The sequence below is a fragment of the Geobacillus sp. C56-T3 genome (assembly GCF_000092445.1).
GTDB lineage: Bacteria > Bacillota > Bacilli > Bacillales > Anoxybacillaceae > Geobacillus > Geobacillus thermoleovorans.
Window position 1 is genome coordinate 3,192,862 of sequence record NC_014206.1, and the last position, 113,789, is coordinate 3,306,650.

The 113,789-nt window shown below is 52.6% G+C and carries 114 protein-coding genes, 1 tRNA gene, 8 pseudogenes and 1 riboswitch (2 of these 124 only partly in view); of the genes and pseudogenes, 32 read left to right on the forward strand and 91 right to left on the reverse strand.

The annotated features are described in order from the left end of the window. Positions 1-589 carry the 3' portion of a radical SAM/CxCxxxxC motif protein YfkAB gene (yfkAB, locus tag GC56T3_RS15840; RefSeq protein WP_013146343.1) on the forward strand. It extends 536 nt beyond the left edge of the window, so 589 of the gene's 1,125 nt are visible here — the last part of the coding sequence; its start codon lies beyond the left edge, outside the window; its stop codon occupies positions 587-589. A 29-nt stretch (positions 590-618) separates the two neighbouring features. Here the strand turns inward: yfkAB and GC56T3_RS15845 are convergent, their stop codons facing one another. Then, positions 619-1,407 (reverse strand): YfkD famly protein, encoded by a 789-nt coding sequence (locus tag GC56T3_RS15845; protein WP_013146344.1) that lies wholly within the window; start codon positions 1,405-1,407, stop codon positions 619-621. 151 nt (positions 1,408-1,558) lie between these two features. Next, on the reverse strand, positions 1,559-2,611 hold the full coding sequence (cax, locus tag GC56T3_RS15850) for a calcium/proton exchanger (protein ID WP_011229927.1): 1,053 nt from the start codon (positions 2,609-2,611) through the stop codon (positions 1,559-1,561). A gap of 146 nt (positions 2,612-2,757) precedes the next feature. Between cax and GC56T3_RS15855 the strand changes: the two genes are divergently transcribed. Together GC56T3_RS15855 and GC56T3_RS15860 are read left to right on the forward strand one after the other, a co-directional pair. Then, entirely contained in the window at positions 2,758-3,891 is a 1,134-nt protein-coding gene (locus GC56T3_RS15855; protein WP_013146345.1) for an MFS transporter, read from the forward strand. Between the two features lie 125 nt (positions 3,892-4,016). Next, positions 4,017-4,163, forward strand: coding sequence for a BH0509 family protein (locus GC56T3_RS15860; RefSeq protein ID WP_011229925.1), 147 nt, complete (start codon positions 4,017-4,019; stop codon positions 4,161-4,163). 344 nt (positions 4,164-4,507) lie between these two features. On the opposite strand, the gene GC56T3_RS15865 is transcribed toward GC56T3_RS15860, so the two are convergent. Then, entirely contained in the window at positions 4,508-5,341 is an 834-nt protein-coding gene (locus tag GC56T3_RS15865) for a YihY/virulence factor BrkB family protein (RefSeq protein WP_013146346.1), read from the reverse strand. 51 nt (positions 5,342-5,392) lie between these two features. Then, positions 5,393-5,881 carry a low molecular weight protein-tyrosine-phosphatase gene (locus tag GC56T3_RS15870; protein WP_013146347.1) on the reverse strand — a complete coding sequence of 163 codons (489 nt, stop codon included), beginning with the start codon at positions 5,879-5,881 and terminating at the stop codon, positions 5,393-5,395. A 471-nt stretch (positions 5,882-6,352) separates the two neighbouring features. On the opposite strand from GC56T3_RS15870, the pseudogene GC56T3_RS15875 reads away from it, so the two are divergent. The 8 genes and pseudogenes from GC56T3_RS15875 to GC56T3_RS15915 all read left to right on the forward strand — a co-directional run bounded on the left by GC56T3_RS15875 (position 6,353) and on the right by GC56T3_RS15915 (position 13,355). Continuing rightward, positions 6,353-7,718, forward strand: a pseudogene (locus tag GC56T3_RS15875) (ISLre2 family transposase). Between the two features lie 229 nt (positions 7,719-7,947). Beyond that, positions 7,948-8,172: a DUF1128 domain-containing protein gene (locus GC56T3_RS15880; protein WP_013146349.1), complete on the forward strand. Its 225-nt coding sequence runs from the start codon at positions 7,948-7,950 to the stop codon at positions 8,170-8,172. Positions 8,173-8,533: 361 nt separating this feature from the next. Further along, positions 8,534-9,241 carry a phosphoadenylyl-sulfate reductase gene (locus GC56T3_RS15885; RefSeq protein WP_013146350.1) on the forward strand — a complete coding sequence of 236 codons (708 nt, stop codon included), beginning with the start codon at positions 8,534-8,536 and terminating at the stop codon, positions 9,239-9,241. Positions 9,242-9,515: 274 nt separating this feature from the next. Next, positions 9,516-10,676, forward strand: a complete 1,161-nt coding sequence (sat, locus tag GC56T3_RS15895; protein ID WP_013146352.1) for a sulfate adenylyltransferase — start codon at positions 9,516-9,518, stop codon at positions 10,674-10,676. Positions 10,677-10,688: 12 nt separating this feature from the next. After that, the gene (cysC, locus tag GC56T3_RS15900; protein WP_013146353.1) at positions 10,689-11,300 is read left to right on the forward strand and encodes an adenylyl-sulfate kinase; all 612 of its coding nucleotides are present in this window, start codon (positions 10,689-10,691) and stop codon (positions 11,298-11,300) included. A 148-nt stretch (positions 11,301-11,448) separates the two neighbouring features. After that, positions 11,449-12,225, forward strand: coding sequence for a uroporphyrinogen-III C-methyltransferase (gene cobA, locus GC56T3_RS15905; protein ID WP_015373929.1), 777 nt, complete (start codon positions 11,449-11,451; stop codon positions 12,223-12,225). 10 nt (positions 12,226-12,235) lie between these two features. Next, a complete protein-coding gene (locus tag GC56T3_RS15910) occupies positions 12,236-12,982 on the forward strand; it encodes a sirohydrochlorin chelatase (RefSeq protein WP_013146355.1) in 747 nt (248 codons plus the stop codon). Between the two features lie 88 nt (positions 12,983-13,070). After that, on the forward strand, positions 13,071-13,355 hold the full coding sequence (locus GC56T3_RS15915) for an acylphosphatase (protein ID WP_013146356.1): 285 nt from the start codon (positions 13,071-13,073) through the stop codon (positions 13,353-13,355). A gap of 166 nt (positions 13,356-13,521) precedes the next feature. Here GC56T3_RS15915 and GC56T3_RS15920 read toward each other — a convergent pair whose 3' ends face one another. Beyond that, positions 13,522-14,289: an arginase family protein gene (locus tag GC56T3_RS15920; RefSeq protein ID WP_013146357.1), complete on the reverse strand. Its 768-nt coding sequence runs from the start codon at positions 14,287-14,289 to the stop codon at positions 13,522-13,524. A 165-nt stretch (positions 14,290-14,454) separates the two neighbouring features. Between GC56T3_RS15920 and GC56T3_RS15925 the strand changes: the two genes are divergently transcribed. Beyond that, positions 14,455-14,802 carry a YojF family protein gene (locus tag GC56T3_RS15925; RefSeq protein WP_013146358.1) on the forward strand — a complete coding sequence of 116 codons (348 nt, stop codon included), beginning with the start codon at positions 14,455-14,457 and terminating at the stop codon, positions 14,800-14,802. A gap of 13 nt (positions 14,803-14,815) precedes the next feature. Continuing rightward, positions 14,816-15,469, forward strand: a complete 654-nt coding sequence (gene bshB2, locus GC56T3_RS15930; protein ID WP_013146359.1) for a bacillithiol biosynthesis deacetylase BshB2 — start codon at positions 14,816-14,818, stop codon at positions 15,467-15,469. A 216-nt stretch (positions 15,470-15,685) separates the two neighbouring features. On the opposite strand, the pseudogene GC56T3_RS15935 reads toward bshB2, so the two are convergent. The 4 genes and pseudogenes from GC56T3_RS15935 to GC56T3_RS18960 form a co-directional block, all read right to left on the reverse strand. Further along, positions 15,686-15,982, reverse strand: a pseudogene (locus tag GC56T3_RS15935) (PhzF family phenazine biosynthesis protein); the annotation flags it as partial. Next, positions 15,979-16,620: a bifunctional precorrin-2 dehydrogenase/sirohydrochlorin ferrochelatase gene (locus tag GC56T3_RS15940; RefSeq protein WP_013146360.1), complete on the reverse strand. Its 642-nt coding sequence runs from the start codon at positions 16,618-16,620 to the stop codon at positions 15,979-15,981. The pseudogene GC56T3_RS15935 and the gene GC56T3_RS15940, both read right to left, overlap by 4 nt. Before the next feature lie 275 nt (positions 16,621-16,895). Further along, complete coding sequence (locus GC56T3_RS15945) at positions 16,896-18,554, reverse strand: IS1634 family transposase (protein WP_041468546.1); 1,659 nt, start codon at positions 18,552-18,554, stop codon at positions 16,896-16,898. A gap of 320 nt (positions 18,555-18,874) precedes the next feature. After that, the gene (locus GC56T3_RS18960; protein ID WP_075261378.1) at positions 18,875-19,114 is read right to left on the reverse strand and encodes a DUF4277 domain-containing protein; all 240 of its coding nucleotides are present in this window, start codon (positions 19,112-19,114) and stop codon (positions 18,875-18,877) included. 59 nt (positions 19,115-19,173) lie between these two features. Here GC56T3_RS18960 and GC56T3_RS20050 point away from each other — a divergent pair, with 59 nt between their 5' ends. The 6 genes and pseudogenes from GC56T3_RS20050 (at position 19,174) to GC56T3_RS15975 (ending at position 24,320) form a co-directional block, all read left to right on the forward strand. Beyond that, positions 19,174-19,647, forward strand: a complete 474-nt coding sequence (locus GC56T3_RS20050) for a hypothetical protein (RefSeq protein WP_041468556.1) — start codon at positions 19,174-19,176, stop codon at positions 19,645-19,647. Further along, positions 19,619-20,181 (forward strand): annotated as a pseudogene (locus GC56T3_RS20055) (DUF6431 domain-containing protein). The gene GC56T3_RS20050 and the pseudogene GC56T3_RS20055 overlap by 29 nt, the downstream one beginning before the upstream one ends. A 141-nt stretch (positions 20,182-20,322) precedes the next feature. Continuing rightward, positions 20,323-21,573, forward strand: coding sequence for an IS481 family transposase (locus tag GC56T3_RS15965; RefSeq protein ID WP_041468321.1), 1,251 nt, complete (start codon positions 20,323-20,325; stop codon positions 21,571-21,573). Beyond that, entirely contained in the window at positions 21,566-22,366 is an 801-nt protein-coding gene (locus GC56T3_RS15970; RefSeq protein WP_041468319.1) for an ExeA family protein, read from the forward strand. The genes GC56T3_RS15965 and GC56T3_RS15970 overlap by 8 nt, the downstream gene beginning before the upstream one ends. A 229-nt stretch (positions 22,367-22,595) precedes the next feature. Then, a complete protein-coding gene (locus GC56T3_RS18975) occupies positions 22,596-23,024 on the forward strand; it encodes a hypothetical protein (protein ID WP_227456666.1) in 429 nt (142 codons plus the stop codon). Between the two features lie 111 nt (positions 23,025-23,135). After that, positions 23,136-24,320, forward strand: a complete 1,185-nt coding sequence (locus GC56T3_RS15975; protein ID WP_013146361.1) for an IS701 family transposase — start codon at positions 23,136-23,138, stop codon at positions 24,318-24,320. A 456-nt stretch (positions 24,321-24,776) separates the two neighbouring features. Here GC56T3_RS15975 and GC56T3_RS15980 read toward each other — a convergent pair whose 3' ends face one another. The 14 genes from GC56T3_RS15980 to GC56T3_RS16050 form a co-directional block, all read right to left on the reverse strand. Next, entirely contained in the window at positions 24,777-26,024 is a 1,248-nt protein-coding gene (locus tag GC56T3_RS15980; RefSeq protein WP_013146362.1) for an MFS transporter, read from the reverse strand. A 220-nt stretch (positions 26,025-26,244) separates the two neighbouring features. Beyond that, a complete protein-coding gene (locus tag GC56T3_RS15985; protein ID WP_013146363.1) occupies positions 26,245-26,493 on the reverse strand; it encodes a hypothetical protein in 249 nt (82 codons plus the stop codon). A 26-nt stretch (positions 26,494-26,519) separates the two neighbouring features. Further along, positions 26,520-27,143 (reverse strand): dTDP-4-dehydrorhamnose 3,5-epimerase family protein, encoded by a 624-nt coding sequence (locus GC56T3_RS15990; protein ID WP_013146364.1) that lies wholly within the window; start codon positions 27,141-27,143, stop codon positions 26,520-26,522. 6 nt (positions 27,144-27,149) lie between these two features. Further along, positions 27,150-27,797 carry a dTDP-4-dehydrorhamnose 3,5-epimerase family protein gene (locus GC56T3_RS15995; protein ID WP_013146365.1) on the reverse strand — a complete coding sequence of 216 codons (648 nt, stop codon included), beginning with the start codon at positions 27,795-27,797 and terminating at the stop codon, positions 27,150-27,152. A 614-nt stretch (positions 27,798-28,411) separates the two neighbouring features. Further along, positions 28,412-29,704, reverse strand: a complete 1,293-nt coding sequence (gene eno / locus GC56T3_RS16000; RefSeq protein WP_011232524.1) for a phosphopyruvate hydratase — start codon at positions 29,702-29,704, stop codon at positions 28,412-28,414. A gap of 41 nt (positions 29,705-29,745) precedes the next feature. Beyond that, positions 29,746-31,281: a 2,3-bisphosphoglycerate-independent phosphoglycerate mutase gene (gene gpmI, locus GC56T3_RS16005; protein WP_013146366.1), complete on the reverse strand. Its 1,536-nt coding sequence runs from the start codon at positions 31,279-31,281 to the stop codon at positions 29,746-29,748. Then, a complete protein-coding gene (gene tpiA, locus GC56T3_RS16010) occupies positions 31,274-32,035 on the reverse strand; it encodes a triose-phosphate isomerase (RefSeq protein WP_013146367.1) in 762 nt (253 codons plus the stop codon). Before tpiA ends, gpmI begins: the two co-directional genes overlap by 8 nt. 61 nt (positions 32,036-32,096) lie before the next feature. Next, positions 32,097-33,281 carry a phosphoglycerate kinase gene (gene pgk / locus GC56T3_RS16015; RefSeq protein ID WP_013146368.1) on the reverse strand — a complete coding sequence of 395 codons (1,185 nt, stop codon included), beginning with the start codon at positions 33,279-33,281 and terminating at the stop codon, positions 32,097-32,099. A 122-nt stretch (positions 33,282-33,403) separates the two neighbouring features. Beyond that, positions 33,404-34,411: a type I glyceraldehyde-3-phosphate dehydrogenase gene (gap, locus tag GC56T3_RS16020; RefSeq protein ID WP_011232528.1), complete on the reverse strand. Its 1,008-nt coding sequence runs from the start codon at positions 34,409-34,411 to the stop codon at positions 33,404-33,406. A 42-nt stretch (positions 34,412-34,453) separates the two neighbouring features. Then, positions 34,454-35,473 (reverse strand): sugar-binding transcriptional regulator, encoded by a 1,020-nt coding sequence (locus tag GC56T3_RS16025; RefSeq protein ID WP_013146369.1) that lies wholly within the window; start codon positions 35,471-35,473, stop codon positions 34,454-34,456. 122 nt (positions 35,474-35,595) lie between these two features. Beyond that, entirely contained in the window at positions 35,596-35,841 is a 246-nt protein-coding gene (locus tag GC56T3_RS16030; RefSeq protein ID WP_041468558.1) for a glutaredoxin family protein, read from the reverse strand. Positions 35,842-35,870: 29 nt separating this feature from the next. Next, a complete protein-coding gene (gene rpoN, locus GC56T3_RS16035; protein ID WP_013146371.1) occupies positions 35,871-37,175 on the reverse strand; it encodes an RNA polymerase factor sigma-54 in 1,305 nt (434 codons plus the stop codon). A 526-nt stretch (positions 37,176-37,701) separates the two neighbouring features. Then, positions 37,702-37,866 carry a hypothetical protein gene (locus tag GC56T3_RS19755; protein WP_041468560.1) on the reverse strand — a complete coding sequence of 55 codons (165 nt, stop codon included), beginning with the start codon at positions 37,864-37,866 and terminating at the stop codon, positions 37,702-37,704. A gap of 240 nt (positions 37,867-38,106) precedes the next feature. Beyond that, positions 38,107-38,178: transfer RNA gene (locus tag GC56T3_RS16050), tRNA-Arg, on the reverse strand. A 314-nt stretch (positions 38,179-38,492) separates the two neighbouring features. Here GC56T3_RS16050 and clpP point away from each other — a divergent pair. Continuing rightward, positions 38,493-39,083 (forward strand): ATP-dependent Clp endopeptidase proteolytic subunit ClpP, encoded by a 591-nt coding sequence (gene clpP / locus GC56T3_RS16055; protein ID WP_013146372.1) that lies wholly within the window; start codon positions 38,493-38,495, stop codon positions 39,081-39,083. 125 nt (positions 39,084-39,208) lie between these two features. Here the strand turns inward: clpP and GC56T3_RS16060 are convergent, their stop codons facing one another. The 20 genes from GC56T3_RS16060 to GC56T3_RS20350 all read right to left on the reverse strand — a co-directional run bounded on the left by GC56T3_RS16060 (position 39,209) and on the right by GC56T3_RS20350 (position 56,473). Further along, positions 39,209-39,466: an HPr family phosphocarrier protein gene (locus GC56T3_RS16060; protein WP_011232533.1), complete on the reverse strand. Its 258-nt coding sequence runs from the start codon at positions 39,464-39,466 to the stop codon at positions 39,209-39,211. A 14-nt stretch (positions 39,467-39,480) separates the two neighbouring features. Continuing rightward, complete coding sequence (gene whiA, locus GC56T3_RS16065; RefSeq protein WP_011232534.1) at positions 39,481-40,443, reverse strand: DNA-binding protein WhiA; 963 nt, start codon at positions 40,441-40,443, stop codon at positions 39,481-39,483. Positions 40,444-40,563: 120 nt separating this feature from the next. Beyond that, positions 40,564-41,517, reverse strand: coding sequence for a YvcK family protein (yvcK, locus tag GC56T3_RS16070; protein WP_013146373.1), 954 nt, complete (start codon positions 41,515-41,517; stop codon positions 40,564-40,566). Further along, a complete protein-coding gene (gene rapZ / locus GC56T3_RS16075) occupies positions 41,514-42,410 on the reverse strand; it encodes an RNase adapter RapZ (protein ID WP_013146374.1) in 897 nt (298 codons plus the stop codon). Before rapZ ends, yvcK begins: the two co-directional genes overlap by 4 nt. Before the next feature lie 18 nt (positions 42,411-42,428). Next, positions 42,429-42,905: an 8-oxo-dGTP diphosphatase gene (locus GC56T3_RS16080; RefSeq protein ID WP_014196721.1), complete on the reverse strand. Its 477-nt coding sequence runs from the start codon at positions 42,903-42,905 to the stop codon at positions 42,429-42,431. A gap of 335 nt (positions 42,906-43,240) precedes the next feature. Next, positions 43,241-44,197 (reverse strand): thioredoxin-disulfide reductase, encoded by a 957-nt coding sequence (gene trxB, locus GC56T3_RS16085; RefSeq protein ID WP_013146376.1) that lies wholly within the window; start codon positions 44,195-44,197, stop codon positions 43,241-43,243. A gap of 75 nt (positions 44,198-44,272) precedes the next feature. Continuing rightward, positions 44,273-45,745 carry a tetratricopeptide repeat protein gene (locus tag GC56T3_RS16090; protein ID WP_013146377.1) on the reverse strand — a complete coding sequence of 491 codons (1,473 nt, stop codon included), beginning with the start codon at positions 45,743-45,745 and terminating at the stop codon, positions 44,273-44,275. A gap of 149 nt (positions 45,746-45,894) precedes the next feature. Beyond that, the gene (hisIE, locus tag GC56T3_RS16095) at positions 45,895-46,545 is read right to left on the reverse strand and encodes a bifunctional phosphoribosyl-AMP cyclohydrolase/phosphoribosyl-ATP diphosphatase HisIE (protein WP_013146378.1); all 651 of its coding nucleotides are present in this window, start codon (positions 46,543-46,545) and stop codon (positions 45,895-45,897) included. After that, a complete protein-coding gene (gene hisF / locus GC56T3_RS16100) occupies positions 46,542-47,300 on the reverse strand; it encodes an imidazole glycerol phosphate synthase subunit HisF (RefSeq protein WP_013146379.1) in 759 nt (252 codons plus the stop codon). The genes hisIE and hisF overlap by 4 nt, the downstream gene beginning before the upstream one ends. Then, positions 47,297-48,031, reverse strand: coding sequence for a 1-(5-phosphoribosyl)-5-[(5-phosphoribosylamino)methylideneamino]imidazole-4-carboxamide isomerase (gene hisA / locus GC56T3_RS16105; protein ID WP_013146380.1), 735 nt, complete (start codon positions 48,029-48,031; stop codon positions 47,297-47,299). The genes hisF and hisA overlap by 4 nt, the downstream gene beginning before the upstream one ends. Next, entirely contained in the window at positions 48,031-48,672 is a 642-nt protein-coding gene (gene hisH, locus GC56T3_RS16110) for an imidazole glycerol phosphate synthase subunit HisH (RefSeq protein WP_013146381.1), read from the reverse strand. The genes hisA and hisH overlap by 1 nt, the downstream gene beginning before the upstream one ends. A gap of 181 nt (positions 48,673-48,853) precedes the next feature. Next, entirely contained in the window at positions 48,854-49,441 is a 588-nt protein-coding gene (gene hisB, locus GC56T3_RS16115) for an imidazoleglycerol-phosphate dehydratase HisB (protein WP_013146382.1), read from the reverse strand. A 3-nt stretch (positions 49,442-49,444) separates the two neighbouring features. After that, entirely contained in the window at positions 49,445-50,719 is a 1,275-nt protein-coding gene (hisD, locus tag GC56T3_RS16120; RefSeq protein WP_013146383.1) for a histidinol dehydrogenase, read from the reverse strand. A gap of 393 nt (positions 50,720-51,112) precedes the next feature. Beyond that, a complete protein-coding gene (gene hisG / locus GC56T3_RS16125; protein WP_013146384.1) occupies positions 51,113-51,736 on the reverse strand; it encodes an ATP phosphoribosyltransferase in 624 nt (207 codons plus the stop codon). A gap of 178 nt (positions 51,737-51,914) precedes the next feature. Beyond that, positions 51,915-53,099: an ATP phosphoribosyltransferase regulatory subunit gene (locus tag GC56T3_RS16130; RefSeq protein ID WP_013146385.1), complete on the reverse strand. Its 1,185-nt coding sequence runs from the start codon at positions 53,097-53,099 to the stop codon at positions 51,915-51,917. A 437-nt stretch (positions 53,100-53,536) separates the two neighbouring features. Next, a complete protein-coding gene (locus tag GC56T3_RS16135) occupies positions 53,537-53,914 on the reverse strand; it encodes a hypothetical protein (RefSeq protein WP_013146386.1) in 378 nt (125 codons plus the stop codon). A gap of 16 nt (positions 53,915-53,930) precedes the next feature. Next, positions 53,931-54,803 (reverse strand): hypothetical protein, encoded by an 873-nt coding sequence (locus tag GC56T3_RS16140; RefSeq protein WP_013146387.1) that lies wholly within the window; start codon positions 54,801-54,803, stop codon positions 53,931-53,933. Between the two features lie 490 nt (positions 54,804-55,293). Next, on the reverse strand, positions 55,294-55,740 hold the full coding sequence (locus GC56T3_RS20340; RefSeq protein ID WP_227456667.1) for a transposase: 447 nt from the start codon (positions 55,738-55,740) through the stop codon (positions 55,294-55,296). Next, positions 55,641-55,949, reverse strand: a complete 309-nt coding sequence (locus tag GC56T3_RS20345) for a transposase (protein ID WP_230982716.1) — start codon at positions 55,947-55,949, stop codon at positions 55,641-55,643. Before GC56T3_RS20345 ends, GC56T3_RS20340 begins: the two co-directional genes overlap by 100 nt. Next, positions 55,907-56,473, reverse strand: coding sequence for a hypothetical protein (locus GC56T3_RS20350; protein ID WP_369769988.1), 567 nt, complete (start codon positions 56,471-56,473; stop codon positions 55,907-55,909). The genes GC56T3_RS20345 and GC56T3_RS20350 overlap by 43 nt, the downstream gene beginning before the upstream one ends. Positions 56,474-56,851: 378 nt before the next feature. On the opposite strand from GC56T3_RS20350, the pseudogene GC56T3_RS16155 reads away from it, so the two are divergent. Further along, a pseudogene (locus GC56T3_RS16155) lies at positions 56,852-58,217 on the forward strand (ISLre2 family transposase). A 766-nt stretch (positions 58,218-58,983) separates the two neighbouring features. Here the strand turns inward: GC56T3_RS16155 and GC56T3_RS16160 are convergent. After that, a complete protein-coding gene (locus tag GC56T3_RS16160) occupies positions 58,984-59,592 on the reverse strand; it encodes a VanZ family protein (RefSeq protein WP_227456669.1) in 609 nt (202 codons plus the stop codon). 4 nt (positions 59,593-59,596) lie between these two features. On the opposite strand from GC56T3_RS16160, the pseudogene GC56T3_RS20070 reads away from it, so the two are divergent. Beyond that, positions 59,597-59,881, forward strand: a pseudogene (locus GC56T3_RS20070) (IS701 family transposase); the annotation flags it as partial. A gap of 47 nt (positions 59,882-59,928) precedes the next feature. On the opposite strand, the gene GC56T3_RS19460 reads toward GC56T3_RS20070, so the two are convergent. Both GC56T3_RS19460 and GC56T3_RS18995 read right to left on the reverse strand, forming a co-directional pair. Further along, positions 59,929-60,339, reverse strand: coding sequence for a hypothetical protein (locus tag GC56T3_RS19460; RefSeq protein WP_152333133.1), 411 nt, complete (start codon positions 60,337-60,339; stop codon positions 59,929-59,931). A 66-nt stretch (positions 60,340-60,405) separates the two neighbouring features. Then, a pseudogene (locus GC56T3_RS18995) lies at positions 60,406-60,528 on the reverse strand (transposase); the annotation flags it as partial. Positions 60,529-60,687: 159 nt separating this feature from the next. On the opposite strand from GC56T3_RS18995, the gene GC56T3_RS20075 reads away from it, so the two are divergent. The 3 genes and pseudogenes from GC56T3_RS20075 (at position 60,688) to GC56T3_RS16175 (ending at position 63,438) form a co-directional block, all read left to right on the forward strand. Next, on the forward strand, positions 60,688-61,251 hold the full coding sequence (locus GC56T3_RS20075; protein ID WP_041468322.1) for a DUF6431 domain-containing protein: 564 nt from the start codon (positions 60,688-60,690) through the stop codon (positions 61,249-61,251). 142 nt (positions 61,252-61,393) lie between these two features. Then, positions 61,394-62,645, forward strand: a pseudogene (locus tag GC56T3_RS16170) (IS481 family transposase). After that, on the forward strand, positions 62,638-63,438 hold the full coding sequence (locus GC56T3_RS16175) for an ExeA family protein (RefSeq protein ID WP_041468319.1): 801 nt from the start codon (positions 62,638-62,640) through the stop codon (positions 63,436-63,438). The pseudogene GC56T3_RS16170 and the gene GC56T3_RS16175 overlap by 8 nt, the downstream one beginning before the upstream one ends. Before the next feature lie 198 nt (positions 63,439-63,636). Here the strand turns inward: GC56T3_RS16175 and GC56T3_RS16180 are convergent, their stop codons facing one another. From GC56T3_RS16180 to GC56T3_RS16240, 13 genes are all read right to left on the reverse strand, one after another. Then, positions 63,637-64,650: an ISL3 family transposase gene (locus GC56T3_RS16180; protein WP_369769989.1), complete on the reverse strand. Its 1,014-nt coding sequence runs from the start codon at positions 64,648-64,650 to the stop codon at positions 63,637-63,639. 436 nt (positions 64,651-65,086) lie between these two features. Beyond that, complete coding sequence (locus tag GC56T3_RS16185; RefSeq protein ID WP_041468566.1) at positions 65,087-66,745, reverse strand: IS1634 family transposase; 1,659 nt, start codon at positions 66,743-66,745, stop codon at positions 65,087-65,089. Between the two features lie 188 nt (positions 66,746-66,933). Then, positions 66,934-67,431 carry a DapH/DapD/GlmU-related protein gene (locus GC56T3_RS16190; RefSeq protein ID WP_041468866.1) on the reverse strand — a complete coding sequence of 166 codons (498 nt, stop codon included), beginning with the start codon at positions 67,429-67,431 and terminating at the stop codon, positions 66,934-66,936. 20 nt (positions 67,432-67,451) lie between these two features. Beyond that, a complete protein-coding gene (ppaX, locus tag GC56T3_RS16195) occupies positions 67,452-68,096 on the reverse strand; it encodes a pyrophosphatase PpaX (RefSeq protein ID WP_013146390.1) in 645 nt (214 codons plus the stop codon). Continuing rightward, positions 68,093-69,031, reverse strand: a complete 939-nt coding sequence (locus GC56T3_RS16200) for a nucleoside recognition domain-containing protein (protein ID WP_013146391.1) — start codon at positions 69,029-69,031, stop codon at positions 68,093-68,095. Before GC56T3_RS16200 ends, ppaX begins: the two co-directional genes overlap by 4 nt. Positions 69,032-69,143: 112 nt before the next feature. After that, a complete protein-coding gene (gene lgt / locus GC56T3_RS16205) occupies positions 69,144-69,956 on the reverse strand; it encodes a prolipoprotein diacylglyceryl transferase (protein WP_013146392.1) in 813 nt (270 codons plus the stop codon). Positions 69,957-70,022: 66 nt separating this feature from the next. Then, positions 70,023-70,958 carry an HPr(Ser) kinase/phosphatase gene (hprK, locus tag GC56T3_RS16210; protein WP_013146393.1) on the reverse strand — a complete coding sequence of 312 codons (936 nt, stop codon included), beginning with the start codon at positions 70,956-70,958 and terminating at the stop codon, positions 70,023-70,025. Between the two features lie 248 nt (positions 70,959-71,206). Further along, a complete protein-coding gene (locus GC56T3_RS16215) occupies positions 71,207-71,569 on the reverse strand; it encodes a phage holin family protein (protein ID WP_013146394.1) in 363 nt (120 codons plus the stop codon). Positions 71,570-71,670: 101 nt separating this feature from the next. Continuing rightward, entirely contained in the window at positions 71,671-71,997 is a 327-nt protein-coding gene (locus GC56T3_RS16220; protein WP_013146395.1) for a DUF4870 domain-containing protein, read from the reverse strand. Between the two features lie 119 nt (positions 71,998-72,116). Then, a complete protein-coding gene (uvrA, locus tag GC56T3_RS16225; protein WP_041468868.1) occupies positions 72,117-74,975 on the reverse strand; it encodes an excinuclease ABC subunit UvrA in 2,859 nt (952 codons plus the stop codon). A 16-nt stretch (positions 74,976-74,991) separates the two neighbouring features. Next, entirely contained in the window at positions 74,992-76,968 is a 1,977-nt protein-coding gene (gene uvrB, locus GC56T3_RS16230) for an excinuclease ABC subunit UvrB (RefSeq protein WP_013146397.1), read from the reverse strand. A gap of 249 nt (positions 76,969-77,217) precedes the next feature. Then, positions 77,218-77,442 (reverse strand): CsbA family protein, encoded by a 225-nt coding sequence (locus GC56T3_RS16235; RefSeq protein ID WP_013146398.1) that lies wholly within the window; start codon positions 77,440-77,442, stop codon positions 77,218-77,220. A 13-nt stretch (positions 77,443-77,455) separates the two neighbouring features. Next, on the reverse strand, positions 77,456-78,628 hold the full coding sequence (locus GC56T3_RS16240) for a PDZ domain-containing protein (protein WP_013146399.1): 1,173 nt from the start codon (positions 78,626-78,628) through the stop codon (positions 77,456-77,458). Positions 78,629-78,846: 218 nt separating this feature from the next. Between GC56T3_RS16240 and GC56T3_RS16245 the strand changes: the two genes are divergently transcribed. The 3 genes from GC56T3_RS16245 to GC56T3_RS16255 all read left to right on the forward strand — a co-directional run bounded on the left by GC56T3_RS16245 (position 78,847) and on the right by GC56T3_RS16255 (position 82,216). Beyond that, the gene (locus GC56T3_RS16245; RefSeq protein WP_013146400.1) at positions 78,847-79,365 is read left to right on the forward strand and encodes a MerR family transcriptional regulator; all 519 of its coding nucleotides are present in this window, start codon (positions 78,847-78,849) and stop codon (positions 79,363-79,365) included. 168 nt (positions 79,366-79,533) lie between these two features. Next, positions 79,534-81,207, forward strand: a complete 1,674-nt coding sequence (locus GC56T3_RS16250) for a DUF6044 family protein (RefSeq protein WP_013146401.1) — start codon at positions 79,534-79,536, stop codon at positions 81,205-81,207. Positions 81,208-81,223: 16 nt separating this feature from the next. Beyond that, on the forward strand, positions 81,224-82,216 hold the full coding sequence (locus tag GC56T3_RS16255) for a glycosyltransferase family 2 protein (RefSeq protein ID WP_013146402.1): 993 nt from the start codon (positions 81,224-81,226) through the stop codon (positions 82,214-82,216). Between the two features lie 406 nt (positions 82,217-82,622). On the opposite strand, the gene GC56T3_RS16260 is transcribed toward GC56T3_RS16255, so the two are convergent. Together GC56T3_RS16260 and GC56T3_RS16270 are read right to left on the reverse strand one after the other, a co-directional pair. Next, positions 82,623-84,071 carry a S41 family peptidase gene (locus GC56T3_RS16260; RefSeq protein ID WP_013146403.1) on the reverse strand — a complete coding sequence of 483 codons (1,449 nt, stop codon included), beginning with the start codon at positions 84,069-84,071 and terminating at the stop codon, positions 82,623-82,625. 392 nt (positions 84,072-84,463) lie between these two features. Next, positions 84,464-85,177: a pirin family protein gene (locus GC56T3_RS16270; protein WP_013146404.1), complete on the reverse strand. Its 714-nt coding sequence runs from the start codon at positions 85,175-85,177 to the stop codon at positions 84,464-84,466. Between the two features lie 455 nt (positions 85,178-85,632). Then, positions 85,633-85,718, forward strand: a riboswitch (cyclic di-GMP riboswitch). 40 nt (positions 85,719-85,758) lie between these two features. Between GC56T3_RS16270 and GC56T3_RS16280 the strand changes: the two genes are divergently transcribed. Further along, positions 85,759-86,619: a hypothetical protein gene (locus GC56T3_RS16280; protein ID WP_013146405.1), complete on the forward strand. Its 861-nt coding sequence runs from the start codon at positions 85,759-85,761 to the stop codon at positions 86,617-86,619. Positions 86,620-86,995: 376 nt separating this feature from the next. On the opposite strand, the gene merR is transcribed toward GC56T3_RS16280, so the two are convergent. From merR to hpf, 14 genes are all read right to left on the reverse strand, one after another. Beyond that, positions 86,996-87,424, reverse strand: coding sequence for an Hg(II)-responsive transcriptional regulator (gene merR, locus GC56T3_RS16285; RefSeq protein WP_013146406.1), 429 nt, complete (start codon positions 87,422-87,424; stop codon positions 86,996-86,998). 312 nt (positions 87,425-87,736) lie between these two features. Continuing rightward, complete coding sequence (gene merA / locus GC56T3_RS16290; protein ID WP_013146407.1) at positions 87,737-89,377, reverse strand: mercury(II) reductase; 1,641 nt, start codon at positions 89,375-89,377, stop codon at positions 87,737-87,739. Between the two features lie 71 nt (positions 89,378-89,448). Next, on the reverse strand, positions 89,449-89,742 hold the full coding sequence (locus GC56T3_RS16295; protein ID WP_013146408.1) for a transporter: 294 nt from the start codon (positions 89,740-89,742) through the stop codon (positions 89,449-89,451). 196 nt (positions 89,743-89,938) lie between these two features. Continuing rightward, on the reverse strand, positions 89,939-91,237 hold the full coding sequence (locus GC56T3_RS16300) for a murein hydrolase activator EnvC (RefSeq protein ID WP_013146409.1): 1,299 nt from the start codon (positions 91,235-91,237) through the stop codon (positions 89,939-89,941). Between the two features lie 28 nt (positions 91,238-91,265). After that, positions 91,266-92,159, reverse strand: coding sequence for a permease-like cell division protein FtsX (gene ftsX, locus GC56T3_RS16305; protein ID WP_013146410.1), 894 nt, complete (start codon positions 92,157-92,159; stop codon positions 91,266-91,268). Continuing rightward, positions 92,140-92,835, reverse strand: a complete 696-nt coding sequence (ftsE, locus tag GC56T3_RS16310; protein WP_013146411.1) for a cell division ATP-binding protein FtsE — start codon at positions 92,833-92,835, stop codon at positions 92,140-92,142. The genes ftsX and ftsE overlap by 20 nt, the downstream gene beginning before the upstream one ends. A gap of 260 nt (positions 92,836-93,095) precedes the next feature. Further along, positions 93,096-93,431: a cytochrome c551 gene (gene cccB / locus GC56T3_RS16315; RefSeq protein WP_013146412.1), complete on the reverse strand. Its 336-nt coding sequence runs from the start codon at positions 93,429-93,431 to the stop codon at positions 93,096-93,098. A gap of 61 nt (positions 93,432-93,492) precedes the next feature. Beyond that, positions 93,493-94,356 (reverse strand): YitT family protein, encoded by an 864-nt coding sequence (locus GC56T3_RS16320; RefSeq protein WP_013146413.1) that lies wholly within the window; start codon positions 94,354-94,356, stop codon positions 93,493-93,495. Between the two features lie 136 nt (positions 94,357-94,492). Then, positions 94,493-94,753, reverse strand: a complete 261-nt coding sequence (locus GC56T3_RS16325; RefSeq protein WP_013146414.1) for a type II toxin-antitoxin system RelE/ParE family toxin — start codon at positions 94,751-94,753, stop codon at positions 94,493-94,495. Beyond that, complete coding sequence (locus tag GC56T3_RS16330; protein WP_011232575.1) at positions 94,722-94,982, reverse strand: hypothetical protein; 261 nt, start codon at positions 94,980-94,982, stop codon at positions 94,722-94,724. The genes GC56T3_RS16325 and GC56T3_RS16330 overlap by 32 nt, the downstream gene beginning before the upstream one ends. Positions 94,983-95,093: 111 nt before the next feature. Continuing rightward, positions 95,094-96,198, reverse strand: a protein-coding gene (prfB, locus tag GC56T3_RS16335; RefSeq protein ID WP_013146416.1) for a peptide chain release factor 2 whose coding sequence is annotated in 2 segments (ribosomal slippage) — positions 95,094-96,122 and positions 96,124-96,198 — 1,104 coding nt in all. Because the reading frame shifts where the segments join, the coding sequence is not laid out codon by codon here. A 93-nt stretch (positions 96,199-96,291) separates the two neighbouring features. Next, on the reverse strand, positions 96,292-98,805 hold the full coding sequence (gene secA, locus GC56T3_RS16340; protein ID WP_013146417.1) for a preprotein translocase subunit SecA: 2,514 nt from the start codon (positions 98,803-98,805) through the stop codon (positions 96,292-96,294). Between the two features lie 108 nt (positions 98,806-98,913). Then, positions 98,914-99,387, reverse strand: a complete 474-nt coding sequence (locus tag GC56T3_RS16345; RefSeq protein ID WP_041468573.1) for a hypothetical protein — start codon at positions 99,385-99,387, stop codon at positions 98,914-98,916. Between the two features lie 85 nt (positions 99,388-99,472). After that, positions 99,473-100,024 (reverse strand): ribosome hibernation-promoting factor, HPF/YfiA family, encoded by a 552-nt coding sequence (gene hpf / locus GC56T3_RS16350; protein WP_013146419.1) that lies wholly within the window; start codon positions 100,022-100,024, stop codon positions 99,473-99,475. Positions 100,025-100,198: 174 nt separating this feature from the next. Here hpf and GC56T3_RS16355 point away from each other — a divergent pair, with 174 nt between their 5' ends. Continuing rightward, on the forward strand, positions 100,199-100,606 hold the full coding sequence (locus tag GC56T3_RS16355; protein WP_041468575.1) for a hypothetical protein: 408 nt from the start codon (positions 100,199-100,201) through the stop codon (positions 100,604-100,606). Between the two features lie 96 nt (positions 100,607-100,702). Beyond that, positions 100,703-101,434, forward strand: a pseudogene (locus tag GC56T3_RS16360) (HD-GYP domain-containing protein); the annotation flags it as partial. Between the two features lie 102 nt (positions 101,435-101,536). Here GC56T3_RS16360 and GC56T3_RS16365 read toward each other — a convergent pair. The 5 genes from GC56T3_RS16365 to flaG all read right to left on the reverse strand — a co-directional run bounded on the left by GC56T3_RS16365 (position 101,537) and on the right by flaG (position 104,751). Beyond that, positions 101,537-101,923: a hypothetical protein gene (locus tag GC56T3_RS16365; RefSeq protein ID WP_013146420.1), complete on the reverse strand. Its 387-nt coding sequence runs from the start codon at positions 101,921-101,923 to the stop codon at positions 101,537-101,539. A 12-nt stretch (positions 101,924-101,935) separates the two neighbouring features. Further along, entirely contained in the window at positions 101,936-102,289 is a 354-nt protein-coding gene (locus GC56T3_RS16370; RefSeq protein WP_013146421.1) for a flagellar protein FliT, read from the reverse strand. Continuing rightward, positions 102,289-102,690: a flagellar export chaperone FliS gene (gene fliS / locus GC56T3_RS16375; protein WP_013146422.1), complete on the reverse strand. Its 402-nt coding sequence runs from the start codon at positions 102,688-102,690 to the stop codon at positions 102,289-102,291. Before fliS ends, GC56T3_RS16370 begins: the two co-directional genes overlap by 1 nt. 180 nt (positions 102,691-102,870) lie before the next feature. After that, entirely contained in the window at positions 102,871-104,373 is a 1,503-nt protein-coding gene (locus GC56T3_RS16380; protein ID WP_013146423.1) for a flagellar hook-associated protein 2, read from the reverse strand. Positions 104,374-104,388: 15 nt separating this feature from the next. Continuing rightward, positions 104,389-104,751 (reverse strand): flagellar protein FlaG, encoded by a 363-nt coding sequence (gene flaG, locus GC56T3_RS16385; RefSeq protein ID WP_013146424.1) that lies wholly within the window; start codon positions 104,749-104,751, stop codon positions 104,389-104,391. A gap of 327 nt (positions 104,752-105,078) precedes the next feature. Between flaG and GC56T3_RS16395 the strand changes: the two genes are divergently transcribed. Then, complete coding sequence (locus GC56T3_RS16395) at positions 105,079-105,927, forward strand: DNA endonuclease (protein WP_013146425.1); 849 nt, start codon at positions 105,079-105,081, stop codon at positions 105,925-105,927. 422 nt (positions 105,928-106,349) lie between these two features. On the opposite strand, the gene GC56T3_RS16400 is transcribed toward GC56T3_RS16395, so the two are convergent. The 11 genes from GC56T3_RS16400 to GC56T3_RS16450 form a co-directional block, all read right to left on the reverse strand. Continuing rightward, on the reverse strand, positions 106,350-107,633 hold the full coding sequence (locus GC56T3_RS16400) for a flagellin (protein WP_013146426.1): 1,284 nt from the start codon (positions 107,631-107,633) through the stop codon (positions 106,350-106,352). 191 nt (positions 107,634-107,824) lie between these two features. Then, positions 107,825-108,064: a carbon storage regulator CsrA gene (gene csrA, locus GC56T3_RS16405; protein WP_013146427.1), complete on the reverse strand. Its 240-nt coding sequence runs from the start codon at positions 108,062-108,064 to the stop codon at positions 107,825-107,827. Between the two features lie 12 nt (positions 108,065-108,076). After that, on the reverse strand, positions 108,077-108,511 hold the full coding sequence (fliW, locus tag GC56T3_RS16410; protein WP_013146428.1) for a flagellar assembly protein FliW: 435 nt from the start codon (positions 108,509-108,511) through the stop codon (positions 108,077-108,079). A 20-nt stretch (positions 108,512-108,531) separates the two neighbouring features. Continuing rightward, positions 108,532-109,086, reverse strand: a complete 555-nt coding sequence (locus GC56T3_RS16415; protein WP_013146429.1) for a DUF6470 family protein — start codon at positions 109,084-109,086, stop codon at positions 108,532-108,534. A gap of 34 nt (positions 109,087-109,120) precedes the next feature. Continuing rightward, the gene (gene flgL, locus GC56T3_RS16420; RefSeq protein WP_013146430.1) at positions 109,121-110,014 is read right to left on the reverse strand and encodes a flagellar hook-associated protein FlgL; all 894 of its coding nucleotides are present in this window, start codon (positions 110,012-110,014) and stop codon (positions 109,121-109,123) included. Positions 110,015-110,024: 10 nt separating this feature from the next. After that, entirely contained in the window at positions 110,025-111,620 is a 1,596-nt protein-coding gene (flgK, locus tag GC56T3_RS16425; protein ID WP_013146431.1) for a flagellar hook-associated protein FlgK, read from the reverse strand. 12 nt (positions 111,621-111,632) lie between these two features. Further along, positions 111,633-112,100 carry a flagellar protein FlgN gene (locus tag GC56T3_RS16430; RefSeq protein WP_041468579.1) on the reverse strand — a complete coding sequence of 156 codons (468 nt, stop codon included), beginning with the start codon at positions 112,098-112,100 and terminating at the stop codon, positions 111,633-111,635. Positions 112,101-112,115: 15 nt separating this feature from the next. Then, positions 112,116-112,382, reverse strand: a complete 267-nt coding sequence (gene flgM / locus GC56T3_RS16435; RefSeq protein ID WP_013146433.1) for a flagellar biosynthesis anti-sigma factor FlgM — start codon at positions 112,380-112,382, stop codon at positions 112,116-112,118. Positions 112,383-112,454: 72 nt separating this feature from the next. After that, entirely contained in the window at positions 112,455-112,865 is a 411-nt protein-coding gene (locus GC56T3_RS16440; protein WP_013146434.1) for a TIGR03826 family flagellar region protein, read from the reverse strand. Between the two features lie 238 nt (positions 112,866-113,103). Then, on the reverse strand, positions 113,104-113,541 hold the full coding sequence (locus tag GC56T3_RS16445; RefSeq protein WP_013146435.1) for a YaaR family protein: 438 nt from the start codon (positions 113,539-113,541) through the stop codon (positions 113,104-113,106). Between the two features lie 82 nt (positions 113,542-113,623). Further along, positions 113,624-113,789, reverse strand: partial view of a flagellin gene (locus GC56T3_RS16450; RefSeq protein ID WP_013146436.1) — the final stretch only. The gene runs 662 nt beyond the window's last position; the window shows 166 of its 828 coding nt (coding positions 663-828); the start codon falls outside the window, past its right edge — the gene reads right to left on this strand; the stop codon is at positions 113,624-113,626.

Sequence of the window (113,789 nt, forward strand, 5' to 3'; positions counted from 1 at the left end):
AAATGCCGGCGTGATGGTATCCGCGGAAACGATGTTAAACAAACGGACCGTCCGCCACTTGGAAGCGATCCACCGCCAAGTTGTCGAGGAAATGGGCTGTCGGCGCCATGAAATCCATCCGATGTATCCGAGCGATTTTGCCAGCGCTTTAGAGACGTTGAGCTTGAACGAATTGCGCGAAGCGATCCACCATTTGCTTGACATTCGCGACGAAAACGTCTGGATGCTGTTTGGCACGCTGCCGTTTTACCCGTGCAGCGACAACGAAGAAGATGTGCGCCTATTGAAGCGGCTGTATGAAAGCAAAAACGTCACCGTGCGCAACGATCCAGACGGACGTTCACGGCTCAATGTCAATATTTTCACCGGCGATGTCATCGTCACCGATTTCGGTGATGAACCGCCGCTTGGCAACATCATTCACGATTCGCTGCCAGACGTGTATGACAAATGGCGGCGCTCAAAGCTTGCTAGGGAGCTTCTTTGCCACTGCCCGTCGGCACTATGCCTCGGACCGAACGTCCTTGTGAAGCAGACGTATTACCGCGGCGTCGATTTTACGAAGCGGTCCGCGCGCATTGGCCGATAAAAAACGTCAAGGAGCTTTTCCTTGACGTTTTATCTTGGCTGTTCACTCACCACATATGACATGTACAGGCGATCCTGCACCGGAATCCACGCCCCAACCCCTCTTGTCGTCACGTTTTTGACGACAATTTTCTTTTTGTTTCCTTTGAGCACGACGTACACTTCCCCGTATGTTACTTTCCCTTTTTCATTCACCGCCGGAGCGTACGCGTACAAATAACCTATTTTTTTCGCCGGTACGTTGTACGGTTGGTCTTTTTTCGTGCCAAGGCCGACAACCGTGCTGAAAGAGAGCGGCAAGTTCGTCTTTTCCATCGCTTTGTTTAACATCATCCGCTTAACCGCGTCTTCATTCGGCACTTTCACCGTCAACCCGCCGCGGACGTATTTTTGCATTTCTTGTTTATAGTACAACTTTTGCGCCGTATCGCCGCCGCGGTTATCAAGGAAATTCGTGTTGACCTTTTGATATTCCCAGTTCGTCGACGTTTCGATCGACTGGTAATTGAGCGGCCATTGGCCTAAATAAATCGTCGCCCTGAAGCCAATGGCCCATGGCGTGTCGGTCGCCGAAGATTCATTAAAGAGATGGATCAATTCGGGATTCTCAATTTTCACATTCGCCGATCTTAACAGCTGTTTTGTAAACGAGCTCGGTTCCAAATGCGGCAAATCTTGCGTCGGGTTCGGATACGTATTTTCCTTCGATATATCAATCACCGCACCGGGCGCCGGTTTGCCGGCAGCCGCCAGCGCCGAAAACGCCGCCGCATAAAGAAGAAGCACGCTCCCAAACAGCGAAACAGCCCACTTTTTCATCGTCTTCACTCCTTTCTTCCCACGTTATTCACTGTTAGTTTCTTTCAAAATGCGCCGTTTATCCGCGGCGGCGAAAATTTTCCCCGTTTGACGCCCCACTTCCCGCACCCGCAAAAAAACACCCGGACGGCGAACGCCCGGATGCAGTCACTTACAGCAAGTAAAAACCGATGCCCATGATCGTATAGGCAGCGAGCAATGTTGCGCCTTCAAACCAGTTCGTATCACCATCATTTGACAGCACAATCATCAAAAGGACGGAAGCAGCCATCGCCACCAGCTCAGGAAGTGAAAAGACAAGCGGCATTTTTTCCGGAAACAAAAGCGAAACGAGCACAAGCACCGGCGCAACGAACATGGCGATTTGCAATGTCGAGCCGACGGCAATTTCCACCGCGACATTCATTTTGTTTTTGTACGCCATAATAACCGCGGAAGCGTGCTCCGCCGCATTGCCGACGATGGCCACGATGATGATCCCGATAAACAGCTCGCTCCAGCCGAATGACTCGGCGACCGTTTCAAACGTGTGAACGAGCCGTTCCGATAAATAGGCGACCGCAACCGTCGCCAGCGCCAAAATGGCGGTCGCTTTCCCTTTGCCCCATTCGGGCTCTTCATGTTCTTCCACTTCTTCTGATTTATGCTGATATACGCCGCGATGGGTGACAAGCCGGAAATAAAGGGCAGCGGCGTAAAGCAAGATCATGATGATCGAAATGCCAACGCTCAACGCGACTTGTTCGCTGTGATTCATATGCATGGTAAACACTTCCGGAATGACAAAAGCGATGAAGATGGCAAAAGTCAGCAGCCCGGCATTATGACGAGCATCATAAATGTTGAATTCTTGCCGCTTATATTTTAGTCCGCCGACAAAAAATGATAGCCCAGCCACCAAAAGCAAGTTCCCGAGCACCGAACCGGTTAAGGAAGCGAGCACGACGTCAACGAGTCCAGCCTGCAAGGCAAAAATGGAAATGATCAGCTCGACCGCGTTGCCAAACGTCGCGTTCAACAGCCCGCCAATGCGCGGTCCGGCGACGATCGCCAAGCTTTCCGTCGCTCGCCCCATGTAGCTGGCGAGCGCAATGATCGTCAAACAGTACAACACAAACATCAAGACAGTCGGCCAATGAAGAAACCCGCCGATGACCGACACCGGCACGCCGATCCATGTCATCCAAGCAAACACCTTGTTCATTTCTCTTCCACCTTTCCTCTTGATTGTTTTCGTTGCATTGACCGCCGTTTCTATGTACGATGGATAAGGGCATTCATTCGCCCTGGGAAACATCCGGCCTCGCTTGTTTGATCGGCCGGCGATTTCAACTGAAATGGGGATGCACGATGCGTTTTGCCATCTTAACCGGGATTGTCGCCGTCTCTGGTCTGTCGCAAGGGATGTTGCTGCCGCTTCTGGCGATGCTTCTTGATGAAAACGGCGTCTCTTCGTCCGTTAACGGGGCGCACGCCGCCGCCCTGTATATCGGTGTCTTGACCATTTCGCCATTTTTGGAACGGCCGCTGAGACGCTATGGCTATCGGCTCCTCATTCTCCTTGGTGGTTTCATTGTAATATGTTCGCTTATTCTTTTTCCACTTTTTCCTTCTCTTTTCTTTTGGCTTGTTCTTCGCTTTGCCATCGGCATCGGCGATCATATGCTTCATTTTGCGACACAAACGTGGATTACGGACTTTTCGCCGCCGGCTGAACGCGGACGGCGATTGTCGCTGTATGGGTGGGCGTTCGGCCTCGGCTTCACCATCGGCCCGCTGTTGGCTTCACTCGCTTCGGTCGAGAAGGCGCTTCCGTTTTATTTAGCTGCTCTCCTTAGTTTCGCCGGTTGGATCGGCGTCTTTTGGCTGCCGAACGAAAAACCAAAGCCGCTTGAACGCTCTTCGTCGGCGGCCGGTCGGTTTATTGGCGCTTGGAAACAGGCATGGCCAGCGCTTTTGTTGCCGTTTGCGTACGGTTTTTTAGAAGCGGCTGTTCATTCCATCTTCCCGCTGTACGCCTTGCGTGAGCGGATGAGCGCTGAGCAGATCGCCTTCATCTTGCCATGCTTCTCGCTTGGGGGCATCATCTTTCAGCTTCCGCTCGGAGCGCTCAGCGACCGGTTCGGGCGGCGCGAGATCATCACCGGTGCACTCTTGGCCGGCGCCGGTTGTTTTTTGATTGCCCTCACTGTCGGTGCGTCCACGGTTGGGTTGGCTGCCTGTTTGTTCACCGCTGGCATGTTTACCGGTTCGCTCTTCTCTCTCGGCATCGCCTATATGACCGACCTGTTGCCGAAAGAGCTGCTTCCCGCCGGCAATTTGTTGTGCGGGATGCTATACAGTCTCGGCAGCATGACAGGCCCGCCGCTTGCCGGCAGCGTGGTGGATCTCTCTAGTCGCGCCTTTTTCCTTGCGGTCAGCGCTGTCCTCCTCGTTCCGGCCATTTGCCTCGTCAGCCGCCGGGAACAGGAAACAGCGGCTTGACCGTTTTTTGTTTTTTTATTTTTTATTTTTTCAAAAAAAATCGTTGACCATTTTATTCCCTCTGTTATATAATAAAACCAAGATATCAAGTTTCTGTTTTAAAACAGTATAAAGGAGTGGCGATCATGAGCAGAACGGAACGGAAAAATATGATCGAGTTTATCGAAAAAGTGCGGGGATTGTCGCGCGAGGAACTCGCCTATATGACTGATGCAGAAATTGAATACATTTATGAGCGCTATTACCACCATCACGAAGAAATCGTTGAATAAAGCGGCAGCGGCTCGATGTGCCTGTGTTTGCATGAAAGGAAAGGTGCCCTCAAAAAAGGAAGGGCACCTTTTTTTGATTTCCATCTATACACATAAAACGACCGCCGGGGCACAATATTACAATATGTTGTGGTATGTTGAACGAAGAACCACCTTTTGAGACAGCTTCTTTCAATGATAGCCGTTTTGGCCGTTGGCGCTGCCACTCGTCTTATGCTTTGGTCTGTTTTTTCCTTTTTGCTTCGTGCCCCCGTCTTTTTTCGTATGTTTCGTCATCTTGATCCCCCCTATGCCAAGATCCCTTGCATTGTTACGATATCCCGCCTCGGCACCGTTTATGCACGCTAACGCTGCCGTCTTTTCCCTTCGCGCTCACAGTCAAACATGGCGTTGAGTTCCCCGCCTAAGACAAGAATCATGCCGGACAAATAAAACCAAACCATCAACACGATCATCCCGCCAAGGCTGCCGTACATCGCCGTGTAATCGGCAAAGTTGTTGACATAATACGCGAACGCCAGCGACGCCGCAATCCAGCCGGCGGTGGCAAACAGCGCACCGCGCACGACGTTGACGCAGCGAAGCTGTTTGTTCGGCGCGAAATAATAAAGGGCAGTAAAGACAGCAAACAATAACAGCGAACTCGTCACCCAACGAAACGCGTTCCAAACCTCCAAAAACTGTTGCGACAACCCGAGAGCAGAGAACAAAAACAGCCCGATTATCCGCCCGAAGACCGGAAGCACGAGGGCAACGATGATGACCATGATCATGCCGAGCGTCAACACAATCGACAGCCCGCGTACGATCCAAAACGGCCGGTCTTCTTGCACATCATAAGCGCGGTTGAATGCCCTCATAATGGCACTCATGCCATTAGACGCTGACCAAATAGCTGCGATGATGCTAAACGACAACAATCCTCCGTTTTGCTCATCGATGAGGCGATGAACGTTCGTCTCAATGAGGTGAAGCGCCTCTTTCGGGGCGTATTGCCGCACGAGCGCAAGCACATCTTCATGCGGAATCGGCAAATACGCTAATAGCGTCATTAAAAACAGCAAAAACGGAAAGAGCGACAGAAGAAAGTAATACGCCAATTCCGCCGACAAGCGCGGGATTTCATCTTCCGTAAAACGGCGGACCAACTCACGGATGAACGCCAAATTTACGACCATCGGCTGCCCTCCTTCCCCGTTTTTCCCTAGACGGGTGCGCCGCCCTCAAAGTCATTTTGTTTCCTCCACACCAAGTCGATGGTCGCGGATGATCCTCTCAAGCAAATGCTCGCACCCTGAGCGGACGAGGCGATACACTTCGGCAAAATTCCCGGTATAATACGGATCAGGCACATCGTCTTTTTCCCGGTCGGGAACAAAGTCAAGCAACCGGGCGAGCACCGCTTTCGAACGGGAGCCAGCCAATCGGCGCAAATCGTTCAAGTTGGCTGCGTCCATGGCGATGATGTAATCAAATTCTTCCAAGTCACGATGGTTCACTTGCCGGGCGCGGATGCCGGAGTAGTCGATCTTATTTTCAGTCAAAACCCTTCTTGTCCCCACATGCGGCGGCTCACCGACATGCCAGCTGCCTGTTCCCGCCGAATCAACGGCAATCAGACCGTCAAGCCCCCGCTCTTTCACCAAATGACGGAAGACCGCTTCCGCCATCGGCGAGCGACAAATGTTTCCAAGACAAACAAACAGCACTTTAATCATCCAAACAGCCACCCCTCTCTCTATGTCCACGGTGCTTTCCACCGTTAGTTTTCCTTCGTTTCTTTTCATCTAGCCCTTTTTGTCCCTAGAAGGACGGGGATGTAACGAAAAAACAACTCCAGCGGGGGAGCGTGTGCGAATGGGCCAACAACTCTTGCGCGCGTTCACGACAACCATTTTGAAGAAAACGCGGTGTTTCACCAACCTTTTAGACTGGCACTATGCATGTGCACCTACATTTTACCACATCATCCGTTTTTCATCAGAAAAGCAAGCCATGGTGTGAGTAAAATATTTGTGGGTGACATTCCGAAATGATCCCCGACGAGGGTTGCGAACTTTTGTTCGCGACGCTCGTCGGGGCCACCAAGCGAAGCGCGGTAGAAAAAAGCAAATGTCATGCAAAAAGGACTCTCTCCCTGCTATGATGGTGATTGTCAACATCAACCGAAAACAGGAGGGAGAGAGTCCATGAAACATCTTACCACAGAATGGCCTTTATTAAAAGAGCTGGAGGAACAATTAGTCAGAACTCTTCAAAAGGTGTTCGCTGTCTTGTTGGCGGCCCTTTTGGAGGAGATTGATCAACAACTGGCGGAAGCGCGGGACAAGCGCCGGTATCAGCTGAAAGACAAACGGCCGACTACGATCCAAACGCTGTTTGGAGAAGTGACGTTTCGACGGAACTACTACTATGACCGGCAAACGGGGAACTATACCTTCTTGCTGGATGCCGAATTAGGCTTTGATGGGGCCCGATCGATCAGTCCTTGCCTCGAGGAAACGGCGGTCGAGTTGGCCGTAGAGTGCTCTTCCTACCGCAAAGCGGCTCGCACACTCGAGTCGATCGTAGGGTATGCGGTCATGAGCCACGAGGCGATTCGCCAACTGGTGCTGGAGGCCCCTGTCTCGCTGCACCACCCTGTTTCCAAACGGCACGGCCGAGTGCTGTTTGTGGAGGCGGATGGGCTGTTCATTTCCCGCCAGGGGAAAGGGAAACGGGCGAAAGAAGAGAAAAATCCTGGCGATTCACGAGGGATGGAAACGAAACGGTTCGCAGCTTGAGCTGGTAAACCGGCGCCACTACCTCCATGAAGGGGCGGGAGACGTGTGGGAACGGTTTGAAGAGTGGCTGATGAACGAATATGCCTATGATCCGTGCCGGGACCTTTTGATCATCAACGGCGACGCGGCGTCGTGGATCACGGCCTGCCGGGAGTATTTTGGGAAGCGGGCGTGCTTTCAGCTGGATCGATTTCATGTGGCGCGGGAGCTGCGTCAGTGTCTGTCCGGCCATCCGCGTTGGCGGGAGGTGCGGAAGAAGCTGGCGAAACAAGACGAAGAGGGGCTTCTGGTGGAGCTGAACAGCGCGGTCGGCACGTTGGAGGACGAAGCGAAAGAGAAGCAGATGGCTGCCATGATCCGCCGGATCGAGTCGATGCCGGGATGCATCCGGGACTATCGGGAGTGGCTGTCGGAGCAAGGGGTGGAGACGACCGGCATGCGTCCGATGGGCCACGCCGAGAGCGTGATGAGCCGGTTTGCGCATCGGGTGAAATCCCGCCGCAGCTGGAAAGACCAAGGGCTTCGGGCGTTTCTGAGGGCGATGGCGGCCCGAATCGACGGGATCGGGTGGAGAAAGGGACGGTGGGAGGAGCAAGAGCCCCAGTCGGCCGTCTCGGCCTCAACAAAGTCCAAGCGGATCGAACAGGCCAAACGGAAGGCCGGACGGTTATGGGCAGATGTGGTGCGTCAGAATCTACCGTGTCTGCAGCGGTCATCCGGGACGCCGATCCATCAAGCGTTGTCGGCGCTCCGGGATGGTGGTTGGGTGTAAAAAAATGGAATATCGTATCATCGCCTCAAGATGAGGGATGAGAGTCCGAAAGCGCTTACGATATTAATTCCTGAAAATGGTTCGCTAACTAGTGATTGACAACGCCCGTAGTGAACCGAAAAAATGTTCTCCACAAAGTCTTGACTGACTCCAAGCCATGCAATCTCTCCCCATTCTTCCTGCACCTATGGTACAATACATAGTAACTTGCCATGAAAGGAGTAAACGAATGGATTTATCAAAACAGTCGGCGGAAAACGTCGCCTACATGATCGAACAGTTGAAGCAAAAGTTGAAAGTGCTGAACTTGGATGCCATCAAGCCGTCCCATTTTTCCGAGGAATGGTACGATGAATTGAGAGACATTTACGAGATGGTGATGAAACGCGAGACGTTCAGCCCAAGCGAAATGCAGGCGATTGTCGAAGAGCTCGGAAGCCTGCGCAAAAAATAACGCTCCCATCTGCTGCTAGGCAGGCAATGCAGCTGTTTCGTATAAAAACAATTCCTATCGAAAAACTATGATTGACATTATCGTCAATTGTGCTAAAATTTTAATCAATTAAATGACATGCGTTGCATACGTTGCTCGGGAGTGAGGGAGGAATTGGCTCAATGAACTCCGACAACCTGCCGCCTATAGCAAAGTGCCAATTCCAGCTAAAGAAGATCTTTAGTAAAATAAGGGGCACCCTTTCTCCCGTTCTTTCTGAGATTCATGCAAGGAAGGATTTTTGCCGCCGAATTGCCGTTTGGCCGCTATATATCCGACTAATTACGTGGATTTTCTTTGATTTTGTGAGGAGGAGAAACCGATGCTCACGTATGATCAGTGGGAAACGGCGGAAAAACCGTCTTTTCCGTCCGATAATGAAACAAAAGGGGCGCTTGACGTCCTCGCCTGGGCGTATCGCGAATACGGCGATGAGATCGTATACGCGTGTAGCTTCGGCATCGAGGGGATTGTGCTTATTGATCTCATCTCCCAGGTCAAACCGGACGCCGAAATCGTCTTTTTGGATACCGGCCTGCATTTTCCAGAGACGTACGATACGATCGCGAAAGTGAAAGAAAAATATCCGTCGCTTCGCATCGTGATGAAGCAGCCACGCTTGACGTTGGAAGAACAGAAGGCGCAGTTTGGCGACGAGTTATGGAAACGCGACCCGAACAAATGCTGTGAGCTGCGCAAAGTCATTCCGCTGCGCGAGGTGCTGACCGGGGTGACGGCGTGGATTTCCGGCTTGCGCCGCGAGCAATCGCCGACGCGGCGGCATGTTGAGTACATTAACAAAGACGACAAGTTCCGTTCTATTAAAGTTTGTCCGCTCATTCACTGGACGTGGAAAGACGTATGGAATTATGTGTATAAACGCCATCTCCCGTACAATGTGCTCCACGACCGCGGCTACCCGAGCATCGGTTGCGCCCCGTGCACCGCTCCGGCTACAGATCCGAACGACTTGCGCTCCGGGCGCTGGGCCGGCCAAGGAAAGACGGAATGCGGTCTCCATCTCGCTTAAGGAGAGAAAAACGATATGCTCCTTGCCATTGCTTTGATCGCATCCTTTTTCTTCGCCATGAACGTCGAGGCGAGCGGCGCGGCGGCCTCGATAGGCGTCGCTGATGAATCGGACGCCATTCCGAATCGTCAAGCTGCTGTTTGACAGCGACGTCTATACGGTCATCGCCATCTTGAGCGTCTGCTTGGCGTCATTAGCCTGAAAAAAAGAGCGCTTGCCTCATGAACATGGCAGCGGCATTTCAAAACATCTATCAATCTAGGAGGTTATGAACATGAGCGTAAGCATCCCGCATGGCGGCACATTGATCAATCGTTGGAATCCGGACTATCCGCTTGATGAGGCGACCAAAACGATCGAGCTCTCCAAAGCCGAACTGAGCGACTTGGAGCTGATCGGAACGGGCGCCTACAGCCCCCTCACTGGTTTTTTAACGAAAACGGATTACGACGCGGTTGTTGAAACCATGCGTCTTTCTGACGGCACCGTCTGGAGCATTCCGATCACGCTCGCGGTAACAGAAGAAAAAGCGAAAGAGCTCGCCGTCGGCGATAAGGCGAAACTCGTTTATCGTGGCGACGTCTACGGCGTCATTGAGATTGCTGACATTTACCGCCCGGACAAAACGAAAGAAGCGAAGCTCGTTTATAAAACGGATGAACTTGCTCACCCAGGCGTGCGCAAACTGTTTGAAAAGCCGGATGTGTATGTCGGCGGGGAGATTACGCTTGTCAAACGGACCGACAAAGGCCAATTCGCCGCGTTTTATTTTGATCCAGCGGAAACGCGGAAAAAGTTTGCTGAGTTTGGCTGGAACACCGTTGTCGGCTTCCAAACGCGCAATCCGGTTCACCGCGCCCATGAATACATTCAAAAATGCGCGCTCGAGATCGTTGATGGCCTGTTTTTAAACCCACTCGTCGGCGAAACGAAATCGGACGATATTCCGGCTGACATCCGGATGGAAAGCTATCAAGTGCTGCTGGAAAACTATTACCCGAAAGACCGCGTTTTCCTCGGCGTCTTCCAAGCTGCGATGCGCTATGCCGGTCCGCGTGAAGCCATTTTCCACGCGATGGTGCGCAAAAATTTCGGCTGCACGCACTTCATCGTCGGCCGCGACCACGCTGGTGTCGGCAATTATTACGGTACGTATGATGCGCAAAAAATCTTCTTGAACTTTACGGCTGAAGAGCTTGGCATTACGCCGCTCTTTTTCGAACATAGCTTTTACTGCACGAAATGCGAAGGGATGGCATCGACAAAAACGTGTCCGCATGACGCGAAATACCATGTCGTCCTTTCCGGCACGAAAGTTCGTGAAATGCTGCGCAACGGCCAAGTGCCGCCGAGCACGTTCAGCCGCCCGGAAGTGGCCGCCGTCTTGATCAAAGGGCTGCAAGAACGCGAAACGGTCGCCCCGTCAGCGCGCTAAAGGAGGATCGCGATGAGCACGAACATCGTTTGGCATCACACATCGGTCACAAAAGAAGATCGTCGCAAGCGCAACGGCCATCATAGCGCCATACTTTGGTTCACCGGGCTGTCCGGCTCCGGCAAATCGACGGTGGCCAATGCCGTCTCCAGACGACTGTTTGAGCTCGGCATTCAGAATTATGTCTTAGACGGCGACAACATCCGGCACGGGCTCAATAAAGATCTCGGCTTTTCCGCCGCCGACCGGACGGAAAACATCCGCCGCATCGGCGAAGTGGCAAAGCTGTTTGTCGACAGCGGCCAGTTTGTGCTGACGGCGTTCATCTCGCCGTTTGCCGAAGACCGGGCGCTCGTCCGCCGCTTAGTCGAAGAAGACGAGTTTATCGAAATTTACGTCAACTGCCCGCTTGAAGAATGCGAAAAGCGCGATCCGAAAGGGCTGTATCAAAAAGCTCGCCGCGGGGAAATCCGTGAATTTACGGGCATCGACTCGCCGTACGAAGCGCCGGAAGCACCGGAGCTGACGATCGAAACACACCGTTATTCGGTTGACGAATGTGTCGAGCAAGTGCTCGCCTACCTGCGCGAGCGAGGAATGATCCCGGCCGCGAAAACAGACTGATTCCCCCGTCCTCTGCCAAAAAAGAACGGGAGGTCATTTGACAAGGTCGTTTTCATCCCAAGGCAGACCATTTACAATAAAAGCAGCCGAGCATCCATGCCGTTTTCCGGCGGCTGGCTGAATCATGCACGAAGGGGCTGAAACAACGATGGGCAAAGTATATCTTGTCGGCGCCGGCCCCGGCGACCCGGAACTCATTACCGTCAAAGGATTAAAATGCATCCAGCAAGCGGATGTCATTTTGTACGACCGTCTCATCAATGAAGAGTTGCTTTCATATGCCAAGCCGGACGCCGAACTCATCTTTTGCGGCAAGCTGCCCGGCTTCCATGCCATGCAGCAGGAAACGATCAACCATGCGCTCGTCTGGCATGCCAAAAAAGGAAAAACGGTCGTCCGCTTAAAGGGCGGCGATCCGTTCGTGTTCGGGCGCGGCGGCGAAGAGGCCGAGGCGCTGGCCAAACATGGGATCGAATTTGAGATCGTTCCCGGCATCACCTCCGCCATCGCGGCGGCGGCTTACGCCGGCATCCCTGTCACCCATCGCGCGTTCAGCTCAAGCGTCGCCTTTGTCACCGGGCATCGGCGCGACGGAAGTCGTGACGAGATCAAATGGGAAAGCCTCGCCAAAGGCATCGATACGATCGCCATTTACATGGGGGTTCATCACTTGCCATACATTTGCGGCCAGCTGATGAAATACGGCAAAGCGCCGGAGACGCCGGCGGCGGTCATCGAATGGGGAACGACAACTGCTCAGCGCACCGTCACCGGCACGCTCGCGACGATCGCCGGAATCGCCGCCAAAGAAAACATCCAAAATCCGAGCATGATCATGATCGGAGACGTCGTGCGGCTGCGGGCCAACATTCAATGGTTCGAACGGTTGCTTGCGTCATCGGCAGCCGCTGAGGCAACATCGTGAGGCGATGGCGATGGAAGCTGTTTTATATGTCAGCCACGGCAGCCGCATTGCCGCCGCGCGCCATGAAGCGGCGCGTTTCGTCGAACAGTGCCGGAGGGCCATCGATATTCCGATTCAAGAGCTATGCTTTGTCGAGCTCGCGGAACCGGACATTGTCACCGGCGTTGACCGTTGTGTCGCCCAAGGGGCGACACGCGTCATCGTCGTTCCGCTTCTCCTTCTTTCTGCAGGGCATGCCAAACACGATATTCCAGCGGCATTGGACATCGCGAGACGGCGCCATCCGTCCGTTGATATCCTCTGCGGCGCTCCGTTCGGCGTCCATGAAGCGATGATCGACATCATGATCGACCGCATCAGCGAACAGTCCGCACCGCTTGACGGCGAATCGATGATCCTTCTTGTCGGCCGCGGCAGCAGTGATCCAGACACGAAGCGCGACATGTCCGCCATCGCTGCGCTTTTAAAAGAAAAAACGAACGTGCCGCACGTGGACGTTTGTTTTCTCGCTGCCATCCGCCCGACGCTTGATGAAGGGCTCGAACGGGCCCATGCATCGGCGTATCGGCGTGTGTTTGTCGTCCCGTACTTATTGTTTACCGGCGTCTTAATGAAAACGATCGAACGGAAGTTGCAGGGGTTCTCTGTTTCCGACAAACAGTGGCATTTATGCTCTTACCTAGGCGATCACCCGCGGCTTGTGCTGCTCATTCAACAACAAGTATTATCGCTATCATCCGTAAAAAAAGGAGCTTGATGGTTCAAGCTCCTTTTTTCATGTACTTTCCGCCTCATCTATTATATGATGGAAACAGAACAACCATGATGAAGGAGGACTCATCGGCGTGAAAAGAGTTCATGTCATCGTGGAAGGGCGCGTGCAAGGCGTCGGGTTTCGATACTTCGTCCAACACGAAGCGCTAAAACGGCAGCTGACCGGTTGGGTGAAAAACAATGATGACGGAACAGTGGAAATGGAAGTTCAGGGGGATGAAAGCGCCCTTCAACTCTTTTTGGACACCATTGAAGCCGGAACGATGTTTGCCAAAGTCGCCCGCATGCACATCGAGCCGCGCGATGTCCGCTCCGATGAAAAACAATTTCGCATTATGTACGGGAGCGGCTTTTGACAACTAGGCTCATCCCCTCAAGCAGCGGCCTTCCCGGCTTTTTCGGCCATCAAGCCGGCAGAAGCGCCGGCCCGCTTGCCAAAATCCGAAGGGACAGCGTCTTCCTTGCTTTTCTGATCGCCAAACCAAAAGCGGTTCTGCCTTTCCCGCGCTTCTCGCCGCTCGACTACGACGGCCGCAAATGCGGCGCCGCATAGTGGAAATATGTCTCCAAGATGGCCATGTTCGCCTGCTCATTTTTTCCCCGCGCTTCGCGACAAAGCGGGTCGAACATGTCGACAGCGGAGGGCGGGTATTCGCCGCATATGTCCACGCCGAGCACTTTTTTATGGAATAAAAGCAACCGCAGGCAGGCGAGCAACCGGGATAGCGGAATCACTCCTTGATCCCAGTTCGTGACCGCGTCTTCGCGACGAAGAGCGTCTTTATCGATGCTGATATAGATGCTTCCGGTCGGGATGGCCTCGATGAGCGCTTTTGGCCATTCATCATGATCATCAAATGGAAGAACAGTCATTTTCGGAGATAAACGGAGTTGATGCGAAGAAGCAGTTGGGCCAACGATAACGACTTTTTGCAGCCGCGGATGCTTAAGTGCATAGGAGACCCATGAGCCGCACGAAATGACATCATCCCCTCCTTCAGCATCCGTATGGCGGTCAAAAAGCACAAGCGTAAACGGTTCGTTGATTTCTTTAAGCAATAAATACGTGACATAATGGTAGTTGCCGCTGCCGATCAGCACCGCCCCGCGCTTCCGCCGCCGCTCAAGCCGCCGCTCAATTTCAGCAAGCGCCGCTTCGCTGCAATACAAATTCGTCTCCGGCACGTCGGCGAGATCGACCCATTCGTGCGGAAACTGAAACAGCCGCTTTTGCGGCCGGTACACGCCGTCAAAATTCAACACCGTGACACCATTGCCTTGAAACCCCATCGATCATCACCCTTCTTTCGTTGAATCATCATTCAACGCTTTGTAGGTGCGGATGAGTCCAAGATGTGTCTCTTTTTTTATTATACAATAGAAGTCGAAATATTTCCGCTCACACGCCTCGGTCATGTACAATAATAGAAAAACAAACAGCAAGGAGGGAGCCGCTTGCAACCGATCGACACGGCCGCCGTACAAGAGGCGCTGAATCGTTTTGCCAATCGCGACGTATATATTCATTTGGAAACGACGAACGGAGCATACGCCTCCCATCATAACGATGGCTTTTATTCCGTCGGCGCCTACATCCGCAACGCCTGCATTCGCTTCACCCGCGGCAAGATCACCGGCCCTGGGCCATATCGCGTCGGACTGAAGCTTGATCTTGGCTGGGTGTACGCCGAAGGGCTGACCCATTGGGAATGGACAGAAAAAGGACAGTTGCTGCTAGCAGGCCATGATGATCAAGGGAAATTGGCCGTGGCTCTCGAACTAAGCAACGAACCGTTTGTGTAAGGAGGGAGTTCCGTTGAATGAACGACATGTGCTCGTTGTTTTTCCCCACCCGGACGATGAAGCGTTCGGCGTGTCGGGAACGATTGCCGAGCATGCGCAAAACGGCACGCCGGTGACATACGTTTGCTTGACGCTCGGAGAAATGGGGCGCAATATGGGCGTGCCTCCGTTTGCCAACCGCGAAACGCTTCCACACATCCGCAAGCAAGAACTGGAGGAAGCATGCCGCATTCTTGGCATTCATGATTTGCGCCTGCTCGGCTATCGCGACAAGACGGTCGAGTTTGAGGATGAAGAAGAGCTGGCTGACCGGATCGCCGCCATCGTGGCAGAAACGAATCCATCGCTTGTCATTACGTTTTACCCCGGCTACAGCGTCCACCCCGACCATGATGCGTGTGGAGCCGCTGTCATCCGCGCCTTAAAGCGCTGGCCGAAAGAAGAACGGCCAACCGTCCATTGCGTTGCGTTTGCGAAAAACTGCGAACAAGACCTTGGCCAGCCGGATGTCGTGCGCGATGTCAGCTCGGTGATCGATACGAAGCTGGCCGCCATTCGCGCCCACCGTTCGCAAACCGAAGGACTGATGCAAGCGGCATCCAAACGCGGCGATGCGCTTGCTTGGCTCAAAACGGAACGGTTTTGGACGTATCGGTGGGATGATTGATCAACCTAACATGCCTTGGGCAAGGTGTCCGTCGCGACCTGGACACCTTGTTCCCGCATTAGCCGAACTCCGCCGAGCCGCTTATCAACTTCAGTTGTATCGCAAAACGGTTAACATTCCTTTCAATACGATAACCGCTTTTCCTTCGAGCTCCACTCTCTCCCGCTGCCGTCACCCGCACAATGCCGCCTCGGGCTGAAGCTTGATAGCCGACTAGTTTGTGAAAAAGGCAATCGCTTCATCGGCGCGGCGCTCTCCGCGCTCCCACAGCACATGGGCGCTCGCCAAGGTCGCATGCCCGCATAAGTCGACTTCTGCCTTAGGCGTAAACCAGCGCAGACGGTAACCTCCCTCGTGCGGAATGAAAAAGGCCGTCTCAGACAAATTCATTTCTGCGGCAACACGCTGCATCCACTCATCCCCAACCGGCTGCGGCAACAAGCAGACGGCTGCCGGGTTGCCGGCAAACGGCCGATCGGTGAACGCATCGACAATGTACATCGAAATGTTCATTGCTCTTCCCCTCTTTCCCCGTTTCGTTCTTTTTCGTTCGCCAATAGCTGAGCCAACTCTTCATCCCATCGGCCGCGCTGCCGGAAGGAATCAGCAGCGAGCGCCTGAAACAGCCGCTTCCGTCCCTCAGCGTCCTCCACTTCGCGCAATACGATGCCGCGGGCCCGCTGCAAAAACTCAAGATACGGCCTGTACTCTTCGCCATACTTCTCCTCAAGCTCGCGGCGAATGCGGCGGGCAACCGCCGGACTTGCCCCCCCGGTCGACACGGCAATTGTGAGCGGACCGCGGCGGATGACAGCGGGAACGTGAAAATCACACCGCTCCGGATCATCCACGACATTTACGAGTTGACCGGGTGCTGCTGCTTGCGTCACCGCTTCATTCACCTTGCGATCATTCGTCGCGGCAATCACCAAAAAGGCCTCCGCCAAATCGTCTGGGTCAAACCGCTTTTTCTTCCAAACGATCATCCCCCCCGCGGCCAACGCTTGAAGCTCCGGCTCCGCTTCAGGCGCAATCATCACGATTTCCGCCCCTGCCTCTAACAATCCATGAATTTTCCTTGCCGCCACCTTCCCGCCGCCGACAACGACCGCCCGACGGCCGCGAAGCTGAAGAATCACTGGATATCCCATCGCTTTCTCCTCCCGCAATACAGACGCTCCTTTGGCCGGTTTTGGGCCCGATCCTCTCGACCAACGAACACGGCTCTTTTCCTTGATCGCTTGCACTCGAGCTGTGAACTGTTGACGAAGCCATTGTCCGCCGCAACATTCGCTGAACTCACATTTCGCACCCTAACAAGGTCAAAACAAAGGATTTTTTATTTAGTTTTTCAGAATAACTTTTTGACCAACACAACGAGCGATGGCAATCCTTTTTTTACCATCGCTAGTCGTTCTGTATCATGTTAGACGTAGATGCTCTCATCCATGCCCAATCCCTGCAGAATCCTTCGCTGATCCGGGTTGAGGGAGCGATCCAGTGCGCGTTGGATGCGTCCATCCGGCAGCTGGAACAGGACGACGTTCACATATTGAAACAGCTGAAAAATCGCCTGCCCGGTTGGCCGGGTCAGCTTGCGGCCTCCAGCCCCTTTTAACGGGTGTTCCGGTGTGATGAACTGACGCACCCGGCGCTGAAAAACGCGGTAAATCGCCAAGGCCAAGAGAAATAGATAGCCCAATACGGCAACTCGTTCTGGCTTTTTGACATAAATCTCATCCGTGAAAAACGGATCTTTCAAAAACGCGAAGTTCATTTCCACCGAGATTTGCCCTTTATACAGCTTCAAGATCTCTTGGGCATCCATTTGTTGGCCCTTCCATTCCTTCGGAACGGTCGTGACGAGGACAAACCGGGACGCTTTCCGTCTTGCCTGTTCCCATGCCGGTTGGTCGAATTCGACGTTTAGGCGAAGGGTGTACAGCGTCTCCGTCTCGGGTTCCGCCCCTTTTTTCGGCCGTCCTCGCCGTTTTTTCGGACGCACGATCTCTTCGACCGCGGCCTCCACTCGATGAAACCGAGGGCGAAGGGACGCCTTGAGGGACGTCAAGGCTTGTTCGGCGTCTTCGCGGCAGGAGAAGGGGTGGCGCTCCCAACGGACTTGTTCCTCACGAAGAAGCTCCGCTTCTTTGACCCGCTCTTTTTCGAGCGTCTTTCCTTTGCGCTGGTCGAGCGCGCTCGATTCAACGACGATCAGCCGAACCGGGTGGCCTTCATAGGTCGCGGCCGTTTCCCATACCCGGTACGTGGCGCCGTTTCTCTCCGCCAGGGTAAAGGGTTCGCTCCACGGGATGTGAGGCGAATCGGCCTCCGCTAATGCCCGTTTCACGATTCGAAGCGACGAAGGGCCTCTGGTGATCAAAAAGGCTCGGGCGGCTTTTGTCTGCGCCAAGGTGTCTTTCGTCATCGCGGCGGAATCGGCCACGTAAATCCATTCGTCGTCGATCTTGGCTTGTTTGAACTGTTCGTGGATCCGCGACAGCACCTCAGGATTCCACGCCTTATCCGATAGATTGCCGTCATGCACATCGCCGTAAAACGGGATGCCGTCCTCGTTGCCGACCAGCCCGAAGCCGATCTGTTTTTGCCAACGGTGATGGCGGTTATAGCCATGTGTGATCTGCAAAGCCTCCAACGAGGCCGATTCATACGCTCCGTAAACCGTCTTGTCCGTCGTATCAGCGTGAAAGGCTCGGAGGGAAAGGCCTTCTTTGCGATAAATGTGAATCAAGCAAGTGCTGATGACCTTGTGAATATCGGCCTCATACAAGCGGTCGAGATGACGGGCCAAGGCATCGTCGTTCAACCAGGAAGGCTGGAGACCGGGACGGATGAGTTTCTCCAGATCGATCTCCTGAGCCCATCGTTCTAAGTGAACCAGGGCTTGCCGGCCGTCAAATAGATTGTAAAGGATGGCTTGAACGGCATCGCTGACTCGCGTTTGGCATTGTGGATCGACGGGCACAAGATGGTCAATCAAGTGGGGGATGTCGAGTTTTTTGACTAGAACACTTATTATATTCAAATAACCATTACGATAGACCCCTTTGACTTTCACATTCATGAGAGAAAAACTCCTTTACGTTCCTTGTGTGTCAAGGATTCATTCGACATCGGAACAAAAAATCCTCCCGATTTTCGTCGGAAGGGTGCGAAATGTGAGGATGATCACGATAAAGAAAACCAAATAGTGCACATTTCTGCACTGTTATTTTGCACTAAACAACCGGGTGGCCTTCATAGGTGGAGGAGGTTTCTCGAACCCGGTGCGTGGCACTGTTTCTCTCGGCCAACGTAAAGGGGTCGCTCCGCGGGATGTTGACCGAATCGGCCTCAGCTAATGCTCGTACGGCGGTTGTCACCGTGTGTGGACCTACAGGGATTCTAGCGAGGCCGATTCATATGCGCTGTAAAGGGTTCTTGTTCGTCGCATCGGCGTGAAGACTCGGGGAGAAAGTCCTCTTTTGGGTAAATATGAATCAAGCAAGCGCTAATGATGTGGTGAATGCTGTCCTTATACAGGCGGTCGAGACGACGAGCCAACGCATCGTCATTCAACAGGGAAGGATGGAGCCCGGGATGGATGGGGTTCTCCAGGTCAATCGTGTGACCCCATTGTTCCAAGTGAACGAGGTTTTAAGTAGTCCTATTTTCATGAACACTTATTTACGAGGGGCTGTATAATGAAGAAAATCATGATTTTCATTTATTGCATCTGTTTGTTTTTAATGGTTGGGTGTGAGAAATGGAAAGAAACTGTCTCCCGAAACGATACAAAACTGAAGGTGAACCCAGCCTTTGTTGCACTTGCTGATGGAGATCGCAAATTAATTTTTCTTGATAAAAAGATGAATATAGTCAAAGAAATTGAAAATAAAAATAAATTTCAAAGCTTTTCTATAGAAGGAAATCGAGTTTATGCAATAGATGATGGTACATATATGGGAACGAAACCATCGATGCTTATCATCAATTGTAAATTATCATTTTATTTCAGCATAAAACGCCCATTTTTTTGCACATTCTTTCAGAAAGCCCTCTCCCCTTTTCTGAAGGAATGTGCTAATTTTTTTGTGAATTGTTTCGGACGAAGATTTCCATTCGTTTCAAGGAGAGGGGGAAGGAAGTGTGATCCAGTTTCACGACTTTGGCATTGACATTCAAACGTATACGGATCGTGGGAAAGGGAACGATTTTCCCGACGTGAACCAATGCCCCCACTGTCCATCCCGCCGCCCCTTGCATCGTCACGGATACTACCAACGCTATGCGTTGACGGCAGAGGGGGAGTATCGCCTTTGGATCGCACGATATCGCTGTCAAGAGTACCGTAAAACCGTGAGTGTGCTGCCTTCTTTTCTCCTCCCGTATGTTCAATATACACGGCCGGTCATCTGGCAAGCGGTCAAAACGTGGCTCGAAACGCCAAGGCGAGGAGCGAAGACCAAACAGGTTGTTTTTCCCACCAAGGAGGTCATCTTGTTTTATGTCCGACGATTTTTACGGAATCTTTCCCGCTTGCATCACGCGGCGGTGAGAAGGTGGGGGATCATCGGCCCTGTGGGGAACGCAAGAACAGAACGGGCGGTTTGGTGGATGCAGACCTTGGAGGGACGGGGGTGGGCTCGATCATCCAAGACCTGTGGACAAACGAGAGGTGGCATCCGTTTGCGGATCAAATTGCTTCCTGATTTTCTACTTAACACCAAAAACGGAGATGGTTGATGTTCCCACAAACCCTTCCTCTCGACGAATCTCGAGCCGTTTCGTAAGATAGGAGGCAGAGGGACCGGAACGGTCCAACATCACAGGGAGACAGGGAGGAGATCCGGATGGATGAATCGATGAGACACGACATCGCGCTGTTTCGGTACGGGCTGATCGCTCCGTTGGTGAATGGCCAGGTGGAGCCCAAAGTGTATTTGAATGAGGTGGGCGGGCGAGTGCATTCGATTCCTCATCAAGGGGACAAGCCCATTGCGGCGAAGACGATTCTGGATTGGTGCGCCCGATACAAAAAAGGGGGCTTCGACGCCTTGAAGCCGAAGCGCCGTTCGGACCGCGGCCGCTCCAGACGTCTGTCCCCCGATGATGAGGATCATATTCTAGCATTGAGGAAGGAACATCCCACCATGCCCGTGACCCTATTCTACGAACAACTCACCAAGCAGGGGGACATTCCCACCACCCTCTCATACTTTACTATATACCGATTGTTGAAAAAACACAACCTGGTGGGAAAAGAAATCTTGCCGATGCCGGAGCGAAAGCGTTTTGCGTATGACCAGATCAATGAGCTATGGCAAGGGGACTTATCCCATGGACCCACGATTCGCGTCCATGGGAAAGCCCAGAAAACGTTTTTGATCGCGTATATCGATGACTGCTCGCGGTTGGTGCCGTATGCCCAATTTTTCCCTTCGGAGAAATTTGACGGGCTGCGGATCGTCACAAAGGAAGCGGTGCTTCGTTGCGGGAAGCCGAAACGCATTTACTCGGACAACGGGAAAATTTATCGATCCGAGGTGCTGCAGTATGCGTGCGCCGAGATGGGGATTACGCTCATCCACACTCAGCCGTATGACCCGCAAAGCAAAGGGAAAATCGAACGGTTCTTCCGCACCGTACAGACGCGGTTTTATCCGCTGTTAGAGCTGAATCCGCCGAAGTCGCTTGACGAGTTGAACGAGCGTTTTTGGAAGTGGCTTGAAGAAGAGTATCATCGAAAACCGCACGCCTCACTGGACGGAAAAACGCCGCATGAGGTGTTTCAGTCCCAAGTGGAACGAGTGGTGTGGATCGAAGACATCGATTGGCTGGACGCGATTTTTCTGAAACGGGAGCACCGCAAGGTGAAAGCCGATGGCACGATCACCCTGAATAAACAGCTATACGAAGTGCCGCCTCGGTTCATTGGGCAATCGATTGAGCTCCGCTATGACGAACGAGGCGTCTATGTGTACGAAGATGGCAAACGGGTGGCGGAAGCCATTCGGGTGCGTTTGGAGGATAACGCCTATGTGAAGCGCCACCGGTCGCCGTTTGCGGCGGTTTCGGCGAAGGAGGGCGAACAGGATGTATAAAACGTTTTATTCCCTCTCGCGGGAGCCGTTTGCGAAAGAAACAGATCCGTCCGAGGCGTATCAAGGGGCGGCGTTTCAAGAAGCGCTGCGGGCGCTGGAGTACGTGAAACGAACCCGGGGGATCGGGCTGTTGATCGGAGAGCCGGGGGCGGGCAAGACGTTCGCCCTTCGGGCGCTGAAAGAGTCATTGAATCCATCATTGTATCATGTCGTCTACTTTCCGTTATCCACCGGAGGCGTGATGGATTTTTACCGTGGACTGGCCTTGGGATTAGGAGAGGAACCGAAGTACCGCAAGGTAGATCTCTTCCGCCAAATCCAGCAGGCGATCGAGCGATTGCATCATGAACGACGGATCACGCCGGTGTTCATTTTGGACGAGATGCATTTAGCAAAGGATGCCTTTTTACAAGACATCGCCATCTTGTTCAACTTTGAGATGGATTCAACCAACCCATTTGTCTTGATTTTGGCCGGGTTGCCTCATTTACAGGGGAAGCTGCGGCTCAATCAGCACCGCCCTCTCGACCAGCGGATCATCATGCGATACCGGATGGGGCCGCTGGAGAAGGAAGAGGTGGCGGGCTACATCGAGCATCGGATGAAACAGGCCGGGGCCAAGCATCCGATCTTCACCCCATCGGCGTTAGAGGCAATTGCCCTGCAATCACGTGGTTGGCCCCGTGTCATCAACACGTTGGCCACGACGTGCCTGCTGTACGGGCATCAGCTGAAAAAGGACGTCATTGACGAAGAAGTGGTGCGCATGGCTGCAGAGGAAATGGGGCATTAGCACGAAAGGGGCCAAATCGGCCTCTTTTGTGCTTTTTCTTTTTCATCGGTCCATCAGGCGCGCTGGAAATTCTTCATCTGAAAGAGCGTGCAAATGTTCCGAAAGAATGTGCAAAATCCGCAATAATCCGCAAAAATTTTGCACATTATTTCAGAATCCATCTGAAATAATTTGAAAAAGGGATTCTGAAATAATGTGCTAATTTACAATCAATCTTTCGAGTGGTCATGTGGAAAAGAAGTTAAAGTTGCCGCATGTTCCGTCGTCTTATGCGGTACTAAACCAAAAAATTTACATGGCTTCATCTGAAATATTTAGAGAAGGCATGCCTTTTTTTGTTGTGAATGTGTCTAGTGGGAAAGTAGAAAAATTGACATTTACCAGTGGAATGGTCAGTACAATGAAACATTACAAAAATGAAATTTTCATTACTATAAATTCTGGTGGTAAATCCAGTGAGCATAGCAACGTATATAGGATACAAATTCATGATGCGTCCCTTTCCTTTCATCCTGTCATTAAAGATCATATTGAATTGCCACCAAGTGATTTTGTGATTGAAGATAACAAAATGTACTGTGTTTTTACAGGTTTTTCTTACGGGCCAAGGCCAGAATGGGTAAAAAATCCTGAAAGATATACCAATAACTGTAGATGAGCAAATTCACTAACATAAATTGACAACCAAACAAAAAAGGAGACATGAACCGGACTCCTTGGGTAAAATAGATGTGCTCAAAACCCATTCACACAAGGAGGTTCATGTCTCATGAATAGATTAGCACATCACCAAGGAATCCACAAGTTTTTCTTCACGTTGGGGTTGACGCTGCAGCTTTCCAAACCGGTCATCAAGCATCTCATTCATATCGTCGACGCCTTGACCACCAAGGGATTCTCGGGAACATTGACCGATATTCATCACTGGAGCTTTCATCCGAATCATCGAACGACGCTCAGTCACTTTTTCACGAAAAGCCCTTGGAACGAGGAAAGGCTGCTTGGGAAGCTTCAAGAGTGGATCCTCCGCCGAATCGAGCGCCTGGTCGAGCGAAAGAATCAGCCTCTTTTTGTCTCGATTGATGATACGATTTGCCAAAAAACGAAGCCTTCGTCACGGGCAACGCACGCCATTCAAGGGTGCGACTGGCACTACTCGCATAAAGATCATCAATCGGTTTGGGGGCATTCGCTCGTTTGGCTGATGGTGCACACCTTGACACAAGCGTTTCCGTTTGCGTTCCGCCTGTATGACAAGAAAGCGGGAAAAAGCAAGATCGACCTGGCCATCGAGATGCTTTCTTCGCTCAAAGTGAAGCGGGCTCAGCCGGTGTATGTGCTCATGGATTCGTGGTATCCGTCCAAAACGCTCATTGAAGCCTGCTTGAAACAGGGATTCCATGTCATCGCCATGCTCAAGACGAACCGGATTCTCTACCCGAAAGGCATCGCCATCCAAGCCAAGCAGTTCGCCCGCTATGTCGAGTCCGAAGACACCCGCCTCGTCACGGTGGGTCAGGAGCGTTATCGCGTGTATCGCTATGAGGGGGCCATCCATGGCCTCGATGATGCGGTGGTGCTGCTGGCTTGGAAGGCGGATCAGCCGATGGCGCCGGAACATCTCCATGTCGTCTTGAGCACCGATCGGGAGCTGAGCGACGAAGACATCTTGCGTTACTATGCTCAGCGTTGGACGATCGAGTGCTTTTTCCGGCAGGCGAAAGATCAACTGAAGCTTGATGGATACCGCGTTCGCCACATTCGGGCGGTGAAACGGTATTGGGCGGTGGTGCTCTTGGCCTCTGTGTACAGCGCCGAATCCCGACAAAACCTCTCCGCCGGGCTGGAGCTTCTTCGGTCGCGGAAAGACCACAGCGTCGTCGAGTTCATTTATGACGCTGCGAAGCAAGATATTCCCATTGATGTGATCAAAAAACAGCTCCGTATCGCGTAAGGGGTACCCTGTTTGTCTCTCTAACCATGGAAATTATTGTAATGAAAAATGCTCATCTACAGATTAAATAAAAAAATTTTACAGAACTACGACTTTCTTTCCTTAGCGACTTCGTACAAATCCGATAGATCTACTGTTTTTCACCAACTTTCGAATTCTTTTTTTATAATTCCATTCTAAAAAAAAAAAATAAAAAACAACAAAAACTATTCGAAAAAATTCGATAATTTTCTACAAATTATGCCACTTGACTTTGTCCTCATCATGAGACGACATTCACGGTCTGCGCCCTGCAGCACAAGACGATCATTGACGAATGGTTCCATCTTATGGAGATGGAGAGGCGCAGCTTTCCTGAATGCGTCAAGACGTCTTGATCACCGCCAGCCATTCGATTCTCTTTTCGCCTCCGGTCAAAACGACAGGCGCCCCCTCCGTTGGGGACGCCTGTTCCTGTTATTTACAATGCGATTCTTTATTCGCAACAGAATTCGCATTTACAGACCAGTTTGCCTCCTTGAGGCTTGTATTTAAAGCAATAATGGTAGATACAGCAATTATTATGGAGCCGCCAATAAATACGTAATCAGAATTTATTTTGGCAATGAATCCCGCAGTGAACACGCTCACAGGAGCCAAGAGAGTAGATATTAGTCTAGAAGAGCTGATTACCCTCCCTAATTGATTAGACGGAACACTCGATTGAAATAGCAGATAAATGAATCTTGAATTTAGCCCCACACTGAACATGAGGATAAAGACCAAAATACCTGAAGAAAACGAATGATATTGAAAAGGAAAAAGCAGTAATGCTACAGAAGTTGTGAAAGATGACATTAATAATGTTTTACCCGAGTTGAAAATGGCCTGAATCCTTGAGAACAGCGCTCCACTAGCAATCCCCCCCAACGCTGACATCGTCATCACAAGACCAATTTCAGAACTTGTCAGTCCTATTCTTTCTTTCAAATGAAACAAAATCATCAGGACCGCCCCGCTCAGCCCAAAGTTAACAAATAAGTTCCAAACTAATATTGACCTGAACAAGGGGATGCTTAATGTATATTGCAATCCTTGAATGCTTGAAGACCATAGTTGTTTTGGCGAAGAAAGACGATCATTTCGTTCCATTTTTTGATATTGAATTAAAGATAATGTAGCCAACAACATGATAAAATTTACAAAATTTATCCATAATGAGTTAAATAATCCTATGAAAGATATGACCAAACCAGATATAGCTGGGCCTATAGCCTCTGCCGTGGAAATGGCCATTTGCATAACACCGTTCGCTTCCGGCAAATGATTTTTCTCCACCAATTGCGGAATAATAGACATATCCGCAATTCTATATATTGCAATACAAATATCTAAAACAAACGCAACTAAGAAAATAATGATTATATGAAAGAATCCAAACGAAGCAGATATAGGAAGGATGCTTATGAATAAAGCCTGCAGGGTGGATATAAACATCAGCAAACTCTTCCTGTTTACACTATCTACAATCGCTCCTCCAAAGAAACTGACCAAAAATTCGGCAAAAAAACCCAATGCATAGATTGCTCCCATGAGCAAAGAAGAGCCTGTTGCATGCAACACGAGTAAAGGGATGGCTAAATCATAAAGAGTTTCTGCTATTTTATGTATAAAATGACTGGAGGCGACAAACAAGAATGCTTTATTTTTATATAAGTTCTTCATCCGTAGCACCAACCTTCAGTTCGTTCTTCACCAAAAGCTACCTGACTCTGTGTCAAAAATATTCGCACTTATGTCCGCAAGTCAGGAAATCCATAAGTTCGATCCATAAATGTTAGGGTGAGGAGCTCTTTCACGAAAGCTATGCATCAAAATTAGGAAACCCTCTTCACTTATAGAGGGTTTCCTGATTTTTGGTATAATACTTCTCTCCTACTAACTTTTACTCAATTTCAATCTCGAAGTTCTCTTTTAAAGCCTCTAAAACTTCCTCTACAGATCCGGCTGTTGAGATATCGGCACCAATTACTTGAGCGATTTTTCCTAAGAAAGTAGCAGAGGCTGTTTCTAAGTGAGGAGTGATGCAATTAATAAAGGCAATTAAACCTTCACGCTCTAAAGGATCTGTAGTCTGTTTCACTAACTCTTGTAATTCTTCTAGAGAAGAATGTACCTTTTCAATTAAAGCCATTATTACTCACCTCCTTTCAGTAAAAGTTAATTTCGCTTCTTAATTGTAATCCTGCTTCTAGAACCCCCCATATAAAGATCAAAGGATTGTTGGAACTCTTTATTCTGCCTTAGAATTTGTTGTTCTCTCTCGAGAATCACTTTCAGAACCCTATTTGGCAAAGGAAGTTCATTTATTTGTACAACCGGGAAGTCTCCTAATTCAGTATCCATCGGTACAATTAAAGAGTCGTTTCCTATGTTATATTCTATGTTGACATTCGTTGAAAACCAAATTGGTTCTGATCTAATGGTGATGTTTTTCATGTTCGTAAACATTTTAGCGATGCCTCTCTCAATGTAAAGATGTTTTCTAGGATCAGGTTTAAATTTTAATTCTACTTTTTTATGTAAAGTAGGAGATCCTTTCCGGCAATCCACAAATAATCCCATGATTTCCTGCTCAGGGTCTCCAAAGAAAGTAAAGCGATCGATTTGCCCTACCTGTATTGTGAAATGATTTGTAGAATCAACTACAAAATAAATCATATCGCTGATTAATGGACCAGGATTAGCCACAAGTGTAAAACTTTCTTGACCAGTCTGAACATAATAGTTTTTAACCCAAAAAACACCATTTATAAATGTTTTTTCCAAAACCATAGTTTCCATATATTTTCACTCCAGTTCCTGAATTTTTGGCTTTAAATTTACGTACCGTTTCTCTCCATTAATCATAATGGGTATTCTCGTTGGGTAATGTTGTAATTCGGTCATTGTAAAATGCTGGATTTCTAATACAAACTCATATGCCTTTCTTGGTATAGGAAACTCATTTATTGTCACAACAGGGAATTCATCTAATCGCGTATCACGTTGAACATTAATTACATCATTAGCTATGTTGTAATCTTTATTGCCGGCAGACATATACCATATTGGTTCATCCCGAGTTAAAACATTTTCCAGACCGTCAAAAGTATGAGCAATACCCCTGTCAATATATAATTTTTTAGAAGGATCAGGATAAAATTCTAATACTACTTGTTTATGCAGAGTAGGAGATCCTTTTCTACAGTCAACAAAATAACCAGTAATTTTTTGTTTTGAATCCCCAAAAAATGTTAAACGATCCACTTGCCCAACATGGATTCCGTAATGAAGATAATAGAAATTCGGGCTGTGAGTTACAAGATCTGTTATTCCTGGTCCTGAACTAGCAATGACGTGATAAATTCCATCATCTGTAGAAGTGGTATATAAATTCATTTCAAAATGTAGCCCTTCAATTTCAGTCTTCTGAATTATAGGATCATTGGATTTCAAATGCATTAACCTCCTTATCTTATTCTCCAAATAAGTTCATCACCACAGTATACACCTGACAAGCAGGGGAAACCACATCCACTAAAGCTATTGATTCACTAATTTTCTCCTTAATAAGCATGAGTTAAGACATGTTTCTGAAGCAACCAAATGCAAATCTCGGTGAAGAGCCTAGAAGGCCGGTGATTTAAAGAAGAGTGCCTCTCCAACACTGTTATTCAAATTGAGAAACCTTGCAGAACCACTACTTTCTTTCCTTAGCAATTTCGCACAAATCCGATGGATCTATTGTTTTTCACCAACTTTCGAATTCTTTTTTTATAATTCCATTATAAAAAAAAAAAAAAAATAAAAAACAACAAAAACTATTCGAAAAAATTCGATAATTTTCTACAAATTATGCCACTTGACTTTGTCCTCATCATGAGACGACATTCACGGTCTGCGCCCTGCAGCACAAGACGATCATTGACGAATGGTTCCATCTTATGGAGATGGAGAGGCGCAGCTTTCCTGAATGCGTCAAGACGTCTTGATCACCGCCAGCCATTCGATTCTCTTTTCGCCTTCGTCAAAACGACAGGCGCCCCCTCCGTTGGGGACGCCTGTTCCCGTTATTTTTTCAAATTGTAAAACGAGCGGATGCCTTGGTAAATGGCCGTGTGGCCGAGTTCATCTTCAATGCGGAGCAGCTGGTTGTATTTCGCGACGCGGTCGGTGCGCGACGGCGCGCCCGTTTTGATTTGGCCGGCGTTGGTGGCGACGGCGATGTCCGCGATCGTACTGTCTTCCGTTTCACCGGAGCGGTGCGAGACGACGGCGGTGTAGCCGGCGCGTTTCGCCATTTCGATGGCGTCAAACGTTTCGGTGAGCGTGCCGATTTGGTTCACTTTGATCAAAATCGAGTTGCCGACGCCTTTTTCAATGCCTTCGGCCAGTTTTTTCGTGTTTGTGACAAACAAGTCGTCGCCGACAAGCTGCACTTTTTTGCCGAGCCGCTCGGTCAGCAGTTTATGGCCTTCCCAGTCGTTTTCATCGAGCCCATCTTCGATCGAGATGATCGGGTATTTCGATACAAGCTCTTCATACCAAGCGACCATTTCTTCCGACGTTTTCACAACGCCTTCGCCTTCAAGATGATATTTGCCGTCTTCTTTGTTGTACAGCTCGGACGAGGCAACGTCCATGGCGAGCATCACTTGTTCGCCCGGTTTGTAGCCGGCTTTTTCGATCGCTTCGATGATCGTTTGCAGCGCTTCTTCGTTCGATTTCAAGTTCGGGGCGAAGCCGCCTTCATCGCCGACCGCGGTGTTGTAGCCTTTCGCTTTCAGCACCGCTTTTAAGCTGTGGAAAATTTCCGCCCCCATGCGCAGCGCTTCGCGGAAGCTTTCCGCCCCGACCGGCATGATCATAAATTCTTGAATGTCGACGTTGTTGTCCGCATGCGCGCCGCCGTTTAAAATGTTCATCATCGGCACCGGCAGCGTTTTAGCGTTAAAGCCGCCCAAGTATTGGTACAGCGGCAGGCCAAGCTCGTCCGCTGCCGCGCGGGCGACCGCGAGCGAAACGCCTAAAATGGCGTTGGCGCCAAGCTTGCTTTTGTTTTCCGTGCCGTCTAGTTCAATCAACTTCCGGTCGATCGCCACTTGGTCGGCGACCTCGAGGCCGATGATTTCCGGCGCGATGATTTCGTTGACGTTTTCGACCGCTTTTAACACCCCTTTGCCGAGGTAGCGGTTTTTATCGCCGTCGCGCAGTTCGACCGCTTCATATTCCCCGGTCGAGGCGCCGCTCGGCACCAGCGCGCGGCCGAAGCCGCCGTCTTCCGTATACACTTCCACTTCCACCGTCGGATTGCCGCGCGAATCGAGCACTTCGCGAGCGTAGACATCGATAATGGCAGACATGGGAACACACTCCTTTTCGTATCATTTTCTCAAGATCATCGTTATTTGACAATCAACGATTTCCCCGTCATTTCTTTCGGCTGCGGCAGGCCGAGCAAATCGAGCATCGTCGGCGCCAAATCGCCTAAAATGCCGCCGTCTCTCAGCTTGATGCCTTTTTTCGTCACGATGACCGGCACCGGATTCGTCGTATGCGCTGTTTGCGGCTTGCCGTCCGGCGTCAGCACTTCATCGGCGTTGCCGTGGTCGGCGGTGATGATGGCGATGCCGCCTTTGGCCAAAATGGCGTCGACGACTTTGCCGAGGCATTCGTCCACTGCCTCCACCGCCTTGATCGTCGGCTCGAGCTTGCCGGAGTGGCCGACCATGTCCGGGTTGGCGTAGTTCAAAATGATCGCATCGTACTTATCGGCTTCAATTTCCTTGAGCAGCGCATCGGTCACTTCATAGGCGCTCATTTCCGGCTTTAAGTCGTACGTCGCCACTTTCGGCGAGTTGATCAAAATCCGGTCTTCGCCTGGAAATTTCTCTTCGCGGCCGCCGCTCATAAAAAACGTCACGTGCGGATATTTTTCGGTCTCGGCGATGCGCAGTTGGCGCAGTCCGTGCTGCGACAGCACTTCCCCGAGCGTGTTGTCAAGGTTTGTCGGCTTGAACGCCACGTACCCTTTCACCGTTTCGCTGAAATGGGTCAAGCAGACAAAGAACAAATGCTTCGGATGTTTCGGGCCGCGGTCAAACTCGCGGAAATCTTCGTTCGTAAACGTGTTTGAAATTTGAATCGCCCGGTCCGGGCGGAAATTATAGAAGATAATCGCGTCATTGTCTTGAATCGTCGCCACCGGCCGGCCGTCTTCGCGGACGATGACCGACGGCAGGACGAATTCGTCGTAAATGCCATGCTTGTATGAGTCTTCAATGCATTCAAGTGGGTCGCGGTACGTCGGGCCTTCGCCGTATACCATGGCCCGATACGCCTTTTCGACGCGGTCCCACCGCTTGTCGCGGTCCATCGAGTAGTAGCGGCCCGATAATGTGGCGATTTCGCCGACTCCGTATTCCTTGATTTTTTCCTGCAGTTCTTTGATGTATTGCGGAGCCGTTTGCGGGCCGACGTCGCGGCCGTCCAAAAAGCCGTGGATGTACACACGCTTCACGCCTTCTTTCGCCGCTAAGCGCAAGAGGGCGTACAAATGGTGAATATGGCTGTGCACCCCGCCGTCAGAAAGCAAACCGAACAAATGAAGGCTCGTTCCGTGCTGCTTCACATGGTTCATCGCCGCCAAAAACGTTTCATTTCGGTCAAACTCGCCTTCGCGAATGGCAATGTTGACCCGCGTTAAGCTTTGGTACACAATGCGCCCGGCGCCGATGTTGAGATGGCCGACTTCCGAGTTGCCCATCTGCCCTTCCGGAAGCCCGACCGCCTCGCCGCACGCCTTGAGCGTTGTGTGCGGGTATTCGTTCCAATAGCGGTCAAAGTTCGGTTTGTTCGCCTGAGCGACCGCATTGCCGTACGTTTCGTCGCGCAGCGCAAACCCGTCCAAAATGATGAGCGCAACCGGTCGTTTACTCATGGCGCCCCGCCTCCACCAATTGCAAGAATGAAGCCGGCTCGAGGCTCGCCCCGCCGACTAAGGCGCCGTCTATATGTTCTTGCGCCAAGAAGTCGCGGATGTTGTCCGGTTTGACGCTGCCGCCGTATTGGATGCGGATCGCTTCCGCCGCCTCCGGGCCAAACAGGCGCGAAACGACCGAACGGATATGGCCGCACACTTCGTTCGCATCTTCCGCCGTCGACGATTTGCCCGTGCCGATCGCCCAAATCGGCTCGTAAGCGATGACCGCTTGCTTCACTTGATCCGGCGTCAAGCCGGCGAGCGCTTTTTCCACTTGCGAGGCGACAACGGCGTTTGTCTGCCCCGCTTCCCGCTCCTCAAGCGATTCGCCGCAGCAAATAATCGGCGTCAAGCCGCGGGTGAAGGCGGCCAACACTTTTTTGTTCACGGTCTCATCTGTTTCGGCGAACATTTGCCGGCGCTCCGAATGGCCGAGGATGACGTACGTGACGCCGAGATCTTTGAGCATGACCGGGCTCACTTCGCCTGTGTACGCCCCTTGGTCGGCAAAGTGCATCGTTTGCGCCCCGATTTTTAAATCCGTGCCGTCTGCCGCTTGCACCAACCGATCCAAAAAGAGAAACGGCGCGCAAACGACGGAATCCACTTCGTCGGCCGGCGGCACGTGCCCTTTTACGTCCTCGACAAATTGAACAGCTTCCGCCAATGTTTTATGCATTTTCCAGTTGCCTGCAATGATGCGTTTTCTCATCGTTCACCCTTCCTTTCAATGGGCGGCGTCAGCCGCCATGCGCCCAATCCGGCGCCGTGGGTCATTTGTCTTCGAGCGCGACGACACCCGGCAGCTGTTTTCCTTCCATAAACTCGAGCGAAGCGCCGCCGCCGGTGGAGATATGATCCATTTTGTCGGCCAAGCCGAATTTCTCAACCGCCGCCGCCGAATCCCCGCCGCCGATGACCGAATAAGTATCGGGCGCTTCCGCCAGTGCTTCAGCGATCGCTCTTGTCCCATGGGCGAACGCCTCCATTTCAAAGACGCCCATCGGGCCGTTCCAGACAACGAGCTTCGATTGACGAATGACATCGCGGTACAATTCGCGCGTTTTCGGGCCGATGTCAAGCGCCTCCCAATCGCTCGGAATGGCGTCGATGGCGACGACTTTCGTGTTGGCGTCGTTCGCAAACCGGTCGGCGACGACCACGTCCACCGGCATATAAAAACGGACGCCTTTTTCTTTCGCCTTTTTCATAAACGATTTGGCGAGTTCGATTTTGTCCTCCTCAAGCAGCGACTTGCCGACGTCATGGCCGAGCGCTTTGACGAACGTATACGCCAGTCCGCCGCCGATGATCAAGTTGTCGACTTTTTCAAGCAAATTGTCGATGACGCCGATTTTGTCTTTCACTTTCGCGCCGCCGATGATCGCCGTAAACGGGCGGTCCGGATTCGAGAGCGCTTTGCCGAGCACTTCGAGTTCTTTTTCCATCAAAAACCCGGCCACCGCAGGCAAGTAATGGGCGATGCCTTCCGTCGACGCATGAGCGCGGTGGGCGGCGCCGAACGCATCGTTGACATACAGATCCGCGAGCTCCGCAAACGCTTTGGCCAGCTCTGGATCGTTTTTCTCTTCGCCAGGGTAAAAACGGACGTTCTCAAGCAAGAGCACGTCGCCTTCGTTCAAACGGTCGACCGCCGCTTTCACCTCATCGCCGACCGCTTCATTCGTTTTGGCGACCGGCCGTTCAAGCAGCTCGCCGAGCCGCTTCGCAACGGCATCCAAACGCAATTCTTCGACCACTTTTCCTTTCGGGCGGCCGAGGTGGCTCGCCAAAATGACTTTCGCCCCGTGCTCGATCAAATAGCGGATCGTCGGGAGTGCGGCGCGAATGCGCGTGTCATCGGTGATGGCGCCTTGCTCCATCGGAACGTTGAAATCGACGCGGCAAAAGACGCGCTTTCCCCTCACCTCAACGTCGCGGATCGTCTTCTTGTTCATCGTTCGTGCCCCCTTTTGGCTGCAGTTTGGACAAAGGAAAAGGAGTGGGGATCATTTCCCCGCTCCCCTCCATTTCCCTATTATAGACTTGAACGGATGGAAAACTCAACGCCAAGCTGGTTTTACAGCCCTTTCGAGGCGATGTAGGCGGCCAAGTCGACGACGCGGTGCGAATAGCCCGTTTCGTTGTCATACCACGAAACGACTTTCACCATTTTGCCTTCAATGACCATTGTCGACAGCGCGTCGATCGTCGACGAAGCGGTGCTGCCGTTGTAGTCGCGCGACACGAGCGGTTCTTCGCTGTAGGCCAAAATGCCTTTCAGCTCGCCTTCCGCTGCTGCTTTCAACGCGGCATTCACTTCTTCGACCGTCACTTCTTTTTCCAATTCCGCCACCAAGTCGACAACTGATACGTTCGGCGTCGGCACACGCATTGCCATGCCGTTCAATTTGCCTTTCAATTCCGGCAAGACAAGCGCAACAGCTTTCGCCGCCCCGGTCGTCGTCGGAATGATCGATTCCGCGGCCGCGCGAGCCCGGCGCAAATCTTTATGCGGCAAGTCCAAAATTTGTTGGTCGTTCGTGTACGAGTGAACGGTCGTCATCATGCCGCGGACGATGCCGAATTTTTCATGCAGCACTTTGGCAAACGGCGCCAAGCAGTTCGTCGTGCACGAAGCGTTCGAGATGACATGATGGGCTTTCGGATCGTATTTGTCTTGGTTGACGCCCATGACGATCGTAATATCCTCGTCTTTCGCCGGTGCGGAAATGATCACTTTTTTCGCACCCGCTTCCAAATGTTTGGCGGCGTCTTCGCGTTTCGTGAAGCGGCCGGTCGACTCAACGACGATGTCAACGCCGATCTCGCCCCACGCCAAGTTCGCCGGATCGCGTTCCGCCTTGACGATGATTTCTTTGCCGTTGACGACCAAGTTGTTGCCGTTCACCGACACTTCGGCATCCAGACGGCCATGGACGGAGTCGTACTTCAACAAATGAGCAAGCGTGTTCGCATCCGTTAAATCGTTCACCGCCACCACTTCAATGTCCGGGTTTTTCAATGCCGCGCGGAAGACGTTGCGTCCGATGCGGCCAAATCCGTTGATTCCCACTTTGACTGCCATCTTATTTTCCTCCTTGCGATTGGATTGTATCAGCAAGGGAGATTACTCCCCTACGAACGCTTTGGCGGCTCCTTCGTCCGTCACCAATAGCGAGTGCGGCGCCCGTTTCATGTACGCGCGAATGGCTTTCGCCTTCGACGCCCCTCCGGCGACGGCGATGACATGCTCGACATGCGGGAGGTGTTCAAGTTGAATGCCGACCGTTTTCACTTTATGGACGACGTCGCCGTACTCGTTGAAATAGTAGCCGAACGCCTCGGCGACCGCATGGCGGGCGATGATTTTCTCCATCTCCACAGGCGGCGTCTTCCGCCGCTTGGCCATCGTCACCGCTTCTCCGATGCCATGGACGACCATGCGGCATGATTGGATGAGCTCAAGCACTTCTTTCACCGCCGGCTCTTCGACAAGCGACGCGTACGCTTCATCGCTCAGCTGGTCAGGCACGTGCAGCAACCGATAGCGGCCCATCGCTTTTTCCGCCATTTTCGCACAAATCGTGTTCGCCTGATTCTCGACATCTTCGCCAAGGCCGCCGCGCGCCGGCACGAACAACACATCGCGAAGCTTCGAATCCGGCGTCATCATCTCCGCGACCGCCGCCATCGTCGTTCCGCCGGCCACGGCGACGATGTCCCCGGGCTCAAGCAGCTCCTTCATGCAGGCGACACACGCTCTACCCATTTCTTTTTTTACCCAAGGGGAACGGTCGCTATCCCCGGCAACGACAATCACGCGCGGAATGCCGAGCTGCTCCTGCAGCGCGGCTTCCAGCTCTTTGAGCCCGAGCGCTTCCCGCATCAAATCATTGAGCGTATGAAGGAGCGCCTGGCCTTCCTCCGTCAACCGCATGCCCGACACATCGGCGGAAAGCAAGTTTTGTCCTTTCAAAAATTCTGTTTCCGACCGGAGAACCCGCTCGCTCATGCCGAGGCTCGCCGCCAGCGCCCGCCGCCCGATCGGCGCCATAAGCGAAATGGAGTGCAAAATTTGATATCGTTTTTGCATAACGTCAAGCAAGTCGGGCGATAATTTTTTTAATGCCTCTAATAACGGTTGCATCGATCCTTCTCCTCAGCGGAACATAGGGACGTGTTTTGTCCCGGTATGACATATTATGTCCCGCAAATCGATAAAAAATCCCTCCCGCGTCAATTTCATTATAGCAGGAGGAAACAGACGGTTCAACTTTTTCGCGCCTGCCGCAACCGCTTTCTTATCGTTTCTTTTTCAATCATCCCGTATCCGATTTCTTCGCCGTCCAGCTCGACGACCGGAATCATCAATTGGTATTTCTCAAGAAGCGCATCGTCTTGGTAAATGTCGATTTCCTCCATCGTAAACGGATCATCCGCCTGCAGTTCTGCCAAAACCGCTTTTGCCTTGTCGCAAAGCGGGCAGTTTGTTTTCGTGTACAACCGAATGTGCATCGCGTTCTCCCTTTCCTTCACCGTCCGCATCAAGCTCCGGTATATTGCTTTCGCTTTGCCGAAGACGGGATGCGCAGCTGCTCGCGGTATTTGGCGACCGTGCGGCGCGAAATGGCGATGCCGTATCGATCGCGAAGCAAATCAGCAAGCTGTTGGTCAGACAGCGGCGCCCGCCGATCTTCCTCGGAAATAAGGGCCTCCATGATCGCTTTCACGCGGGCGGACGATGCCGCTTCATCTCCTGCGGCCGTCGCGGCGTTCGAAAAGAAGCGGCGCAGCTCCACGGTGCCAAACGGCGTTTGCACATATTTATGCCGGACCGCGCGGCTCACCGTCGATTCATGAACGCCGAGCTCCTCGGCCACCTCGCGCATCGTCATCGGCTTGAGCGCCGAAAGCCCAAACTCCAAACACGAGCGCTGGCGGTCGATGATGACAGCCATTAAATGCAGAAGCGTCTGTTTTCGCTGCTCTAGGCTTTTTGCGAGCCATGTAAACTGCCGATATTTTTCTTTGATAAACTGTTCGGCATGCCGGTCGCCGGATGCGGCGATGCGCCGCTCGTAATCCCGATTCCATCCGAGCTCCGGATGGATGTCATCATTATAGGCGGCCATCCAGTCTCCATCCGCCCCGCGGGTGACGATGACATCCGGCACGACCAAAGGCGGCGTTTCGCTCGAATAGTGAATGCCCGGCCGCGGCTCGAGTGTGCGAATGAGCTCGAAGACGCGCTGCAGTTCGCCAAGGCTGACGCCAAGCTGCTTGGCCAGCGTTTTCCACGACTTTTCCGCAAAAGGAACAAAATGATAACGGACGATCGTTTCCGCCAGCTCGTCGCGCTCAGGAAGACGTTCAAGCTGCAGCAAGAGGCATTCCGCCAAATCGCGGGCGCCGACTCCCGGCGGGTCGAGCGACTGCACAAGGCGCAGCCCCCGTTCCATCTCTTGTTCCGATGCGGAAAACCGCGCCGCCAGCTCGGCAAGCGGCACGCGCAAATAGCCATCCTCATCGAGCGAGGCAATGAGATAACGGACGATGCGCTCTTCCCGATCTCCGAGCTTCAACGCAGGCAGCTGAGAAAGCAAATGGCCAACAAGCGTCTCTGCGCGGGCGCCAATGTTCTCGAGCCATTGCTTTTGATCTCTTTCTGTCCGGCTTGTCCGTTGCCGCACCCGGGTGCGGCGAATTTCCAAAAACGGGTTTTCCAGCGACTGTTCATATAAAAACGCTTCCAAATCCGCTGCGGAATATTGCAGCAGTTCAATCGCCTGCACCAGTTCCTTTGTCAGCGACAACTGCAGCCGCTGCTCTTGCCATAACTCCGCCCTCATCGTCACGCCTCCCTTTCTTTTATTGTACACGACGGGAGCGGGAGGGGGTAGGAGAAATTTTTGACGGCGGAAAGCGGCCTTGGCGACCGCCCGAACCGGCGCCTGTTCAGACGAAAAAACCCAATGCCCCGCCCGAGCCCTTGATTTGGGAACCCTCTCGAGGAAAGCGGCGCGTCCGCTGCCGATCTAAAAGAAAAACAGCCGCCTAGGCGGCTGTTTTGCCTCGGCAGGATTATAACCATATACCAAGTATATGTTTTTTTAACCTAAGGGTCTTTATTCCTTCCCATTTCCTCCTCACCGCCCCGCGCACTCGTTTATACGTATCGCGCCGGATCCCATGATCTCCATCCAGTCGCCCCAGGTCATTCCGTCCTTTTTCTTCATGTGGTTTAGCTTTTGTTATCGTTCAATACCTCGTGCAACTTCTACACGTGTATCACCTCACCTAAATAAAAAACGCCGCCCAATCGGGTGACGCAACGGAAGGAGGATTCGGTTTGCACCTTTCACTTATTAGTGGCATTTACACGACAAAAAACAAAAAACTGTAGTCTGGATGAAGAAAGAGCGCTTCCAGATACTCCGTGGCGCCATACGCTTTGTCTGCGGACAAGGTCCGAATCGTGATCGACGGTTGGCGAAACCGAATCAAAGCCAGCTGCTCCAAACTCGTTTCCCGTTCCGCCATATTGTCACTACTCTGCAAACGTACTCGCATATTTTAGATGAGATGGAACAAAAAGAATCCCGGCAGGTCGATCTCGCGATGGCGGAACTGGATCGTACCAAATAGCCGTGCAAAATTCGTACAAAATTTTTTCGGATTCTATCGTTTTTTTCGGGATTCCCAAAAAATGAAAAACGACCGCAAACGCGGTCGTATCAAGGGATTTGGAAATCTCAATCCGAACTTGTCGGATCGTTGGAACGCCCTCGGCAGGATTCGAACCCACGCTAAGAGAACCGGAATCTCTCGTGCTATCCACTACACTACGAGGGCATGGAAGTTCATGATTTCTCTATTTCGTTCCGTCGCATGTTCTATTATAGCAGGATCTTGCAAAAATGCAAGGGAAAAATGCAATAAAAAAACAGGAAAAATTAGGCCTTTGTTCCTTCCACATCAATGCCACCGCCACAGGCAACGGGTTAAAAAAATAAAAAAGCGGTTATGATGAAAAGAGGGATGTTCCCGCTAGCCGCGAATATGTTATAAAGAATGGGGAAGGTCGTTTTGTTTGACCTTCATTGACCATTCGTGTATGATTAAGGCGTACATATTGATCCATTAGGATGGAAAAGGAGGCGTTTTTGATGTATTTGATTCCGACTGTCATTGAACAGACGAACCGTGGGGAGCGGGCGTACGACATTTATTCGCGCTTATTGAAAGACCGAATCGTGTTCCTTGGCAGCCCGATCGACGACCAAGTGGCCAACTCGATCGTGTCGCAGCTGCTGTTTTTGGCGGCGGAAGACCCGGAAAAAGATATTTCCTTGTACATCAACAGCCCGGGCGGCTCGATCACAGCTGGCCTGGCGATTTACGACACCATGCAGTTCATCAAGCCGGACGTATCGACGATTTGCATCGGCATGGCCGCTTCCATGGGGGCGTTTTTGCTTGCCGCCGGTGCGAAAGGGAAACGGTTCGCCTTGCCAAACAGTGAAATCATGATCCACCAACCGCTCGGCGGCGCCCAAGGGCAAGCAACGGAAATCGAAATCGCAGCGAAGCGCATTTTGTTCTTGCGCGACAAATTGAACCGCATTTTATCGGAAAACACCGGCCAACCGATCGAAGTGATCGAGCGCGATACGGATCGCGACAACTTTATGACCGCGCAAAAAGCGATGGAATACGGCATCATTGACCGCGTGCTGACGCGCGCTGATGAAAAATAAGGCATGCACATGTTGGCAGAACCGCTATAGAGCTGCTTCCTGCACCGACATTGACGAAAAGGCTGCTTCCGTCCAAAACGGAGCAGCCTTTTCCATTCCTTTCCCCGCCAGCCCCACATGCTGCTTTACTTTTCCTTTTGCACATAGGCGGCGAGCTTTTCGATCGCTTCTTGCTCATCCGGACCGTCGGCAATGAGCGTGATCACCGCTCCATGGCCGATGGCGAGGCTCATCAAGCCCATAATGCTTTTCGCGTTGACCCGTTTTCCGTCTTTTTCCAAAAACACATCAGCGGAAAAACGGTTCGCTTCTTGGACGAACAACGCCGCCGGGCGCGCCTGCAGCCCGGTTTTTAATTTCACTTCCACTTGTTTTTCCACCATTCTCCATCTCCCCTTTACAGCGATTTATGGAAATCGACCGGCTTTCCAGCCCGCAGCCGCTCCGCGATCTCATCAATTTTGCGGAGCCGGTGGTTGATGCCGGATTTGCTGATTTTTCCACCAGCAACCATCTCGCCGAGCTCTTTCAGCGTCACGTCTTGATGCTCGATGCGAAGCTTCGCGATTTCCCGCAGCTTGGCCGGCAGTGAATCAAGGCCGATCGTCTCGTCGATGTAGCGGATGTTCTCCACCTGGCGAAGCGCAGCGCCGATCGTTTTGTTCAAATTGGCGGTCTCGCAATTGACAAGCCGGTTGACCGAGTTGCGCATGTCGCGGACGATGCGAATGTCCTCAAAGCGGAGCAGCGCTTGATGGGCGCCGATGATGTTCAAAAACTCGGCGATTTTTTCCGCCTCTTTTAAATACGTAATAAACCCCTTTTTCCGTTCCAACGTTTTCGCATTTAAAAAAAAGTGGCTGTTCATCAATTCGCATAACGCCCGGTTATGCTCCTCATACAGCGAAAAAATCTCCAAATGGTAAGACGACGTCTCCGGGTTGTTGACCGAACCGCCAGCCAAAAACGCGCCGCGCAAATACGAGCGCTTGCAGCATTTTTTCTTGACGAGCTCCGGGGAAATGTCATGGATGAGCGAAAAATCGCCGTTGACAATGTGAAGTTCACGAAGCAAAGAGGCCGCACCGTCGGTCACGCGGACGATGTAGACGTTGTTTTTTTTCAAGCGCATTTTCTTGCGGACAAACAGCTCGACGGCGACATCGTAGCCCTTTTTCAATAACGTATAAATGCGCCGAGCGATCGCCGCATTTTCCGTCTGGACATCGATGGCCATTCGCCCGCCGGAAAACGACAGCGAACCATTCATGCGCAAAAGCGCCGACAGCTCGGCGCGCAAGCAGCAAGGCTTCACCTCTAAATGGGTCAATTCCTTTTTCGTTTCCGATGCAAAAGACACGATCGCTCCACCTCCATTCGTTCCCCGCATCCGGCCGGTTGGAGGTGCCTGACTTTCGGCGCGGCCATCGGGAGCATCACCGCCCATAATGGCGCTTTGCGGCCTACTCGGGTCCCGCCTTTAACGGTGAGGGAGAAGCCCGAGAAGAAGGGCGGCGACTTTCGCCGTATTATGGCGAATGACCCCATCCTCGTACGTGACAATATCGTCGCGGATGACTTGCAACGAAAGCCCGCTGCTGTCGTCACGCACCGGCTCGGCCCGCTCCGCCTCGTAGCGGCGGCGGATCGCTTCCGGGATCGCTCCGCTGTTGATGATCACCGCGTCCAAAAACGGGCCGCCAAGATGAGCATGAAGCGCCTCCACATGGTCGCTCACCGTATAGTGCGGCGTCTCGCCGGCCTGAGTCATAATGTTGCATATATATACTTTTTTCGCCTTCGCCTTGCATACTTCCTGCCCGATTTTCGGCACGAGCAAATTCGGCAAGATGCTCGTGTATAGGCTCCCCGGCCCGATGACAATCAAATCGGCGCGGCGGATGGCATCAACCGTCTCCGGCAGCGGCTCAATGTCTTCCGGCGTTAAAAACACCCTCTTAATTTTTTTTCCCGCACTCGGGATTTTTGACTCGCCAGATACAATGGAACCATCTTCCATCTCCGCGTGCAATACGACGCTCTTGTTCGCCGCCGGCAGCACCTGGCCGCGCACGTTCAACACTTTGCTCATCTCACGGATCGCTTTCACAAAGTCGCCGGTGATCGATGTGAGCGCCGCCAAAATCAAATTGCCGAGCGAGTGTCCCGATAAGCCGTTGCCGTTTTGAAAACGGTGCTGGAACAGCTCGACAATGAGCGGTTCGACGTCAGACAGCGCGGCCAATACGTTGCGGACATCCCCGGGCGGCGGAATGTGCAGTTCATCCCGCAGCCGCCCGGAACTTCCGCCGTCATCGGCGACCGTGACAATGGCGGTCAAATCCAATTCATGCTGCTTCAGCCCCCTCAACAGCACGGGAAGCCCGGTGCCGCCGCCGATGACGACCAGTTTCGCTGCTCGTTCGTTCCTCATCGGTGTATGTCCTTTCTCCTCTCCATGTCCCGGTGCGAGACAACAGTTTTATAGTCGGCCGAAAAATGGCGGGCGATATATTCTGCGAGCGCCACCGAACGGTGCTGGCCGCCCGTGCAGCCGATGGCGATCACCAGCTGGCTTTTTCCTTCTCGCTGGTAATACGGCAACATAAACGACAACAAATCAATGAGCTTTTCCAAAAACTTTTGCGTTTCCCCCCACTTGAGCACGTAGGACGATACGTCATCGTCCAACCCGGTTTTCGGCCGCATATGTTCAATGTAATGCGGGTTCGGCAAAAAGCGGACGTCAAACACCAAATCCGCATCAATCGGAATGCCGTACTTAAACCCAAACGACATGACGTTGATGGTAAACCCGGATTGAGCATGCGATGAGAACTGGCGGATGATTTTCTCCCGCAGCTCGCGCGGCTTGAGCCCCGTCGTATCGTAAATGATCTGCGCCCGTCCTTTCAGTTCTTCGAGCAGCTTCCGCTCCAAACGGATTCCTTCAAGCGGGGGCTCGTTCGGCGCAAGCGGATGCGTCCGCCGCGTTTCTTTGTAGCGGGCGACCAGCGTCGAATCTTGGGCGTCCAAAAACAACACCTGGGGGACGACCCATGCCTGCTCAGCCAACTCATCGAGCGCAGCGAACAAATGATCGAAAAAGTCGCGGCTGCGCAAATCCATGACAAGGGCGACTTTGTTCATTTTATTCCCGGACTCTTTGACGAGCTCCAAAAATTTCGGCAGCAGCGTCGGCGGCAAGTTGTCAATACAAAAAAAGCCGAGGTCTTCGAAGCTTTGAATCGCCACCGTCTTTCCCGCGCCGGACATGCCGGTGATGATGACGAGCTGAATCGGCTGCAGCGCCCCGTTTTGTCCCATCTCCGCCCCTCCTCTCCATCAGCTCGGATCGAGCCGATATGAAAGCAGCTCGAATTCCTCTGTATAGACAAACACCCCGTACATGACCCCTTTGCCTTTCAAGGCGTAGTCCAAAATATGATAGTCGCCAGGGGCCATCGGCAGCGTCGAAAGCGTCTCCACCTGATGCCAAGCAAGCGTCCCTTCTTCGGAAGACGGCACGTTTTCGCCAATGAAATCGTCGGCGAAAAACGTAAACATCATCCACTCCGACACCGTTTCATTCCCATTTTTCATCACGATCGTAAAGACGCCTTTCAGCTCTGGATTTTTCAAATAAATGCCCGTCTCTTCCCGGTACTCACGAATGCATGCTTCGCGCACCGTCTCGCCGGGCTCCATTTTCCCGCCCGGAGCGACCCACCAGCCGCGCCTCGGCTTTTGCAACAGCAGCACTTGGCCGTCTTTATATAATACGCAGTTTGTCACCCGTTGCAATTCGTTCACCCCAACCATCCGCAAACACGCACATAATCATCTTTATTTTACCATAAATAGTTAGGCCGCTCCACCTTCAAACCGCTGGAAACCGTCCGCTTCCCGTCTGCAAAAACCTCGGGGCCCAACATTCCGCTTCCAGCCGAAAGACGCCATCCCCGCCGTTTCGAGCGGGGCGGCAGGATGCAAGCGCGCAGGCAAAGAAAAAAGAGACGCGGACAAACGCCCGCGCCAAAAAGGATCTATATAAAAGGGGGTCAATTACTTACTTATAGCATACGACAAATGTGTTGCGCCCGTGTTACATCTGGGTTAAATAACCATTACGATTTGATTGCGATTTGGTTACCGGATCAGCTGACCCCTTGCTTATGGAGCTTTTCTTTCAGTTCCTCAACGTAATGCTGGGCGCTTTGCGCGGCGATGCTGCCGTCGCCGGTAGCCGTCACGATTTGCCGGAGCGTTTTTTCCCGCACATCACCGGCGGCGAAAATGCCCGGCACTTTCGTCTCCATCTTTTCGTTCGTGACGATATAGCCGTTTTCATTCGTGATGCCAAGATTGGCAAACGGCTTCGAGAGCGGCACCATCCCGATGTAAATGAAAACGCCGTCGCACGGAAATTCGCGCTCCTCGCCCGTTTGCGTATGCACAAGCGTCACGCTGCCGACTTTTCCGTCCTTTTCGTTGATTTGTTTCACCGTATGGTTCCAGATGAAATCAATTTTTTCATTGGCGAACGCCCGGTCTTGCAAAATTTTTTGCGCCCGCAGCTTGTCGCGGCGGTGAACGATCGTCACTTTATTGGCAAACCGCGTCAAATAGACGCCCTCTTCGACCGCCGAGTCGCCCCCGCCCACGACGACCAAATCTTTCCCTTTGAAAAACGCCCCGTCGCACACCGCACAGTACGAAACGCCGCGGCCGCCGAGCTCGGCCTCCCCCGGTACGCCGAGTTTTTTATATTCCGCTCCGGTGGCGATGATGACCGCGCGGGCCTTGTACTCTTTGTCGCCGACGATGACCGTTTTGTACGCCTCGCCATCGATGATTTCTTTCACATCGCCGTATGCGTACTCCGCGCCGAATTTTTTCGCATGCTCAAACATTTTCGTCGCCAATTCCGGGCCTAAAATCGTTTCAAAGCCAGGATAGTTCTCGACTTCCTCAGTGTTGACCATCTGCCCGCCCGGGACGCCGCGCTCGATCATCAGCGTCGACAAATTGGCGCGCGATGTATAGACAGCCGCCGTCAGCCCAGCCGGCCCGGCTCCGGCAATAATGACATCGTAAATTTTTTCGTCTGCCACACCGTCCACTCCCTCGCTTGAGAATCCTTCCATTTTCATCGTATAGAAGTCGATTCGCCCTGTCTATTGATTTGCTCATGTATAGAGCCGGCGCGCTTTTTGCACGTATTTTTGCACCGTCGCCGCCGAAACGCCGTATTTGGCCGCCATCTCTCTTTGCGTCACACGCTCTCCTTGCTGTCGGCGCCACATGTATTCGATCGCCGCCGCCCACGCGGCTCCGTTCGCAAATGGCTCGCGATCAGCCGACGGATGGACGGCCATCGCGAAGGCGAAGCGGCAGAGCGCTTCCTTTTCCTCATTATGCGCCGAAAGCGCATCGACCATGCGGCCGATGTTCGCCGCCCAAGCGGACGGGCCATCGGTTAAGCCGAACAAAAAGCAGTCGATAAACGGGCGCAGACGGGGATCGGACGGCAAGAGGCGGCATACCGCAAGCGACATCGATGCCTCTTTCGCCTGCGGCGAGCGGCTGAACAAGTACAATCCGTACAGACGGTCGGCCAGCTCGTCGCCCTCCAGCCAAGCCATCAAGCGGATGAGCGCCTCATCCACCGGCGCTGAAACGGCCCACGGCTCCTCACCGCGTTTTTCGGGATGGAGGGTGGCAAGCACCTCCCACATTTGCCGAGCGAGCGACTCATGGCCAGTATAGTAGGCAGCGCAAGCGAGCCAATAATAAAATGGCCCATCACCGTCAAAGCCTTGTTTATACAAACGGTGCAGCCAACGGAACGCCAGATCGAACCGCCCGACAAGCGCGAACGTCGCCCCGAGCTTGTATTGATGCTCGCGAAAAAACGGATACAAACCGGCCAGCGTCTCGCAAAGCGCGGCCGCCTGTTCTTCCTCACGCAAGTAATAGGCGAAGACAAGCGCGTTGCAAAGCGCATGCAAATTGCCGGGATCGCGTTTGAGCACTTCACGCACTTTCTGTTTCGCTTTGTCGACATCGCCGCTGTAAAAATAAGCAAGCGCCAAATTGTTATGCGCCGACCAAACGTCCGGATAGCGGGCGACGATCGCCTCGAGCGCCTCAATCGCTTCCGCAAACCGCTCCTCTTCAAGCAAACGGCGGGCCCGATCCTCCAGCACCATCAGCTGCTCCTCTTCTTCCGTCCATTCCGAGCCATCGAGCCGAAGCAGCTCAAGCAAGTCAGCGGCATCGTCGGCAAACTCTCCGGCCGGCTCATGCGCCAAATAACGCTCCGCGTATTGCCTCGCTTCACGAAACAAGCCGAGGCAGGCGAAATTGTTCGCCAAAAAATACAAACAGTCGTACATCGTTTCGTCCAAATCATGGATAATTTTAAACAGCCATTGATTGGAAAATTGATATTCACCAAGCTCCGACAGCACAAGGGCGAGCTGCAAGGCGAATGAGGCGTCGCGCTCATCCAAACGAACGGCGCGCTCAAAATATTTCCTCGCCTTTTCCAAATCGCCTCGGTCGTATGCTTTCATTCCTTTTTTAAAAAAGTAATCTCCGCTTTGAATGAACGGTACAATCGTCGCTTTTCGTGATGATCGCTTCAGTTGTTTTCCCATTCTGTCCTCCGCCGTCCGTAAAATTCGTCGAACAACAGTATACCATATCGGCGGCGAAAACAAGCAAGAAACTTTAGGAATGCGGTTTTTCCGTGCAAAAAAGGAACGCCGGCGCGATGGCAGACGTTCCTTTTTCTCACCTAACCCTCTTATTCTTTTTTGTCGCCCGCTCCCACCTTTTGCGCGTGCCGCTCGGCAAGCGTCGCAAGCACCGCGTCAAGCGGCAGCTTTTGTTCGCGCAACAGCACAAGCAAATGGTACAACAAGTCGGCCGCTTCCCATTTCAATTCCTCGTGGTTTTGGTTTTTGGCGGCGATGATGACTTCCGCCGCTTCTTCGCCGACTTTCTTCAAAATTTTATCGACGCCTTTTTCAAACAAGTACGTCGTGTACGACCCTTCCGGCCGTTCGGCGTCGCGCTTGGCGATGATCTGTTCCAACTCGTTCAAAATGGCGAACCGGTCGGCCGCCGGCGTGCGCGCCGCGCCGTCCAACGAGCGGGAAAAACAGGAATACGACCCGGTATGGCAAGCCGGGCCGGCCGGCTCGACGAGAACGAGCAGGGCGTCGGCGTCGCAGTCGTAGCGGATGTCGACAACGCGCTGCACGTTTCCAGATGTCGCCCCTTTATGCCATAGTTCTTGGCGCGAGCGGCTGTAAAACCATGTTTCTCCGGTCTCCAGCGTTTTTTCAAGCGACTCTTTGTTCATATAGGCGAGCGTGAGCACTTCCTTGCTTTGCGCATCTTGGACGATCGCGGGTACAAGCCCTTTTTCATCAAAGCGAATGTCCGCCGTCATCGCACGTTCACCCCTCTTTCTTTCAAGTACGCTTTCACTTGTCCGACCGACGTTTCTTTGTAATGGAAAATCGATGCCGCCAGCGCCGCGTCTGCTTTCCCTTTTTCGAACGCTTCGAGGAAATGCTCCGCCTTGCCGGCGCCGCCCGAGGCGATGACCGGAACCGAGACCGCTTCGCTCACTTTGCGCGTCAACTCAATATCAAAACCGTTTTTGCCGCCGTCCGCGTCCATGCTCGTCAGCAAAATCTCCCCAGCGCCAAGGCGGACCGCTTCCTGCGCCCAAGCGACGACTTCCCAGTCCGTGGCGTTGCGGCCGCCGTGCGTATAGACGCGCCATGAACCAAGCGTTTCATCGTATTTCGCGTCAATGGCGACGACGATGCATTGCGAGCCGAAAAAGTCCGCCCCTTCGGTGATCAAGGTCGGATGGAGCACCGCGGCGGTGTTGAGCGACACTTTGTCGGCCCCGGCGCGAAGCATCCGCTTCATATCCTCAAGCGAGTGGATGCCGCCGCCAACCGTAAACGGAATCGCCAGCTGGGCGGCGACGCGCTCGACGACATCCACCATCGTTTTCCGCCCTTCATGGGAAGCGGAAATGTCCAAAAACACGAGCTCGTCCGCCCCTTGCTCATCGTACGCCTTCGCGAGCTCCACCGGATCGCCGGCATCGCGCAGCTGGACAAATTGCACTCCTTTGACGACGCGCCCGTCTTTCACATCGAGGCACGGGATGATGCGCTTCGTGATCATCGCTCGTTCACCGCCTTGAGCGCTTCCGCGAGCGTAAACTGATTCGTATAAAGCGCCTTGCCGACGATCGCGCCGCCGATGCCTTGTCCAGCATATTGGCAGAGCGCGCGCAAATCGTCAAGCGAGCTGACGCCGCCAGAAGCGATCACTTCTTTTCCCGTCGCCTCGGCCAACCGGACCGCGGCGGCGATGTTCGGGCCCGACAACGTGCCATCGGTCGCAATATCGGTGAAAATAAACGTCTCCGCCCCCGCCTCAGCGAGCATCCGCCCGAGCTCTTCCGCCTTGACGTTCGACGTCGCAAGCCACCCTTCCGTCGCCACGAAGCCGTCGCGGGCGTCAATGCCAATCACGATGCGGCGGCCGTATTTTTGGAGCATCTTTTTCACAAACGGCGGGTCGGAAATGGCCGCGCTTCCTAAAATGACGCGGGCGACCCCATTTTCTAAATAATGCACGATATCCTCTTCCGTCCGGATGCCGCCGCCCACTTGCACGTTGACGCCCAAGCGGGCCGCTTCAATGACAAACCGGTCGTTGACGCGGCGCCCTTCTTTCGCTCCGTCCAAATCGACCATATGAATCCACTCCGCCCCTTGAGCGGCGAATTGCTCGGCCATCGCGACCGGCGAATCGCCGTACACCGTTTCTTTGTTGTAATCGCCTTGCAGCAGGCGGACGCACTTGCCGCCGCGCATATCGATCGCCGGATAAATCGTAAACGCCGCCATCAGCCGTTCCCCCTTCCCGTGACGATGCCGACATAATTGTTCAAGATGCTCATGCCGACCGCACCGCTTTTTTCCGGATGAAACTGTGTGCCAAACACACAGCCGCGCCCGACGACCGCCGGAACATCAACGTCATATGCACTGCTCGCGAGCACGACGTCCTCATCCCCTGGAATGACATAATACGAATGGACAAAATAGACATGCCCTTCCTCGACGCCACGAAGGAGCGGTGACGGACGACGGAAGCGGAGCCGGTTCCAGCCCATGTGCGGCACTTTGTATGGCTCGCCGGTTTTCGTGACGCCCGGAAAGCGGACGACGCGGCCGCGAAGCAAGCCAAGCCCTTTTGTCGGCCCGTTTTCTTCGCTTTCGTCAAACAACAGCTGCATCCCTAAACAAATGCCGAGCAGCGGCGTGCCGTTTTCAACCGCCGAACGGATGAAAGCAGCTAGGCCTGTCTCATTTAAAATGTGCATCGCATCGCGAAACGAGCCGACACCGGGCAAAATCAGCCCGCGCGCCTGCTCGAGCTCCTCTTTGTCGCCGCTTAGGACATACGGACAGCCGAGCCGCTCGAGCGCTTTGCTGACGCTGTATAAGTTGCCCATGCCATAGTCGATGATCCCGATCATCGTCATCCCATTCCTTTCTTCGCTGATCCATGCCAATCGATCGTTTTCCCTCATCCACCGAACAACTTGATGACGGCATGCCTTTTGTTAACGGCGCTCCTTTCACGCGCGGGCCTCTCCTTGGCGCCCGGCCGCATTCCCTTTGCCCGCGGAACTCTTTCCCCACGGAGGCGCCGCACTCCATCGGCTACAGCATCCCTTTTGTCGACGGAACGCCTTTGACGCGCGGGTCGATCATCGTTGCTTCATCCAACGCCCGCCCGAGCGCCTTAAACACCGCTTCGATCATATGGTGCGTATTGCGCCCGTAATGGACGATGACATGCAAGTTCATCCGCGCTTCAAGCGCCAGTTTCCATAAAAACTCATGCACGAGCTCGACATCAAACGCGCCGACTTTCGCTGCCGGAAACTCGCCGCGAAACTCAAAATGCGGGCGATTGCTCAAGTCGATCACAACTTGCGCCAAGGCGTCATCCATCGGCACAAACGCGTTGCCGTACCGCTTGATTCCTTTTTTGTCGCCAAGCGCTTCCTTGATCGCCTGCCCGAGGCAAATGCCGATGTCTTCCGTCGTATGGTGGTCGTCAATATGCGTGTCGCCTTTGGCCTCAATGTGCAAATCGAACTGGCCGTGCTTGGCGAACAAATCGAGCATATGGGTTAAAAACGGCACGCCCGTTTCCAGTTCCGCCTTCCCTTCGCCATCCAACGAAAGCGATAACTGAATGCTCGTCTCGTTCGTCGTTCTTGCGATCGTCGCTTCCCTTGCCATCATTCATTCCCCTTTCTCGAGCCGCACCTCAATGGCGCGCGCGTGCGCCTCCAGCCCCTCGAGGCGGGCAAAGGCGGCGATTTTTTCTCCATGTTGTTTCAATGCGGCTTCACTGTAAACAATCACGCTTGATTTTTTCACATACTCATCGACGCCGAGACCGCTTGAAAACCTTGCCGTACCGTTCGTCGGCAGCACGTGGTTCGGCCCGGCGAAATAGTCGCCGACCGGCTCGGAGCTGAAGCGGCCGAAAAACATCGCTCCCGCATGGCGGAGCCGGCCGAGCAGCGCGAGCGGTTCTGCCGTCATCACTTCCAAATGCTCCGGCGCCAGTTCGTTCACAACATCCACCGCTTCCTCAAGCGTCTCGGTGACGTAAATGGCGCCATAGTTCTCAAGCGCCGCTTGGGCAATGTCGCGGCGCGGCAGCGTTTCAAGCTGCCGTTCGACTTCGCTCGCCACCGCCAGCGCCAATTTCATCGACGGCGTCACCAAAATGGCCGACGCCCGCACGTCATGCTCGGCTTGCGACAACAAATCCGCCGCAATCTCATCCGGTCGGGCCGTTTCATCCGCCAGCACAACAATTTCGCTCGGCCCCGCGATCATGTCGATCGCCACATGCCCGAACACTTCCCGCTTCGCCAATGCCACATAAATATTGCCCGGCCCGAAAATTTTGTCAACCGGCCGGATCGTTTCCGTCCCGTAAGCAAGCGCGGCGATCGCCTGCGCGCCGCCGACTTTGTAAATTTCCGTCACGCCGAGTTCATAGGCGGCGGCCAGCACCCCAGCCGGGAGCGTGCCGTCTTTGTTTGGCGGCGAGGTGATGACAATCCGTTTCACCCCCGCCACTTGTGCGGGAATAACGTTCATCAGCACAGACGACGGATAAGCGGCCGTCCCGCCTGGCACGTACAACCCGACCGCATCGAGCGGCGTCACCTTTTGTCCGAGAATTGTGCCGTCTTCTTTCGTCATCCACCATGATTCGCGCTTTTGCCGCTCATGGTAGTCGCGAATGTTCGCCGCCGCTTGGCGAATGATCTCCAGCATCTCCGCGTCCATCGCCACATGCGCGCGCTTCATTTCCTCTTCCGTCACCTTGAGCGAATCCAAGCGGACGCCGTCAAACCGTTCTGTATATTCTTTGAGCGCCGCATCGCCGCGGGCGCGCACGTTGGCGATGATATCAAGCACCGCGCGCCGCTGCTCCTCCGTTCCGCTTTCAATCGTGCGCCGCAGCGAAACGCCGCCTCGGATCCGTTCGATTTTCATCGTTCGCTCCCCTTTCTGTGACGTCCATCGGTTTTCGTCCATTGGCAATCTGTATAGATGCAATTTGAAGCTTTACCATTTGCAGCTTTTACCGAGTATTTGATCGACTGTCGGGCGACCGAACAACGCCGCTTCCAGACCCATATATGGGTCTGTGAAGCAGGCGGTTGTTCGATCCTCCGTCACGCCAAGGCGTGACGGAGGCAAGCCACAGGCTTGCCTCCGACAGTCGAAAATGGACAAACCGCTTTTCCGTCAAGGATATGTTAAACTTCTTCGTTGCATCTATATGCTATTTTCCAACGGCGTTGTCAACGCCGCTCCGCCATTCCCGAATCTCCACCAACCCATTCTTCGGAAACCGCCCATTTCCGCTCTGTCACACCTTTTTTCCTACGGCTGGGGAATGACCGCCGCCAATCGGTCGACCAACCGTTCAATGTCCCCGCCGTTTAGCCGGTAGCTCGCCGGGTTGACAATCAGGCGCGACGTCACCTCGGCGATCCGTTCAAGCTCGACAAGCCCGTTTTCTCTGAGCGTCCGCCCCGTGGAAACGATGTCCACGATCCGGTCGGCAAGGCCGATCAGCGGGGCGAGTTCAATGGATCCGTTCAGGCGGATGATTTCGACTTGCTCGCCTTGCTCGCGAAAATACGTTGACGCGATGTTCGGGTATTTCGTCGCCACCCTTGGTGCGATCTCGTTCATCTTGGCGCCGGGCAGCCCGGCGACCGCCAAATGGCAGCGGCTGATTTGCAAATCGAGCAGTTCGTACACATCCCGTTCTTCTTCCATCAGCACGTCCTTGCCGGCAATGCCCAAATCCGCGACCCCATGCTCGACATAGGTGACGACATCCATCGGTTTCGCCAAAATAAAGCGCATGTTTTCCTCTGGCACATCAATGACGAGCTTGCGCGACTCGGTAAATTCCGGCGGCAGCGCATAATCCGCCCGCCGCAGCAACTCGACCGCCTCTTCAAAAATGCGCCCTTTTGGCATGGCAATCGTCAGCATCATTCTTCCTCCTTGCTCCTCATCATGTCAAATGCGGCGCTGGTCCTCGAGTACACCGCATGCTCTCCACCGCCATGGGCAGCCTCTCCCGTCCGTTCTTCGCATCCGCTCTGTCCCGCCAATCGCTGCCGTTTTCAACAGCGTCGATGACCAACCGGCGGCCCCTTCTCTGTTATGTTCACTGCCCATCGCGCCCGCTGCGGCCAAGCAAATACACGATCGACCGGTAGCGCTGGCTGTAGGCGTCAATATCACGAATGCCGGCAATGTGCTGCAAGACGACGCGCTTGCCTTCCGCCCGTTTCGCTTCGGCCAATTCCACCGCTTCCGCCAGCCGCTCTTGGCTGAACACGATGCACTCGATGTCATCGCGCACATCCGTTTCCCCAATCGCCTCAATCAACCGATCGACGCGCAACCCAAACCCCGTCGCCGGCGCCGGGCGCGAGAACTTCGCCAATAAATCATCATACCGCCCGCCGTTGCCGATCGGGAATCCAACCTGCTCGGCGTACACTTCAAACAAAATGCCAGTGTAATAGCTCATATGGCTGACAAGCGCCATATCGAGCTTCACCGCCTCGGCCACTCCGTACGTCCGAAGCGCCGCCATGAGCGCCGCCAGCTCATCGGCCGACCGCCGCCCCTCCTCGCTTGTGACGAGCGTTTTCGCCTGTTCAATCACGTCCGTTCCACCGCGCAAGGAAAGAAGATCCAACAGCCGCTTTTGATCGATCGACGAAAGCGGCCACGACTTCACATGTTCACGGTAGCCGACGTAATTTTTCTCATATAAAAAACGGCGCAATACACTCGCCCGCTCCTCATTCCCTAAAATCTCCAAAAACAGTGCGTTCACATACCCAATATGGCCGACCGCCACCGAAAAGCGGCCCAACCCCACGCGCTTCAACAACGCGACCATTAAGCTAATAACCTCGGCATCCGCCGTCACCGTGCCGTCGCCGATCAACTCCACACCGATCTGCTCAAACTCCGCCGGCCGCCCGCCTTCGCGCTGCTGGGCGCGGAATACATTGGCGTTGTACGCCAACCGGAGCGGATTGCCGTCTTCATAAAGCCTTGACGCCGCCACCCGGGCGATCGGCGCCGTCATATCAGGCCGAAGCACGAGCGTATGCCCTTGCTGGTCGAGAAGCTTAAACAGACGATGATCGGCAATCGCCGACGCCGCCCCGACCGTTTCATAATACTCAAGCGTCGGCGTTTCAATAAACTCGTACCCCCAGCGCTCAATTTCCTCCGCCATCACCGAGCGCACTTGTTTTTTCAACTCATATAAAAACGGCAGCGTATCGCGCATGCCTAACGGTTTTTCAAACATGAACAGCTTTTTTGCCATGTCCCCACGCCCTTTATCGAGATGCTTTAGTTTGCTAATATGGTAGAGAAGTGAAGTTATTAGTAGTTTACTCCTTTGCGGCCACAGCGTCAAGGGGGGAATGCTTTATAAATAACAAAACGGACAAGATCGCTTCAAAAAAGGAAGCGCTTGTCCGTTTCGTTCCACACAGCATAGGCGGTGATCTGCTCTCTAATGAAAATAGCGGCGATCCATCTTGCCAAAATCCCTCATTCTCCTTATCTAAAAAACAAGATCACTGACCAAAAAGGCAATATAAAATAACAAAAGAGTAATGAGCGTAAGCAGCACAAGCTTGTATGTTTCCATAACGGAACCCACCCCACAAATATCAGTCCTTTTTCTATCACTCACACAGCCGGCGTCCCTTTTATGTTTCCTTGAAGAGGTTGCTCAGCTCTAAAATAAAGAAATTCCTACTTAATGGTAATGGTCCTGCTGTCTGATACGGCCTGGCCCGAAGCATATACCGTCACATAACCTGTAACCGCACCTGCTTCTAAGTAAGGAATATTGATTGAAGTAGAGTACTTATTTAGATTTTCAATCCAGTAGCTATTCCCTTTTGTATCGGTAAAATGGACAGTAAAATTTGGCCGGTAAGATGAGCCGCCAGCTATATTTACAATCCAACGCACAACCTCGTTTCTATTGTAAATCAGTTGATCCGTGCTTAAATCCACCTCTAAAGGGTAAAAGGCAGGAAATACATTTGCTTCCACTGTTTTGTTCGTTCCTATCATCATGCTCACACTTAAAAATAGCATAGCAGCAAAGCTGCATAATTTGTTCATAGAATGACCACCCTAGTTAATAGCTTAAGCTAGGATTATAAATGGATGTAGACGCCGTCGTATACTCTTCATTGCCGAAACTAACATTCGCAGCGATCCCCGCACCCCTTGGCAGCCCAATAGAGATTCCTAGATCCGCAGCCCATGTGTCATGCCCGTACCAAGCCTTAAAGGCAGAATAAGTTGTTGATTTGATTTTTGACTCGTCATTGCCAATTAAATACACATACGCTGTTCCTTTCGCATCATACGCCGTACTGGTTAAATCATATAGAAAACCTACGCCCGACAGACGATCTTCATCAGTCGCATTATAAATGTTCTTTGTGTCCCAATAATAGGACAAGCATGAACGCTCATAGTAACTGCATTTTTTCTGTTTCTCTGTAAACCCCCAACTTTCTCCATACCAACCTTCACTCCATGAAATAGCAAAGCCATCTTCTAACCGATAAATCGGCATATTGATCCAGTCATAATCAGCCACTAATTTAATATACGGATGGCCATTTTTTGTCCCTAAATCTAAGGCTACAATCTTAAGGGAAATGTCTTCCGTTAAACTGGCAGTAGAAACCTCCACTCTTTCTCGATTTATTTGCTCTTCATTAAATGTATCGCCACTTTGTGCAAAAGATAGCACTTTTTTTACTTCCTTATCCTTCACAATTTCCCATTTCGTCTCATCATTTAAGGCATCAATTTGTTCCTTCGTTAAACCTAGTTCTTTTAGTTTTTTGTCTAATTTCTCCTCAGCCCAGCTATAATGATTACCTGAGCCTTGCGAGGACGTTTTTTCTGTCCGTGCATTTGAATTGGCTGCAACACTATTCGTTAGAAACAAAAACAGTACGACAATAACCGTTAGAATGGAGTTCTTATTATTCATGAATCTTCTCCTCTAACTATTTTTTCCTCTATCGAAGTATCCTGTACATATGCATGAAAATTCAATAAGGCATATAGTATACTGTGAAAATATGTGCTTGGAGTGACCTTTTCATGCCGTTCTCGGATAGGAAACCATTTTTCCTGCATCCCTTATTTCATCACGATTCCGGCTGTAGGAATTCTTGAAAGGATTTCTCTGCAAGGGGGAAAATCAATGTTGAGTCAAAAACATAAATGTACACCATCCACTTTCTTAATCATCATATTCCCTTCCATATGGATATCCAAATCAATGAAAGCCGCTGATCTCCTATACACCTCCTTTCCAATGAATCATCTCACTTATTATTTTTCTTAATATACTAAAAAATAAAAATATAGTTTGTCAAGCCTCTCATTACCTCTTCAAGAAATTTTAACTTCCACCTGTAGATGAGCAATTTTCACAACAATAATTACCATGTAAAAAGAGGCAAACAGGGTATCCCTTATGCCACGTGGAGCTGCTTTTTCACGGCATCAATGGGAATATTTTGTTTCGCTGCACGGTAAATGAACTCTACGAGGCTATGTCCTTTTCTCTTGCACAGGAGATCGAGCCCATCCGAAACATCGCGGTTCGACTCGAGTAGGCTGTACACGTAAGCAAGCTGCACCAAGATCCAGCAGCGTTTCACCGCTCGAACCTGACGAACACGGTACCCATCGAGCTTCAGCTGGTCTTTCGCTTGTCGAAAAAAGCATTCGATCGACCAACGCTGGGCGTAGCAGCGCAAGATCTCTTCATCGCTTAGCTCTCGATCGGTGCTCAAGACGCAGTGAAGATGTTCGGGTGTCATCGGCTGATTGGCTTTCCAAGCGAGCAGCACCACCGCGTGGTCGAGACCGTTGAGCGCTCCTTCGCAACGATAGAAGCGATAATGCTCTTCTCCCACCGTGACGAGGGAGTGTCATTCGGTTCGATGGAGCGGGCCAACCGCTTCGCTTGGACGGCGACGCCATTTGGATAGAGAATCCGGTTCGTCTTGAGCATGGCGATGACGTGGAATCCCTTTTTCAGACAAGCTTCCACGAGCGCTTTTGATGGATACCAAGAATCCATTAGCACATAAACGGGACGGCGTACATCCAACGAAGAAAGCATCTCGATCGCGAGTTCCCCTTTGCTTTTTCCGCCGCCCTGTCGTAGAGACGAAAGGCAAAGGGAAACGCCTGGGTCATCGTATGAACCATGGGCCAAACGAGAGAATGTCCCCAAATCGATTTTTTTCTCTGAGTGAGAATCGTGCCCATCACACCCTTGAATGGCGTTTGTTGCCCGTGACGAAGGCTTCGTTTTTTGGCAAATCGCATCATCGATCCAAACAAAAAGGGTTGATTCTCCTGTTTGGCGATGCGTTCGACACGACGAAGCATCCACTGCTGAAGTTTATGAAGCAGCGTCTCTTCCTCCCAAGGGCTTTTCGTGAAAAAATGGAGGAGTGTCGTGCGATGGTTCAGATGAAAGCTCCCATGATGAAGATCCGTCAACGTTCCCGAAAAACCTTTCGTGATCATCGCATCGATGATAGGAACGAGATGCTTCAGGACAGGTTTTGAAAAATAAAGGGTCAATCCCAACATCGTGAAAAACTTGTGAATTCCTTGATGATGTGCGAATTGATTCATGAGACATGAACCTCCTTGTGTGAATGGTTGATAGCACATCTATCCTAACCAAGGAATCGGGTTCATGTCTCCTTTTTTGTTTGATTATCAATTTATGTTAGCAAATTTGCTCATCTACAGTAATTGAGAAATAGCTGGAACTAGCAGCATTTTGTACTAAATCACCAGCCTCTTAGAAAAGATCCAGAAGTGTGAGTAAAATATTTGTGGGTGACATTCCGAAATGATCCCCGACGAGGGTTGCGAACTTTTGTTCGCGACGCTCGTCGGGGCCACCAAGCGAAGCGCGGTAGAAAAAGCAAATGTCGTGAAAAAAGGACTCTCTCCCTGCTATGATGGTGATTGGCAAACCAACCGAAAACAGGAGGGAGAGAGTCCATGAAACATCTTACCACAGAATGGCTTTTATTAAAAGAGCTGGAGGAGCAATTCGTCAGAACTCTTCAAAAGGTGTTCGCTGTCTTGTTGGCGGCCCTTTTGGAGGAGATCGATCAACAACTGGCGGAAGCGCGGGACAAGCGGCGGTATCAGCTGAAAGACAAACGGCCGACTACGATCCAAACGCTGTTTGGAGAAGTGACGTTTCGACGGAACTACTACTATGACCGGCAAACGGGGAACTATACCTTCTTGCTGGATGCCGAATTAGGCTTTGATGGGGCCCGATCGATCAGTCCTTGCCTCGAGGAAACGGCGGTCGAGTTGGCCGTAGAGTGCTCTTCCTACCGCAAAGCGGCTCGCACACTCGAGTCGATCGTAGGGTATGCGGTCATGAGCCACGAGGCGATTCGCCAACTGGTGCTGGAGGCCCCTGTCTCGCTGCACCACCCTGTTTCCAAACGGCACGGCCGAGTGCCGTTTGTGGAGGCGGATGGGCTGTTCATTTCCCGCCAGGGGAAAGGGAAACGGGCGAAAGAAGAGAAAAATCCTGGCGGTTCACGAGGGATGGAAACGAAACGGTTCGCAGCTTGAGCTGGTAAACCGGCGCCACTACCTCCATGAAGGGGCGGGAGACGTGTGGGAACGGTTTGAAGAGTGGCTGATGAACGAATATGCCTATGATCCGTGCCGGGACCTTTTGATCATCAACGGCGACGCGGCGTCGTGGATCACGGCCTGCCGGGAGTATTTTGGGAAGCGGGCGTGCTTTCAGCTGGATCGATTTCATGTGGCGCGGGAGCTGCGTCAGTGTCTGTCCGGCCATCCGCGTTGGCGGGAGGTGCGGAAGAAGCTGGCGAAACAAGACGAAGAGGGGCTTCTCGTGGAGCTGAACAGCGCGGTCGGCACGTTGGAGGACGAAGCGAAAGAGAAGCAGATGGCTGCCATGATCCGCCGGATCGAGTCGATGCCGGGATGCATCCGGGACTATCGGGAGTGGCTGTCGGAGCAAGGGGTGGAGACGACCGGCATGCGTCCGATGGGCCACGCCGAGAGCGTGATGAGCCGGTTTGCGCATCGGGTGAAATCCCGCCGCAGCTGGAAAGACCAAGGGCTTCGGGCGTTTCTGAGGGCGATGGCGGCCCGAATCGACGGGATCGGGTGGAGAAAGGGACGGTGGGAGGAGCAAGAGCCCCAGTCGGCCGTCTCGGCCTCAACAAAGTCCAAGCGGATCGAACAGGCCAAACGGAAGGCCGGACGGTTATGGGCAGATGTGGTGCGTCAGAATCTACCGTGTCTGCAGCGGTCATCCGGGACGCCGATCCATCAAGCGTTGTCGGCGCTCCGGGATGGTGGTTGGGTGTAAAAAAATGGAATATCGTATCATCGCCTCAAGATGAGGGATGAGAGTCCGAAAGCGCTTACGATATTAATTCCTGAAAATGGTTCGCTAACTAGTGATTGACAACGCCCGTAGTGAACCGAAAAAATGTTCTCCACAAAGTCTTGACTGACTCATCCAGAAAACCGTTCTTGACACTTCTGTCAAAATGCTTTATTATTTTCTTTGCATGAGATTCGGAAAACAAGCATACGATAAATAATGCCCTTTGAGTCCTTGAACTCAAGTGCGGCCAAAAATATTTTTCAACTGACCGCCGCATGCGCGGTCCAAAAGGAAAAGCCGCCCCATTTACGGGGCGGCTTTTTACGTGTTTCGCTGACTTTGCATCTTGTGAACTCTCTCTTATACACCTTCACCGAAAGTTGTTATTCCCATTCTCACCTAAACAGGTTAGACATGAAAAGCCCAATATCGTTTATCATATAGGTATGTACATGCGACGAGCCACACGCAAAAACAAAGACGGAACGACCGTAGCGTATCTCCAGCTTGCTCACAACGAATAGGATCCGAAGGCCAAATGGACGAAAGCGAAGGTGATGGGGATGGGAGGAATTTTGTTTGCCTAGTGATCGTCGAACTCAGGTAAACAATTCCCTCACTTTTTCTGGCCCCTCATTTTTCCAAGCCAAAACCCTCCCCGTTCAATCAGAAGGCGGTTTGTTCGTGCGAACGATGCGCATCGGGCAACCCGCGGCCATCGCTCCGGGCGGGACGAAATGATAAGCTATTCCTTGAATCTCAAGTTGTTTGTAAAACGTGATAAATCAACATTCCTTTCAATTGAAGGAATCGTGATCCGATATATGAGGTAACCAAATTGTCCTCCCAATGTGTTCAATATCACATCATCGACATCTACTGCTTTATAATGATAATTTAATATCAAAGAAATGAAAAACTGCATAGATTCAATCATGAATGAGCATAAACAAACAATGAAAGATACTCTTTTAAAGCTATTCACTCTATAAAATAAAAGTGGCAGATATATTCCTAGAGGAAGTAGCAACAAAAAGTTGCCCCCAATTTGTGCGAAACCGGTTCCAATTGAGTGTAACGATAATATTTTAATAATAGACAAAAAGGGAACGAAATTTATTGAGCTCTCGATATGACTTGCTTTTAAGTCATGTAACAACTCCTTTTGGAAGGGAATGGGGAACAAGGTAATACCAATAACAACAACAACATGGATGTAAAAAATAACAAAAATTAAACTTTTAGAAAATGGTATATTTTTATAATTTCGTCTAATAAGCAAAACAACTAAAGGAATAAAAAACAAGAAAACTATTGGGATATCGAAGGTTAACAAACAACTCCCCCCAAACATCGTTTTTTATTTTACTGCAGGGACGATCAAATGCTTTTTCCAGCAGACGAAAGATCAACTGAAGCTTATGCTATCGGATTCGCCACATTTGGGCGGTGAAACGGTATGGAGCAGTGGTGCTGTCCTCTTGCGTGTACAACATGGCCGAATCTCAACAAATCCTTTCCGCTGGACTGGAGCTCCTTCGGTCGCGGAAAGATTTCACGTCGTCGAGTTCATTGGTGACCGCACAAGGCAAAAAATTCCCATTGAACAGCTCCATGTCGCCAGAGGGATCGGATCCTATTAGTCTTTTTAATCGCAAAAATTATTGTAATAAAAAATGCTGATCTACAGTTATTTTATATATAATTTGGAACCAGACTGACTCTTAACATATGTGCCATCTGATGGTTTCCAGAGTTTTATATAATAGTCGCCCTCTCCTACATTACTCCAAGTAATTGTTTTATTTCCAGACCGGGGAGCTTTACTGGAGCCAATATAATCATCTGACCAAAATCCATCTCTATATAAGGCTACGTTGAATGTATCTGTAGTGTCAAAAGTATTATTACAATTGTAATCACGACACGCTACCGAGTAAAACACTCCCACTAAATCTTTACCACCTGTGAAACTTCTTGTTTGACCCGTTAAACCTGTTTCAAAAAAGTAAGATATAGAATAACTACTTCCTGCAGCCAAAGCTATTGTGGGCAGCACTAATGATAAACTAAGTGCAATTGACGAAAATATTTTTTTCATAATACTCTCATCTCCTTTAAATCAATTTATCTGGTTCATTACCAAAAGTTGTACTTGCACCTGTCATTAAAGTATGTTAGCTGTTTCTAGACGAACCCGCAATGCAAAACGCTGGATATTTCGGTATCCGTATCCCCGACGTTTGATTAGCTTGATCTTGTTATTTGTTCCCTCCATTTTTCCATTCGAATAAGTGTAAATTATCATTTTATTTCAGCATAAAACGCCCATTTTTTTGCACATTCTTTCAGAAAGCCCTCTCCCCTTTTCTGAAGGAATGTGCTAATTTTTTTGTGAATTGTTTCGGACGAAGATTTCCATTCGTTTCAAGGAGAGGGGGAAGGAAGTGTGATCCAGTTTCACGACTTTGGCATTGACATTCAAACGTATACGGATCGTGGGAAAGGGAACGATTTTCCCGACGTGAACCAATGCCCCCACTGTCCATCCCGCCGCCCCTTGCATCGTCACGGATACTACCAACGCTATGCGTTGACGGCAGAGGGGGAGTATCGCCTTTGGATCGCACGATATCGCTGTCAAGAGTGCCGTAAAACCGTGAGTGTGCTGCCTTCTTTTCTCCTCCCGTATGTTCAATATACACGGCCGGTCATCTGGCAAGCGGTCAAAACGTGGCTCGAAACGCCAAGGCGAGGAGCGAAGACCAAACAGGTTGTTTTTCCCACCAAGGAGGTCATCTTGTTTTATGTCCGACGATTTTTACGGAATCTTTCCCGCTTGCATCACGCGGCGGTGAGAAGGTGGGGGATCATCGGCCCTGTGGGGAACGCAAGAACAGAACGGGCGGTTTGGTGGATGCAGACCTTGGAGGGACGGGGGGTGGGCTCGATCATCCAAGACCTGTGGACAAACGAGAGGTGGCATCCGTTTGCGGATCAAATTGCTTCCTGATTTTCTACTTAACACCAAAAAACGGAGATGGTTGATGTTCCCACAAACCCTTCCTCTCGACGAATCTCGAGCCGTTTCGTAAGATAGGAGGCAGAGGGACCGGAACGGTCCAACATCACAGGGAGACAGGGAGGAGATCCGGATGGATGAATCGATGAGACACGACATCGCGCTGTTTCGGTACGGGCTGATCGCTCCGTTGGTGAATGGCCAGGTGGAGCCCAAAGTGTATTTGAATGAGGTGGGCGGGCGAGTGCATTCGATTCCTCATCAAGGGGACAAGCCCATTGCGGCGAAGACGATTCTGGATTGGTGCGCCCGATACAAAAAAGGGGGCTTCGACGCCTTGAAGCCGAAGCGCCGTTCGGACCGCGGCCGCTCCAGACGTCTGTCCCCCGATGATGAGGATCATATTCTAGCATTGAGGAAGGAACATCCCACCATGCCCGTGACCCTATTCTACGAACAACTCACCAAGCAGGGGGACATTCCCACCACCCTCTCATACTTTACTATATACCGATTGTTGAAAAAAACACAACCTGGTGGGAAAAGAAATCTTGCCGATGCCGGAGCGAAAGCGTTTTGCGTATGACCAGATCAATGAGCTATGGCAAGGGGACTTATCCCATGGACCCACGATTCGCGTCCATGGGAAAGCCCAGAAAACGTTTTTGATCGCGTATATCGATGACTGCTCGCGGTTGGTGCCGTATGCCCAATTTTTCCCTTCGGAGAAATTTGACGGGCTGCGGATCGTCACAAAGGAAGCGGTGCTTCGTTGCGGGAAGCCGAAACGCATTTACTCGGACAACGGGAAAATTTATCGATCCGAGGTGCTGCAGTATGCGTGCGCCGAGATGGGGATTACGCTCATCCACACTCAGCCGTATGACCCGCAAAGCAAAGGGAAAATCGAACGGTTCTTCCGCACCGTACAGACGCGGTTTTATCCGCTGTTAGAGCTGAATCCGCCGAAGTCGCTTGACGAGTTGAACGAGCGTTTTTGGAAGTGGCTTGAAGAAGAGTATCATCGAAAACCGCACGCCTCACTGGACGGAAAAACGCCGCATGAGGTGTTTCAGTCCCAAGTGGAACGAGTGGTGTGGATCGAAGACATCGATTGGCTGGACGCGATTTTTCTGAAACGGGAGCACCGCAAGGTGAAAGCCGATGGCACGATCACCCTGAATAAACAGCTATACGAAGTGCCGCCTCGGTTCATTGGGCAATCGATTGAGCTCCGCTATGACGAACGAGGCGTCTATGTGTACGAAGATGGCAAACGGGTGGCGGAAGCCATTCGGGTGCGTTTGGAGGATAACGCCTATGTGAAGCGCCACCGGTCGCCGTTTGCGGCGGTTTCGGCGAAGGAGGGCGAACAGGATGTATAAAACGTTTTATTCCCTCTCGCGGGAGCCGTTTGCGAAAGAAACAGATCCGTCCGAGGCGTATCAAGGGGCGGCGTTTCAAGAAGCGCTGCGGGCGCTGGAGTACGTGAAACGAACCCGGGGGATCGGGCTGTTGATCGGAGAGCCGGGGGCGGGCAAGACGTTCGCCCTTCGGGCGCTGAAAGAGTCATTGAATCCATCATTGTATCATGTCGTCTACTTTCCGTTATCCACCGGAGGCGTGATGGATTTTTACCGTGGACTGGCCTTGGGATTAGGAGAGGAACCGAAGTACCGCAAGGTAGATCTCTTCCGCCAAATCCAGCAGGCGATCGAGCGATTGCATCATGAACGACGGATCACGCCGGTGTTCATTTTGGACGAGATGCATTTAGCAAAGGATGCCTTTTTACAAGACATCGCCATCTTGTTCAACTTTGAGATGGATTCAACCAACCCATTTGTCTTGATTTTGGCCGGGTTGCCTCATTTACAGGGGAAGCTGCGGCTCAATCAGCACCGCCCTCTCGACCAGCGGATCATCATGCGATACCGGATGGGGCCGCTGGAGAAGGAAGAGGTGGCGGGCTACATCGAGCATCGGATGAAACAGGCCGGGGCCAAGCATCCGATCTTCACCCCATCGGCGTTAGAGGCAATTGCCCTGCAATCACGTGGTTGGCCCCGTGTCATCAACACGTTGGCCACGACGTGCCTGCTGTACGGGCATCAGCTGAAAAAGGACGTCATTGACGAAGAAGTGGTGCGCATGGCTGCAGAGGAAATGGGGCATTAGCACGAAAGGGGCCAAATCGGCCTCTTTTGTGCTTTTTCTTTTTCATCGGTCCATCAGGCGCGCTGGAAATTCTTCATCTGAAAGAGCGTGCAAATGTTCCGAAAGAATGTGCAAAATCCGCAATAATCCGCAAAAATTTTGCACATTATTTCAGAATCCATCTGAAATAATTTGAAAAAGGGATTCTGAAATAATGTGCTAATTTACATAAGGTGACAATATGCATGATATGATTTCATCTGTTCGTTTGACAAGCGATTTTGCGATGGCGCGTACAGCCGAACAAGGACAAAATACATATCGGTGAATCCAAGCCTCCAAACGTCGTTTCGCCTGTTGCTCGTCTTTGCTTTTAGACACATAGCGAAAATGTTGAAGCGATTGGCAGACAGACTTTAAGTAATCGCTTTCATTGCACCATTTCCGTACGATTTGGCGTTCTTCCTCCGTCAATTTCTCTGGGCATTGGCTCAATAAACGACAAACGTAACGAACATTTCCGTGTTTCTTGCCTCCTTTGTCTAAATATTTGCGACAACGCTCTAAAGCATCTGTAAACAGCTGAATGACATGGAAATAATCCACGACATGTGTCGCCTCTGGGCAAACCCTTTGAATCGCTTTTTTCATTGCTGGAGCCAAATCGCTCACGACATACTGAACAGAACCAGACACATGAGCCAACGCACGTCCAATGGCTTCCTCGTTCTTTCCTGCTTCAACGGCATACACTTCTCCCGTTTCGGCATCCATGATCGCCACCCCGTAGTCATGCCCTTTTCGAAACGCAAACTCATCGACACAAACCGCCTTTGGTTGGATTTCATTCGATAGGAAGGAAGGGGCATGGGTATAAAACCAACGTTCAACGGTCGTGTAAGGAAGCTTGAGCATACGAGCCACTGCCTGAATGGATGTCCCTATGCAAGATTGCGCCACCCATTGTTGAAAGGCATCCGTTGCTATGCTTCGAGGGGAGATTCCTGGATAAGACGTGCTGAATGTCATGCCACACGTACCACAACGTCTTCGCTCTACAGGAAGTTCGATCCAAAAAATCCCGATTCGCTGAGCATAGCCATGCATCCATTGCTTCTTTTTTCCTGTCATTTTGATCGTGCGTTTCAAGCCAACAGGACATAACGGGCATTGTTCGGGAAGAGAAAGTTCGAAAATCCAACGTTCTTCTTCTTTTCGTACCTTTTGAATCAAAACATCTGGTCAATCGATGAGTTCTTTGATAAACTGAGAGTACATGCGAATTTTCCTCCAATGGTTTGGTTTGGTCACCTTTACCATACAGGAAAATTCGCATTTTTTGTACCCTCTATTTTCCCTATGCATACCTATCCTAAAATCTCAAGTACAACTTGTGGTGAAGAGCCATTTATCTCTATAAAAAGAAATATCTGCATAAATTGTAAAATAAAAAAAGAATAAAATCAACAATTTTTGTTCTGCCACCTAAAGTTTCATATTTTCATCATTGATCCTATATAAATCCAACTGGAAGGTTTAACTCACATTTCGCACCCTAACAAGGTCAAAACAAAGGATTTTTTATTTAGTTTTTCAGAATAACTTTTTTGACCAACACAACGAGCGATGGCAATCCTTTTTTTACCATCGCTAGTCGTTCTGTATCATGTTAGACGTAGATGCTCTCATCCATGCCCAATCCCTGCAGAATCCTTCGCTGATCCGGGTTGAGGGAGCGATCCAGTGCGCGTTGGATGCGCCCGTCTGGCAGCTCCAGCAGGATGACGTTCACATATTGAAACAGCTGAAAAATCACCTGTCCCGTTGGCCGGGTCAGCTTGCGGCCTCCAGCGCCTTTTAACGGGCGTTCCGGTGTGATAAACTGACGCACCCGGCGCTGAAAAACGCGGTAAATCGCCAAGGCCAAGAGAAATAGATAGCCCAATACGGCGACCCGTTCTGGTTTTTTGACATCAATCTCATCCGTGAAAAACGGATCTTTCAAAAACGCGAAGTTCATTTCCACCGAGATTTGCCCTTTATACAGCTTCAAGATCTCTTGGGCATCCATTTGTTGGCCCTTCCATTCCTTCGGAACGGTCGTGACGAGGACAAACCGGGACGCTTTCCGTCTTGCCTGTTCCCATGCCGGTTGGTCGAATTCGACGTTTAGGCGAAGGGTGTACAGCGTCTCCATCTCGGGTTCCGCCCCTTTTTTCGGCCGTCCGCGCCGTTTTTTCGGACGCACGATCTCTTCGACCGCGGCCTCCACTCGATGAAACCGAGGGCGAAGGGACGCCTTGAGGGACGTCAAGGCTTGTTCGGCGTCTTCGCGGCAGGAGAAGGGGTGGCGCTCCCAACGGACTTGTTCCTCGCGAAGAAGCTCCGCTTCTTTGACCCGCTCTTTTTCGAGCGTCTTTCCTTTCCGTTGGTCGAGCGCGCTCGATTCGACGACGATCAGCCGAACCGGGTGGCCTTCATAGGTCGCGGCCGTTTCCCATACCCGGTACGTGGCGCCGTTTCTCTCCGCTAGGGTAAAGGGTTCGCTCCACGGGATGTGAGGCGAATCGGCCTCCGCGAGCGCCTGTTTCACGATTCGAAGCGACGAAGGGCCTCTGGTGATCAAAAAGGCACGGGCGGCTTTTGTCTGCGCCAAGGTGTCTTTCGTCATCGCGGCGGAATCGGCCACGTAAATCCATTCGTCGTCGATCTTGGCTTGTTTGAACTGTTCGTGGATCCGCGACAGCACCTCAGGATTCCACGCCTTATCCGATAGATTGCCGTCATGCACATCGCCGTAAAACGGGATGCCGTCCTCGTTGCCGACCAGCCCGAAGCCGATCTGTTTTTGCCAACGATGATGGCGGTTATAGCCATGTGTGATCTGCAAAGCCTCTAACGAGGCCGATTCATACGCTCCGTAAACCGTCTTGTCCGTCGTATCGGCGTGAAAGGCTCGGAGGGAAAGGCCTTCTTTGCGATAAATGTGAATCAAGCAAGTGCTGATGACCTTGTGAATATCGGCCTCATACAAGCGGTCGAGATGACGAGCCAAGGCATCGTCGTTCAACCAGGAAGGATGGAGACCGGGACGGATGAGTTTCTCCAGATCGATCTCCTGAGCCCATCGTTCTAAGTGAACCAGGGCTTGCCGGCCGTCAAATAGATTGTAAAGGATGGCCTGAACGGCATCGCTGACTCGCGTTTGGCACTGTGGATCGACGGGCACAAGATGGTCAATCAAGTGGGGGAGGTCCAGTTTTTTGACTAGAACACTTATTATATTCAAATAAGAATTGCGATAGACCCCTTTGACTTTCACATTCATGAGAGAAAAACTCCTTTACGTTCCTTGTGTGTCAAGGATTCATTCGACATCGGAATGAAAAAATCCTCCCGATTTTCGTCGGGAGGGTGCGAAATGTGAGGTTTAACTTATAGGGGACAAAAAACAGACTCTCTGTTTTTTCGTTTCTTTCATTTTTTTCCTCTTCCAAAATGGAAAACCGCCCCCGTTCAATCGGAAAGCGGTTCATTCCTGCGTACGATGCGCATCGGGCAACCCGCGGCCATCGCCTCGGGCGGAACGTCTTGATGGACGACGGTGCCGGCGGCGACGACGGCGCGGTCGCCGATCACCACGCCGGGCAAAATGGTCGAGTTCGCGCCGATCATCACCTCATCGCCGATCACCACATCGCCGAGGCGGTATTCGTCCACTAAATATTCGTGGGCGAGAATCGTCGTGTTGTAGCCGATGACGCAGTTGCGGCCGATCTTGATTTTTTCTGGGAAGAGAATGTCCGGCATGACCATAAAGGCGAGCGCGGTCTGCTCGCCGATGTTCATGCCGAGAAACGTGCGGTACAGCCAGTTTTTCAGCGGCAAAAACGGCGTGTAGCGCCCGATTTGAATGATGATGACGTTTTTCAGCACTTTCCAAAACGATACGGTGCGGTACAATTGCCAGAGCGAGTTCGCTCCTTGGACGGGGTATTTTGTCGTTCGTCTCACCGGGAGAACGGCTCCCCCTTTCATTCGTTAATGCCAACAATGGCCAACAAATCACTCATTTTTTCCAGCATATAGTCCGGTTCATATTGTTCCAAATAGCCGCGGCCTTTAATCGCCCAGGCGACGCCGGCTGTTTTCACCCCAGCGTTTTTGCCAGCCAAAATGTCGTGGTAGTTGTCGCCGACCATGAGCGCTTCATCTGGCGTTGACCGTAGCAACTCGAGCGCTTTATAAATGGGCTCGGGGTCCGGCTTTGGCCGTGTGACGTCATCGAGGCCGATGACGCACGAGAAAAACGGTTCCAACCGCGTTTTTCTTAACCCCATCAGGGCGGTGTCGTGCATTTTCGTCGTCACGACGCCGAGGCGGAAGCCATGGCGGTGGAGCGTTTCGATCGTTTCATACACGGTGTCAAACTCGCGGATCAGTTCGTCATGGTGGGCGTGGTTGAACGTGCGATACGTCTTCACCATCTCCTCGACCCGTTCCGGATCGAGCGAGCTGAACGTCTCATACAGCGACGGGCCGATGAACGGCAAGACGTCCTCACGCTGATAGCGGCCCGGGTAGTATTTCTCCAGCGTATGCAAAAACGACTGGATGATGAGCTCATTTGTATCAATCAATGTGCCGTCAAGGTCAAACAAAATGGTTCGAATCGTCATGAAGCGGCTTCCTTTCTAGTCGGATGTTCAAAGCGGCGCCAAACGAACGCCACCGCCATGGTCAACAGCACCGCCGTAACCAAGCGGATCAAAAGCAGCGGCCATACGGGAATGCCAAGCGGCACGAAAATGAGCGTATCTTCGACGACCGCATGGCATGACACGAGAAAAATGAACGCCAGCGTCAAATCGCGCTTCGAGACGCCGTCTTCTTTCGCCGCCTGAATCATCACCCCCGCCCCATAAGCAAGGCCGAACACAAAGCCGGCCGCGAGCGTGAGCGATGTGTTCGCGCTCATGCCAAGCATCTTGGTCGCCGGCGCCATCCAGCGCGAAACCGTCTCGATCCAGTGGCGTTCTTTTAAAATTTGAATGACCGTCATGAGCGGAATGACGATCGCGACGAGCTGCACAATGCCGGTGGCCGCTTTTTTCAGCGCCGCCAAGATGATCTCTCCCCAACCGGACGGCGGCGCGGCTTCATGCGCGGCAAACCCGTATCGGGCGATCTCCTGCCCCCCGTCCCATAGATGGGCGATCAACAGTCCCGACACAACGGCCAGTCCGACGCGCACGACGATCATGAGCCAGACGCTCATCCCGGTGCGCGAGGCGACGGATGACTCGACGATCAAGTTATGAGAAAAGGAAAGCATGACAGCGAGAATAAGCACTTCTTTCACCGTAAACTCGATCGTCAGCATCGCCCCGATCGCCGCATACAGCCCGAGCAAGTTGCCGAGCACAAGCGGCACGGCCGCATCGCCTGATAAGCCGAACCATTTCATGAACGGGGTGACAAGGTCAATGAGCCATGAAAAGAGCGGCGTCGGCTGCAACAGCGCTAAAATGAGCGTCACTGGAAAAATGATTTTGCCAAGCGCCCACGCGGTCTTCAGCCCGGCGAGCACACCGCGCTGCAACATTCCTGCCATGTTCTCCTCTCTCCTTTGCTCATCTTCATGCCGCGGTGCGGCCGAGCAAAGATTCTCTTGATACCATACACAGCATCCTTTTTTCTCATTTGTCTCGAACCAACCTAAGCCGCTATTCATCTTGATACCGCGCGTCCGCCCAGCCTTTCGCCCGGCGCACGACCCAAAGCGCTACGGACAAAACAATGAGCGTCACGGACATCACTTGCGCCGCGCGCAGACTGCCGACCAGCATCAAGCTGTCGGTGCGCATCCCTTCAATCCAAAAGCGGCCGACGGAATACCAAATCAAATACGACAAAAACAGCTCGCCGCGCCGCAAGTTGACGCGCCGAAGCCAAAGCAGGAGGCAAAAGCCGGCGACGTTCCAAAGCGATTCATATAAAAACGTTGGGTGCCAATAGCGCCCGTCAATGTACATTTGGTTGATGATCCAATCCGGCAAATGCAAATTTTCAAGAAACTGGCGCGACACAGGACCGCCATGCGCCTCTTGGTTCATAAAATTGCCCCAGCGCCCGATCGCCTGGCCTAAAATGATGCTTGGTGCGGCAATATCGGCGAGCTTCCAAAACGACAGCCCGCGCGCGCGGGCGAACACCGCGCCCGTCGCCACCGCCCCGATCAAACCGCCGTGAATGGCGAGACCGCCTTGCCAAACTTTTGGAATCTCTGACAAATGCTTTGAATAATAGTGCCATTCAAACAGCACGTAGTACGCCCGCGCGCAGACAATGGCGATCGGCACGGCAAATAACACGAGATCGACAAACGTCTCTTTCGGCAAGCCGCGCCGCACCGCTTCGCGCGTCGCGAGCCATAGCCCAATCAACACACCGGTGCCGATAATGACCCCATACCAATAAATCGTAATAGGGCCAAGGTGCAAAAACACGCGGTCGAGCGGCTGAATCGTCGATTCCATCGTTTCCACCTCCTATGCTCCATGCCCAAACGAGATCCATTCCTTTGACGCAAGAAACGCCGCCGATCAGTCGTAATCGTGCGCGCCGTCTTCGATGGCGTCGCTCAATCGCGCCGAAAACTCCTCAGCCGCGTTGACCCCGAGCCGCTTCAGCCGGAAGTTCATCGCCGCCACTTCGACGATGACCGCCAAGTTGCGCCCTGGGCGGACCGGAATCGTTAATTTCGGCAATTCGGTATCCAAAATTTTCACTTTCTCTTCTTCCAACCCGAGCCGATCGTACTGCTTCTCCGGATCCCAAAGCTCCAAGTCGACGACGAGCGAAATGCGCTTATGCGTCCGCACCGCCCCTGCGCCGAACAGCGTCATCATATTAATAATGCCGAGGCCGCGAATTTCAAGCAGATGCTCGATCAGCTCCGGCGCGCTGCCGACGAGCGTATCTTCATCTTCTTGGCGGATTTCCACACAGTCGTCGGCGACCAACCGATGGCCGCGTTTGACGAGCTCCAGCGCCGTTTCGCTTTTGCCGACGCCGCTTTTGCCCGTGATCAACACCCCGACGCCGTACACATCGACAAGCACCCCGTGCACCGCGGTGGTGGGGGCGAGCTTGCTTTCCAAATAGTTTGTCAATCGGCTTGACAGGCGGGTCGTTTTCATTGTCGAGCGCATGACCGGCACCGACTGGCGCTCAGACACTTCGATCAGCTCCGGCGGCACTTCCAAGCCGCGCGAGACGATGATCCCCGGCGTAATGTCGGTGCAAAGCCGTTCCATCCGCGACTTTTTTTCTTCCGGCGTCAACGTTTCATAAAACGACAGCTCCGTCCGTCCGAGCAGCTGCAGACGCTCCGCCGGGTAATAGGCGAAATAGCCGGCCATTTCAATCCCCGGCCGCGACAAATCGCTTGTCGTAATCGGGCGGTAAATGCCCTCCGCGCCGCTGACGAGCTCGAGCTGGAACTGTTCAATGATGTCTTTCGTCCGCACTTTTGGCATACGTCGCCTTTCTCCCCTTTCTTCATCTTTTTCCATTGTAACACGTTTCGTTCCGCCGTTGAATGGAAAACATCGGGGAAAACAAAACAGGGACGGCTCCCCCCGTCCCGATCAAGCCAAACACATCAAACCGAAACGATCTTCACCGCATCGTTTCTCCCATTGCAACCCCTTGCCGCATTCGCCATCTTTTCACACGATCACGGAAAACCATGGCGCCACCGGCCTTCCAATGGATCACGCCCCCGTTACGACCGGTTGCGCAGCGGCTCGATAATCGCTTTTTGCACGAGCAGGTGGAAAAACGACAAGACGATCGAGGCGAGCAGCGCCGTGCCAAAGCCGCCGATTTGAAACGCATCGCCCATCAGCCCTGCAGTCATCATGAGCGTGATGGCGTTAATGACAAACAAAAACAACCCAAGCGTCAACACGGTCACCGGCAGCGTCAACAAGATGAGCACAGGGCGAACGACGGCGTTGAGCACCGCCAAAATCACGCTCGCCAAAAACGCCGCGCCGATGCCGCCGAAGTGAATATCGTCAAAATAGCCGTCAATCGCCATCAGCAGCACCGTATTGATAAACACACCGATCAGCCAATTGAGCATCCCATCACCATCTTTATTCGAGTCTCGCGTTCGCCTGCCACGCCTTTTGACAGGCCCAAAAAAGCGGGGCCGCGGCATCGCCGGCAAACAGACGCTTTCTCTTATTTTAACACTTGAATCCCTTTTATGACATTCCAAACGATGACAACGAGATTCACCGCCCCAGCAACGAGGAACCCAAGCCAGACGAGCCCGCCGCCAAAAAGAAGCGATTCCTCGCCCCAATGGCCGAACAGCACCGGCGACGCGGCTAACGCAATGAACAAGAGGATCGTAACGGCCGGAATCAAATGCGACACGAGCGACCGCTTCGCATGATGTTTCACTTCCACATCCTCCACGACAAAATAGACGACAATCGGCAAAATGAACGGCGCAAAAAAGACGCTGAAATAACAAAGCGCGGATAACACTTTGTTCGTCGACAAGCGGAAATCCCCTTTCCATAAGTTTCTTTTACCTTGTATATACGACCGCGGCTTGGAAAAGTTTCCTTTTTCTCTTTCCAAAAGCGGCCATCTCCCATATGCCAAAGCGGCCAAGGCCTTTACGCCTTCGCCGCTTCATACCGCGCCTGCATGCGCGCCCGGTCTCGCTCGAGAATCGGTTTCAAGTAGCGGCCGGTGTGCGACTCCTTCACCTCGGCCACCTCTTCCGGCGTGCCGACGGCGACGATTTGTCCGCCGCGATCGCCGCCTTCCGGACCTAAGTCAATGATATAGTCGGCGGTTTTGATGACGTCCAAGTTATGTTCGATGACAAGCACGGTATCGCCGTTGTCGACGAGCCGGTGGAGCACATCGAGCAGCCGGGCGATGTCATCGACATGAAGCCCGGTCGTCGGCTCGTCCAAAATGTAGAGCGTCCGGCCGTTGGAGCGGCGGTGAAGCTCAGCGGCGAGCTTGACGCGCTGCGCCTCGCCGCCCGAGAGCGTCGTCGCCGGCTGGCCGAGCTTCATATAACCGAGCCCGACGTCATAGAGCGTCTCGAGCTTGCGTTTGATTTTCGGGATCGAGGCGAAAAAGTCGAGCGCATCTTCGACCGTCATGTCGAGCACCTCGGCGATGTTTTTTCCTTTATACGTCACCTCGAGCGTCTCGCGGTTGTACCGTTTGCCGTGGCACACTTCGCACGGGACGTACACGTCCGGCAAAAAGTGCATCTCAATTTTGATGATGCCATCGCCATGGCACGCCTCGCAGCGCCCGCCTTTGACATTGAAGCTGAACCGCCCTTTTTTGTAGCCGCGCACTTTCGCTTCGTTCGTCGAGGCAAACACGTCGCGGATGTCGTCAAACACCCCGGTGTACGTCGCCGGGTTCGAGCGTGGCGTGCGGCCGATCGGCGACTGGTCGATGTCAATGACTTTATCGAGATGCTCCAGCCCGCGAATGTCGCGGTGCTCGCCCGGCTTTGCTTTCGCCCGGTGCAACTTTTGCGCCAGCGCCTTATACAACACTTCGTTCACGAGCGTGCTTTTGCCCGAGCCCGACACCCCGGTGACAGCGACAAACGTGCCGAGCGGGATTTTCACCGATACGTTTTTCAAGTTATGCTCGCGCGCGCCGACCACCTCAAGCCAACGTCCGTCCGGACGGCGACGCTCGGCCGGAATCGGGATGAATTTTTTCCCCGATAAATACTGGCCGGTGAGCGAGTTCGGGTCGTTCATCACTTCTTCCGGCGTGCCGGCGGCGACGACCTCGCCGCCGTGGATGCCCGCCCCCGGACCAATGTCAATCAAATAGTCCGCGGCCAGCATGGTATCCTCGTCGTGCTCCACCACAATGAGCGTATTGCCGAGGTCGCGCATGCTTTTCAACGTCGCGATCAGCCGGTCGTTGTCGCGCTGATGAAGCCCGATCGACGGCTCGTCGAGCACGTACAGCACCCCCGTCAGCCGTGAGCCGATTTGCGTCGCCAAGCGGATGCGCTGCGCCTCGCCGCCGGAGAGCGTTCCTGCTGAGCGGCTGAGCGTCAAATAGTCGAGGCCGACGTTTTGCAAAAAACCGAGACGGTCGCGAATTTCACGCAAAATAAGGCGGGCGATTTGCGCCTCTTTTTCAGTCAGCTCGAGCCCGTCAAAAAAGGCGAGCGCCTCGGTCACCGACATGGCGGTGACCTCGCCGATATGCTTGCCGCCGACAAGGACGGCCAGGCTTTCTTTTTTCAGCCGGTAGCCTTGGCATGTCGGACATGGTTGTTCCGCCATATACTTTTCCATCTGCTCACGGATGTAGTCCGAGCTCGTCTCGCGATAGCGGCGTTCGACGTTCGGAATGACGCCTTCAAATGCGATGTATTGTTCGCGCACTTGCCCGAAATCATTCGTATAGCGGAAATAAATCGGCTCTCCGCCGCTGCCGTACAAAATTTTATCGAGCTGCTCTTTCGGCAAATCCTTCACCGGCACGTCCATCGGGATGCCGTAATGGCGGCACACGGCTTCGAGCAGCTGCGGGTAATATTGCGAGCTTTGCGGCTCCCACGGAGCGATGGCGTGTTCTTTTAACGTCAGCTCATCGTTCGGGATGACCAAATCGAGATCCACTTCGAGCTTCGCCCCGAGCCCGTCGCAGTCCGGGCAGGCGCCGAATGGACTGTTGAACGAAAACAGACGCGGTTCAAACTCCCCGATCGAAAAGCCGCAGTACGGACAAGCGTGCTTTTCGCTGAACAGCAGCTCCCCCTCGCCGATCACGTCAACGACAACTTTGCCGTCGGCGAGCTTCAGCGCCGTCTCAAGCGAATCGGCAAGCCTGGCGGCGATGCCGTCTTTAATGATGATGCGGTCGACGACGACATCAATCGAATGTTTTTTGTTTTTTTCAAGCTCAATGTCCTCCGTCAACTCGCGCATCTCGCCGTCAATGCGGACGCGCACATACCCTTGTTTGCGAATATCCTCCAATGTCTTGGCGTGCGTCCCTTTTTTTCCCGAGACGATCGGCGCCAAAATTTGCATTTTCGTCCGCTCCGGGTAAGAGAGCAGCCGGTCGACCATTTGCTCGATCGTCTGCGATTGGATTTCAATGCCGTGCGTCGGGCAAATGGGGCGGCCGATGCGGGCGAATAGAAGCCGCAAGTAGTCGTAAATTTCCGTCACCGTGCCGACGGTTGAGCGCGGGTTGCGGCTCGTCGTTTTTTGATCGATCGAAATGGCCGGCGACAATCCTTCAATCGCATCGACGTCCGGTTTTTCCATCTGCCCTAAAAACTGGCGGGCATACGCCGACAGCGATTCGACGTAGCGCCGCTGGCCTTCCGCGTAAATCGTATCAAACGCCAGCGACGACTTCCCCGACCCGGACAGCCCGGTCAAGACGACGAGCTTGCCGCGCGGGATTTCGACGTCAATGTTTTTCAAGTTGTGGGCGCGCGCCCCTTTGACGATAATTTTATCCATTCCGTTCACCCGGCCATCACCCTTCCGCTTTCAATTCGAAAATGATATCGCGCAGCTGGGCGGCCCGCTCGAAGTCGAGCGCTTTGGCCGCCTCTTTCATTTCCGCTTCGAGCTTTCGAATCAGCTCTTCCCGCTCTTGTTTCGTCATCGCTGCCGCCGGCTTTGCCTCGTACATCTCCGTCTCTTCCGCCGCATACGTCGCGCGGATGACGTCGCGAATCTCCTTTTTCACCGTGCGCGGCACGATGCCGTGCTTTCGGTTGTACTCTTCTTGAATCGCGCGGCGCCGCTTCGTCTCTTGAATGGCGATTTCCATCGATTTCGTGATCGTATCGGCGTACATGATCACATGGCCGTTCGCGTTGCGCGCCGCCCGGCCGATCGTCTGGATGAGCGAGCGCTCCGAGCGCAAAAACCCTTCTTTGTCGGCGTCCAAAATGGCGACAAGCGACACTTCTGGGATGTCGAGCCCTTCGCGAAGCAAGTTGATGCCGACCAGTACATCGTATTTGCCGAGCCGCAAATCGCGGATGATTTCAATGCGCTCGAGCGTCTTAATTTCCGAATGCAAATACGCCACCTTGATCCCCGCTTCTTTCAAATAATCGGTCAAATCTTCCGCCATCTTTTTCGTCAGCGTCGTCACCAACGTCCGCTCGTTCCGCTCGACGCGCTCGCGAATTTCGCCGATCAAATCGTCGATTTGCCCTTTCGTCGGGCGGACGTCGATCGTTGGGTCGAGAAGCCCGGTCGGGCGGATGATTTGTTCGACAACGCCCGGGCTGTGTTCAAGCTCGTACGGCCCTGGCGTCGCCGAGACGTAAATAATTTGATTGATTTTTTGCTCGAACTCTTCAAACGTGAGCGGCCGGTTGTCAAGCGCCGACGGCAGACGGAAGCCGTGGTCGACAAGCACTTGCTTGCGCGCCCGGTCACCGTTGTACATGCCGCGCAGCTGCGGCAAGGTGACGTGCGACTCATCAACGATGATCAAAAAATCGTCCGGAAAATAGTCAAGCAATGTATACGGCGTTGAGCCCGGCGGCCGCAGCGCCAAATGGCGCGAGTAGTTTTCGATGCCTGAACAAAAGCCCATCTCGCGCATCATTTCAAGGTCATAGCGCGTCCGCTGCTCAAGCCGCTGCGCCTCTAAGAGCTTTCCTTGCGCGCGCAGTTCGGCAAGCCGCTCCTCAAGCTCTTGTTCGATGTTTTGAATGGCGAGCCGCATTTTCTCCTCGCGCGTCACGAAGTGCGACGCCGGGAAAATGGCGACATGCTCGCGCTCGCCGAGCACCTCGCCGGTTAAGGCGTCCACCTCGCGGATGCGCTCGATTTCATCGCCGAAAAATTCGACGCGAATGCAATGTTCATCGCGCGACGCGGGGAAAATTTCGACAACATCGCCGCGGACGCGGAACGTGCCGCGGCGAAAATCGATGTCATTGCGGTCGTATTGGATGTCAACGAGCCGCCGAAGCAACGCGTTGCGCTCGATTTCCATCCCAACGCGCAGCGAGACGACGAGCTCCCGATATTCTTCCGGCGACCCTAAACCGTAAATGCACGACACGCTCGCAACGATAATCACGTCCCGGCGCTCAAACAAGGCTGATGTCGCCGAGTGCCGCAATTTGTCGATTTCATCGTTGATTTTCGCGTCTTTTTCAATGTACGTATCCGTCTGCGGCACATACGCTTCCGGCTGATAGTAATCGTAATAGCTGACAAAATATTCGACGGCGTTGTGCGGGAAAAACTCTTTCAGCTCGCTGTACAATTGGCCAGCGAGCGTTTTGTTGTGGGCGATGACAAGCGTCGGTTTGTTGACTTGGGCGATCACGTTCGAGATCGTAAACGTTTTGCCCGTCCCCGTCGCCCCAAGCAGCGTTTGATGCTTCACCCCAAGCCGCAAACCGTCAACGAGCTTGGCGATCGCCTGCGGCTGATCGCCTTGCGGTTCGTATGGCGACACTAATTGAAAACGGCCCTCCACCGTTTCGCCTCCTCCTTCGTACCATCTTTCCCCATTGTATCACATCGTGATGATCCATGCATCAAAAATGCGAACTCATATTCGTACCAACCCACTCAGTGTTTTCCATCGCTTCGCACCGAAAAACGCGAAAAAGCGGACCCATTCATGCCCAAGGTCCGCGTCTTCGCTCCGTTCCGTTTCGACAATCCGAGGTTCAGCCGACGATGCCTTTTTCCAAAAACAGACGGTTGAACCGACAACGCCGCTTCATTTTTGCTTCAGATGGTCGAGCATGCGGCCGGCCCAAAGAAAGCCGGCGATCGTCGATGCAATGTCAGCGACGATTTCATGCAGCTCGTCCGTATAGCCTTTCAAGTAGGAAGCGACAAGCAGCGCCGTCGTCAACAGCACAGCGATGTACCGATTGTACGTCACCCGCGCAAACAACAGCACCAATAGGCACGGAATGATGAGTGCCGCCAAAAACCACATGATCCATTCTCCTTTACGAAACAGCTTCAGACGCTGATGCGTTCCGATCACGGACGAACAGCAGCCCGAGTTCATGATGCTCATCCTCATAGAGCGCCCCTTGGACGAAACGGACTTCGCCGTTATGTCCTACGACATCCAACTTGCAGAACGCGCGGTTGCGTTGGAGCGCCTCGTAAAACTCGGTTTCACTCCGCACCGGGGCGCCGTTTGTTTTGATGATGACTTCCCCGATCGAAAGCCCCATTTTTTCCGCTTTCGAGCCGGGAAGCACGCCGACAATCACCAAGCCGTGCGGATAGCGGGCAAAGCGGGGCGGGCGGGCGCGGTCGGCGTGATGCCCGGAAAACGCGATCCATTCGCGGCCGATGATGGCCATAGCCCCCGCCGCCACCGTGAGCGGTGGATACCATATACCGGAAGCGACCAATAGGGCGACAACGAACGCCAGCCGAACAACAAGCCGCCCCTCCGCGCGCGCCGCTTCCGCCGGCAGCATGTGCTGGCGGCGCTGGGAAAAGCCGAGAAGAAACGGCACGAGCCAAAATGAATAGCCGTCTCCCGTCGAAACGAGCGGCCACCAGGAAGCCGGAGGCAGCGCGCCGCCTGATACGGGCAGCACAACCGGCACAAACCAAAGACGCTGCGTCCATTGCAGGCCGACCGTCATCCCCCGCTTGCTTTTCGCAAGCTGCGGCGAGGCCGCCTCGTTTCGCGTGCGAATGATGAGCCATCCTTCCGAAAGCAAAAGCAACGCAAGCCACACCGCCAAAGCCGGCGCCGCCGCCATGCCATCGGGAAGCCATCGGGACAACGCGCTGCTTCGCTCCGCCAAACCGAACACGAGAAGCGCGCCGCCAACCGTATAAGCAGGCGACAACAACCGCGCTTCCATCGCCAAGCTAAAGAGCACCGTCAGCACCGTCACCGTCCAAACCGCTTCCTGCGGCACCTCGATCCCGATGCCGACGGCCGCCGCCGACAACATCGCTCCAGCCATCCATCCCTTCGTCCAAAGCCCGCGCCACTCTTGCCATAGGCTGTAGACGCGCACATGAAAATCGCGGCGCTCCCGCTTCACCCGCCGCCAACCGACGGCCAAAGCGAGCGCGGCGCCATAATAAAGAAGCGGCTGCCGCCAAACCGACGCGACGCCCTCAAGCCATTCCAGCCACCATGTTGCCATCCGCTTCACCCCTTGCGTCGTTCATCATTCTTTATCTTCTATTCTACCAAATGGCATGGCCAATTCCCATGCCCACAGCCATCTTTTTTCGCCAATGGCGAATCTTCGCTGTTTTCCACTTTCTTTGCCGAATCAACACTAGTTTTGTCGGCTGGGAAGGATTTTCAAAGATGCAGAGGAAAAAGTATAAACAAGACGAAACAAGGAGGAGTGAAACGATGGAATTGAAAACGTCCGACGTCGCTGCTCGCCTTGGTGTATCGCCGAAAACGATCCAGCGCTGGGTGCGCAAATACGACATTCCGTTGCGGAGAAACGAGGCCGGCCACTACTTGTTTGATGAAAAAACGGTCGCCTTGCTCGAACGGGTCAAATTTGAACAAGGCGCCGCCATGGAAGCGCCGCCGACCCCGAAACGCCCTCCGACGCCGCTGCGGAACAACATTCCTATTGACGCCTTACATGAATCGATCGAACCCGAAATCGCCCGCGTCTCCTCGCGCTTGGACCAGCTTGAACGGCAACTGGAGCAAAAAGCAGATGACGTCGTCTCCATTCAACTGTTGCATCACCGCCAAGAAATGGAAGAAATCGTCGCCCGCCTCACTGCGTTGGAGCAGCTTGTCGCCCGCCTTGAACAGCAGCTGAATACCCGTCCCCCGGCTCCCCATGAACCGCCGGAAGAGACGAAACAGAAACGGCGCGGCCTTGGGCGGGTGATGGGGTTGTTTGCCTAATGGTTCCATCCTCCCTGCTTGACGCAGGGTGTTTTTTTTGGTTGCTTCTTTCCCCTTTTTCTCCCCCTTCACTACTTCTTTACAATTTTTTTATGCTTTTTTAATCGCAGCGGTTTATAATGGATCATGTTGTGCAATCTTCCCGTATGGGAAAGGAGGGCGCGCGAGATGGAACAAAGAGAACGAAAAGCGGTCGCCATCGCGTTCATCGTATTGGCTCTCTACCTTTCTCCGCTGTACATGTTAGGCGAACACGCCCATATTCGCGTGCACGACAATATGGATTCGAACATCGCCTGGTATCGCGTGCTCGTTCGCAGCGGCCAACTATTTGGCCCAATCGATGCCGTCATCCCGCAAGTGATCAACGGGTTGCCGCGCAACGCCTTCGGCACAGAATTCAGCGGCATCGTGTGGCTGCACGCTTTGTTTCCCTCCATGGTGGCGTACGCGCTCAGCCAGACGATCACGAGGGTATTCGCCTTTTTGGGTATGTATTGGCTGCTCAGGCGCCACTTTTTGCCTTCACCGGAATCATGGCTCATTCGCGTCGGGGCGGCGCTTGCTTTTGCGCTGACACCGTTTTGGCCGTCCGGCATGTTAAGCACGCTCGGCATGCCGCTGGCGCTTTGGGCGTTTCTGTCGATCCGCAACGGAGAAGCGACATGGAAAGAATGGCTTGCGATCATCTTGCTTCCGTTTTACGCCAGCTTTGTGCTCGGATTTTTCTTTTTCCTCACCGCGATGGCGGCGGTGTGGCTGTTTGACGGCGTTGTCCGCAAGCAGTGGAACAAGCGGTTTTTCGCCGCGATCGCCCTGATGACAAGCTTGTTTTTGGCCATCGAGTACCGCCTCGTGTACTCGCTTGTCTTCAGCGGCGAACCGACGAGCCGGAACGAGTTCCTCTCCTCGCGGCTCAGCTTCGTCCACTGCCTTCGTTTAACGTTGAAAAACTATGTGCTCGGCCATACGCATGTGATGACCGTCCATGGGCCGATCATCTTGCCGGTGCTTTGGGCGGCGTTTTTTCTCGTTTTGCGCCGCCGTCAGCGCGGGCCATTGGAGCGGCGCTTCCTTTTGCTGTTTTGGTTGAACATCGCCTTATCGGCTTGGTATGCATTTTGGTTTTACAAAGGGTGGCAGCCGCTGAAAGAACGGATTTCACTTTTGAATACGTTCAATTTCGCCCGCTTCCATTTTTTGCGGCCGATGGTCATTTACGTCGATTTTGCCTTGGCCTTGCAAATCTTAGCCAAGGAACGGACCGCATGGCGGCGCCTCGTGCCGATCGCCTTGGCGCTGCAGCTGCTTTTGCTTGGCGGGTTTAACGAGGAAATCCGCTATCGCCTCGCTGGCACGCCGTCGTTCGAGCAGTTTTATTCCGAACATTTATTTACCAAAATCAAGCAATACATCGGCAAGCCGGTATCATCCTACCGCGTCGCCAGCGTTGGGCTTCACCCGGCCATCGCTCAATACAACGGGTTTTATACGCTCGATACGTACAACAATTTTTACCCGTTATCGTATAAGCGGAAGTTTCGCCGCATCATTGCCAAAGAATTGGACAAAAGCCCAGTGCTGAAAGACTATTTCGACCATTGGGGCAACCGCGTCTATTTGTTTTCGGCAGAGCTCGGGAAACATTACATGTTCACGAAACGCTCGCATAAAGTCATTCGTCATTTCGAGATCGACACAAAGGCGTTCAAACAGCTTGGCGGCAAGTACATTTTTTCCTCCGTCCCGATCATGAACGCCCGCGACATCCATCTCCGCTTCTTGCGGGCGTTCACCGATCGACAGTCAGTCTGGAAAATTTATGTATACGAAGTGGAGTGAAAGGGAGGCAAGAAACATGGTGGACAAACCATTGTTAGCCATCGTCGTCCCATGCTACAACGAAGAAGAAGTGTTGCCGGAAACGGCCCGGCGGCTGACCGCTTTGCTTGAGCAGCTGCTCGAAGAAGGAGCGGTCGCCATCGGCAGCCATATCGTGTTTGTCGACGACGGCAGCCGCGACCGGACATGGGCGCTCATTGAAGAAGAAAGCGAGCGCAACCCGTTTGTCTCCGGTGTGAAACTCGCTCGCAACGTCGGCCATCAGCGGGCGCTGCTCGCTGGGCTCGAAACGGTTCGCGCGTACGCCGATTGTGCCGTGTCCATTGACGCCGATTTGCAAGATGATGTGGAGGCAATCCGCGAATTTGTGCAAAAATACCGCGAAGGATATGACATCGTGTATGGCGTGCGGCGGAGCCGAAAGACAGACACGTGGTTCAAGCGTACGACCGCCCAAGCCTTTTATCGGTTCATGAGGGCCATCGGAATCGAGCTGATTTACAACCACGCCGATTTCCGTCTGATGAGCAAGCGGGCGCTCGATGAACTGAGCCGTTACACGGAAGTCAATCTCTTTTTGCGCGGGTTGGTTCCGCTCGTCGGCTTCCGCTCGACGTGCGTCTTTTACGACCGGCATGAGCGGTGGGCTGGACAGTCGAAATACCCGCTCAAAAAGATGCTCGCCTTCGCCTTTGACGGCATCACGTCCTTGAGCGTCGCACCGATTCGCGCCATTACGCTCATCGGTTTTTTGGCCTTTCTCACGAGCGGTGCGGCCGGGCTGTACGCCCTGATCGTCAAATGGCTTGGACACGCCGAATCGGGCTGGACGTCGCTCATGATTTCCGTTTGGTTCATCGGCGGGCTGGTGCTCATGAGCCTCGGCCTCATCGGGGAATACATCGGCAAAATTTATCAAGAGGTGAAACGGCGGCCGCGGTTTGCGATCGAAAAAACCGTGCAGCTGCCGCTTCCATCAGAAAGGGAGAAAACACCAGCCCGCCTGTAGGAAGGCATAGGTGATCCAAAACCGAAAAGGTCGGACGGATCAATCGGATCCGCTTGAACATCTCCTGCTTTCACTTGCGGCCTGGCAGTAGCCTCCTTCGATTCGATATAGATGCAACAAAGAAGTTTAACATATCCTTGACGGAAAAGTGGTTTGTCCATTTTCGACTGTCGAAGGCAAGCCTGTGGCTTGGAAGACCGAACAACGACTCGCTTCACAGACCCATTCATGGGTCTGGAAGCGGCGTTGTTCGGTCACTCGACAGTCGGATGCAATCACTGGTAAAAACGAAAAATGGTAAAGCTTTAAATTGCATCTATAGAGATGATAAAAAGAAAGGGTGTCCCAGAAGGATCGGGACACCCTTTCTTATTACCGTATATAGCATCAATCGCCCTCGGCTCGCTTACGACGGAAACAACACGCCAAGCGCTTTTTTCAGCTGCACATCATGGTTCGGATCGCGGACGGCTTCCATGATTTTCGTTTGCAGCACATCCGCCGTCGTCTCATCGATTCGTCCCGTAACCGGCAGCTGATTCGCTTTTTGGAACGCTTGAACGGCTTGTTCGGTTTCTTTGCTGAAGTAGCCGTCCGTGCGGCCCGGGTTGAAGCCAAGCCCTTTGAGCATTTTTTGCGCATTGGCGATTTGCTCGTCGTTCATGTCATACCGAAGCGGTTTTTCCACATGAAGCGGAGCGACGTGGAAATAATCCGGCTGCGCCACCGCGACATCCGGCTTGATCCCTTTTTTATGGATCCAATGCCCGTCCGGCGTCAGCCATTTGTACAGCGTCAATTTGATGTTGCTGCCGTCGCCCATCGGAATCGCCTGCTGCACCGTCCCTTTGCCGAACGTTGCCTCGCCGACCAGCTTGTAGCCGCCCGCTTCCTTCATCGCTCCCGCCAAAATTTCCGACGCGGATGCGCTTCCTTTGTCGATAAGCACAACGATCGGGTATGGCTTTTTCGCCGTTAAATCGGAATAAAACTTTTGCCGATCGCCATCGCGTTCTTCAATTTGCACATATGGTTTGCCTTTCGGGATGAGCTGTTTCAAAATTTCCTCAACGCTTTGCAAATAGCCGCCCGGATTGCCGCGCACATCGATGATCAAGCCATCAATATGTTCGGCCTCAAGCTTCGCCAATTTCTTTTTAAAATCGGCGGCCGTGTTTTCCGAAAACGACGTAATTTGCAAATAGCCCGCCTTTTTGCCGTTGTATGTTTTGATCGAGTCATACACCGTCTGAATCGGAATTTCGTCGCGGACGACTTTGACTTTCATCACGTTTTTGACGCCGGGGCGCAAAATGTCAAGCTCCACCGTTGTTCCTTTCTTGCCGCGGATTTTCAATACCGCTTCATATAAATCAAGCCCTTCCAGGCTTTCTCCGTTGACGCGCAAAATTTGATCGTTCGGCTTCAGACCCGCTTTTTCCGCCGGCGAGTTTTTGATCGGAGCAACGATCGTCACCTTGCCGTCGATCATGCTCACTTCGGCGCCGATCCCCTCAAACGACGAGTCGAGCGACTCGTTGAACTGCTCCGTCGTTTCCGCATCCATGTAGACGGAATACGGGTCATGGAGCGTGTTGATCATACCTTGAATGGCGCCTTCCGTCAGTTTTTCTTCATCCACTTTCTCCACGTACCGATTCTTAATGAGCTCATAAGCTTGCCGGATTTTTTTCATCTCTTCGCTGTCGTTCGTCGACTTGGACGGCTCATTCGAAACAATCGTCGAAAGCGAGCCTTCCATCGGGCGGTCCGCCAACTGAAGGCCAGCGTACGTCCCTCCCGCCCCAATGAGCATCGATATGGCCATCAATGCGGCCGTCGTCGATTTTTTCACGTTGCTTCCTCCTCACCCTATGCTTGACCTTCCCCACCGCTTGCTGCGGTGCGAGAAGGGGGCTTTCTCCTCGCTCCTCCGTCAGTGAAGCAAATGAACATCCCTTCCGCCCCAACGCTGACGGCTTTTGCAAAACACGAAAAGGAAAAGCACCGCCTCACGCCGTGCCATGCCTTTATCTTCATCATATGTTGGGCTTGTACCGAGTATGCTAGTGCGTTGCCCATCCTTTACTAGTTTACACGCTCCTTGTTGATTTCTCAACTCATACAGAGCGGAAAAAAGAGGCACCCCTCGCCCTTGGCGGCGAACGATGCCTCTTCTTGATTCGTCTTCTTGGCACGATCTAGAATGGAAGCCAAACCAATGAGCCGCACAAAAACGAAACGCTTTCACCCCTCTTTTGGCAAGTCGATGAGCATCAACCGCGATCCTTCGTTCGTTGCGAGGCGAAGAACCGGCGTTTCCGTGATGCGGGCCGCATCGCGCCGCTCGAGATGGTCCTCGCCGTTTAACGTCAGATCCCCCTCAATGACAAAGACAAAGATGTTCCGCCCTTCCGGCTGGGTAAACGTCAGCTTATGCCCGGCTTCCAAATCGGAAAGATAAATCGTCAAATCTTGATGAATGTGAGCAATCCCCGGGGAAGACGGGTGTTTCGTGACAATCGGCAGCAAGGCGTTTTTCATCTTGTCGACCGGAAACTCGGTCCGCTCGTACGACGGCGGCAATCCGTATTGTTCCGGCAAAAACCAAAGTTGCAAAAAGTTCACCTCTTCCGTCGCCGAAGGGTTTACTTCCGAATGGACGATGCCGGTGCCGGCCGACATCCGCTGCACACCGCCGAACGTTGTCACCGCCTTATGTCCGGTGCTGTCTTCATGTTGCAAATAGCCTTTAAGCACGATCGACACAATTTCCATCTCCCGGTGCGGGTGAGCGCCAAAGCCGGAGAGCGGCGCAACGAAATCGTCGTTTAACACCCTTAGCGGGCCAAACTGGATGTTGTTCGGATCATAATACTCGCCAAATGAGAAGCTATGGTATGTTTTCAGCCAGCCGTAATCGGCATGATATCGGGACGACGCCCGGTCGATGCGGATCATCTTGTTCCTCTCCTTCATTTATCGAAATAGAGCACCAAGAGCATGCCGCTTTGATACGGCGATCGCCATAGCGATCATAGTCATGTGATATATACGATGCGGATCATGAAAAATCTAGAATGCTGGTGATTCAACAGGAAATGCGGTTCAATCATGTCGCTTCTCAAACGGAGGAGCCTTATATATAAATGTTGCTCTTCCCTCCACTCAAGAATCATCGATATTAGCGGAAATGGACGTTTTTCACCGGCCTCCTTGGAGGGCTAGCCAGCATGAAGTTCTACATCAATTTGATTGATTCTAAAATCTTGAATTCGAGATTATTATAGAAAAAACCGTTTTGCCTGTCAACTTTGGAACGGATGAAAAATAGGACAAATGGATGATTTACCTCAGATCGTAGGACAACTTATAGTGAAGATAGATTACCGCCGCATCTTCTCCTGCGAGGAGATACGGCGAAAAGGCAAAGCGCTGGAAACAGCGTGGCGCAAAGCTAAAGGGGCTACGGCGAAAGACGCTATGCCAGCCAGCTGCCGAACGTATCTTCAATCCATCATTGATGAAGGGAGAAGAAAAGCATGAAGCGAATGCTAGTTGGGTGCCTCGCTGCTGCCTTGTTGTTTTCATCAGGATGGGCAACAGCCGAAGCCAAGGGGAAACAACAATCCAAGCCAAAATGGGCCGATAAAAACAAAGACGGCATCCCGGATGATTGGGAACTGAAGTACAAACTTGGTCTAGGGAAAAACGTCGCCAACCAGGACAAAGACCGCGACGGCTTAACTAACCGAGTGGAATACAACCTCCGTCTGAATCCGACGAAAACAGATACGGACAAAGATAAAATATTAGATGGGGACGAAGACACCGACCGCGATGGGCTGACAAACAGCGCCGAGGTAGCGCTCGGCACTAAACCCGAAGATGCCGACAGCGACAACGATCATGTCAAGGACGGAGCAGAGAAGAAAGGAAAAGCCCAACTGGCTAACGTCGTCCAAAAACTTGAGCTACAAATGAAAACCGCGGCTAACCAAACGATTAAAATCGACTATCATTGGTCTGAACGCCATTCCCATTTGCACATTAAAGACCAGACGGGTGAAGTGACAACAAATGATGTCCAGTCGCTCATTAACGACTTGCAAGCATCACCGTCGCTGTCAAATGATGAAGTCATCGCCAAAATCCAAACTCTCTTTTCCCTTGATACTCCGTTCCGCCTTGAACTCGAGTGGAAATATGGAAGCGGCCGGGCGCGGAAACTTTCCGTCAAGCAAGACGAGGACAAAGGAGAAAATGCTGGGCAACCCGGCGATGATCAAGATGACGATGACCAAGGCCATGATCAAGACGGTCATGATCAAAATCACGACCAAGACGATGATGACTACGATGGTGGCAATGTAGGCGGCGATGATGGCAACAGCAGCGAATAATCGCGTCCTGAGCAGACAAGCAGCTGCCCGAAAGGCCGGGAAACCGGCTAATGAGGGCAGCCGTATTTTTGTTGGAGCTTGCCACCACTTATTTCCTTATCGCCCTTTTTTCTGGCTCTTCACCACAACATGTACTTGACAACGGTTTCCTGACAAGGATAGGCAAAAAGTGCTGATGTTCCCTCACAAGCGTAAATAGGGGATGTTCAGAAAAAAATCAAGTACAACTTTTGGTGAAGAGCCTTTTTTCTCCCCCGTTGCCAGTGTAAAGGACGCACGGGGCTGTTGCGGCTAAAATTCCGTAGTAAAATAAACACCCGAACCGATCAATAACAAAGCCGTTGCCTATCTCCCTTTTAGGCAAGTAAACAGTCCCTCATTCTCCCTTCCTTCCCTCATCCGAGGGTTCTTCTAGCAATAGGTCAATAATCGGGCAGTTATATAAATTGTCTTCATGAGGGCAACATTCCTTTAACTGCTGGAGCATCGCTTCGATCCGCCTCAAATCGCGAATGCTGGCTTGAATCTCCTCGATCTTTTGCGTAACAAAGCGGTACATGTCTTTGCATCGATCGCGATCCCGATCGACAACGCCAAGCAGTTTATCAATTTCCGCCAAGGTGAATCCGAGCCCTTGCAACCGCTTAATAAACTGAATTCGCCTGACCGTTTCCTCCGTATACAGACGATATCCGCCTTCTGTCCGCTCTGTTTCTGGAATAAGCCCTTTCCGTTCGTAGTATCGGATCGTTTCTTTATTGACATGGCATGTTTCTGCCAGCTCGCCGATGCGGTAATGTTTCATATAACCACCTCACCCAAAAGCATAAACCTTGTACTATAGTACAGGGTCAAGTCAATATAAAAGTTGGGCCGGCGAAAAACAACTGTTCCCCCTGATCGATTGGTTATCGTGCGAAAAGAGGAATCGATGTTACAAAGTTTTTCAATTTGAGAAGTGCTGCTGTTAAGCTTCATGCTCTGTTCAATCACCAGCCTTTTAAGGAAGCGTTCCGCCAAACGGACCGCTACCCATTAAGCTTCGTTGCAATCGCAACAGCAATGAGTTCCAACCCCTTGATAACGGTCCGCGAAGCGGCGGCCCAATTCGAAGGCCTCATCCCGCGCAGCACGATAACTTCGAAACATCTTGGTCAAACGTAAGCGCCGCCAGCTTCAGCCCCTCCGCCATCGTTAAATACGGAGCCAACGTGCGGCGAAGGTCGTCGATCGTTAATCCGAATTGAATCGCCAACGTCGCAGCGTAAATGACCTCGCCGGCATTGTCCGCAACAACGTGGGCGCCTAGCAGCTTGCCCGTACGGGCCTCAGCGACAAGTTTAAACACCCCCGTCGTTTCCCGGTTGACGATCGCGCGCGGCACCGCCTCAAGCGGCAGGACGGACGTTTTCACGTCATACCCGTTTTCTTTCGCCCGCTGTTCGGTCAACCCGACGGTGGCGATGGCCGGATGGGTGAACGTCACCGCCGGAACGACGGCCGTATCCCAGCGCTTGTTCAGCCCGCCGACGGCATTGGCCGCGGCAACGGCTCCCTGATAGGCCGCGACATAGACGAACTGCGGGCCGAGCGTGACATCGCCTGCCGCATAAATCGACGGGTTCGTCGTCCGTGTGTATTCGTCGATCAAAATTTCCCCGCGCGCCCCGACTTCCACACCGGCTGCTGGCAAGTTCAACGCCGCCGTATTCGGCGTTCTCCCGGCAGCCACGAGCAATTCGTCCGCTTCGATGACCCGGGTGCGGCCGTCTACATTCACATACACTTTTTTCGTATTCCCGTCTTGTTCGACCCGTTCAAACGAAGCGCCGGTGATGATGCGGATGCCTTGTTCCGTGAGCGCCCGCGCCACCGCTTCGGAAATTTCCGGGTCATACTCTTTCAGCAGGCGTGGGCTTCGCTGCATCAACGTCACCTCCGAGCCGAGATGGTGGAACAGTTGTCCCAACTCCATACCGATGTAGCCGGCGCCGATGACGGCGAGCCGCTTCGGCACCTTTTTCAGCTCGAGCAACGTCGTGCTGGTCAAGTAGTCGACATCATGAAGCCCCGGAATATCCGGCACAGCCGGGGAAGCGCCTGTCGCGATCAAAAACCGTTTCGCCGACAGCGTTTGGCCGTTCACTTCAATCGTTTGGCGCCCAACAAATCGGGCTTCCCCTTGGATGAAATCGAACCCATACTCTCCGATCAAGTCTGCATATTTCGCTTGGCGAAGCTGCTCGACCAGCTCATTTTTTTGCTTCACTAACGGCGCCAAATCAACCGGACCAGCGGATGTATGCAGGCCGAGAAACGGATGATTTCGCGCCAACGCATTGATTTCACCAGCCCGAAGCAATGTCTTTGACGGCACGCAGCCGATATTGACGCACGTCCCCCCGACCGTGCCACGTTCGACCATCGCCACTTTCGCCCCGTATTTCACCGCTTCGATCGCCGAGGAAAACGCCGCCCCGCCGGAACCGATGACGATGTAGTCATACTCTCCCTCGCCATCGATGACAGATCTGGCTGATGCGGTGATCTCCTCGGCTTCCCCCGGCTCGTAATGGGCGTTTTTGACCGCTTGTCTCGCCATGTCAACGTCCGTGCCCTCAGGCAGCGCGAATACCGCTTCACCGCGCTGGAAGCTGACATCCATCAGCTTGGCCCCAATCGCCCCCAGCGCTCTGGCGACATGTTGTTCACAGCCGGTGCATGTCATGCCTTGGACGGTCATTCGATATGTTTTCATGGTAAAAAACACTCCTTATCAACAAATGTCTCTTTCCTATTTTGTTCAGATCCTCGATTATGAAACCTATATCACTCATCCTCATGATTCGTTCGGAAGGGGACACAGCACACCTCATGGCCGTTTCCCGTTTTCCCTAGGCCACAGCTTTCCGTTTCACCTGATCGCATTGGCTTTCGCTTTCCAAACATCATCATCAGCGAAAAGAAAAACAAAACCGTAAAAAAGCCGATGGCAAGGCTTTGGTGTCGGATCAAATACGCACCGACCGATGTTCCAGCCAACAACGGCAGAATAACCGCCAGATGGCACGGGCAGCTGAGCAGTGCCAGCACGGCCCAAAACGATTTTTTGACCATTCCCATCGTTCTCCCTCCTTGCGATGACGGGGTGGGGGGTTCCCGTCTTTGCTCAACATTATAAACGATGGACTAAGGTACAGAGTCAAGGGGGAATGTGGTGCGGCCAAACCATTTCCTTGATGTCAAATCAATCAAAAAAATACGCAACTTGTCCTGCCAAAAGACAGACAAGTTGCGCAATGCCACCTACCGTTCGAAATTAGAAAGGAATATAGTCAAGCGGATTGACCGCATTCGTTTTCGCCTCGTTCCAGCCGCCGCGATGCAGTTCAAAATGAAGATGCGGACCGGTCGAATGACCGGTATTGCCCATGTAGCCAATCATTTGTCCTTTACGGACGTGCTGCCCTTCGCCAACAAGACGCGCTTCTAAATGAGCGTACACGGTCGTATAGGTTTGCCCATTCATCACATGGCTGATGAAAATGACGTTGCCGTAGCTGCTAGAATAGTAGGAGCGGAACACAATGCCGTCCGCTGCAGCGACAACCGGCACAACGGGAGCTCGCTTGCCGATGTCGACCCCTGGATGGAAGTCCGTGCCGCCAAACCGGTAGCCAAAGCCCGAGGTGATCGGTCCGTTGGCTGGCCGGGTAAACGCCCCGCTCGATACAGGCGGCGTGCTGCCGCCGGATGGCGTTTCTCCTGATGACGCTCCTCCACCGTTTGGCGAGGCATATGTACGTCCTCTCTGTTTCGCTTCTTCTTCGGCCCGTTTTTGCCGTTCGAGTTCGGCAAGCTGCTCTTTCACCGCCGCTTCTTGTTTGGCGATCAGTTCTTTTTCTTCTTCAAGCGCCATCTTATGATCATGCTCTTCTTCCTCTTTTTGCTTCAAATCGGCCATCAGGCGATTTTTTTGTTCCAGCTGGCCGGCCAGCTCGGCCTGCAGCTGCTTCAATTCTTGCAAATCCTCTTGCAGCTTGTTCCGCTTCTCCGTCAATTCGGCTTCCTTTTTCTCTTTTAACGCTTTATCGGCTTCCTGCTCGCGGATGATTTGTTGGTCCGCTTCCATGATCGTCGTCACGGCGCTCATCCGGTCAATGAAGTCGCTGAAGCTTTGCGCGCCGAGCAACACTTCCAAGTAGCTGATCGCTCCGCCACTTTCCTGCAAGGAACGAAGCCGCTCCTTCAAAATTTCATTCCGCTTTTCAATCCGTTCTTGAATTTCGGCAATTTCTTGTTTCAATTGGTCAATGGCCTGCTCCGTTTGGTCAATATCTGCGCTGACGTTGCGGATTTTGCCGCTCGTTTCCTCAATGGCAATGTTCAGCTTTTCAATATCGTTGGCGACTTGTTTTTGCTGCGACTGAAGGGCTTCGATGTTTTTTTGCGCCTCGCTGATTTTTTCCTGCACCTCTGACCGTTTCGAACGAAGCGCGTCGATCTCGCCTCGCTTTTGTTCGATATCACGAGTGCTGACGGCGTCCGCCGCCGGCGGCAGAACGCCAAGGCCGAGCGCCGCGGCGACAGCGAGCGCCATCATGTTTTTCTTTTTCATCGCTTTCCCCTCTCCCTATGATTCTTTTTTACACTTTCAAAAACTTACGCACTGACATGACGCTTCCCCAAATGCCGATGCCCGCGCCGATCACCAAGAGCAGTGCGCTCAACTGCCACATAAACGGCGAAAACGGAAGAAGTTCAAAAAACGGCAAGGAAACGCGCTGTTCATACACTTGATACACGTTGTAGTACACGATCGAAAGCGCCGCGATCGGGAAGAGAGCGCCGAGCATTCCAAGCCATAACCCTTCCAAAAAGAACGGCCAGCGGATAAACCCGTTCGTCGCGCCCACGAGCCGCATAATTTCAATTTCGCGGCGGCGGGCGAAAATCGTAATTTTGATCGTGTTGGAAATGAGAAACATCGCCGTAAACAACAATCCGAGAATGAGCACGAGCCCCACGTTGCGCGCCACTTTCAGTGCGTCAAACAGCTTCTCGACCGTCCCTTGGCCATAATTGACTTTATGGACGAACGGCAATGTTTCGATTTGTTTGGCGATTTTCACCGTATCTTGCGGATGGGCCGCTTTCACGACGTATACATCGCTCAACGGATTGTCCTGTTCAAATAAGCGGAACGACGAGCCTTCATCCCCCATGCTTTTGATCAGCCGCTTCAGCTCTTCGTCCTTCGATGAATAGCGCACTTCCTTGACGTTTGGAATGGCTTCAATTTGCCGGCGCAAAGCGTCTTTTTGCCGGCTGTCGGCCGTCAGCTCGATATGGACGCGAATTTCGACATCGTTTTCGACTTTTTGGGCAAAATGGTTGATGTTGAACATGACGACAAAAAAGACGCCGACAAGCAAAAGCGTCACCGTGACGGCGCTCGCGGAGGCAAACGTCATCCAACCGTTGCGGCCAAGGCTTTTGATGCTTTCCCGGACGTGGCGCTTAAACGTATGAAGCGTCATAGCCGTATTCCCCCTTCGCCTCGTCGCGGACGATTTTCCCGTTTTCGATGGCGATGACGCGCCGCCGGGTCACGTTGACAATCTCTTTGTTGTGGGTCGCCATCACAATCGTCGTTCCCCGGTCGTTGATTTTTTCAAACAGCTCCACAATGCCCCATGAGGTTTCCGGGTCCAAGTTTCCTGTTGGTTCGTCGGCAATCACGATCTTCGGGGAGTTGACGATTGAGCGGGCGATGGAGACGCGCTGCTGTTCGCCCCCGGACAGTTCGTTCGGATAAGAGCGGATTTTATGCTTGAGGCCGACTAAGTCGAGTACTTCCATCACTTTTTTGCGGATCACTTTCGGCGATTCTTCAATGACTTCCAAGGCAAAGGCAACGTTTTCGTAAACGTTGAGCTTCGGAAGCAACTTGAAATCTTGGAACACAACACCGATATGGCGGCGCAAAAGAGGGACTTTGCTGTCTTTGAGTTTGGCAAGGTTGACGCCGTTGACCATAATGGTCCCGCTCGTCGGCTTTTCCTCGCGGTACATCATCTTAATAAACGTCGACTTCCCAGCCCCGCTGGGTCCAACGACATAGACGAATTCTCCTTGCTTGATGCGGACGTTGATGCCGTTTAACGCCACAACGCCGTTTGGATACGTTTTGTATACATCTTGCATTTCAATCATCATCATCACCTATTTTCGACTTCCCTGTTGCCATTTCTCGAGCTGTTTCGAATGAATCTTGCAAAATTCCGCAAGGATTATTATAACACGATTTTCTATTGTCGAATTTTACATTTATATTTCAAATGGGGAACAATGGAGAAACTAGGACAAAAGATGCAAAAACAGAAAACACCGCCCCGTTCTTAAGCGAACAAGGCGGTGCACCTTCCTTGAATGAAACGATCTTTTCCTTTCAAAGAGTCAGAAACATCCGTCCATTATTTTTTCGCAGCCAGCCATTCCGCCACTTTGTCGGCGTCTTCCCCTTTAATGATTCCTGCCGGCATCGCGCCGCGGCCGTTGGCGATAATGTTTTTAATTTCATCTTTGGAATACTTGCTTCCAACCTTTTGCAAGTTCGGGCCGACCCCGCCCGACAGGTCTTGTCCATGACAGGACGCACAGTTTTGTTTAAAAATTTGCTCGGCAGCCGCTGCTGTATCCCCTCCGCCGTTGCTGCCGCCGTTTTTCTCCCCGGCATTGTCCCCGCCACCGCCGCACGCGGCAAGCGCGAGCGAAACGCCAAGGAACATCGCAGCCAATTTCCATTTCATGGCGAACTCCCCCTGAAAACAAAAATTTCGTTCTCATTTATTATAACCGATTTCTTCCGTTTTACGTACGTTGAAATCCTTCGCCGAGCACCTCAGCGGCGTTCGCAACGATGACAAACGCTGTCGGATCAATGGTTCGGACCAATTGTTTCAATTTCGTGAACTCCGATTGCGCGACGACGCACATCAACACCGGCCGCTCATGTTCCGTGTAACCGCCATACGCGGGCAAGCGCGTCACTCCGCGGTCGATTTCGTGCAAAATGGCGCGGCGCACTTTTTCTTCTTCATTCGTAATAATAAGAGCGATTTTCGAATACCCAAGCCCGACTTGGACGAGGTCGATCGTTTTGCTCGTCACATACAACGCGATCAACGCATAGAGCGCCCGTTCAATATCAAACACAAACGCCGCGGTCAACACGATCAAGCCATCGATCAAAATGACGCACATGCCAAGCGACAGCCCGGTATATTTATGGATGATTTGCGCTGCCAAATCGGTGCCGCCGGTCGACGCCCGGCCGCGGAAGACAACGCCGAGGCCAAGCCCGACGCCGATGCCGCCAAAGATCGCGCCAAGAAGCGGATTCGTCGTCGCCGGCTCCATCTCTTTCGTCAAATAGACGACAAGCGGCAAAAACACCGTCCCGACAAACGTTTTCACGCCAAACTGCCGGCCCAAAAGCACAACGCCAGCGATAAAGAGCGGAATGTTGAGCGCCCATTGGACGTAGGCAGGCTGAATGCCAAACAACGCGTGCATAATCGTGCTGATGCCGCTAACTCCGCCCGAGGCGATCCGGTTCGGCAGCAAAAACACGTTAAACGCCACAGCGACGATCGCCGCGCCGATCAGAACATACGCATACTCCAAAGCCGCCTCCACCGCCGGAGGCATGGTCTTCTCTCTTCGCTTCCGCATGCTTCCCCACCTTCCTCTGTGAGTATAGCATGCCCGTTTTGGCAAGTAAATGACAGCCGATTAACGCGATAATGGTCTGCTATGCTAAAGGAAAAAAGGACGATCCGATGATCGCCCTAGCCAAAAAATACAAGCCTCAATACACATCCCCGCGGTTGCCGATCGCCTCAATATAGATGATTCGTTCATCATGATCGATGCGAAACAAAACACGATATGTTCCGACCCGCAGCCGATATAATCCATCCTGCCCCTTCAACTTTTTTATATCCCCCTGCGGCGGGATCGCAAGCAGACCTTGCAACCCAGAGGCCAACCGTTCTTGAACCTCTTTTTCTTGCCTAGCGATGAATTTGACTGCAGCCTTACGGTAAATCAACTTGTAGCCCGAATTCACGCTTGGCTTCTCCCCCGGTGATATATCCTTCATCGCTTTGCAGCTGCTGGCGCTCTTCTTCCGTCAACGCTTCTTCTTCATCTGTTTCGTCAATCCGCTCCCATACCATTCGTTCCTTTCTGGACCGATCAAGCAAGTACATCAAAAAATCGTACGCTGTTTGATGATCCGTTTCATCCAACCGGTCAATCAGTTCGTAAAGCAATTGTTTGCGCACAGCCAAAGCCATCGCCCTCCTTTTTCCTTATCATTACCTTCAGCGTATCACGAAAGCATAGATGCGTCAAAAGGCCAAAACACGATTTTGAAGCGAAAAAAAGGACGATCCGATGATCGCCCTTTACTTCAACTTCGCACGCAAATACGCGTCAATAAACACATCTATTTCCCCATCCATCACCGCTTGCACATTGCCGACCTCGACGTTCGTCCGATGGTCTTTGACAAGCGAATACGGATGGAAGACGTACGAACGAATTTGGTTGCCCCAGCCGATTTCTTTTTGCTCGCCGCGCAGCTCAGCGAGTTCGGCTTGTTGCTCCTCGAGTTTCTTTTGGTACAATTTCGCCTTCAACATATTCATCGCTTTTTCGCGGTTTTTGATTTGCGACCGCTCCGATTGGCACGTGACGACGATCCCGGTCGGCAAGTGGGTGATGCGCACGGCCGAGTCGGTCGTGTTGACGTGCTGCCCGCCCGCGCCGCTTGAGCGGTACGTGTCGATTTTCAGCTCTTCCGGCCGGATCTCAATTTCAATGTTATCATCCAATTCCGGCACAACCTCGCACGACACGAACGACGTATGGCGGCGGCCTGAGGCGTCAAACGGCGAGATGCGAACCAGCCGATGCACCCCTTTTTCCGCTTTTAAGTAGCCGTAGGCGTTGTGCCCTTTAATGAGCAGCGTGACGCTTTTAATCCCGGCTTCCTCGCCCGGGAGGTAATCGAGCGTCTCGACTTTAAACCCTTTTTTCTCCGCCCAGCGCGTGTACATGCGCAACAGCATCGACGCCCAGTCTTGCGATTCCGTGCCGCCCGCGCCCGGGTGGAGCTCCAAAATGGCGTTGTTTTGGTCGTACGGCTCGTTGAGCAGCAGCTGCAGCTCGAACTCGCTGAAGTCTTTCATCAGCTTTTTCGCTTCCTCGACGAGCTCAGCTTGGAGCTCGTCATCCGGCTCTTCCTTGAGCAATTCGTACGTCACTTCCAAGTTGTCAAACCGTTCTTCAAGCGAGGAAAATTCCTCGACGAGATCTTTGAGCGCATTCACTTCGGAAATGACCGCCTGCGCCGCCTTTTGATCATCCCAAAAGTTTGGCGCGGCCATTTGCTCTTCTAATTCGCGAATGCGCGCCTGCTTCGCTTCGAGGTCAAAGAGACCCCCTGATTTCCGCTAATCGCTTAGCCATTTTCTCAAGCTCTTGCTTGATTTCCACCAAATCGATCATGTTGTCCTCACCTCATCATCAATATAGTATGCCAACGATGAATGTCTGCCATTCAAAAGGGAGGCCGAGCCTCCCTTTATTATTTATAAACGGTTATACCACTCTTCCGCAACAATGTTTATATTTTTTCCCGCTCCCGCACGGGCACGGGTCGTTTCGGCCGACGCGCACCGCCTTGCGGACCGGTTTTCTCTTCGGTTCTTCGCCGTCTTCTTTCGGGTGAACCGCTTCGCCTTTGGCCACCTCTTGGCGCTCAAGGTTATGGTGAATTTCCGCCTTCATAATATAGGTGGCGACTTCCTCTTCAATCGCCGCAATCATCTCCTCAAACATGGCGTAGCCTTCCATCTGATATTCGCGCAGCGGGTCGACTTGCCCGTAGGCGCGCAAATGGATGCCTTGGCGAAGCTGCTCCATCGCGTCGATATGGTTCATCCATTTCATATCGACAGCGCGCAAGACGACGACGCGTTCAAACTCGCGCATCTGTTCAGGCGGGATTTGCGCTTCTTTCTCATCATAGCGCGCCTTCACTTTCGCCCAAATGAGCTCGATCATCTCTTCGGGCTCTTTGCCGCGCAAGTCAGCTTCCGTTACATCCCCTTCCGGAAGCAGATGGGCGTTGAGATACTCAACGAGCCCTTTCAAATTCCATTCTTCCGGAACCTCTTCTTTCGGCGTATGAGCGTTGACGACGCGCTCGATCACCGATTGGATCATCTTTTCGATAATGCCGCGCAAGTTGTCGGAATCGAGCACTTCATAGCGCTGGCGGTAAATGATTTCCCGCTGCTCGCGCAGGACATCGTCATATTGAAGCAGCTGTTTGCGGGCGTCGAAGTTGTTGCCTTCGACCCGTTTTTGCGCCGACTCGACCGCTTTCGTCACCATTTTGCTTTGGATCGGCTGCGAGTCGTCCATTCCAAGGCGGTCCATCATCGCCATTAAGCTTTCCGAGCCGAAACGGCGCATCAATTCATCTTCAAGCGACAAGTAAAACTGCGACACCCCAGGATCGCCTTGACGCCCGGAACGGCCGCGCAGCTGGTTGTCGATCCGCCGGCTTTCGTGACGCTCCGTGCCGATGACCGCGAGCCCGCCAAGCTCCTTGACCCCTTCGCCAAGCTTAATGTCCGTCCCGCGCCCGGCCATGTTCGTCGCAATCGTCACCGCGCCTTTTTGCCCGGCTTGAGCGATGATTTCCGCCTCTTTCGCATGGTTTTTCGCGTTTAAGACGTTGTGCGGGATGCCGCGTTTTTTCAGCATCTCCGACAACATCTCGGACGTTTCGATCGCCACCGTGCCGACAAGCACGGGCTGCCCTTTCGCATGGCGGGCGGCGATGTCCTCGACCACGGCGCGGAATTTCCCTTCCATCGTCCGATAAATCAAATCCGGACGGTCTTCGCGGATGACCGGGCGGTTCGTCGGAATGACGACGACGCGCATGTTGTAAATGTTGCGGAACTCTTCCTCTTCCGTCTTCGCCGTCCCCGTCATCCCCGCCAATTTTTCGTACATGCGGAAATAGTTTTGGAACGTGATCGTGGCTAAGGTCATCGACTCGTTTTGAATCTCGAGCCCCTCTTTCGCCTCAATGGCTTGATGAAGCCCGTCGCTGTAGCGGCGGCCGTGCATCAAGCGCCCGGTGAACGGGTCGACGATGATCACTTTTCCGTCTTGCACGACATAGTCGACATCGCGCTGCATCGTCACGTGCGCCCTTAGCGCCAGCTGAATATGATGGTTGAGCGTGACGTGTTTCAAATCGAACAAGTTGTCGATGCCAAACGCGCGCTCCGCTTTGTTGATTCCTTCTTCCGTCAGCTGGACGCTTTTCGTTTTTTCATCGTATGTGTAATCAACATCTTTGCGCAACGTGCGGACAAACGCATTCGCCTGCACATACAGCTTGGTCGACTTCTGCGCCGTGCCGGAAATGATGAGCGGCGTCCGCGCTTCATCGATCAAAATCGAGTCAACCTCGTCGATGATCGCATAATAGAGCGGCCGCTGCACAATGTGCTCTTTATAGAGCACCATGTTGTCGCGCAAATAGTCAAAGCCAAACTCGTTGTTCGTCCCGTACGTAATGTCGGCGTTGTACGCCGCCTGCTTCTCCTCGCGCGACATGCCGCTTAAGTTCAAGCCGACGGTCATGCCTAAAAACTCATACAATTTGCCCATTTCCGTCGCATCGCGCGTCGCCAAGTATTCGTTGACCGTCACGACATGCACGCCGCGCCCCGTCAAGGCATTCAAATAGACGGGCATCGTCGCCGTCAACGTTTTCCCTTCCCCAGTTTTCATCTCGGCGATGTCGCCTTCATGCAAGACGACGCCGCCCATAATTTGCACTTTATATGGGTACAAGCCAAGGACGCGCTTCGCCCCTTCGCGCACAACGGCAAACGCCTCAACAAGCAAATCATCGAGCGATTCGCCTTGTTGGTAGCGGGCTTTGAATTCCTCGGTTTTTTGCCGCAGCTGTTCATCGGACAGTCGGGCCATCTCCGGACCGAGCGCATCCACTTGATCCGCAATTTTCTCAAGCCTTGCCAACTGACGCTTGTTCGGGTCAAATACTTTTTTTAAGACTCCAAGCATAGGAAACGCTCCTTATTTTTCATGGACTCACTTATTCATCATATCATTTACAGGGATAGGTGACAACTGTTGCACAGGCTTAGAGAGGGGCATGTCCAAAAGAGGGAATCACGCCTTGGACTGAAGCTGCTCAATCGCCGCTTCCGCATGGTGAAGCCGCCGGTTCAGCGCATAAATTTCAAAACTTTTCTCCTCAACTTTTTCATGAATTTTGCGAAGCAATATTTGCACATCATCCACAAGCTGCGTTTCGACCCGATGAAGCGTCTCTTTCACTTCCGTCAATTCAGTTTCCACACCATTCAACCGCGTTTCCACGCCGTCCAATCGGGTCTCCACGCCATTCAACCGCGTTTCCACGCCGTCCAACCGGGTCTCTACGCCATTCAACCGCGTTTCCACACGGTCTAACCGCTCTTTCACCGCGCCCATTTCCTGTTCGAGGCCGACGAGGCGTCCGTTCATCTCCGTCAAACGGCCATCCATCTGCTCAAACCGTTGGCGAGTTTCTTCTTGGAACACCAAAAATCCTTTTTCCATGTTGTCCAACTTGGACAAAATTTGACGCAACAATTCCTCCATCGCTCTCCCCCATTTTGATTTTTCTCATGCATATTATAACATCCCCTGCCAAAAAAAGCAGGGGATGCGCACAAGAGGCAACCGTTTAATTCGCCTCGATCAATCCGTATTTTCCGTCTTTGCGGCGGTAGACGATGTTCGTCCGGTTTGTTTCCGCATTGGTGAAAATGAAGAAGTTGTGCCCCAACAAATTCATTTGCAAAATCGCTTCTTCACTGTCCATCGGCTTCAAGCTGAAATGTTTCGTGCGCACGATTTCAAACTCCTCTTCATTATTCTCCGCCGCGGAAGCGCCGATCGAGACAGGGGCAGCCAGCTTCGCTTCTTTCTCGCGGTCGCGCAGCTTCCGATTGACTTTCGTTTTATGTTTGCGGATTTGCCGCTCGAGCTTATCGGTTACTAAATCGATGGCCGCATACATATCTTCATGGCGCTCTTCAGCGCGCAGCAACAAATGCGGAATCGGAATGGTCACTTCGATTTTCCCTTGTCCATCGTTATAGACTTTTAAATTGACATGGACATTCACATCATCGGTGCGATCGAAATAGCGCTCCAATTTGCCGATTTTTTTCTCCACGTACTCGCGCAGCGCTGGCGTGACTTCGATGTTTTCCCCGCGAACGTTATACATCATCGCTGACCACTCCTTATCTTTAAAACTGTAAATCCCTACACTTTTTTATTACCCATCCAATCCATGTTTCAATCAAAAATATTTTTGAAGATTTTGTGAAAAACATAGGAAAATATGGTAAGATAGGCATAGGTGTTTTTTCTTATGATGTGGAAGGTACGGAGTGTGTGAACGATGCGAAAGGTCCATATTTCCCATGCGAAAAGCGGTGACGTGCTCGCTGTCGACTTGTTCGCCGCCAACGGCAACGTCCTTTTGTCGCGCGGCGTGCGGCTGACAAGCGGCTACATCCGTTCTTTAGCACAAAAAGGGGTTCAATACATTTATATTGACGACAAACAAACATATGACATCCGCCCGCGCCCGCTCATCAGCCCGACCGTGCGCCAGCAGGCGGTGAAAAAAGTGTACGAGACGATGACGGCCTTGATTGAGCAAAAAAAGCTGCTCAGCCGTGTGTCTTCCCTCGATTTAGGAAAAGAGTACGAAAAAGTGTTCAAAGACATTTTGGATTATCTGCTAAAACCTCATATTTCGCAACCTTTGCATAATATACAAAAAACAACCCGGATATGCGCATAAAAATAATTTTTTATACAAAAATTGTAAAATAATTAATTTTTATTCGGTCAAACCTGGCTTGTTTCGAATTTTTATTCAGGGTGCGAAATGTGAGTAAAACAAGAAGATTTGCTCATCAACTTGTCGGATTTGGTCATTTCCAATGGATACTTTTTCCACCATTCAGTCAACGTCGCCACCATTGCGGGTGTCATCGGCATCGCCAAAGGCTACCGCCCCCAGCAGCTGCTTGACCTTGGCATCGGCGCGCTGTTGTTTGACATCGGCATGACGCAGCTTCCTGATGGGCTCTGGCGGAAAAAAGGAGTCTTGACGGAAGAGGAAAAGGAAATCGTCCGCCGCCATACGTATCTCGGCTTCGAGCTGTTGCGGCGTCAGCGCAACATTTCGCTCTTTTCCGCCCACTGCGCCTTGCAGCACCATGAGCGGTGCGACGGCAGCGGCTACCCGCGCGCCTTATCGGGCGATGAAATTCACGAATACGCCCGCATCGTCGCCATCGCCGACGTTTTTGACGCCTTGACATCGGCGCGCTACCACCGAAGACAATACTCGCCGCACGAGGCGGCTGAATACCTATCAGCCGCCGGCGGCATTTTAGACTATGATCTGATCAAGCTGTTTCTCTCTCACATCGCCATCTACCCGGTCGCCACGACCGTCTTGCTCAACACCGGGCACGTCGGCGTCGTCTCGCAAGTGTTTCCGGGCTTCCCGCTCCGCCCCATCGTCCGCGTCATCAAAAACCCAGCAGGCGAGGAGCTGAAAAGCCCGTATGAGATTGACTTGCGGAAAGAGATGAACATCACGATTGTGAAAGCCGTATAAGCGGTCTCATAGGTCAATCTCATCAAAAAAAGAACAGCACGCCGCTGTTCTTTTCTCTTTTCCGCTCACCCGCATGGACAGCGCAGGAGCCGTCCCCGCTGCTCACTGCACAACATACCGCCGCAGGCTGCCCTCTACGGCCAGCTTCCACGCCTGAAACGCCGGGGACAACCGCCCGCACACAACCCGCTCTTTCACCGCCGCATCAGCGAACTGCCCGTCAAGCGCCTCCGCCGCCTCCAACACGTCGGCAAACCGCTCGATATGGCGGACGAAATCGTTATCCTCGGCGAACAGCTGGCATAAATACACGTTCGTCTCGCCGATTTTCCCAAGCGCAAGCAAAATATCCCCAAGCAGCACATCGGCATGCATCCGCCGCGGATCGGAAAAGCTCGCCTCCACATAGTCGAGCCCTTCCTCGACCGTCTCGAGCAGCGAGGCATACTGGCGGATGACCGCCAGCGCGTCGCTCGTCAATTTCGCCATATCCCATTCCACCTATCGCCGTTTGTCGTAAAACATCCCGTCAAACGAAAGCGGCTGCTCATACGGGTGAACGTAGCGGGTGTTCGCCTGCCGCTTCGCCCCCGCCATCCGCAAATCGCTTCGAATCTCATCACACACGCGGTGAAGCCGCTTCTCAATTTCTCCATTCCAAGCGATGATCTCGCGGCCAAGCCGCTGCTCTTCCTCACTGTACGGCGGACGCAGCTTCCGAAGCAGTTCCTCGCGCTCCAAAAGCAGCCGATCAACCATCCGAAGCCGCTCTTCCCGATCCTCAGACGGCCACGGCAGCGCCGTTGCCTCCAGCAGCTCCTTCGTCAACCGCCACACGTCATGCACGGCACTCATTACGCGCGCCCGCCTTCCGCGTATTGGCGCTGCCGGTTCAGCTGAATCACTTGCTTCCACGTATCGCGAAACTCGACGACATACCCTTCCACCTCATCCAAAATCGCCGCATCGTTTTTCACATTCGCCTCGATCAGACGGCGATAGATGTAGTCATACATCGTCATCATGGATTTCGCGACTTCATACTCCATCTTCAATGTCTTCATGAGTTCCAAAATGATGTTTTGCGCCTTAATCAAATTTTCATTGCGCGCCGCAATGTCCCCCTTCTCGATCGCCTGGCGCGCGAGCTTGATAAACTTCAAGCACCCGTTATACAACATCAACGTCAGTTCACCGGGAGACGCCGTCTGCACGGCGTTCGCTTGGTAGTGTTGATACGGATTGTTTGTGGCCATGTTCCGTCACTCCCCTTCTATGATGTTCACCCCATCGCAAAGCCATCATCTGATTCAGCACAACGGGCCGCGCCGCTCCTCACCGCCTACAGCGCCGAACGCCCTTCATTCGTTGCCATCCGTGAGCGGGGTTGCCTCTTCACCCACTGTCACCACGATGGCGCCTTAACCTTCACCCGCCTATCCCTGCATACCGCCGCCAAAGGCGTTCATCAAGTACATGCTTTGCTGGTTGGCGCGCTGAATCGCTTCTTCCATCGCTGTGAATTGGCGGTAGTAGCGGTCTTCAATTTGTTTCAAGCGGTCTTGGAATCGATCAATTTGGTCATTGATTTGAATTAAATCGCGCCCGATCGCAAACTGCTGGTTCGTCCAAATCGTCTTCCCCGCCTTTTGTTCGATTTTCCCGATCGTTTCCTTAATCGTATCGCACAGGCGGCGGGCGATGCCTTTTTCCGCATCCGTCGCGCCGTTTTGATTGAACAGCTGATACACGGCATCAGGATTTTCTTTGATTTTCTCCCGCAGCTTCGTCTCGTCAATGATCAACTTCCCGCCGTCTAGGTAATTCGACGACGTCGTAATCCCGATTTGCGCCAGCTGCGAAAATCCGCTCGGGATGTTCGCTCCTTCGACTTTTGTGTACAAGTTCATGCGCATTTTGCTGAGGGCGCTTGACAAAATCGAATCGCCGCGAAGCATGCCGCTTTTTGCCTTTTCTTCCCACAGCTCAATTTGCTTTTCCGTCATCGCTTCCTTCTGTTCATCCGTCAGCGGCGGATAGTCGCGATAGCGCTCTTCTTTCAGCTTGGCGTTGATTTTGTCGATCGTGTCGTTGTATTTGTCGACAAACCCTTTAATCGCATTGAACATCGCGTCTACATCCGTCGCCACCGACACCGTCGCCGCGCCCGTCCCTTTGAGCGTGTACGTCACGCCATTGATCGTAAACGTATTCGCCGAGCGGGTCGTCGTTAGACCATTAATCGTCACTTGCGCATCTTTCCCCGCCGTTTTTCCCGTCAGCTCCTGCCCCGCTGCAGTATTCGTAAACCCTAGTTGCGCAAAAAAGTCCACCGTCGCCTGATCGGCGAGCACTAGACTCGCTTGAGCCCCCGTGTCTTTTTTCATGATTGAAACCCGCCCGGTCTGCTCGTCGTAAAACGCGCTGACGCCAAGATCTAGGTTGCTGTTGAGTTGGGCGATCACCCCATCGAGCGTCGTTCCTTGCTTCACCGTGATCGCCGCCTGCTTCGTCGTCCCATCCCCATTCGTCACGTTGATCGTCAGCGTCACATCAGCGGCAATGGAAAAACTCGCCTTGTCCACTCTCGCCCCTGCATCCGACAGCCAGACGGCCGATGTGGCCACTTGATTGACTTGCATCGTCGTCGCCACGTTCGCCGCACTCGAACCCGCCGTCGCTGTGACGACCGATTCATTCGAGCTCGAGACGGTTTTTTTCAGCATGCTGCTTTGGAGCGTGATGTTGGAAAACAAGTAGTCGTCAAGCCCCTGAAGCAGCGTGTTCATCGACCGGTAGTCATCGCGCTGCCACTCGAGCAGCTGCTTTTTCTGCTTCAATTTATCCAGCGGCGCCCGCTCTGCTTTCATCAAATCGCTCACGATTTTGTCAATGTCCATTCCACTCGCGAGGCCGCTGATGCGCATCGTATTCGCCATGTCGACTCACCACCGTTAAATTTTTTTATCCACTAAAAGCCCGACAAACTCCATCATCGCCGCGTACATATCCAACAGCTTTTTCGGCGGGATTTCGCGGATCACTTCCTGCGTTTTTTCATCCACCACTTGCACGTAATATTCATGCAGCTCTTTATGCAGCTCAAACCGGATTGATGTATGGCTCGGCTGCACGAGCTCATTCAAGCCGTTGACCACTTTCTCCACAGCTTCTTCCGAAAGCGGTTGAAAAAGGGAAGAAGCAGAACCCCCCACCTCTTGAGGCTGCACTGCCGCGCGTTCGACGGTTGCATGCACCTGCTCGCTTCGCGTCGGTTCATAGGAAGGAAAAGAAGAAGACACCCGTTCAATCGTCATACGATCCCGCTCCTTTGGTTTGGACGCTTTCTATGGTTTATATCGGATGAAACGTAGGGAGTGTGAAGGGGGAAAGGGGAATTTCATTTAGGCGAAAGGTGACTAGGGAGTGGTGTATAATCTCGAAGCAACTAAAATCGCTATTCTGAAAATACCCGAACGCCAAAATGTGCAAGGTTGTAGAATTCAACATAGAGGCATTTTCATCCTTCTGATGGTGACAAAATTTTTTGTCATGGGAGTCTATATAGAAAGGTTCCCTAAACATATAAGAATATATTATAATAAAACCAGAACAAACGTTCCCAAAAGAAAGGAGAAACGGTCATGGACGACTTATCCAAATTAACCCCTGTACAACAAAACGTTCTAATTGCTAGCATTATCGGAGACGGAGAAATTACAAAGCTTTATAAAAAGAGCCGACGGAAAAACCATAGTTACCGGGAACATTTCGGCATGGAACAGGCTGAGTATCGAAAATGGAAGATTTCATTTTTCGACAATCTTTTGTACATCACTCCCCGAAGTCAATGTGTTCGATCATCGTCTCTTCCGCTATTTACAAGGCTATATCCATACTTTTACCATGATGATGGTTCTAAACATATCCCGATTCCTTTATTGACGTATTGCACGTTGCCTCATTTCCTTGCTGTTTTATATATGGATGATGGCTCGCTCTGTATTTCTCCTAATATCAATAAACGCAAAAAAGTAATTTACCTGACACCTCATATTTACCTTTATCTACAGAATTATCCTCGCGAAGAATTAAAAAAGTTGCAACAACACATTCTTTCTCATTTCGGTGTCACCTTCCGTTTAAGTAAACATCCAAATGGACAAGGCTGCATTTTACGAACAACCTCTGTGAGGGATACGTTTCATTTTCTTAATATAATCTCCTCAGCAATCTCAACTTGCCCGTCTATGTATTACAAAACCAACTGGAACGAGCGACTCAAAATAGAAAAGGAAAAATGGCAAAAGATATTCCCAGATTTCGAATTGCGGACGAGCAGCCACGAACGTTCAAAGCGATACTCTAAGAAGGAGATTCAACAACTAAAGGACATGAAGCAAAAAGGCGCGACGATTCAAGAAATTGCTGATACCTTGCACCGAAGTTATTGGTCTATCGTGTATAAATGGCGTGAAATACAAAAAGAGTGACAACAAACAAGAGACCCTAGGCCACCCTAAGGTCTCTTGTCTTATGATTAACGAAGCAATTGCAATACCCCTTGCGGTTGTTGGTTGGCTTGCCATGCCTCAACGTCTTTCGACCGTTGTGCAGACTACCTCTTCACCCTCAGCTTGACCTGTTAGGGGCTGGGCGCTTCGGTTCGGCATCGGCCTCCCCTACGGGCTTCATCACCATAGCACTCGCCTTAGGTGGTATGCCCTAGTCGTTGAACCTTCTCCACCCTTTCGGGACAGGAGCTTGGCTGCTGATTGCCCAATCCTTTGGCTTTTTCCGCCCTCACGTCTGCCGTTTCCAGCTCCGTTGTGGCGCCAAAGGCTCTCAGGGTTTCCCAGCAATTCACCCAGTCATCCTCTTAGCCGTTTCCAGCTAAGACGCCCGCCAAACCAGCCTACCGAAGCAGCTGCAACACCGCTTGCGGCAGTTGGTTTGATTGAGCCAACATCGCTTGCGCTGCTTGCGCCAAGATGTTGTTTTTCGTGAATTCCATCATTTCTTTGGCCATGTCGACGTCACGGATGCGGGATTCTGCAGCGGTTAAGTTTTCCGCCGATGTACCTAAGTTGTTGATCGTGTGTTCGAGGCGGTTTTGGACAGCGCCAAGTTTAGCACGCTCTGCAGATACTGTTTCAATCGCTCTGTTGATAGTTGTCACTGCCTTATTCGCAGTGGCTTGGCTCGTAATATCTACGCCTCCTACAGTAAATGAATCTCCGTCGGCTACAGTTACTCCCGTTGTGTCTAGAACAACTTTCCCATTTTTATCAATAAATGTAACTCCACTATCTGTTGTCCAAGCAACAGCGTTCCCATTGCTATCTTTAAGAGCATTTTCAGATGCTACATAAGTATATGTCCCAGCTTGCAAACCATTATTTGTTAGTGAACCAGTCGCAGAAACCTTTGTTCCATTCCCGCTTAACGTTACTGTCCCAGCCTTAACAGCAGCAGTAAACGTAAATGTATCGTCTTTCTCTCCAATAGCTGAAGTCCATGATTTCCCATCGTTGCTTGTAGCTACAGTATTGCCATTGGAATCAACCATTTTATAACTGCCAGTATTGGTTGTTTGAATCTGATAAGTGCCGTCAGCTATATCTTGGAGGGTTCCGTTTTTTGTGAATGAAGCATCCCCATCAGCATCACTAATTACTGTTGTCACATCTCCTGCTACACCTAATGCGAATGCACTCATGTCACTGATATTCAACTTAATGTTTTGTGATTCATTCGCACCAATATGGAAAGTGCCAGAAAACGTCCCGTTAAGAAGTTTTTGCGTGTTAAACTCAGTAGTACTCGAAATCCTTGATAATTCTTGTGCAAGCTGATCAACTTCTTTTTGAAGTTCAACGCGATCTGTAGCAGTATTCGTATCGTTCGCTGCTTGAACCGCCAGCTCCCGCATCCGCTGCAAAATCGAGTGCGTCTCGTTCAAAGCACCTTCTGCTGTTTGGATGAGGCTGATTGCATCTTGAGAGTTTTTCGAAGCCATCTCCAACCCACGAATTTGCCCTCTCATTTTTTCAGAGATCGCAAGACCCGCCGCATCGTCACCCGCGCGGTTAATGCGAAGGCCGGAAGACAGCTTTTCAATGTTTTTAGACGCCTGCGTGTTGTTGAACGTCAACTGCCGATACGTATTCAACGCCGCGATGTTGTGGTTGATTCGCATAGTTTCTTCCTCCTTGAATGGATATTCTCTTCCACGTCCCTGTGGAAGTCATCGGCACGGGGCGAAAGTCGGCCGCCTTTCGCCATATGCCGCGCTCACTTTTTATATCGGCGCGTTTTTTGGAAGTTTAATAGGGAAATTTAAATTTTTTGTCGACGGGGCGAAAAAAGCGCCGCGTGGGCGCTTCGGTGTTATGGTTGTTTCCATTGTTTCAGCTTGGCGGTCAGTTCGGCGAGCGACGTTTCGGACGCTTGGGAGGCGGCGTTGTTTTCTGCTTGGATGGCGAGGTACACTTCTTTGCGGTGGATGTCGATGTGTTTTGGCGCGTTGATGCCGAGCTTCACTTGGTCGCCTTGGATGGCGAGGACGGTGATTTCGATGTCATCGCCGATTTGGATCGCTTCTTTGATTTTGCGCGTTAGGACAAGCATAAGCCGCCTCCTTTACGTCGCCACTTTGTCCGGGAAGAGGCGATGTTTCGTTTTGTACGGGGTGTTCGTTAAGATCACTTGCTTGCCGATTCGTTTTCGGGCGTTGATGACCACAGGCGCCTGCAAGTTCGCGGTCGTGTTGTCAAACGGGTCAGCGACCGTCAAGATGACGTATAAGGCAACGTCGCGTTCGCTTTCGATGCCGAGCTGTTCGAGCGTTGCCTCATCCAACTCGATTTCGTACGCGGGAAAGTACGAAAACGGTTCGATCAAGACAAACCCGAGCGCAGACGTGTCGACCGACTGCAAGATGACAAACGGCGTGTCGGCGAGCGGAAGAAGGACGAACCGCTCTTCGTCCGCGAACCCAGGGAGGCCGTGGGGGAAGTGGATGATGTCTTGCTCGTTCACCGCCACTGTTCCGTGGTATTTCGTGTCAATGTTCATGTTTGCTCCTCCTACGTTTCCTAAATGACGACGTCAATGTGCAGTCTCGGGCGCTGGGCGAGGGCGATCTTGACCGTTCCTTGTTGATAACGGATGATCGGCGCATGCGCCTTCACATCAATGCGCGGCGCGTGGGTGTTCCAGTCGATCGCCAGCCGTCCTGGTTCATAGTCGACCTTGACGCTAAACGGCGGCGGGACGAGGGCGATGTTGAACTCAAGCGGGGGGCCTTCGCTGTTGGCTTCCGCCTGCTCAACGAGAGGATCGCCCCCTTGTTCGATGCGCATCAGTTCATCGCCTTGGACCGCAGCGCGCTCGATGAAATCAAGCACCGCTTGCCGCCCGTCAGCGGCCTCGTCTTCGATCAATTGGAACACGTGCTTGTTGTTCACCGCCGCCCACGCCTCGGTCTGGTCGATCGTCAAGCGCGCGGGGATGGAAGCAACGCTCATTTCGGCAGGCGGCTGTTCGATCGTCATCTCGGCGGGCGGCTGAGTGATCTCAAGCCGCGCGGGTTCGGTCGAAATCGCCAGCTTGGCGTATGTCGCTTGCATCGTGAGCTGCGGAATGCGCATGGCCATCGCTCCTTTCGGCGGGCGTTACGCTAGTTTAACGCAAAAAGTCGACCAATGTCGGCTGGATGACGCGCGCGCCGACGGCCAAAGCGGCTCGGTGGACGCTTTCTTGCGTTTTCAAGTCGGTGATGACTTTTTCGAGATCGACGTCTTCGTTGTCCGACAACATTTTTTCCGCGATCACCTGCTGGCTGTCGATGCGGTCTTCCATCAGCTCGATTCGGTTCATGCGCGCCCCAAGTTCGGCGCGGACGCCGAGCAAATTCGTCAAGTGGCTGTCGAGTTTGTCTAAATAGCCCGTTACATCATCGCCGGTCGTACTCGGATTTTCGAGGGAAGCGGCCAAGTTTTGCAAGTCCGAAAACAATCCGCTGCCCGCCCCGAACGCTGTGCTTGGCGGAATGTTGACCGGAATGTAAATGCCTTTGGCGAGCTCAATGTTCACCTGTTGGCTGTTCGTCGACACGGAAATCGTGCCGTCCGGATTGACGGTAACAGGCGGATCGGTCGTTTTCGCGCCGTTAAAGATGTATTTGTCGCCGACTTTCGTATTGGCGATCGTGACCAAATGTTCGGTCAACTGGCGCACTTCTTTGGCGATCGCTTGGCGCTGCGTCTCTTCGTATGTATCGTTGCTCGCCTGCACGGTGAGCTCGCGGATGCGCTGCAGCGCCTGCGTCGCCTTGTCAAGCGCCGAATCGGAGTTTTCCACCCAGTTGTACGCTTCAGAGAAATTGCGTTTGAACTGCTCGACTTCGGCTAAATTCGAACGGTAGGCGATTCCTTTCATCGCCACAACAGGATCGTCCGACGGGCGGGTGATTTTTTTCCCCGTCGACAGTTGGGTTTGATATTTGTCCAAATTGGCGTAGCTTCGGGTAATCTGCTTAAGCGTATTGTTCGCCAACATGCTTTGCGTAATGCGCATCACCGTTCACCTACCTTCCGACGACGCCCATGCCGTTGATGAGTTTATCGAGCATTTCGTCAATCACCGTGATTTGCCTTGCCGCGGCGTTATAGGCGTGCTGGTATTTGATCATGTTCATCATCTCTTCATCCAGTGACACGGAGCTGACCGACTGTCGTTTTTCCTCGACCGACTGGCGTAGCGTTTCGCTGTTCGTTTTCATCCGGTTCGCCTGCTCACCGTCGACGCCAAGCTGGCCGATCCAGCCTTGGTAGTTCGTTTCAACCGTGCCTGAGGAAAGCGGCAAATTCAGGGACGCCAAGTTGACGGAGATGCCGTCTTGCAGTGAAACGGTCGCATTGGACAGAAGCAGGCTGCGAACGTTGGCCAGGTTAATGGCGTTGTTGCCGTTCCCTGTTTCCCCGCTTTTCGTTGACGCCGCGATGTTCGCCAAATCGTCGATGTCGGCGGCGAGTTTGATCGTTTTCGCCGCGCCGCTTACGGCACTGATCCCGTCAAAAAACGGGTGATTCGTGCTCCCGTTTAGCCCGTAGCCTTGTTGATGAACGTCGTTGAACACCGTGCCGAACGTATAGGCGAGCTTGTCCAAGTTGGCAAGCATGTCGGGGTACAACCCTTTGACGATCGGCTGGCCGCTGGCGTCGGTTCCGGTTTGATAGCCGTATCCTTCGATCAGCCCGCGCAATTTGCCGTTCGGAAGAGAGGAAAAGGAAACGGTCGTCCCGCTGACATCAAGCGTATTGACGCCTGAAGCGGGAGGCATCTCCTTCACCCCGTCGCCGTCGACGTCGCTGCCGTCGGAAAACGACACGACAGACGCCGTTCGGCCTTGAACGAGATACACTTTCGCGCTCCCGTTCATCACGTAAACATCGTACGTTCCTTCCGCCATGGGCAAGGCGTTTCCGCCAGTTGGATGCTTTTCCACGCCGATCTCCATATATTGCGACAGTTGGTCGACCAACCGATCGCGCTCGTCGTACAAGTCGTTCGGCAAATAGCCGTTCGGTTCGATTTCGGCGATCCGTTCATTCAATGCGCTGATTTGGTTGAGAAGGGAATTGATTTCCGTCACCGTCGTGCCGATTTGCGTGCCGATGTCCGTGCGGATTTGCGTCAGTGAATTCGATAAATAGTGAAACGTCTCGACAACCGCCAACCCGCGCTGGCGGACGACGGAGCGCGCTCCTTCGTTCTCCGGGTGGGTGCTCAAATCTTGAAGCGCCTGCCAAAATTGATCCGTCGTTTTCGCCAGTCCGCTGTCGGACGGCTCATTCATAATGTCTTCCATCTTCGACACCGCATCCGCGCGCGCTTCCCAGTACCCGAGCTTGCTGTTTTCGCCGCGGTATTGGATGTCGAGGAAATATTCGCGCACCCGCTCGACCGACGACGCTTCCACCCCTGTCCCCATCTGTCCTGGGATGTTCGGGCGGTTGAGCCCCGGCGTCGGAAACGGCGACGTCGGCCGCAATTGGACGCGCTGCCGTGTATACCCTTCCGTGTTGGCGTTGGCGATGTTATGGCTTGTCGTATACAAGGCGGCCTGTTGCGCCATCATGCCGCGCCGGGCGGCTTCGAGGCCGTGGAATGTCGAGAGCATCGTTCTTCCTCCTTACGCTTTCGATTCAAACAACGGGCAGTCGGGCAACGGTGCATATTCTTGCGTGCGGCTGTAAGTGGACGGCGTTGGGGTGAACGTCTCGATCATGGCGGTGACAAACTGGAGCGACTGCTCAATGAGCTGGCGGTTCAACTCATTTGCTTCCGCCACCGCGTTCACCGCCTGTTTCAGCCGCTCACGGCATTCACGCAGTTCCTCGCGCTCCTTGCCTTTCGCCATCGCCTCGCATTGGGCGACGGTCGCCGTTTCATCGCCGAGCACCTCTTTCAGCCAGCGCCGCCGCCGTTCTTCGAGTTGGCGGATGGCGAAAATATGCTTTTGTTCATCGGCAAGCAAGGCCGACAGCGCCTCAATATCGTTTTTTTTCAACGCTTCCGTTTTCCGCCGCGAAAGCGCCAGCAAGCTTTCATAAAGCTCACTGTGCGCCCGCAAAAGATGGATGAGTGCCGCAAACGTCATCACGATCCGCTTCCTTTATCGATGGTTTCGATAATACTCGATCATCCGCTTGGCGACCGCCCGCGGGTCGACTTGGTATGTGCCGTTTTCAATTTGTTGGCGCAGCTCCTCCAGCTTCGCCTGCCGCGCCTGTTCCCAGCTTGCTGCTTCTTGCAGCTCTTTCGCCTCTTTGGAAATCTCCACTTGATCGCCCTTCGCCTTCCCTGCCGCCAGCCGCTCCGTTTTAGCGAGCTGACGCTGGTACGGGTTGACGCCCATCGGTCCAATATGGTGGATTTTCATCACATTCACCTCGCTTGACCGGCGCTTGTTTGCATTTGGCTATTGTTTATATCGGAACGTTGACGGAAATGTTTAGCGTTCTTGATAGTCTTGGGTGTAATAAGTGGCATGGCGGGAACGAGCTTCTTTTTCCTTTTCCCCCTCCGCCCGGCGCAAGTCGGCTTGCAGCTGGCCAAGGCACTTGGCGCACAGCCGCCCTTCACGGATCATCGCTCCGCACGAGTCGCAAGGGTAGCCGAGATTTGGAAAATGGACGAGCTGCAGCCGCCCCGCGCGAATCCATTTGATGATCAGCTTCTCCTCCACCCCTGTCGCCTCAACGACTTGCGCCATCGTCGCCGTGCGGTTTTCCCGTCTGCGCAAAAAGGCATAAACGCGTTCAAATTGCCGCTCTTCTTCTTGATAGCACGACTCGCATACGTCACGGGTCGATAATTTGACAAACAACCGCCCGCACTTCGAACAATTGGATAGTTCCGCCATCGTGGATACCTCCCGATCATTGCCTATGAAGCCGCCGTATAAAAACTTATTAGGTTTGAATAATGGCGCCCGCCTGGTGGTCACCAACTCGTCGCGAACACCACCCTCCTGTCAGTGACGCATCCCTGCATGCGGCGCCGTTGACCATCTTCCACAGCCGCAAGCAGATCGATAATATGTCAATATTGATGACCAACGCAACATTGCGGAATCGATCTTGTACTCTTAAACGATTCCGTCATGTGTAAATATTGATGATCAGCCCTTGAATCTCGCCGACGAGCCGCAAAATCTCAAGTCCACGCTGTTCTTTTTGCAGCACTTCGTTCGTCAGTTCCACAAGCTTTTGATCAACTTCCTTCACGAGCTTATAAATGCGCGCCCGCCCGCCGCGGCTGAAGCCGCGCTGTTCTTCCAGCTGCAGGCTGTTTTTCACCGCGTCGTCCAAAAACGACTTGACGAGCTGTTTATATTTGCGCAAATCCTCCACCGTCCGCGACTCGGCAAGCTTTTTCCCTTGCTCCTCAATTTGGCGGACTTGTTCGTTGATCCGCTCCCATACGACGTCGCGGCGCGTTTTCGCCATGACTTCGGTGAACGACACCGATTCCATCGGAGCATCGTCTTTGCGGCTCACATTTGTCAGCCCTGTGCGCGTCACTTTTTGTACTTCCATCTTCATCACCTCTCGCTACCCCCATTATCGCACAACCATAGCAAAAGGGCGAGGCGTTTATGCCCCGCCCGATGCGGTCCGATTAGCTTTTCAAAAGCTGCAAAATCCCTTGCGGCAGCTGGTTCGACTGCGCGAGCATCGCCTGCGCCGCTTGCGTCAAAATGTTGTTTTTCGTAAACTCCGCCATCTCCATCGCCATATCCGTATCGCGGATGCGGGATTCGGCGGCGGTCAAGTTTTCGTTCGCG

Bases quoted from the DNA above. Each gene is read 5' to 3' on its own strand.
- GC56T3_RS16135 (WP_013146386.1), bottom strand. From the start codon at position 53,914: ATGAACAAATTATGCAGCTTTGCTGCTATGCTATTTTTAAGTGTGAGC.
- GC56T3_RS16270 (WP_013146404.1), bottom strand. From the start codon at position 85,177: ATGATCCGCATCGACCGGGCGTCGTCCCGATATCATGCCGATTACGGC.
- GC56T3_RS15945 (WP_041468546.1), bottom strand. From the start codon at position 18,554: ATGAATGTGAAAGTCAAAGGGGTCTATCGTAATGGTTATTTGAATATA.
- hisB (WP_013146382.1), bottom strand. From the start codon at position 49,441: ATGGCAAGGGAAGCGACGATCGCAAGAACGACGAACGAGACGAGCATT.
- GC56T3_RS16185 (WP_041468566.1), bottom strand. From the start codon at position 66,745: ATGAATGTGAAAGTCAAAGGGGTCTATCGCAATTCTTATTTGAATATA.
- GC56T3_RS16330 (WP_011232575.1), bottom strand. From the start codon at position 94,982: ATGGCTTTGGCTGTGCGCAAACAATTGCTTTACGAACTGATTGACCGG.
- GC56T3_RS15965 (WP_041468321.1), top strand. From the start codon at position 20,323: ATGGATGAATCGATGAGACACGACATCGCGCTGTTTCGGTACGGGCTG.
- GC56T3_RS16415 (WP_013146429.1), bottom strand. From the start codon at position 109,086: ATGCGCATTCCGCAGCTCACGATGCAAGCGACATACGCCAAGCTGGCG.
- GC56T3_RS15980 (WP_013146362.1), bottom strand. From the start codon at position 26,024: ATGAAGAACTTATATAAAAATAAAGCATTCTTGTTTGTCGCCTCCAGT.
- hisG (WP_013146384.1), bottom strand. From the start codon at position 51,736: ATGCTGACGATTGCCATGCCAAAAGGGCGCATTTTTGAAGAGGCGGTC.
- fliW (WP_013146428.1), bottom strand. From the start codon at position 108,511: ATGAACATTGACACGAAATACCACGGAACAGTGGCGGTGAACGAGCAA.
- GC56T3_RS16345 (WP_041468573.1), bottom strand. From the start codon at position 99,387: ATGGAGGAATTGTTGCGTCAAATTTTGTCCAAGTTGGACAACATGGAA.
- merA (WP_013146407.1), bottom strand. From the start codon at position 89,377: ATGAAAACATATCGAATGACCGTCCAAGGCATGACATGCACCGGCTGT.
- GC56T3_RS16240 (WP_013146399.1), bottom strand. From the start codon at position 78,628: ATGGCAACATGGTGGCTGGAATGGCTTGAGGGCGTCGCGTCGGTTTGG.
- GC56T3_RS15970 (WP_041468319.1), top strand. From the start codon at position 21,566: ATGTATAAAACGTTTTATTCCCTCTCGCGGGAGCCGTTTGCGAAAGAA.
- GC56T3_RS15910 (WP_013146355.1), top strand. From the start codon at position 12,236: ATGGAAGCTGTTTTATATGTCAGCCACGGCAGCCGCATTGCCGCCGCG.
- hisH (WP_013146381.1), bottom strand. From the start codon at position 48,672: ATGACGATGATCGGGATCATCGACTATGGCATGGGCAACTTATACAGC.
- GC56T3_RS20350 (WP_369769988.1), bottom strand. From the start codon at position 56,473: ATGAATCAATTCGCACATCATCAAGGAATTCACAAGTTTTTCACGATG.
- GC56T3_RS15855 (WP_013146345.1), top strand. From the start codon at position 2,758: ATGCGTTTTGCCATCTTAACCGGGATTGTCGCCGTCTCTGGTCTGTCG.
- GC56T3_RS16395 (WP_013146425.1), top strand. From the start codon at position 105,079: ATGGACGACTTATCCAAATTAACCCCTGTACAACAAAACGTTCTAATT.
- GC56T3_RS15880 (WP_013146349.1), top strand. From the start codon at position 7,948: ATGGATTTATCAAAACAGTCGGCGGAAAACGTCGCCTACATGATCGAA.
- yvcK (WP_013146373.1), bottom strand. From the start codon at position 41,517: ATGAGGAACGAACGAGCAGCGAAACTGGTCGTCATCGGCGGCGGCACC.
- GC56T3_RS15920 (WP_013146357.1), bottom strand. From the start codon at position 14,289: ATGGGGTTTCAAGGCAATGGTGTCACGGTGTTGAATTTTGACGGCGTG.
- GC56T3_RS16355 (WP_041468575.1), top strand. From the start codon at position 100,199: ATGCGAAAGGTCCATATTTCCCATGCGAAAAGCGGTGACGTGCTCGCT.
- clpP (WP_013146372.1), top strand. From the start codon at position 38,493: ATGTATTTGATTCCGACTGTCATTGAACAGACGAACCGTGGGGAGCGG.
- GC56T3_RS16160 (WP_227456669.1), bottom strand. From the start codon at position 59,592: ATGTTTGGGGGGAGTTGTTTGTTAACCTTCGATATCCCAATAGTTTTC.
- hisF (WP_013146379.1), bottom strand. From the start codon at position 47,300: ATGATCACGAAGCGCATCATCCCGTGCCTCGATGTGAAAGACGGGCGC.
- GC56T3_RS16200 (WP_013146391.1), bottom strand. From the start codon at position 69,031: ATGGCAGGAATGTTGCAGCGCGGTGTGCTCGCCGGGCTGAAGACCGCG.
- GC56T3_RS19755 (WP_041468560.1), bottom strand. From the start codon at position 37,866: ATGGCGGAACGGGAAACGAGTTTGGAGCAGCTGGCTTTGATTCGGTTT.
- flgM (WP_013146433.1), bottom strand. From the start codon at position 112,382: ATGAAAATCCACCATATTGGACCGATGGGCGTCAACCCGTACCAGCGT.
- GC56T3_RS16300 (WP_013146409.1), bottom strand. From the start codon at position 91,237: ATGAAAAAGAAAAACATGATGGCGCTCGCTGTCGCCGCGGCGCTCGGC.
- GC56T3_RS15860 (WP_011229925.1), top strand. From the start codon at position 4,017: ATGAGCAGAACGGAACGGAAAAATATGATCGAGTTTATCGAAAAAGTG.
- hpf (WP_013146419.1), bottom strand. From the start codon at position 100,024: ATGATGTATAACGTTCGCGGGGAAAACATCGAAGTCACGCCAGCGCTG.
- rapZ (WP_013146374.1), bottom strand. From the start codon at position 42,410: ATGGGACAAAACGGGGCGCTGCAGCCGATTCAGCTCGTCATCATCACC.
- sat (WP_013146352.1), top strand. From the start codon at position 9,516: ATGAGCGTAAGCATCCCGCATGGCGGCACATTGATCAATCGTTGGAAT.
- GC56T3_RS15985 (WP_013146363.1), bottom strand. From the start codon at position 26,493: ATGGCTTTAATTGAAAAGGTACATTCTTCTCTAGAAGAATTACAAGAG.
- GC56T3_RS15885 (WP_013146350.1), top strand. From the start codon at position 8,534: ATGCTCACGTATGATCAGTGGGAAACGGCGGAAAAACCGTCTTTTCCG.
- GC56T3_RS16250 (WP_013146401.1), top strand. From the start codon at position 79,534: ATGGAACAAAGAGAACGAAAAGCGGTCGCCATCGCGTTCATCGTATTG.
- secA (WP_013146417.1), bottom strand. From the start codon at position 98,805: ATGCTTGGAGTCTTAAAAAAAGTATTTGACCCGAACAAGCGTCAGTTG.
- GC56T3_RS15990 (WP_013146364.1), bottom strand. From the start codon at position 27,143: ATGGAAACTATGGTTTTGGAAAAAACATTTATAAATGGTGTTTTTTGG.
- GC56T3_RS16175 (WP_041468319.1), top strand. From the start codon at position 62,638: ATGTATAAAACGTTTTATTCCCTCTCGCGGGAGCCGTTTGCGAAAGAA.
- ftsE (WP_013146411.1), bottom strand. From the start codon at position 92,835: ATGATTGAAATGCAAGATGTATACAAAACGTATCCAAACGGCGTTGTG.
- GC56T3_RS16295 (WP_013146408.1), bottom strand. From the start codon at position 89,742: ATGGGAATGGTCAAAAAATCGTTTTGGGCCGTGCTGGCACTGCTCAGC.
- flaG (WP_013146424.1), bottom strand. From the start codon at position 104,751: ATGACGATTGAACGGGTGTCTTCTTCTTTTCCTTCCTATGAACCGACG.
- merR (WP_013146406.1), bottom strand. From the start codon at position 87,424: ATGAAACATTACCGCATCGGCGAGCTGGCAGAAACATGCCATGTCAAT.
- pgk (WP_013146368.1), bottom strand. From the start codon at position 33,281: ATGAACAAGAAGACGATCCGCGACGTTGAGGTGAGGGGAAAGCGCGTC.
- GC56T3_RS19460 (WP_152333133.1), bottom strand. From the start codon at position 60,339: ATGAAAAAAATATTTTCGTCAATTGCACTTAGTTTATCATTAGTGCTG.
- GC56T3_RS16080 (WP_014196721.1), bottom strand. From the start codon at position 42,905: ATGGTTGGGGTGAACGAATTGCAACGGGTGACAAACTGCGTATTATAT.
- csrA (WP_013146427.1), bottom strand. From the start codon at position 108,064: ATGCTTGTCCTAACGCGCAAAATCAAAGAAGCGATCCAAATCGGCGAT.
- cysC (WP_013146353.1), top strand. From the start codon at position 10,689: ATGAGCACGAACATCGTTTGGCATCACACATCGGTCACAAAAGAAGAT.
- GC56T3_RS16445 (WP_013146435.1), bottom strand. From the start codon at position 113,541: ATGGAAGTACAAAAAGTGACGCGCACAGGGCTGACAAATGTGAGCCGC.
- eno (WP_011232524.1), bottom strand. From the start codon at position 29,704: ATGTCTGCCATTATCGATGTCTACGCTCGCGAAGTGCTCGATTCGCGC.
- fliS (WP_013146422.1), bottom strand. From the start codon at position 102,690: ATGGCCACAAACAATCCGTATCAACACTACCAAGCGAACGCCGTGCAG.
- GC56T3_RS16130 (WP_013146385.1), bottom strand. From the start codon at position 53,099: ATGGCAAAAAAGCTGTTCATGTTTGAAAAACCGTTAGGCATGCGCGAT.
- tpiA (WP_013146367.1), bottom strand. From the start codon at position 32,035: ATGAGAAAACGCATCATTGCAGGCAACTGGAAAATGCATAAAACATTG.
- flgK (WP_013146431.1), bottom strand. From the start codon at position 111,620: ATGCTCTCGACATTCCACGGCCTCGAAGCCGCCCGGCGCGGCATGATG.
- GC56T3_RS15865 (WP_013146346.1), bottom strand. From the start codon at position 5,341: ATGGTCGTAAATTTGGCGTTCATCCGTGAGTTGGTCCGCCGTTTTACG.
- hisA (WP_013146380.1), bottom strand. From the start codon at position 48,031: ATGGCGGCGTTTACGATTTATCCGGCGATCGATATGCGCGGCGGCAAG.
- lgt (WP_013146392.1), bottom strand. From the start codon at position 69,956: ATGGAATCGACGATTCAGCCGCTCGACCGCGTGTTTTTGCACCTTGGC.
- GC56T3_RS16060 (WP_011232533.1), bottom strand. From the start codon at position 39,466: ATGGTGGAAAAACAAGTGGAAGTGAAATTAAAAACCGGGCTGCAGGCG.
- uvrA (WP_041468868.1), bottom strand. From the start codon at position 74,975: ATGGATAAAATTATCGTCAAAGGGGCGCGCGCCCACAACTTGAAAAAC.
- GC56T3_RS20345 (WP_230982716.1), bottom strand. From the start codon at position 55,949: ATGCTTTCTTCGTTGGATGTACGCCGTCCCGTTTATGTGCTAATGGAT.
- cccB (WP_013146412.1), bottom strand. From the start codon at position 93,431: ATGAAATGGAAATTGGCTGCGATGTTCCTTGGCGTTTCGCTCGCGCTT.
- GC56T3_RS16365 (WP_013146420.1), bottom strand. From the start codon at position 101,923: ATGGCGAAATTGACGAGCGACGCGCTGGCGGTCATCCGCCAGTATGCC.
- GC56T3_RS16255 (WP_013146402.1), top strand. From the start codon at position 81,224: ATGGTGGACAAACCATTGTTAGCCATCGTCGTCCCATGCTACAACGAA.
- gpmI (WP_013146366.1), bottom strand. From the start codon at position 31,281: ATGAGTAAACGACCGGTTGCGCTCATCATTTTGGACGGGTTTGCGCTG.
- GC56T3_RS16380 (WP_013146423.1), bottom strand. From the start codon at position 104,373: ATGGCGAATACGATGCGCATCAGCGGCCTCGCGAGTGGAATGGACATT.
- GC56T3_RS16440 (WP_013146434.1), bottom strand. From the start codon at position 112,865: ATGGCGGAACTATCCAATTGTTCGAAGTGCGGGCGGTTGTTTGTCAAA.
- gap (WP_011232528.1), bottom strand. From the start codon at position 34,411: ATGGCAGTCAAAGTGGGAATCAACGGATTTGGCCGCATCGGACGCAAC.
- GC56T3_RS15975 (WP_013146361.1), top strand. From the start codon at position 23,136: ATGAATAGATTAGCACATCACCAAGGAATCCACAAGTTTTTCTTCACG.
- GC56T3_RS20050 (WP_041468556.1), top strand. From the start codon at position 19,174: ATGAAGAAAATCATGATTTTCATTTATTGCATCTGTTTGTTTTTAATG.
- cax (WP_011229927.1), bottom strand. From the start codon at position 2,611: ATGAACAAGGTGTTTGCTTGGATGACATGGATCGGCGTGCCGGTGTCG.
- GC56T3_RS16215 (WP_013146394.1), bottom strand. From the start codon at position 71,569: ATGCTCAATTGGCTGATCGGTGTGTTTATCAATACGGTGCTGCTGATG.
- GC56T3_RS16400 (WP_013146426.1), bottom strand. From the start codon at position 107,633: ATGCGAATCAACCACAACATCGCGGCGTTGAATACGTATCGGCAGTTG.
- ftsX (WP_013146410.1), bottom strand. From the start codon at position 92,159: ATGACGCTTCATACGTTTAAGCGCCACGTCCGGGAAAGCATCAAAAGC.
- GC56T3_RS16235 (WP_013146398.1), bottom strand. From the start codon at position 77,442: ATGTGGTTTTTGGCGGCACTCATCATTCCGTGCCTATTGGTGCTGTTG.
- GC56T3_RS16025 (WP_013146369.1), bottom strand. From the start codon at position 35,473: ATGCAACCGTTATTAGAGGCATTAAAAAAATTATCGCCCGACTTGCTT.
- flgL (WP_013146430.1), bottom strand. From the start codon at position 110,014: ATGCGCATTACGCAAAGCATGTTGGCGAACAATACGCTTAAGCAGATT.
- ppaX (WP_013146390.1), bottom strand. From the start codon at position 68,096: ATGACGATTCGAACCATTTTGTTTGACCTTGACGGCACATTGATTGAT.
- hisD (WP_013146383.1), bottom strand. From the start codon at position 50,719: ATGAAAATCGAACGGATCCGAGGCGGCGTTTCGCTGCGGCGCACGATT.
- GC56T3_RS15845 (WP_013146344.1), bottom strand. From the start codon at position 1,407: ATGAAAAAGTGGGCTGTTTCGCTGTTTGGGAGCGTGCTTCTTCTTTAT.
- GC56T3_RS16140 (WP_013146387.1), bottom strand. From the start codon at position 54,803: ATGAATAATAAGAACTCCATTCTAACGGTTATTGTCGTACTGTTTTTG.
- GC56T3_RS16430 (WP_041468579.1), bottom strand. From the start codon at position 112,100: ATGACGTTTGCGGCACTCATCCATCTTTTGCGGGCGCACAGTGAGCTT.
- GC56T3_RS16370 (WP_013146421.1), bottom strand. From the start codon at position 102,289: ATGAGTGCCGTGCATGACGTGTGGCGGTTGACGAAGGAGCTGCTGGAG.
- hisIE (WP_013146378.1), bottom strand. From the start codon at position 46,545: ATGACGGCGGACATTCGCTTTGATGAAAAAGGGCTTGTACCCGCGATC.
- GC56T3_RS15940 (WP_013146360.1), bottom strand. From the start codon at position 16,620: ATGGGATATCCAGTGATTCTTCAGCTTCGCGGCCGTCGGGCGGTCGTT.
- GC56T3_RS15870 (WP_013146347.1), bottom strand. From the start codon at position 5,881: ATGATTAAAGTGCTGTTTGTTTGTCTTGGAAACATTTGTCGCTCGCCG.
- GC56T3_RS16030 (WP_041468558.1), bottom strand. From the start codon at position 35,841: ATGCACATTCGGTTGTACACGAAAACAAACTGCCCGCTTTGCGACAAG.
- rpoN (WP_013146371.1), bottom strand. From the start codon at position 37,175: ATGAGGGCGGAGTTATGGCAAGAGCAGCGGCTGCAGTTGTCGCTGACA.
- GC56T3_RS16090 (WP_013146377.1), bottom strand. From the start codon at position 45,745: ATGGGAAAACAACTGAAGCGATCATCACGAAAAGCGACGATTGTACCG.
- GC56T3_RS16245 (WP_013146400.1), top strand. From the start codon at position 78,847: ATGGAATTGAAAACGTCCGACGTCGCTGCTCGCCTTGGTGTATCGCCG.
- cobA (WP_015373929.1), top strand. From the start codon at position 11,449: ATGGGCAAAGTATATCTTGTCGGCGCCGGCCCCGGCGACCCGGAACTC.
- hprK (WP_013146393.1), bottom strand. From the start codon at position 70,958: ATGCCAAAAGTGCGGACGAAAGACATCATTGAACAGTTCCAGCTCGAG.
- GC56T3_RS16280 (WP_013146405.1), top strand. From the start codon at position 85,759: ATGAAGCGAATGCTAGTTGGGTGCCTCGCTGCTGCCTTGTTGTTTTCA.
- GC56T3_RS16320 (WP_013146413.1), bottom strand. From the start codon at position 94,356: ATGCGGAAGCGAAGAGAGAAGACCATGCCTCCGGCGGTGGAGGCGGCT.